Genomic DNA, 114,527 nt, shown 5'->3' with positions numbered 1-114,527 from the left:
AACCTCGGTTCTTCCCTGCGGCACCGCGGAACCGTGTCCGGCCGGTGCTTTCTGCTCGTCGACGATGTCGTCACGACCGGCGCCACCCTCCTCGAATCGAGGCGGGCGCTCGCCGCCGCAGGCGCATCGGTTCTCGGCGCTGCCGTCATCGCGGCCACGCCGAAACGCGTACGGCGTGTCGGACGAGTTCCACTCGGTTGAGTGACTTATCGGGCGCCCCGGACTACGGTGGGGGCTAAAGGCGCGAAAGGACCGCCCTGGATATTTGGGGCGGCACGCCTGATCTGGGAGGTTGACGTGGAAACAAACATTGTCGGACAAGGCCTGGGACTCACGGATCGCTTCCGCGATTACGTAGAAGAAAAGTCGGAAAAAATCGCCCATCTGTCGGACCGGGCCCTCGCATTCGAGGTCAAGGTCAGCCGGCACCATGAGAAGAGTGGCAAACCGGGCGATGACCGCGTGGAACTCATGCTCATCGGTCCCGGCCCTCTCGTCCGCGCTGAAGCGGCCGGTTCCGACAAGTACGTAGCCTTCGATCTGGCAATCGCCAAACTGCTCGAACAGGTGAGACGGGCGAAGGACCGCAAAAAGGTCCTTCGTGGCAAACGCCGGACATCGCTTTCGGCCGCGAGTGCCGCCGGATTCAGCGGTATCGACCTTCAGCCCGCCGACATCGACACGATCGATCGCGTGGCCACCGGCACCGTTCCTGTTCTCGATGAGCAGGCAAAGGATGACGACGAGTACTGCCCGGTCGTCATCCGTGAAAAGGTGTTTCCGGCCGAGTTCATGACCGTCGACGAAGCCGTCGACCGAATGGAACTCGTCGGGCACTCGTTCTTCCTCTTCGTCGACGCGAAGAACGATCGCCCGAGCGTCGTCTACCGTCGCAAGGGCTGGGACTATGGGGTCATCGGACTCGGCGATGAATCCGGGGCCGAGAGGAAACGGGCCTAAACAGCGAAAACTTCACGCGGGTGCTCCACAGGGGCACCCGCGTGAACCGCGTTGAGGGGGGATCCACCCGGATTCAGGATGCTCCCACCCCGACCCGGACTAACATGGAAACGGTCGATTGCGCGACAGCCTGTCGACCACCCCGCGCATTCCGCGCGGCCGCACGTGGGACAACGTGCCCGAGAGCAAAGTGGAGTTCAATACGTGGCCTCAGTACTAGAGAAGGTTCTTCGCCTGGGCGAGGGCCGAGTGATCCGGAAACTCGAGAACCTCGCAACGGCAGTCAACTCACTCGAGTCCGACTTCTCCGACCTCACCGATGAGGAGTTGCGGGCCGAGACGGCGGAACTGCGCGAACGGTACGCCAACGGCGAGTCCCTCGACGACCTCATGCCCGAGGCGTTCGCCGCCGTTCGCGAAGCGTCACAGCGGACCCTCGGTCTCCGCCACTTCGACGTGCAGCTGATGGGCGGCGCAGCACTTCACCTCGGCAACATCGCCGAGATGAAGACGGGTGAGGGCAAGACCCTGGTCGCAACCCTGCCCGCCTACCTCAACGCAATCGCAGGCAAAGGCGTCCACGTCATTACCGTGAACGACTTCCTCGCGACGTACCAGTCCGAGCTCATGGGCCGGGTATTCCGTGCACTCGGGATGACGACGGGCGTCATTCTCGCCGGGCAGACCCCCGAGCAGCGGCGCGAACAGTACAACGCCGACATCACCTACGGCACGAACAACGAGTTCGGCTTCGACTACCTGCGCGACAACATGGCGTGGCAGTCCAAGGACCTCGTCCAGCGTGGCCACTTCTTCGCGATCGTCGACGAGGTCGACTCGATCCTTATCGACGAGGCGCGGACCCCGCTGATCATCTCCGGCCCGGCGTCGGGGGAGGCGAACCGCTGGTTCGCCGAGTTCGCCCGGCTCGCCACCGTCCTCGTCGAGGGCGAAGACTACGAAGTCGACGAGAAGAAGCGCACCGTCGGTGTGCTCGAGCCCGGCATCGAGAAGGTCGAGGACTACCTCGGCATCGACAACCTCTACGAATCGGCTAACACCCCGCTGATCTCGTTCCTCAACAACTCGATCAAGGCCCGCGCCCTGTTCAAGAAGGACAAGGACTACGTCGTGATGAACGGCGAGGTGATGATCGTCGACGAGCACACCGGCCGAATCCTCATGGGCCGCCGCTACAACGAGGGCATCCACCAGGCGATCGAGGCCAAGGAAGGCGTGCAGGTCAAGGCCGAGAACCAGACCCTCGCCACGGTGACGCTGCAGAACTATTTCCGGCTCTACGAGAAGCTCTCCGGCATGACCGGTACGGCCGAGACCGAGGCGGCAGAGTTCATGTCGACCTACAAACTCGGCGTCGTTCCCATCCGCACCAACAAGCCGATGCGGCGCATCGACGGTGCAGACCTCGTCTACAAGAACGAAGAGACGAAGTTCGCGCAGGTCGTCGAAGACATCGCCGAACGTCACGAAAAAGGCCAGCCCGTCCTCGTCGGAACGACGAGCGTCGAGAAGAGCGAATACCTGTCACGTCTCCTCGCGAAGAAGGGCGTGAGGCACGAAGTCCTCAACGCGAAGAACCATGCACGGGAGGCGGCCATCGTCGCCCAGGCCGGACGCCTCGGATCGGTCACCGTCGCCACCAACATGGCCGGTCGTGGAACCGACATCATGCTCGGCGGCAACGCCGAGTTCCTGGCCGTCCAGGAGATGAACGCGAAGGGGCTCAGCCCGGTCGACACCCCTGAAGAGTACGAAGCGGCCTGGGACGACGTCTTCAAGCATGTCAAGGAAAAAGTTTACGAAGAAGCCGAGAAAGTCGTCGAAGCCGGTGGGCTTTACGTCCTCGGCACCGAACGGCATGAATCGCGCCGCATCGACAACCAGCTCCGCGGTCGTTCCGGCCGCCAGGGTGACCCCGGTGAGAGCCGGTTCTACCTGTCGCTCACCGACGACCTCATGCGCCTGTTCAACTCGGGAGCGGCTGAAGCACTCATGGGCAAGGGCGGTGTGCCCGACGACATGGCCATCGAGTCGAAGTGGGTCAGCCGTGCCATCCAGAGCGCACAATCGCAGGTCGAAGCACGCAACGCTGAAATCCGCAAGAACGTCCTGAAGTACGACGATGTCCTCAACCGCCAGCGTGAAGCGATCTACACCGATCGCCGGCACATCCTCGAGGGCGATGACCTGCACGAGCGAACCCAGAAGTTCCTCGAGGACGTCATCGACGAGGTGCTCGATGTCCACGTCGGTGAGGGCAACGGCGACGACTGGGACTTCGACGCTCTCTGGGTCGACCTGAAGACGCTGTACCCGATCTCGCTCACCGTCGATGAGGTGGTGGCCGAAGCCGGGCAGCGCGGAAAGATCAACCGCGAGTTCATGCGCCGTGAGATCCTCTCGGATGCCAGGCTCGCATACGCCCGCCGTGAAGAGCAGCTCGGTGCACCGGCCATGCGTGAGCTCGAGCGCCGGGTCGTCCTGCAGGTGATCGACCGCCGCTGGCGTGACCACCTCTACGAGATGGACTACCTCAAGGACGGCATCGGCCTGCGTGCGATGGCACAGCGCGACCCGCTGGTCGAGTACCAGCGCGAAGGCTTCAGCATGTTCCAGCAGATGATGGGGCAGATCCGCGAGGAATCCGTCGGGTACCTGTTCAACCTCGAGGTCGAGGTCAAGAAGGGCGCGACGGAGGAAGTCACGACGGTCGAAGCCAAGGGACTGGACCGCCCAGAGGGCGAGGACGAGAAGCTCAGCTACTCAGCCGCGAACGAAGGCGGAGAGGTCGAGGTCCGCAACCAGAAGGGGCAGATCGAGAAGGCTGCGACGGTTCGGGCGCAGAAGGCGTCAGAGGCGACCGCTGCTCCTCGCACTGGCGCGACCGCCGCGCAGCCAGCACAGCCGGCTGCACGCGGGGCGTTCGGCCAGAAGAGCGACGCTCCGGCTGCCGCAGGCAACCGTGCAGACCGCAGGGCGCAGGGCAAGAAGAAGTAGGGCGGCTCGCCCGCTTGGACACCGCCCCGAACTGGTTCGCCGGTCCGGGGCGGTGTTTCGTTGGGGGCGGTCGGTGTGAGGCCCGTCACAGCACCGTCACAGCACCGTCACAGCACCGAGATGGCCGTCGCCCGCCAGCGGTGATCCATGCCCTCCAGACGGATGGCCACGGCACGCGACCGGGTGCGCTGGTGCACCATCACGACGGCCTCCACCACACCATCGCGCGGTTCGAAGAGCGTGATGTGGCCGATCTTCAGGATCGGGCGAACCGCTTGCAGGCCCTTCACCTGCCGCGCCCGTGCTGACACCACCTGCCGTTTCAGCAGATGCTTGTAAACGTCCTCGGAGATCCACCGCGCGAGCTGGTCGAGTTCCCTTGCGCCGGCGAGAACCTCCATCACACAGCGCGTCAGGTTCTCCAGCAACGGCTCAGGCGGCGGAAGTTCGTCGGTCGGCGTCGTCTGCCTGCCGAAGAACTGCTCAGGGTCGAACGGGAGATGTGCCTGCCCGGAGGCCCGGGCGTGGGATGCCGGCTCACCGGCGGTCGGGGAGTTCATGCGTGGCTCCGCTGGAAACGTGCGACGAAAACAACCAGGTCGGGGAGGGCACGGCGGCCGGGGGGCCTGGAAGCTCAACGTCACATCCCGCGCGCGACGTTTCGCTCGGTGACAGGATGCCTGCTTTCGGGCACACGCATGGCCTGCGTCAGCGGTTCTTCCCCCGTTCAGGGGCGTGTTATGTCGAGCTACTTTTCCAGCGCCCTGTGTCACTTGTAAACCCCACTTTTCGATTTGTGGATAACTCCCCCGGGGCGGGGAACGGAGTCGCTACTCTCCTCTGCATGCGCTGGGACAGCCTCTTTGACGACCTCGAAAGCCAGCTCGAACACGAGTTGCACGCGGAAGAGCAGGACCGGCGTGCCGAGGATCACCGGCTTCGGCTGGGCCGGCTCACCCTTCGCGACCGGCTGCAGACCTTCTCAGGGAAACCAGGCCCACGCAGCGAGGTCGTCCTCGAACTGGTCACCGGCTCCACGATCGTCGTGCTCCCGCAGGCGTTCGGACGGGACTGGATGTCTGGCGACCTGCGGTTGGGGGATGGGACGTCCGGCGCATGCATTGTCCCGCTGAACGCGATCACCGGGATGCTGCTGCCGAAAGCGAGCCTGACGAGGAGCCTGGCGGTGCCGGAAAGGGAGGAACGCGGCCCGCGCCTCAGCGACCGCATCGGGTTGGGTTTCGTGCTCAGGGATCTGTGCAGGCGCAGGGTCTACGTGCGCCTCCACGATGCCAGGAACGCAGGGTCGGTACACGGCGGAACGCTCGACCGGGTCGGCGGCGACCATGTCGATCTTGCCGTCCACGAGCACGGTGCGCCGCGCAGGGAACGGAACGTCAGCCACCTGCGGATCGTGCCGATCGGCGGAATCGGGCTGATCGAACTCTGAGCTGATCGAACTCTGGGCTGATCGAACTGCGGTCAGGGATCTTCCGGGCGACGGATCGTGCCGTTGGAGACCTCGGGCAGGCTGGCGAGATCGGACTCCTGCCAGAGCCCCATCCGTCGTGTCTCCTCATACTTGGTCTCGATGTACGCCTCGAGGACCGTGCGCTCGATGCGCCAGCGGCTCGGGGACCCGACAGAGATGGCCGGCAACTCGGCGGAGCGCACGAGTTCGACCACTTCGGAAGGAGAGATGTTCAGGATATCCGCCGTGTCGGCCACTGTGAGGAAGCGCCCGACGGAGTCCGAGGAGACCGTATCCATGGATCGATTATTCCGCTCCGGATTCCTTTCCGAGCCAACTGTGGATAACTTTCTCGGCAGGTCCGGGATCTTGGCACGATGAGACAACGCCGCAGCCGGTTCGGCGGTGGCCCAGGTCAGGAGGTTCCATGAAAGGGCGCTTTCGGTTGCGTGCAATCGACCCGCGCGTCGTCGTCGGTGCGGGGCTGATCCTCGCTTCCGTCGCCGGGGTGTGGGTCGTCGTCGATGCGGCAGACCGGTCAAGCCCCGTGCTCGTCGCGGCGTCGACCCTCTCCGTCGGTGACACCCTCTCCGAAGACGACCTCGACGTCGCCCATGTCCGCCTCGACAAAGCGGATGCCCGCTATCTTGCCCGTGTTCCTGACGGGGGACTCGTGGTGACCCGCACCGTCTTCGAAGGTGAGATCGTCCCGCTTTCAGCGGTGAAATCGAGTGCCCATGTGCAGGTTCGGGCCGTCGTCGTCGAATCGGCCATTCGACTGCCGGGGTCGGTGGAGACCGGGTCGCTTGTGGACGTGTGGGCGGCGGAGCGCGCCGAGGACGGCTCGTTCGCGCCTCCCGTGGTCGTTGTGGGCGGGGCAAGCGTCGTTGAGGTGATCGAGCAGCAGGGGCTGGTTTCCTCCGGCGCTGCCAACACCGTGGAGCTCCTGGTTCCGACGGGCACCGTCGCCCTTCTCCTCGCCGCAATCGCTGGCGAGAGCGCCATTTCGATCGTTCCGGCCGGCTGACCCATGGCGAACCTGGCCTTCTTCCTCGACCGGGACGACGAGGACCGGCTCGTCGCCGCGCTGGTCGAACGCGGGCATCGTGTACAGGTCAGGATCGGGCCCCTCACCGACCCGGTTCTCGCCGTTTCCGGCGCACACCCCGACGTCCTCCTGGTCTCCGCAGGCGCCGACACGCTCACCCCGGCACTCCTGGTGGCGTGTGACGACGGCGGCATCCGGGTGGTGGCACTCGCCGGATCCGACGCTGCACGGCGTAACGCGGCGGCACTCGGTCTCTACGACGTCCTTGACGCCGATGCGCCCCTCGACCTGGTCGACGAGGTCGTTCGAGGGGGAGCGGCAGGGGGAACAGCGGTTCCCGAGGCGAAATCCGGCGTGGTCCTCGCCGTGTGGGGCCCAGCTGGTGCGCCAGGACGCACCACCGTGGCGATCAGCCTGGCGACCGAACTCGCTGCAGCGGGCACGAGCGTCGCCCTCGTCGATGCCGACACCCACAGTGCGTCGATCGCCCCCGTCCTCGGCATGCTCGACGAGGCACCCGGGTTCGCGGCGGCCTGCCGACTCGCCGGCCAGAACGCCCTCACCCTCGCAGAACTCGACAGGATCCACCAGCCGTATGCGGTGAATGGCGGGACTCTTTCCGTGCTCACCGGCATCCCCCGGGCGTCGCGCTGGCCGGAGATCAGCACCGACCGGGTTACCCGGACCATCGCCCGGTGTCGCGGCTGGGCGGACTACGTCATCCTCGACACCGGGTTCAGCCTCGAGAACGATGAGGAAATCTCCAGCGACCTGTTCGCCCCACGGCGTAACGCCGCTACCCTGGCGGCGCTGAGGGCGGCAGACCGGGTCGTCGCCGTCGGCGCGGCCGATCCGATCGGTCTCGCCCGCTACCTCCGGGCATACCCGGATCTGCTCGACCTGGTCGACGACAGGCCCGTCCTCACGGTGATCAACAAGGTGCGAGCCGGAGTGGTCGGGCTCAACCCGAACGGACAGGTTCGAGCGACCCTGCAGCGTTTCGGTGGTATCGAGGATCCCGTACTCGTCCCGTCCGACGACAGGGGAACGGATGCCGCGCTCCTCGCCGGACGGGCGCTGAGGGATGTGAGCCCCCGGTCACCGGCGCTCGGCGCGATCTCCCGGCTCGTCACCGACAGCATTCTGCCCCCGGCCCTTCCGGTGTCGCGGCGCAGGGCGCTTCGGAGGAGACGCCTCATGCGCCCGCTCCGAGCCGACTGAGCTCCCGCGACTGCGTTTCGACGCAGTGGACGCGGCCATAGACTGGACGAATGTCGACGCTCAGTGACCTTGTCCTCGCCAACGGCCGCTCAACAGACGAGGATGTCGACTGGCTACACATGCTCGTCGGCGACGCGCAACTCCTTGCCGACCTCGCGTTCGCCGACATCGTCCTGTGGGTTCCCACCGGCGACGGAAGCTTCATGTCGGTGTCGCATTACCGCCCGTCGAGCGCTGCGACACTGTTCTACCGGGACTTTGTCGGTCAACTCGTCAAGCCGCAGTGGCGCTCGCAGATCACCGAGGCATACGAGACAGGGCGGATCATCGACTCCACAGCGCCGGACTGGTACGAAGAGACCCCGACGCGGGTCCGTGCTGTTCCCGTCGTGCGACGCCTCGCTGCGACGTCACCCGAGAACGCGTCCACGCCGGTCGCCGTGCTCACCCGGCACACCAACCTCGGTGAAGCCCGGACGCCCAGCCGCCAGGAGTTGACGTTCAACGAATGCGCGAACGACCTGTTTGAGATGGTCGCTACGGGAGATTTCCCGGACCTCTCGGCACCAACGGGACCCCGGCGCGGAGCGCCCCGAGCGTCAGACGGCCTCATCCGCCTGGACGTCGACGGCACCACGACGTTCGCCAGCCCGAACGCCCTGTCCGCTTTCAACCGGATGGGCTTCAACGATGAACTCGAGGGCGAGTCGCTCGCCGAAGTGACCACCCTCATCCTCCCCGGCAAGCAGGTCATCGATGAGTCCCTGCCGCTCGTCGTCACCGGCCGCGCCCCATGGCGCACCGACATCGAAGCTCGGGGAGTGACCGTGTCGCTCAGAGCCATCCCGCTGCGCCACCGGGGCGAACGGGCCGGGGCCATCGTCCTCTGCCGCGACGTGTCCGAACTGCGGCACCAGGAACGCGAATTGATCACCAAGGACGCGACTATCCGTGAGATCCACCACCGCGTGAAGAACAACCTCCAGACGGTCGCGTCGCTGCTGCGGATCCAGGGACGTCGCGCTCACTCCGACGAAGCGCGTGAGGCGCTGACCCAGGCCATGCGGCGAGTGGCGGCCATCGCGGTGGTCCACGACACGCTCTCCGAAGGCCTCACCCAGGATGTGAACTTCGACGAGGTCTTCGAGCGCGTTCTCATGCTGATCGCCGAAGTCGCGTCGTCGCACAACACGACCGTGCACCCGCGCAAGACGGGCGAGTTCGGTGTGCTGCCGAGCGCATACGCGACGCCGCTCGCCCTCGCCCTGACCGAGCTGGTCACCAATGCCGTCGAGCACGGGCTCGCCGGGCGCGACGGGGAAGTGGAGATCGTCGCCGACCGTTCAGGAGACCAACTGACGGTCCTCGTCCGCGACAACGGGGCGGGGCTGCAGGAAGGCAAGGTCGGCACCGGCCTCGGAACGCAGATCGTCCGCACGCTGATCCAGGGCGAACTGAGCGGCACCATCGACTGGCACACCGTGATGGGGTCAGGCACCGAGGTGACCATCGAAGTTCCTCTGCGCTGGATCTCCCGGTCCTGAAAGGCGCAAAAAACTCCCGGCCCACCGGGCCGGGAGTTCGATGCGGTTTCGGTCAGGAAGCGCGGCGTGCGCGCGCGGCGCGGCGCTTGAGAGCCCGACGCTCGTCCTCGGACAGTCCGCCCCAGACGCCGGAATCCTGCCCGGTCTCCAGTGCGTACTGAAGGCAGATCTCGGTGACGGTGCAACGACCGCACACGGCTTTGGCCTTGTCGATCTGGTCGACTGCCGGCCCAGTGTTACCTACCGGGAAGAAAAGTTCCGGGTCGGCGGTGAGGCAAGCGGCTTTATCGCGCCAGTCCATGCGGGTGCTCCTTTGAATGAGGGTAAACGACCGATATGGTCGGAAATGAGGGATTGCCGAGCTGGAGAGAGGGCGATCACGAAGAAAAGTCGGATCTGCTCACCTCTCTGTGAGCATCGAACTCGGGCCTCAACAATCGTGACATAGAGCATCAGCCAAATCAATAGCTTCGTATGGGATATACCTGTGAATAACTCCGATGAAACAGATCCGACATCTTCTGACGCTATCATTCCCGCCGACACGCCGGGCCCGAAGGGCTCGAGAGCACTCCGACTGCTGACGGCACTCCTTTTCATGGAGGCGGCCGCGATGATCGTCGTTGTGGTTGTGCTCATTGTTGACATCCTGACCCTGCCGGCGGCGTCACTTGCGAGCGCGATTGCCCTGACGGTGATCGTTGCAATCGGAGCCGTCTTCGTATCCGCGGTGGCGATCGGGGCGCTGCGCCGCCAGAGCTGGGTGCGTGGCGGCGCGTTGATCTGGCAACTCGTCCAGATCGCCATTGCGATCGGGGCGTTTCAGGGCACGTTCGCCCAGCCCGCCATCGGGTGGGCGCTCATTGCCCCGAGTGTTCTCGTCATCGTTCTGCTCTTCACCTCGTCGGTGATGGCCGCGCTCGCCCGGCCCCAGGCGTAGCTCATACCGGTCAGCCGGGGCGGTTCGCAAGCCCTCGGTGGCTTCGTGCCCCCCTGCATGGCTCCTGCCAAAGTAGGAAGGACGGCCAGCGCCTGCTGGCTGAAAAGGAGATCACGATGAGTGTTGACAAGAAGGCAACGTCCCTGTCCGCCGACGAGCTCGCCGCCCAGGGAATCACCGCGCTACCCGACAAAGAAGTGGCGTCGATCCTCGACCTCAACGCCGACCTCGACCTCAACCTTGACATCGCCGCCCCGATTGACCTTGCGGTTGCCGCGAACGCGAACGTCGCCGCCCCGATCGACGCCGCTGTCGGTGCGAACATCCTTTCGGCGGGCTCGAGCGCGCAGGCCATGGCCGACCAGGGTGTGCTCATCGACCAGGGAATCACGGCAGACGCCACGGCGACCTCCACCCAGGACAGCTCGATCGACCAGTCAGAAACACTGGGTGCGGAGCAGGCCGGCGAAACCACGGCAGCGGAATCGACCCTCCCGGTCGACGGCGGTGCGCTCCCGGTCGACGGTGTGCCCCTTCCGGCCGACGGCAGCGCCGTCACCGACGAGCTCGGGAGTGCCCTCAGCGGCGACCTTCTCGACGTCGACATCGACCTCGCCGCCGACGCCGACGTCGCAGCACCCATCAACGGTGCCGTGGCCGCCAACGCGAACGTGGCCGCACCTATCGACGCTGCCGTCGCCGCCAACATCGGTTCGATCGACAGCGACGCCGTGTCGCTCGCGCAGCAGGATGCCATCATCACGCAGAACATCGACGGCGAGGCGACCGCGAGCGCAGGCCAGCAGTCCGACCTGCAGCAGTAAGCGACGATGTCGCCGCAGTCCGGGGAGACGACCGCTGGCGCTTCCGGAATGAAAGCGCCGGCGATCGCCGTCCCCGTTCGCGCCGAGGGCGTCGAGCTTCTCGGGGGGATGCAGGGCTCAGGGTATCGGGAGCCCCCGGCTCTCGTTCGACGCGCCGACGGGCAGGTCCTCCAGCTCACCCCACTTCTGTATGAGGTGCTCCAGGCGGTCGACGGGACGCGAAACCTGGAGGAGATCGCCGACGTCGTCGGGGCTGCTTCCGGCCGGGCAGTGGCCGCAGCAGATGTCTCGACCCTCATCGACGCCCACCTTGTGCAGCTCGGGCTGCTCCGCCTCGCGGACGGGTCGGAACCGGACGTGAAGAAGTTGGACCCGCTGCTCCGGATGCGATTCCGCGTCGCTGTGACCGACCCGGAGCGCACGCGCCGTCTGACCCGGCCGTTCCAGGCAGTGTTCTCGCCGATCGTCGTCGTTCTCGTGCTCGCGGCGTTCGCCGCCATCTGCTGGTGGCTGCTGGTCACGAAGGGACTGGCATCCGCCGCGCACGAGGCATTCGAACGACCCGGCCTGCTGCTGCTGACTTTCGTGATCACCCTGCTGTCCGCCGGCTTCCACGAATTCGGCCACGCCGCCGCTGCCGCCAGGGCCGGCGCGACACCGGGACGGATGGGAGCGGGACTCTACCTGGTCTGGCCCGCCTTCTACACGGATGTCACCGACTCCTACCGGTTGGACCGTCGCGGCCGTCTTCTCACCGACCTCGGCGGGCTCTACTTCAACGCGATCGTCGCCGTCGTGGTTGTCGGGGTCTGGTGGCTCACGGGGTCAGACGCCCTGCTCCTGATCGTCGCCACCCAGCTTCTGCTCATGGTGCGCCAGCTCGCGCCCATCGTGCGCTTTGACGGCTACCACGTGCTCGCCGATGCGACGGGCGTTCCTGACCTGTTCCAGAGGATCAAACCCACTCTGCTCGGTCTGTTGCCCTGGCGGTGGGGGAACGCCGAGTCACGGCTGCTCAAGCCGGGCGCGAGGGCTGTCATCACCGTCTGGGTCCTCGTCGTGGTCCCGCTGCTTCTGGTCGCGCTGGTCGCCATCATCCTGTCCTTTCCGCGGCTGATCGGCAGCGCCTGGGCCGGCATTCGCGAACAGCTGGGCCGCGTCGGGGAGGGATTCTCTTCGGCAGATTACGGCAGCGCGGCCGGGCATCTTCTCGGCGTCGTGGCGATAGCGATCCCCGTCGCCGGGCTCATCTACATGCTGGTCCGCCTGGTTCGACAGCTCGCGCAGAAGGCGTGGCGGTCGTCTGAAGGACGACCGGTAAAAAGGGCGCTCTCCTTCGGCCTCGTCGCTGCGCTGATCGGTGCCGTCGCATTCGCCTGGTGGCCGGACTCCGAGAGGTACCGGCCGATCGAGGCGTACGAGGGCGGTACCCTGGCCACAATGGTGACCGCCGTCGCCCCGGATCGACCGGGCATCGGAGAGGGTGAACGCGGCGAAACGGTTGCGCTCATTCCCGGGCAGGAAAGCCTCCCTGGGCCTGAGGATCCTGAACTTGCCGTCGTCCTTGTTCCGCGCGACGACGCATCCGCCGCGCCGTCGTGGGTGTTCCCGTTCAACCGCCCTGACGCCCCGTCGGACCAGGACAGCCAGGCGCTGGCCGTCGCGACGGAGGACGGCTCCGTCGTCTACGACGTCGCCTTCGCACTCGTCTGGGCGGACGGCGACCGGGTCGACACCACGAACGAGGCGTACGCCTTCGCCAGTTGCACCGGCTGCGCTGCCGTGGCGGTCAGCTTCCAGGTCGTCCTCATCGCAGGCCAGGCCAGCGTCGTCGTCCCGCAGAACCTGTCTGCGGCGGTCAACTACGAGTGCGTCGAGTGCGTGACGTTCGCCCTCGCGAGCCAGCTTGTCGTCACGCTCGACGGGCCGTTGACCGCCTCAAGCACAGCCGAACTTGAACGTCTGTGGGCGGAGATCGCGGAGTTCGGGAACTCGATCCGCGACCGGCCGCTTTCCGAGCTGGCCGACGCGCTCCAGGGCTACAAGTCCCGGATTCTTGACATCCTTCGGGCTGACCCCAACTCCGGCCTGGCGACGACAGGCAATACCGAGCCGACCGTTCAGCCGTCCCCTGGCCCAACCACCGACCGGGCACCGGACGGCGAAAGTACGCCGGGGCCGACTGCGCCGACTGCGCCGGAGGAGAAACCTGCGACGCCGGAAAAGAACCCTGCGACGCCGGAGCCAACAACCGAGCCGGCACCAGCGCCGTCACAGACGTCAACTCCGAGCCCGACTCCGACACCGACCGCTTCGCCCGAGTGAGTGTTCAACCCGTCAGGGCGAAGCAACCCGTTCAGGCAGCGACACCGAGTTTCTTACGCAGCGATGCCACGTGTCCTGTCGCCTTGACGTTGTACATCGCCTGCTCGATCTTTCCCTCTTCGTCGATCACGAAGGTGGACCGGAGCACGCCCGTGACAACCTTGCCGTACAGGTTCTTCTCGCCGTACGCGCCGTAGGAGTTATGCACGGCGAGGTCCTCGTCGCTGAGCAGGGGGAAGGTCAGGGAGTCACGTTCCTCGAAGGTTTTGAGGGTGGCCGGGTCGTCTTTGGAGATGCCAAGAACGGTGTAACCAGCAGCCTGAAGCGAACCCAGGCTGTCGCGGAAGTCGCACGCCTGGGTGGTGCAGCCTGGGGTCATCGCTGCCGGATAGAAATAGAGGATCACCTTCGAGCCGGCGAAGTCGGCCAGTGAGACGGGCTGCCCGTCCGCGTTCAGGAGGGTGAACGATGGAGCCTGGTCGCCTGCGGCGAGTCGTGCGTCTGTCATGGCTCCAGCCTAGGCGAGTTCAGTACTGTGTCGGCTTCATGAAGGTGGCAAGGAGCCGCTGGAGCGAGTCGAGCCTCGCCGGACCTGTCGGCCCGAGTTCGCCGGTCTCCACCGCTTCGACGATGGCACAGTCGGGTGCGTCCGGCAGGTGTGTGCAGCCCCTCGGGCAGTTCTCAGCGACCTCGGCCAGGTCGCTGAACGCCCGCAGGATGTTCGCCGGGTCGATGTGGCCGAGGCCGAACGAACGGACGCCGGGGGTGTCGATGACCCAGCCGGTCCCTCCCTCACCCTCGGCTCGGTACGACACCGTCGACGATGACGTGTGCCTGCCGCGCCCGGTGACAGCGTTGACGTGTCCTGTGGCCCGCTGGGCGCTCGGCACGAGCGCGTTCACCAGGGTGGACTTGCCCACCCCCGAGTGGCCGACGAAGACGGTGTCATGGCCGACGAGCGCTGCGGTGATCTCGGTCAGCGGCATCCGATCGGTTGCGCTCGTGAACACCTGGAGGTCCAGGCCCGCGAAATTGGAGAGGAAGTCGGCCGGGTCGGCGAGGTCGGTCTTGGTGATGCAGAGAATAGGGCGGATGCCTGCGTCGAGTGCGGCGATCAGGTAGCGGTCGACCAGGCGTTCACGCGGTTCCGGGTCGGCCGCGGCGACGACGACGAGCATCTGGTCGGCGTTGGCAACGATGACCCGTTCGACTTCATCGGTATCGTCGGCGCTTCGGCGGAGCAGAGTCGTCCGTTCGACGATTCCCACGATGCGTGCGAGGCTTCCCTCGTCGCCGGAGAGGTCGCCGACGACGCGCACCCGGTCGCCGTTGACGACGGCCTGTTTGCGGAGCTCAGACGCCCTGGATGCCGTGATCCGCCGCTCCGCCGTGGTTCCCTCATCGAGGAGGACCGTGTACCGGCCACGGTCGACGGCGAGCACCCTGGCGGTCTCGGCGTCGTTGTGCTCAGGCCGGGTTTTGGTCCGCGGGCGGTTGCCTTTGCGGTTCGGGCGCACCCGGATGCTCGACTCATCGAGTTCCGGTTCGTCGTCTGCGTCGTCGGTGTCCCACCAGCTCATTCGCGGACGGTTCCCGCGAGCATCGTCGTCCACAATTCGGTGAACTGGGGCAGCGTTTTCGCTGTTGTGGCGATGTTCTCGATGACCAGTCCGGGGACGACGAGGCCGATGATCGCGCCCGTCGTGGCCATCCGGTGGTCGTGGTAACTGAGCCAGGTGCCCCCGGTGAGTGGCTGGGGCTCGATGCGCAGCCCGTCCTCAAGCTCGGTGACCTTTCCGCCGAGTTTGTTGATCTCGGTGGCGAGCGCGGCGAGCCTGTCGGTTTCGTGGTGCCGGATGTGCCCGATCCCGGTGATCGTCGACGGGGAGTCCGCAAGCGCGGCGATGGCCGTGAGTGCGGGCGCGAGTTCCCCAGCGGCCGTGAGGTCGAGATCGACACCCGGAATGGTGTCGCCCCCTGTCACGGTGAGGCGGTTTCCTTCGAGGATGACGGTGGCGCCGAACCGGGGGAGCAGCTCGAGGAGTTCCGCTCCGACCTGCGTCGTCTCAGCGGGCCAGCCCGTGACGGTCACGGTGCCACCGGTGACGACCGCGGCAGCCAGGAACGGGGCGGCGTTGGACAGGTCTGGCTCGATGTCGACGTCGCGACCGGCGATCGGTCCCGCCTCGACGCTCCAGGTTCCGACGGCGGGCGACGTGACCCTGACCCCGCGCGCGGAGAGCGCCGCGACGGTCATGTCGATATGCGGGAGGCTTGGCAGCCTGGCTCCGGAATGGGTGAGGGTGACGCCGTTCTCGAACCGAGCGGCGGCGAGGAGCAAACCCGAGACGAACTGGCTCGAGCTCGATGCGTCGATGGTGACCTCGCCTCCGCCGACCCGGCCCGTTCCGTGGACGGTGAACGGGAGGGAAGCGCGGCCGTCGTCGTTGATGTCCACGCCGAGGGCGCGAAGCGATGCGATCATCGTGCCCATCGGGCGTCCACGCGCAGCGCTGTCGGCGTCGAACGTGGTCGGGCCGAGCGCGAGCGCCGCGACCGGGGGAACGAATCGCATCACCGTGCCGGCGAGGCCGCAGTCGACGGTCGTCGAGCCGGTCAGCTCACCGGGGGTGACGAGCCAGTCGGCACCGAAATTGCCCGTGGCACCGGTTTCGGTGATGGTTGCCCCGAGGGCACGCAGGGCCTCGACCATGTTCTGGCTGTCGCGCGAGTGCAGCGGGGAGCGCAACAGCGACGGGGACTCGGCCAGCGCCGCGAGAACGAGTTCCCGGTTGGTGAGCGACTTCGACCCAGGAAGGGACACGATGGCGCCCACCGGGGCCGAGGCGACGGGGGCAGGCCAGTTGCCGTCGTCGTCCGGCTGGTGCCGGTCGCCGTAGATGTCGAACTCCGGTGCGGAATATTTTGACTCAAGCATTGTTCTTCTAATCTAACGGCGATTGACGAAGAAAGGGTGTTCACGGGTGGTAATAGCAATGCTCGAACGCGGCGAGGCGGCCACAGCGGTCGTAGACTGGCCGGTGATGAGCACCGTCGACGAAACCCTCCCCCCCGAGCCGGAGAACGATCCGCGCGCCCTGTTCGAAGAGCAGGCGCTGCCGTTCATCGACCAGCTTTACGGGGCCGCCATGCGGATGACCAAGAACCCTTCCGACGCACAGGACCTCGTCCAGGAGACCTTCGTCAAGGCGTATGCCGCGTTTGGCCAGTTCACCCAGGGAACGAACCTCAAGGCGTGGCTGTACCGCATCCTCACGAACACGTACATCAACATCTATCGCAAGAAGCAGCGTGAGCCATACCAGGGCACGATCGATGACCTCGAGGACTGGCAGCTGGGTGGTGCTGAATCGCGGACCGCGTCAGCGTCACGCTCGGCCGAGGCGGAGGCCATCGACCGGATGCCTGACAGTGCGGTGAAGGATGCCCTCCAGGCTATTCCGGAGGACTTCCGACTTGCGGTCTACCTGGCAGACGTCGAAGGCTTCGCGTACCAGGAAATCGCCGACATCATGAAATCACCCATCGGGACCGTCATGAGCCGCCTGCATCGAGGCAGGCGCATGTTGAGGGACCTGTTGGCCGACTACGCCCAGGAACGCGGTATCGATACCGGCCGGGCAGGAGCGAAGAAATGACCGATTGCGGATGCGACAAAGCCAAGCGTGACCTGGAGGAGTACCTCCGTAACGAGGTGTGTTCGACGAACTCCGCCGACATCCGTGAGCACCTCGAACACTGCGCGTCGTGCCAGGAAGAGGCGCTGCTCGCGCGGACCCTCACCGAGGCAGTGCAGCGTGCATGCAAGGAGACCGCACCTGAGGATCTCAAGCTCCAGGTGATGGCGAAGCTGCGGGCAGCTCAAGCGACCCATTAGTTTCAAACTTTCGATTCACGCGGGCCGGCCGCAGGCGGCCGTAAGGTCGATGGTGTGATCAAGAATCCTGCCCCCGTCCGGACCTCGCGTGTGCCCACCTGGCTGCGTGTGCTCCTCCCTGTCACCCTCATCCTCGTCTGGTTCGGCTTGTTCGGGGCTGGGGGAGCGAGCTTCGGGCAGATCAGCGCCGTCAGTACCAACGACCAGTCGCAGCAGTTGCCCGCGAGCGCTGAGGCGACGAAGGTGCAGGAGCTTCAGGCGCACTTCACCAGCGACGATGTGATTCCCGCCCTCGTCGTCTACGAGCGCGAAGGCGGTCTCACCGACGCCGACCTCGCCAGGATCGACCACGACATCGCGTCGTTCGGGAAACTCGGCGGGGTCCTGCCCGGCGGCAGCTCGCCGGCGATCCTCTCGGACGATGGCGAGGCGGCCGAAGTAGTGATGGTCCTCGACACGGGCGTGAAGATCGCAGGCACCGTCGAGCTGCTCCGTGGTGTGCTTGACGACAACGCCGTCGACGGCCTCACCACAGCGATCACCGGCCCCGCCGGGCTGACCGCCGATCTCACCGGCGCTTTCGCCGGAATTGACTCTCTGCTTCTCCTCGTCGCCCTCAGCGCGGTCTTCCTGATCCTGGTGATCGTCTACCGGTCGCCGCTCTTGCCCGTAATCGTGCTCTTCTCAAGCCTCTCCGCGCTGTGCGCGGCGATCCTGGTCGTCGTCCAGCTCGCCAAAGCCGACATCCTCCTGCTCAGCGGCCAGACGCAGGGGATCCTGTTCATCCTCGTCATCGGGGCGGCGACTGACTACTCGCTGCTCTACATTGCCCGGTTCCGGGAAGCACTCGCGGTCCAGCCGACCAAGTGGACGGCGACCTGGGCCGCGCTCAAGGGCTCGTGGGAGCCGATCGTCGCGTCGGGCGGCACCGTCATCGCGGCACTGCTGCTGCTGCTGTTGTTCTCGGACCTCAACTCCAACAAGGCGCTCGGCCCCGTGGCATCCATCGGCATCATCTTCGCGCTGCTCGCCTCACTCACCCTGCTCCCGGCCCTTCTCTTCTGGGCGGGCAAGGTCGCGTTCTGGCCTATCCGGCCCAAGGCGGTGCCGGAGAATGACAATCCAATCGGGGAGGACAAGAAGGGCTTGTGGCCGTGGCTCGCGCGGAGCATCCTGACGCGGCCGAGGATTCTCTGGATCTCCAGTGTGCTGCTGCTCGTTGTGATGTCGCTCGGTGTCTTCCAGCTCAAGGCGGACGGCGTCGCGGCCAGCGAATTCGTGCTCGGCGAGTCCCAGGCACGGGACGGCCAGGCTGTGCTCGCCGACCACTTCCCGGCCGGTTCCGGCTCGCCGACCGTGATCATCGCCCCCGAGGACGAACTGGATGCAGTGTCGGGCATTGTGCTGGGGACTGACGGTGTCGACTCGCTCACCGTCCTGTCGGAGGACTCACCGTCCGGATCGCTTGCGGTGACCGACGACGGCGTCCAGCCGCTCGGCCCTCCGGGAACGCCCGTTCCCGATGTGACGGTCGTCGACGGCAACATCCTGCTCTCGGCTACTCTCCTCGACGCCGGGGACTCGATCGCCGCTGAGGACGTCGTGGTGAACCTCCGGGCAGAACTCGCTGACATCTCCACCGAGTCCGCCCCGGTGCTCGTCGGGGGGACGACCGCGATCGCCCTGGACTCGAACACGACGGCGATTCACGATCGCAACCTCCTGATCCCCCTGATCCTCGGCGCCATCACGCTCATCCTCATGATCCTGCTGCGCTCGATCGTCGCACCGCTCATCCTGATCGCGAGCGTCGTGCTGTCGTTTGGCGCAGCGCTCGGCGTCTCGGCCTGGGTGTTCAACGGCATCTTCGATTTACCCGGCGCCGACCCATCCGTTCCGCTGTTCGGATTCGTGTTCCTCGTGGCCCTCGGAGTGGACTACAACATCTTCCTGATGACGAGGGTTCGGGAAGAGTCCAGGAAGCACGGTACGAGGCATGGCATCCTGCGGGGGCTCGCCGTCACCGGCGGGGTCATCACTTCCGCCGGTCTGGTCCTCGCGGCCACGTTCGCGGCGCTCGGTGTGCTTCCGATCCTGTTCCTGCTCCAGATCGCTTTCATCGTGGCTTTCGGTGTGCTGCTCGACACGTTCCTGGTCCGGACCGTGCTCGTGCCAGCATTGAGCTATGACATCGGCCGGGCGATCTGGTGGCCGAGCGCGCTGTCGCGCGGTGTTCACAGGGCGGTTCCCACCAAACCCGACCGGGAGGATACACTCACGCCGGTCGGCGCTCCATAGGGCGGAGGGGCGCGGGACACCGTCCGAAGAATTAACCGGAAGTTTCACCACGATGAGGCGCTCCGGTTGCTCGTTCCGGCCCGCTGACGCCGGCCCGTCAATACGCGCCCACCAATACCCGTCCACTAATGCCGGAGGGCGCCGCTTTCGCGACGCCCTCCGGACTGAACCTGCTCTACAAGCTCAGCGCCTCCGCGAGGAGCTGAGCCTGCTCGGCGGCGTGGCGCTTGGCCGAGCCGGTGGCGGGTGAGGCGGCTGCCGCACGCGAGACGACCCGGATGGACCGGTCGCCGATGTGCTTCGACGCCTCGAGCGCGATGAACGGCCATGCGCCCTGGTTCTCGGGCTCGTCTTGAACCCAGACCAGTTCGGCATTCGGGTACCGCGCGATCACGGAGTTCAACTCGTCTGCGGGCAGCGGGTAGTACTGCTCGAGGCGAACCAGTGCAATGGCGTCGTTCGGCTTCTTCTCCAGTTCGGCGCGGAGATCCCAGTGGATCTTGCCCGAGTGCAGCAGGACACGCTTCACGGATGACGCGTCCCTCACGCGGGCGTCGTCGATAACCGGTTCGAAGCGGCCACTCGTGAAGTCCTCGACCGCGCTGGACGCCCCACGAAGGCGGAGCATAGCCTTGGGCGTGAACACGACCAGCGGCCGGCGCGGGCGGGCGTATGCCTGCCGGCGGAGCAGGTGGAAATACGACGCCGGGGTCGACGGCCGTGCGACGGTCATGTTGTTCTCGGCGCAGAGCTGCAGGTACCGTTCGATTCTTGCAGAGGAGTGGTCAGGGCCCTGGCCTTCGTACCCGTGCGGAAGCAGCATGACGACGCTTGAACGCTGCCCCCATTTCTGCTCGGCGCTCGAGATGAACTCGTCGATGATCGTCTGGCCGCCGTTGGCGAAGTCGCCGAACTGCGCTTCCCAGAGAACGAGGGCATCCGGGCGCTCCACCGAGTACCCGTACTCGAAACCGAGGACGGCGTACTCCGACAGCAGCGAATCGTAGATCCAGAACCGGGCCTGGTTGTCAGCCAGGTTGGCAAGCGGCACCCACTCCTGCCCGTTGACCCGGTCGTGCAGGACCGCGTGGCGCTGCACGAACGTTCCACGGCGGGAATCCTGCCCGCTGAACCGCACAGGAGTGCCCTCGAGCAGCAGCGAACCGAACGCCAGCAGCTCGCCGAACGCCCAGTCGATGTTGCCGTTGCGGCTCATCTCGAGGCGTTTCTGCAGCAACTGCTGGAGCTTCGGGTGGACGGTGAACCCGGCCGGCTTGTTGTTGAAGCCGTCGCCGATGTGGTGGACGACAGCCTCCGAAACACCGGTTGTCTCCGGTTCACCCGAGTAGCCGTCGTCACCCGAGTCCTCGGTGATGACCGGGGTCGACGCGGTCTGCGCCGCGTGCGTCTCCATGAAGGCGCGCTCGAGGCGGTCCTGGAAGTCCCGGTGCGATGCTTCGTACTCGTCTTCGGTGATGTCACCGCGGCCGACGAGGGCCTCGGTGTACAGCTTGCGAACGCTGCGCTTCTGCTCGATGAGGTTGTACATCAGCGGCTGGGTCATCGACGGGTCGTCGCCCTCGTTGTGACCGCGGCGGCGGTAGCAAACGAGGTCGATGACGACATCCTTCTTGAATTCCTGGCGGAACTCGAAGGCGAGCTGTGCGACGCGGACGACGGACTCGGGGTCGTCGCCGTTCACGTGCCAGATCGGCGCCTGGATGGTCTTCGCGACGTCGGTCGCGTAGATCGACGTGCGTCCTTCGCCTGGAGGCGTGGTGAAGCCGACCTGGTTGTTGACGACGATGTGGATGGTTCCACCGGTGCGGTAGCCGCGGAGCTGCGACAGCTGCATGGTCTCGAGTACGACGCCCTGGCCGGCCATCGCCGCGTCACCGTGGACGAGGATCGGAAGAGTCGAAAAGGTGCCGATCGGCTGGCGGTCCTGGCGAGCCCGCACGATGCCCTCGAGGACGCCGTCGACTGCCTCGAGGTGGGACGGGTTCGCGGCCAGGTACACCGGAAGCTCAGAACCGTCAGAGGCCCGGAAGGTTCCCTCGGTGCCGAGGTGGTACTTGACGTCGCCCGAGCCGGTGTTCTTCGAGTTGGTCGTTCCCTCGAACTCCTGGAAGATCTGGCCGTAGGTCTTGCCTGCGATGTTGGTCAGCACGTTGAGGCGACCGCGGTGCGCCATGCCGATGGCCGCCCCGTCGAGCTGTGCCTCCGCAGCACCCTGCAGGATGGCGTCGAGCAGTGCGATCGTCGATTCGCCACCCTCGAGGCTGAACCGCTTCTGGCCGACGTACTTGGTCTGCAGGAACGTCTCGAACGCTTCGGCTTCGTTGAGCTTGCCGAGGATGCGCATCTGCTCGTCATGGCGGGGCTTCGCGTAGGGACGCTCGACCTTCTCCTGGATCCACTTGCGCTGCACAGGGTCCTGGATGTGCATGTACTCGAGGCCGATGGTGCGGCAGTAGGAGTCGCGAAGCAGGCCTAGGATGTCACGCAGCTTCGACTGGCGTTTGTCGCCGAAACCGCCGGTGACGAACTCCCGGTCGAGGTCCCAGAAGGTGAGGCCGTGGTTGAGGATGTCGAGGTCGGGGTGCGAGCGCTGGACGTACTCGAGCGGGTCGACATCCGCCATCAGGTGGCCGCGAACGCGGAACGAATTGATCAGTTCCTGCACGCGTGCGGTCTTGTTGACCGTGTCGCTGAGGTCGACCGAGATGTCCGGAGCCCAGTGGATCGGGTCGTACGGGATGCGGAGGGCGGCGAAGATGTCCTGGTAGAACGACTTCTGCCCGGTGAGTAGCTCGTGGACCTTCTTGAGGAACTCGCCGGAACCTGCGCCCTGGATGACGCGGTGGTCGTAGGTGGAGGTCAGGGTGATCGTCTTGCCGATCGCGAGCTCGACGAGCGTGTGCTCGCTCGCTCCCTGGAACTCCGCCGGGTAATCGAGGGCACCGGCGCCGATGATGCAGCCCTGGCCCTTCATCAGGCGGGGAACGGAGTGCTCGGTGCCGATGCCGCCCGGGTTCGTCAGCGAGACCGACGCGCCCTTGAAGTCATCCGCGGTGAGCTTGTTCTTGCGGGCGCGCGAAACGAGGTCCTCGTATGAGGAGAGATATTCGCTGAAGGTGAGCGTGTCGGCGTTCTTGATCGCCGGGACCAGCAGGGCGCGGGTGCCATCCGGCTTGGGGATGTCGATCGCGATGCCCAGGCCCACGTGCGCGGGGGCGACGACGCTAGGCTTGCCGTCGACGACGTCGTAATACACGTTCTGGCTCGGGAATTCCTTGAGCGCCTGGATGAGCGCCCATCCGATCAGGTGGGTGAAACTCACCTTGCCGCCGCGGGCCCGCTTCAGGTGGTTGTTGATGACGATGCGGTTGTCGATCATGAGCTTCGCCGGAATGGTCCGGACGCTCGTCGCGGTCGGCACCGTGAGGCTGGCATCCATGTTCATAGCCAGCGACTTGGCCATGCCACGGAGCGGGGAGACCGTGTCGACCGGCTCCGCCGTCTCGGCGGCCGTGTCTGTCTGCGCCTTCTGGGCCGGCTGAGCAGCGGGTTTCCGTGGGGCATCTGCTGGAATCGGGGCAGCCTTCGGCTGCACCGAGGTCGTCTTCGCCACGGGTGGCGCACCGATCACCGGGATCGGCGCAGTGATCGGGTGGGCCGGTACCTCGCCAGTAGCCTTGTCGCCCTTGACCGGCTGATAACTCTCGAGGATCGGCCACCAGGACTCATCCACTGAATTCTTATCGGCACTGTATTGCTCGTACAGCTCATCCACGAGCCATTCGTTCGCACCGAATTCTCCCGACGAACCGTCGTCAGTTCCCACTCCGGTCAACTGGCTTGACACCGCCAGACCACCACTCTCTTACGTCGATGTGAGTACGACAGCGACATCCGTGGGAAGCGCTGCCAGATCCGTCTTCCAGCCTAATCCCATTCGGACAAGGCTGCGGCCCGGTTGCTGGATGGGTAGCGTGGACGTATGGAGTTCTACGGCGAGGCCCCGGCATTCGATCTCACCTACTCGGACGTGTTTCTCGTGCCTTCCCGGTCGCGTGTTTCCAGTCGGCTGGATGTCTCGCTCGCGCCAGGTGACGGCACGGGTGCGCACCTCCCGATCGTGTCGGCGAACATGAATTCGGTGACCGGCCCACGGCTCGCGGCGACCCTCGCCCGGCGCGGCGGACTCGGTGTGCTCCCGCAGGACATGCCGCTGCAACGACTGGATGCCGCGATCCGCTGGGTCAAGGACCGACCGGTGGCGTTCGACATCCCCGTGGAGCTCCCGGCGGAGGCCACCGTCGCCGATGCGCTCTCCCTCCTTCCTGCGCTTCCGGGGCACGGCATCGTGCTCACCGGCGCTGACGGCTCGTACATCGCCTGCCTGCCCGCAACCGAGCTGGAACAGGCGGACCCGGCGGACCTGCTCGGGGAGCTGGCGCATCGGAGCCTCCCGTCGATCGACGCGGAGGACGTCAGCGACGCTCGTGTCGCCTTCGACCTGCTCGTCGCCGCTGACCTCGAATTCGCGCCGGTGCTGCAGCATGGCCGGCTCGTGGGCACGATCAGCCGCACGTCTGCGCTGCGGTCCACGCTGTACACTCCATCGGTCGACGCATCCGGTCGCCTGCTCGTGGCCGCAGCCATCGGCATCAACGGAGACGTGGCCGCCAAAGCGAAGGCCCTCGCGGCAGCAGGCGTCGACACGCTTGTGCTCGATACGGCGCACGGCCACCAGGCGGGCATGATGCGGGCACTGTCGATCGTCAAGGGTCTCGGGCTCGGCATCCCGCTCGTCGCCGGCAACGTCGTCACCGCCGCGGGCGTGACCGACCTCGTCGCCGCGGGCGCCGACATCATCAAGGTGGGTGTCGGCCCGGGTGCGATGTGCACGACGCGCATGATGACCGCCGTCGGACGTCCGCAATTCTCGGCCGTCCTCGAAACCGCTGAGGCCGCCAGCGACCTCGGCGCCCACGTCTGGGCAGATGGCGGCGTGCGGTATCCGCGGGACGTGGCGCTCGCGCTCGCCGCAGGGGCGGCTTCCGTCATGGTCGGGTCGTGGTTCGCCGGTACGATCGAGGCCCCAGGCACCCTGAACGCGGATGCCTCCGGCCGTCTCTACAAGGAAAGCTGGGGGATGGCGTCGACGAAGGCCGTGCAGGAACGGTTCGGCCGGCTTGACCCGTACGAACTGGCTCGGAAGACGCTCTTCGCGGAGGGCATCTCGTCGTCGAAGATCTACCTCGACCCGTCGCGCCCGTCGCTCGAGGACCTGCTCGACATGATCACCTCGGGTGTTCGGTCGTCGTTCACTTATGCCGGTGCCGCCTCGCTCGCGGAGTTCCGCGAGCGTGCGCTGGTCGGGCTGCAGTCCGCGTCGGGCTACGACGAGGGTAAGGCACTGCCCGTCTCCTGGTGAGCGATTGCCCGCGCGGGTGTTTTTGTGCGGCGCGGGCGTTATTGCACCCGCGCTTGCCCCATTCACCCGCGCGACCGCGGAAGCCCCGCGCGCAGGAGGATGTTCACCATGCGCGACGGCGGGTAGAGGTCGGCGGGTTCCCACCGCGACATCCCGCGGACGAGGCGCCTCAGGCGGTTCTCGCGGTTCTTCTCGGCAATGACTACGTCGACGGGGGTGCGTCCGCGTAGGTAGGCTGGATCCCGGTACTTCCCTCGGCCGTCGCACTCGCCGGCATGGTCGAACTCGCGCCAGTAGAAGTCCGTCTGGGCGACGAAGCCTTCTGCATCGACAAAGGTCTCCTGGAGGGTTGGGACCGGAAAGCCCGCCAGATGAATCTGCACCCGGCTGTGGGATTCCTCAGGAGAATCGGAGAGGTCGGTAGAGAAGTCCGCCGCAAGCTGTGCCCGGCGCCAGCCACGCTTCCCTTCGGCGGCCGCGCACCGATCCAGGATTGCCGCCCTGGTCGTCAGCGCCCCGCCCGTGCGCTTGCGATGTAATGCCGAGTCCATCGTCACAACCGCATCGGCGAAGGGGAGCATCCGCGCGAGATCGACCACCGTCTGGGCGGGGGAGGTCACCGTGAGGTCGCCGAGTACGACGACATCGACATCGTCCAGCCCGGTGCAGTGGCGTCTCAGCCATCCGTCGGAGCGACCTCCCGACGCGCGCTCGAGAGTCACGTCGACAGTGCTCGGCCAGTTCCCGAGCATACGGATGCCATGAAGGGCGGCCGCAGCGTGGTGCGAGAAGACGACGGGGGTGCGGAGTCGCCTGGCGGTCGCAAGCACTGCCATCCGATGACGCGCGAGGGCGTCGAGCGATTGCCAGGTGCCTTGCTCGACAAAGCTGCCGGGTGCGACGCGCACCAGCCGCCCGTGGCGCAGTTGCTGCCTGATTGCCTGATCCTCACCGATGGCGACGAGGTCGCGACGCCGTATGAAGTCCGCGTGCTGAAAGGCGTCCATGCCGACCAGCATCCGCCCTGCCGCTCTCCTGCAGCGGTATCCCATCGGGCGAGTGGAGAGTTCGTGGCGATGCCACCTGTGGGGAGGGATTGTGCGTTGCGCCTCGTGGAGCGAGCACCCCAAGCCCACGGGGGTGTTCTTGCCGGGCGCGGGCGTTATTACACCCGCGCAGTGCCCAAACACCCGCGCGAGCGAACGGAGGGCGCCGTGCGCCGGGACCCGCAGTGCACTCCCATCGTCGACGCGTATACTTGGGCGCACAATGGACGACCCCCCACCTGCCAGATCGCCCGAAGCCCACCAACCCGTCCCGGCGGGAGTGAACTCATGTCCGAGTTAGTACTCCTCGCTGCTGGACTTGCCCTCACCGTGGGGACAGGCCTGTTCGTCGCCAGTGAGTTCGCGCTGGTCAATCTCGACAGGTCTGAGCTCGAAGCCCGCCAGGCCAGAGGCGAAACCCGCCTCGGCATGACGATCGCCGCGCTCAAGATCACCTCGACGCACCTCTCGAGCGCACAACTGGGGATCACCCTCACGACCCTGCTCACCGGGTACACGATGGAGCCAGCGATCAGCTCGCTGCTCCGCGCCCCCCTCCTCGCCCTCGGCCTGCCCGACGCCGCGGTGACACCGATCGCGGTGACCATCGCCGTCGTCGTCGCCACCCTGCTGTCGATGATCATCGGTGAGCTCGTCCCCAAGAACTTCGCGCTCGCGCTCCCCGTCGCCACCGCAAAACTGGTGATCCCGTTCCAGACGGTGTTCACCACGGTGTTCAAACCGGCGGTGAGCCTGCTCAACGGCAGCGCCAACGGCATCCTCCGCTCGATGGGCATTGAGCCGAAAGAAGAGCTGTCAGGCGCCCGCACCGCAGAGGAGCTGTCGAGCCTCGTTCGGAGGAGCGCCGGGGCCGGGACGCTGGAGAGCGACACCGCCACCCTGCTGAACCGCACCCTGGTGTTCGCCAACCACACAGCGGCGGACGTGATGACCCCGCGACCGCGGGTCGAGTCGGTGCGCCGCAACGCAACCGCGCAGGACGTCATCGAACTCGCCCGCACCACCGGTTACTCCCGCTTCCCGGTGATCGACGAGGACGCCGATGACGTGGTCGGCCTCGTGCACGTCAAGCAGGCGATCGCCGTTCCCCGCGAGAAACGGGCGGATGTCCCGGTGTCGGCACTGCAGTACGACATCGTCCGGGTGCCGGAAACCATGCGCCTCGACGCCTTGCTCGAAGAACTCAGGGGCCGCGGCTACCAGATGGCGGTCGTCGTGGACGAATACGGCGGAACCGCGGGAATCGCCACGCTCGAAGACCTCGTCGAAGAACTCGTCGGTGAAGTCGCCGACGAGCACGACCGAACGCGGGCTGGCGTCGTCAAGACGCTCGACTCGATCGTATTTCCCGGAAGCCTCCGCCCCGACGAGCTCCTCGAACGCACATCCATCTCGGTCCCGGAGAACGGTCCGTACGACACCGTCGCCGGTTTCGTGATGAGCGAGCTCGGACGGCTGCCCGTCGTCGGCGACGAAGTCCCGATCGACACCGGCACGCTGAAGGTGGAGCGCCTCGACGGGCGCCGCATCGACCGCATCCGCTTCACCCCCCACCCCGCCGAGGAGGGCGACGATCATGAGTGACTGGGCCGGAATCGCCTGGCTGTTCGTCCTGCTGGCAGGCAACGCATTCTTCGTCGGCGCCGAGTTCGCGGTCATCTCGGCCAAACGCTCGCAGATCGAGCCCCTCGCCGAGCAAGGCAAACGCAGCGCCATCACCGCACTCTGGGCGATGGAGCACGCAACCCTCATGCTCGCCACGAGCCAATTGGGTATCACCGTCTGCTCGCTGCTGATCCTGAACGTCTCCGAACCGGCCATCCACCACCTGCTGGAGGTTCCGCTCGGCCTCACCGGTATCCCGGAGGAAGCCATCGGGACGATCGCCTTCATCATCACGCTGCTCCTGGTGTCGTACCTTCACGTCGTGTTCGGCGAGATGGTGCCCAAGAACCTGTCGTTCTCGGTTCCGGATAAGGCCGTCCTGTTCCTCGCGCCCCCGCTGGTCTTCGTCGCACGCGTGTTCAAGCCGGTGATCTGGTCGTTGAATGCCGTGGCGAACGGTGTGCTGCGCCTGTTCGGGGTCGAACCGAAGGACGAAGCGACATCGACCTTCACGCTCGACGAAGTCGCCAACATCGTCAACCAGTCAACGAAGGAGGGGCTGCTGCTCGACTCCACGGGAGCGCTGCTTGCGGCGTTCGAGTTCACCAACAAAAAGGTGCTCGACGTCGCCATCCCCGTCGACCACCTGGTGACGCTGCCGTACGACACCACCCCGGAGCAGGTGGAACGGGCCGTCGCCAAGTACGGTTTCTCGCGGTACGTGGTCGTCGACCGGGACGGGCTCCCCTGCGGGTACCTGCACCTCAAGGACGTCCTGCGGCTCGAGTCGTCGGCCGAGCCCGGCGACGAGAACAAGCCGGTGCCGGCGAAGCGGATCCGGCAACTGGTGTCGATCTTCCAGGACACCGACCTCGAGGACGCCCTCGCCATCATGCGCCGATCTGGCGCCCACCTGGCCCGGGCCTTCAACACCGAGGGCGAAACCACCGGCGTGCTCTTCCTGGAGGACATCATCGAAGAGCTGGTCGGCGAAGTGCAGGATGCCACGCAGCGTCGCTGACCAGGACGGCCGGGCCGAGGCGGTTGCTCAGTCCCCGCGGGGATACGGGGCACGCCGATAGGCGCCCGGGACGAGGTCGTCGATCCCGGACATCGCGGCGGCGCGCAAAGCAAAGTGCGGGTCGCGGAGCGCCTCACGGGCGATCATCACGGCATCCGCACGTCCTGAACGCACGATGTCGTCTGCCTGGGCTGGGTCGGAGATGAGGCCGACGGCCGACACCGGCACCTGCCCCGCGTTCCGGACGTGGGCCGCGAACGGGACCTGGTAACCGGGGGAGAGCGGAATCTTGACCCCGGCGACAGCACCGCCGGTGGAGATGTCGAAGAAGTCGGCGCCGGCATCCGCTGCCCACCGCGCGACGGCTGCCGTGTCGGCCTCGTTCCAGCCGCCATCTGACCAGTCGGTGGCGGAGAACCGGACGACGAGCGCCGTGTCGCCGAGCACGGCGCGGACCGCTTCGACGACACGAAGGAGAAACCGCGCCCGGTTCTCCAGCGACCCTCCGTAACGGTCGGTCCGTGTGTTCACGAGCGGGGAGAGGAACTGGTGAAGCAGGTAGCCGTGGGCGGCGTGGATCTCGACGACGTCGAAACCGGCGCGCACCGATCGCGCAGCGGCGTCGGCGAATGCCGTGACGATGCGATCGATACCGTTCTCGTCGAGCGCGACCGGTGCGGCGAAGCCATCGAACGGCTCATCCGTCGGACCGACGGCCGTCCAGCCGCCGCCCGAGGGTGGGACCGTTCCCCGACGGTCACTGCCCCACGCCGGGAACGTAGACCCTTTGCGGCCAGCATGGCCGAGCTGAATCCCCGCGGCGGCGCCCTGCGACCGGACAAACGCGGCGATGCGACTCCACGCGTCGGCCTGCTGATCGGTCCAGATGCCCGTGTCGCGTGGCGAGATCCTGCCCTCAGGCGTCACCGCCGTGGCCTCGGTGAAGACCAGTCCCGCCCCGCCGATCGCGAACTGGCCGAGGTGCACGAGGTGCCAGTCGGTCGGTATCCCGTCTTCGGCGAACACGGAGTACTGGCACATCGGGGCGATCCACAGGCGGTTGCGCACCGTAAGGGTCCGCAGGGTGATCGGGTCAAACAATCCAGGCATTTCGCTCCTCATCGGCAACTTCAACCTATCGTGATGCCATGGAGAATATTTCCGGAGCGCAATGGATGCCGTGGGCTGAGCACGATGCAGCGGCGATGATCGCCATCCCTACCGCCGTCAGTGACAAATACAGCCGCGGGGTACTGGGCGTCGTCACCGGGTCAAGCGCCTACCCCGGCGCCGCCGTGCTCGGGGTGGAAGCGGCAGCGAGGACGGGCGTCGGGATGATCCGTTACCTCGGCGACGCCACCGACCCCGTCCTTGCCCGCCGCCCCGAGGTCGTCTCGGCCCCCGGCCGCGTTCAGGCCTGGCTGATCGGGTCAGGCACCGACGCGCAGGACCTTGGGCTGCTCGGCGCCCTGTTCTCCGACGCGCTCGCCTCGGTCGAGCCGGTCGTCGCCGACGCCGGCGCCCTGGAGAGTGTCGCACTGGCCCCGCGCCGCGGAGTCATCGTCACACCGCATTTCCGTGAGCTCGCGCGGATGCTTGCGGCAACCGGGACGTCTGTCGATGTGGACGACATCGCCGCTGCTCCCGGGCGCTGGGCGATTTGGGCCGCGAACCAGCTTGGCGTGACGGTGCTGCTCAAGGGCTCGACGACATGGATCGCCGAACCGGACGGCCCCCACCTCTCGGTTTCCGTCGCCCCGCCCTGGACCGCGACGGCGGGCGCAGGCGATGTCCTCGCCGGCATCCTCGGCGCACTCCTCGCCACCCATTCAGCCGCGGCGACGGAACCGGGGATGCTTGCCAGGCTCGCGGCGTCTGCTGCGGTGATCCATGGCCTCGCAGCGTCGATCGCATCGAGGGGTGGGCCGATCGTCGCCCTCGACATCGCCGAACGGGTGCCGGACGCCGTGCGCCGCCTGCTCGGAGCCGTCCGCGCGTAAAAGCCGTTTCACAGCCAGCTCACAGCCGTCGCAACGCAGAGCTGATGACTCGCGCGCTAGCGTTGCCGAACGGCACGAATAGCGGTGCCGTCCCGGAAAAGAGGCAGGCAATGCAGATTCGGTCCAGACAGAACGTCGCAGCGGCACTCGCGGGGATCGCCATGGTCGGCACACTGGCCGGGTGCTCCGGCGCAGGCTCGGCGTCGACCGCCCCGCAGGAGTCCCCATCTGGGTCCGACGGCAACGCAGCCGAGCAACCGTCGACCGGGACCGAGTATCAGGACGGGGAGTACACCGCCGTCGGGAGCTACATCTCGCCCGGTGGGCCGGAGTCGGTCACGGTCACACTCACCTTGCAGGACAACACCGTCACGGCACTGGAGGTGACGGGCTCGGGAGGCACACCGAATGCGAAGAAGTTCCAGGGCGAATTCATCGACGGGATCGACGAGGTCGTCGTCGGCAGGAACATCGATGAACTCAACGTGTCGAAGGTGTCCGGCTCTTCGCTGACCAGTGGCGGATTCAACGAGGGCCTGGACCAGATCCGGGACGATGCCAGCTGAGGTGGCTGCGACCCCGCTGGTCTTCGAGGCCATCGGCACCCGTTGGCAGATCGACTCGACGGACCCCATCGGCGCCTCGCTTGCCCGGGCGATCCTCGACCGGATCTCCGGCTTTGACCGGACCTGGTCACGGTTCCGCTCCGACTCCGTCGTCGCCGACATCGCCCGCGAAGCCGGGAGCCAGGACCTCGGGGTGGACTCCCCGCCTCTCTTCGCCCTCTACGCACGGCTCGCGGATGCCACGGACGGTGCGGTGTCTCCGTTCGTCGGGAACGCACTCAATCACCTCGGCTACGACGCCTCATACTCGATGCGGGAACGGGACGAACCCCGGGCGGGCGCGCCGGACTGGGAATCCACAGCACGACTTGAAGGCACGGTGCTGCACACCACGGCCCCCGTGACCATCGACATCGGGGCGGCGGGGAAGGGTTACCTCGTCGACCTCGTGGCCGGACTCCTCACCGAGGCGGGCCACACGGGCTTCACCGTCGACGCCTCCGGTGACATCGCCCATCGGGGTGCGCCCATCCGCGTCGCCCTCGAGCATCCGTACGATCCCACCCGGGCCATCGGCGTCGTCACCCTGACGGGTGGCGCCCTGTGCGCGTCGGCCACCAACCGCAGGGCTTGGGGCGACGGTCTGCACCATGTCATCGACGGGCGGACCGGCTCACCGATCGAGGACATCGTCGCCACGTGGGCACTTGCCGCCGACACGGCGACAGCGGATGGCGTCGCGACCGCGCTGTTCTTCTCGCCGTCCGCCGACCTCGCTGTGTCCTTTGCCGCCGAAGGTGTCCGGGTGTTCAGCGACGGGCGGATCGAACGTTCTCCCGGATTCGGTGGTGAGCTGTTCCGATGAAAAGCCGATTCGACACGGCCATCGGCCGCGTGACCATGTACCGCCTGGTCAGCATCCTGCTCGGAATCCTCGTGGCGGTCAGTTACGTTCTCTCGGTCGTCGGCGTCCTGTTCTTCAATCCCCTTGAACTTACGGCTGGACTCGTCGTCGCCACCGGCGTCAGCGTGCTCTCCAACCGGCTCGTCGCTGGGCTGTTCCGCGTTTCGCCTCACACCGAGTCGGCGTTGATCACCGGGCTCCTGCTGTTTTTCATCATGCGGCCGAGCATCGAACCGCTTGAGCTCGCGGCGACCGCCGTCGCCGCGCTCGTGGCGACCCTGTCGAAGTACCTTGTCGCGGTACGTCGCCGGCATATCTTCAACCCGACAGCGTTCGGCGTCGTGGTCGTCGGCGCCACAGGTTTGGGTGTGTCGTGGTGGTGGGTCGGCAGCAGCGCCCTCCTGCCGGCCGTCGCGATCGCGGCGTTCCTCGTCCTCTACCGCACCCGCCGCTTCGCCCTCGCCGCGGTGTTCATCGTCGTCAGCGTGGTCACGATCGTGCTGCAACTCCTCGCCGCCGGGATGCCTGCAGCCGCGGCCCTCGCGACACCGTTCACGTCGTATCCGGTGGTGTTCTTCGCGGCCTTCATGCTCACCGAGCCACTCACGCTGCCGCCCAGACGTTGGCAGCAACTCACCGAGGCAGGCATCGTCGGCCTGCTCTTCGCCCTGCCGTACAGCCTCGGCCCGCTGTACGCGACACCCGAACTCGCCCTCGTCGTCGGCAACCTGCTCGCCTTTGCCGTGGGCCAGCGCCGCGGCATCCGCCTGGTGCTCGAATCCCGGCTCCGGCTGAGCCCGACCATCGTCGAACTGTGGTTCCGTCCGGTCGCTCCCCTGCGTTACGCAGCCGGGCAGTACCTGGAATTGTCGGTGCCTCACCCGCATCCCGATTCACGGGGGAGCCGGCGCATGTTCAGCATCGTCACTGCGCCCGAGGATCCCATGGTCGCCATCGCGTACCGGGAGCATGAGCCAGGCAGCAGTTTCAAAGCCGCCCTCGCCCGCCTCGAACCCGGGGCGGTCGTCCGAGCCACCGGCATCTGGGGCGATTTCACGCTCCCGGCGGATGCCACGAAACCACTGGTCCTCGTCGCGGCCGGCATCGGCATCACCCCGTTCCTCAGCCAGCTCAACGACCTGCGCCGCGCGGAGGAGCAGCGCGACGTGGTCCTCGTCTACGCGGTGTCAAGCGCGAGGGAGATCGCCCACCGGACCGAGCTGGTAGAGATCGGGGTGACGGTGTTCCTCGCCGCCCCTGAACCCCCGGACGTTCTGCCCGAAGGCTGGACCTACCTCGGCGCTGGGCGGCTCACCGGCGAACGGCTGAGAGCAGCGATTCCCGATCTGCCCGAGCGGACCGCCCTGATCTCCGGGCCGCCGGGGCTCGTCGACGCGTTGCGGCCGGCGTTCGGGAGGCGGGCGAAGACCGACTACTTCTCCGGGTACTGACCAGGGCACACCCCCCTAGGATGAGACCGGTGAGGATGAGGCCGGGAATAATGGAGCCGCGAATCAGACGAATCGGCTTCTGGGCGGCTTTCGTCGTCGTGCACGCCGCTCTCGCCTGGATCTGCCTCGGCCTACCAGGGACCGGCATCGGCGAGTACGCCGTCGGCCTTCCGCTCGGCGATGTCACGCTGGTCTACCAGCACTGGATCGAGCAGGCGCTCGCGGGCGGACCGATCATCGGAATCGACCGACCCTGGGTGTATCCCATCGCAGCGATCGTTCCGATGTTCGCCGCCATGGGACTCGGGCCCGACCTGTACGGCCCGGCGTGGCTCTCGCTGGTGACGATCCTCAACGCCGCCGGTTTCGCCGTGCTCCTCGGTCCCCGACCGTCGAAGCGACGGGAACGAGCAGCCTGGTGGTGGCTTGCCTTCACCGCGTTGCTCGGCCCGATCGCGCTGGCGAGGATCGACGCCGTGACGGTGCCGATAGCGGTCGTCGCCCTGCTGCTCGTGGCGCGGCATCCGCATGTCGCCGGTGTTCTGCTTGCGATTGCCACCTGGATCAAGGTGTGGCCGGCGGCGCTGATCGCCGCAGTGCTGGTGTCGAGTCGGTCGCGGGTGGCCGTGCTTCTCGCCGGCGCCGCCACGAGTGCCGCCATCGCCGTTCTCGTGTACGTGCTCGGCGGGGGTGCGTACCTGTTCAGCTTCGTCGGAGAGCAAACTGGTCGTGGGCTGCAGATCGAAGCGCCGGTTGCGACCCCGTACCTGTGGCTCGCGTCGGCGCAGGAGCCGGGCAGCTACATCTATTACGACCGGCAGATCCTCACCTTCCAGGTCACCGGTCCTGGTACGGCGGGCGTGATCACCCTGATGACGCCGCTCCTCGCGGTCGCCGTTCTGGGGACGGTGCTGGCGGGCGTGCTGTCACGCCGGCGCGGAGCATCCGTCGTGCGCCTGTTCCCGTCGCTCGCTCTCGCGCTCGTCCTCGTGTTCATCGTCGTCAACAAGGTCGGGTCGCCCCAGTTCCATACCTGGCTGATCGCACCGGTGATCATCGGCTTGGTCTACCGGGGCAGGGCATTCGCCTGGCCGGCCGGTATCGCGCTCGCCCTGGCCGGGCTCACCCAGGCCGTGTACCCGTACCTCTATGGCGGCCTGCTGTCGGCGTCACCGGCGATGGTGTTCCTCCTCACCGTGCGCAACGCAGGGCTGTTCGTCTTGCTCGCGTGGGCGCTCGTCGACGTGTGGAAGGCCGGCTCCGAGACCGGTCAGTCCTCGCCGAGGGCTGCTTCGAGCCGGTCGACCTTGCCGGTCAGCTCACCCGAGTAACCGGGCCGGATGTCAGCCTTCAGAACGAGGGACACCCGGGAACCGTACCGTCCGACGGCGTCGGTCGCGCGACGGATCACGTCGAACACTTCGTCCCAGTCGCCTTCGATCGTCGTGAACATCGCGTCGGTGTGGTTGGGCAACCCGGATTCACGGACGATGCGCACGGCAGCGGCGACGGCGTCGTGAACGGATGCATCGGCACGGCCGGTGCCGGATGGAGCGACTGAGAAGGAGACGAGCATGCGCCTATTCTCCCACCGCACCATGGAGGGCGGGTAGCCCGGGACCGCTCAGTCGAGGATGATGCCGTCGAGGATTGCCCGCTTGCGCAACGCGACCTTCGTACCGACGTCGAAGCCGGAGGCGCGGTACTTCTCGCGGATGCGCTTGAGGTAGCTCTTCGCCGTCTCCTCGGAGATTCCGAGTTCGTAGGCAACCGATTTGACCGGCTCGCCAGCCGCGTACAGTGCCATGACCCGACGTTCCTGGGCGCTGAGCTTCGGTGAGCCCGTCGTTGTGGCATTGAGAGCGATGTCGAGTTCGTTGGAGATGAACGACTCACCGATGTATGCGGCCCGGATCGCCTCGACGATCATCGTCGGGTCTTCGGTTTTCACCAGGTAGCCGAGCGCGCCGGATGCGAGCGCTTCGCGAACGACGGCAGGGTCGGAGTACGTGCTCATCAGGACCGTCTTCACACCGGTCGTCTTGAGTATCGACAGTTTCAGTGAGACGGGGATGTTGTCTTTGAGGTCGAGGTCGAGGAGGACGACATCGACGGGGAACTCCGAGTGGGTGAGCAACTCGGGCCAGGTGGGCACCGCTGCGACCATTCGAATGTCGCTGGCGGCTCCGCGGATCCACTCCGTCAACGCCCCAAGAAGCATCTTGTGATCGTCGACGATGGCGAGACGGATCGGGCTTTCCACGCTGGTCATCTATCGTTCTCCTCTGTGAGTCCTCGGTTATTGATCGATCGGACTATCGACCGCGCACTCGATGACGACCATGAGGGCCCCCGTCGTCGTTGTATCAACATAGCGTCCCGTGCGGCCTAAATGCTGCCATGTGGCGGGTTCCACGTCGACGCGTCGCATGCCGCGGGCCTCGATCTCGATGGGGAATCGCACCCGGGGGCGTCCTGTCGATGCCACAGGAGCTGACGGACCGAAGGTCACGACGGCATGCCTCGTCGTGCGCTGTTCGCCGTACATGAGGAGCCAGAGCGCCGACAGGAGGCCATCTCGCTGGCGCTGGTCAAGGAGCGCGGCAAGCGCTTCGTCGTCACGGAGCTCGACCGAAACCGACAGGAAGTCCGACTCAGCGATGGCATGGTGCAGCCAGGTGTGGCGCCGGCCGGCGATGAGGTGGCGCCGAAGCACCGTGGAAAGTTCACCGGCCCGGTGGGCGCGGTCGGGTTCGAGGGGGAGGGGCTCGCGCCCGGAGGAGATGTCGTCGAACAACTGCTCGACCTCGAGGTCCACCTGCGCGAGTTCCTCAGACTCGAGCATGCTCACCCCGAATGCGGGCGCCATGACGGTGCTCTGGATGAGCACGCGGTCGAGGGCCATGAGCACCATACGGCGGTACGACGCGACGAGGATGCACGCGATGAGCGGGGGCATCACGGCGAGCGTGGTCAGCAGGACTTCCGCCCCGACGTAGAGCGGATCGACATCCGGTCGGCTCAGGAACGTCACGACGAGGGCGGCTCCGAGGACGCCTGAGCTGATGGCGACGTCGCGCACCGAACGCAGCGTGACGGTACCCAGGAGCACACCTCCCGCGGCGATCGCCGCGGTCGGGTAGACGTTGTCGCTGCCTGCGTGCCACACCGCGGCCAGGTCGAGCGCGACAACGACGGCGAGGCTGCCGAGAAGGAAGGAGAAGGTGAGGTTTCCGAGGAGGTAACCACTTGCGCGCACCGCGATGATCGAGAAAACGGATGCCGCGAGGAGCAACAGCCAGGAACTCGCGTTGAGCAGCGGATTCGGAAGGTCGCCCAGGGAGAACAGGAACCGCAAGAACGAGTGCAGGACCACCATGCTGCCCGCGACGGCCAGTGAGGTGCCCAGCTGGCTCGTGCCCAGCGTCGCCCGTGCCGATGCGACGCGGTCGGGTCGTTCGGTCACGCGGTTCATTTCGGCATCTCCAGGACGACGGTCGTGCCCGCACTCGGGGCGCTGAAGACGCGGACGCTCCCGCCCGCATCGCGAACGCGCGCGACGACGGAGTCGGCGAAGCCGAGTTTTCCGTCGGGGACGGTCGCCGGGTCGAAGCCGCTGCCGGCATCCGTCACCACCCCGCGAACCATCTCACCGTCGTCGCTCAGGGTGACGTGAGCTTCGTTCACGCCTGAGTGCCGTCGCACATTCTCGAGGCATTCCGACAGAGCGAGGATGAACGCCTCAAGCTTCGTTCCGGGCAGGCCGATCTGGCCTGATCCGTGCCATTCGATGTCGAGGCCCATCGAACCGAACCGCCCTTTGAGGGCTTCGAGTGTTCCACCGAGCGAGAGCTCGGCGGTGTTGGTCAGGGTGTATTCACCGGATGAGCGGGGCTGCGGCGTTTCGCCGAGGCGCAGCCGTTTGAGGAGGAGCCCGTCGGATTCGGCCTGGGCACGCATGGACTCCGCCGGTACGCCGACTCCGGAGTGGGCGAGGAGGGTGAGGGTTGCGAGGACCGTGTCGTGAAGCAGGCGCGCGTCGCGGTGCCGTTGCGCCTCGGTCTCGCTTGCACGCCGTTCGACGTTGTGTGCCCGGCCGATGCTCGAAACCCTCCGCATCACGCGCGGGAAACTCGACCGGAGCCAGATGCCGAACAGGGTCGAGATCGCCCAGCCCGTGACGATGGAGAGAAGTATGGAACCGGTTCGGGGTTCGCTGGCGCGGGTGAGCAGGAGGATGTAGGCGATGGTAGAGGCGAGTGCGCCGAGGAGGACGAGCACCTGGCCCCACGACGACACCAGAATGGTGGCCATTGAGCCGATTCCCCACGCGCCGATGGCGGAGATGGCGCCAGTCGTGGCGATGTTGAGCTGCCCATTCGCCGGCATGTAGATACCGGCGATCAGCGAGAGCCCGAGCGAGAAGGCGAGGACCATCCAGAGCGGATGCGGGCGGTGGGTCATCAGGAGCTGGGTCGCGGTCAGCGCGGCGAGGAGGCTCGAGCAGGCGACGGCGTTCGAGAGGGTCATCGCTCCCGGCAACCAGATGCAGATCGCGGCGACGGCGGCGCCGGTGACCCCGAACAGCCGGGTCGTGCGGTACAGAAGCCTCGCCAGCTGCCAGGAGAACCGGTCCCGCTCCTCCGCACTCAGACGGGACGGGCTCATGACGTTCCCCGCAGGCCGCAGCCCGAGTCGTCGCCACAGCCGATCATGTCGAGAAGTCTAGGGTTCCTGAGGTCAGGAGACCCAGGCGGCTCGCCGGTCTGCGGTGTCGAGCAACCGCCTCAGGTGCGCACTCACGGCATCCGCTTCGATCAGGAAGCCGTCGTGGCCGAAGTCCGAGGTGATGACGGCGGGAACGTCGCCGTCGATGTTCGAACGGATGCCTCGCGCGATCGTCTCCTGCCCCTCCAGCGGGAACAACCGGTCTGAATCGATGCCGAGGACGAGGGTTGCGGCGCTCACGCGGGCAAGCGCCGCGTCGATTCCGCCCCTGCCGCGCCCGATGTCGTGGGAGTTCATGGCCTCGACGAGCGTGATGTAACTGTTGGCGTCGAACCGACGGGTGAACTTGTTGCCGTGGAAGTCGATGTACGACTCGATGGCGTACTTGCCGCCGTCGCCGAGGGGGCTGATCGCCGATTGCCAGGTGCGGCCGAACCGGGCGTTGAGCTCCGACGGGCTGCGGTAGTTGAGCAGCGCCATCCGCCGCGCGAGGGCAAGCCCACGGTGCGGGCCGTTGCCGTCCTGGGCGTCGTAATAGTGACCGCCGGCGAACAGCGGGTCCATCCGGATTGCTTCGATCTGTACCGAGTTGAGCGCGACCTGGTCAGCGGTGGTGTGCGGGGGAGCGGCGAGGACCGCGAGCCGCTCGACCCGGTCGGGGTAGCCGACCGCCCATTCCAGGGCGTGCATGCCGCCGACGGACCCGCCGACGACAGCGGCCCAGCGGTCGATGCCGAGCAGGTCTGCGAACTGTACCTGAGCTCGGACCTGATCTCGGATGGTCGTGTACGGGAACCGTGTCGCCCACTCGTACCCGTCGGGGGCGAACGACGCGGGGCCGGTGGAGCCCTGGCAGCCGCCGAGCATGTTGGGTGTGACGACGAACCACACGTCGGTATCGATGGCGAGGCCCGGGCCGACGATGCTGCTCCACCAGCCGGCGGTCGCGTGACCGCGGCCGGCGTCGCCGGTCACATGACTGTCACCGGTGAGGGCATGGGTGATGAGGACGGCGTTGTCCTTCTCGGGATTGAGCGTGCCGAGGGTCTCATAGGCGAGACGGACGTGGGGAAGGTGGCCGCCCGATTCGAAGTCGAAAGCGCCGAGGTCCGCGAACAGGCGCTCGCCGGCGGGGTCGCCGTCGCGCCAGGCGCCCGTCGCCGGGGGTTTACCGAGCACCTGCCTGGCCAGCTCCTCGGTGATGAAGCTGGACGGAACCGTGTCTTCGGGGGTCTGCCAGTCCATGCATCCATTGTGTCGGCTCCTGCACGCCCGGTGGGCAGTGTTACGACGGGCTCGGTTGCCTCGGAATGTTGGGCGCGGGTGGAGGCGGGGTACCCGTTGCTCGGTCGGGACGGGTTGCTCGCGGGCGGAATCTTCATCCATTCGCGACCGAGCAGCGACTTCAACAACCATTGGTGACCGAGCAAGCGCCCATCCAGCCGGTCGCACGCGTCAGCGAGAGGATGCCGGCTCGGCCAGCCGGGCGATGCGCCTGCGTGCGGCATCCTCCGAGGTGGACGACGAGCCGAGGATCCGACGGACGGCGCCGAGCACCAGACCCGTCGCGGCTATCACAGGAAGCCGGGAACGGCGCAGCCCGAGCAGCTCCCGATACTCCCGCGGGATAGATGCGACAGCACCGGCGAACATCACGCGGTACGCGGGCATGATCGACCGGCGAAGCGGAGGGTTGCGGATGAAACGCACAGCCTCGGCGACTCGCTCGTCGTATTGCAGGATGCCGTCACGCCGGTACGCGTCGAGGGCGTCGGTGAGTTCGGCCGCCGACCGCGGAGGGTCGACGACCCCGACGAGTTCGCCCGCCTGCGCCCATTCTCGGACGTAGGCGTCGGCGCCACCCGGGATGGGGTCACCCCAGAGCGTGTGGCAGGCGAGGAACGAATCGGTGAAGACGATGTGCACCCAGGACAGCAGGTTCGGGTCGCCAGCGGAATACGGATGGATGGCGCCGGTCGTGTCGGTGTACGTACCGGCGACTCGCTGATGAAAGGTTCCGACCCGGGCGGATTCACGGCGGGCAGTCGCCGTGTCGGCGAATGTGACGGTGACGAGCCACTGGATGGTCCCGGACAGACGGCCGAGGGGATCCTCGCGGTACCTCGACCAGTCGTGGACGCCGGCCATCGCACCCGGGTGAAGCGTCTGCAGGAGGAGAGCACGGATGCCGGCGACCATGGTCGCGAGTCCGCCGTGCACGGCCCATGAGGCGGAACCGGGGCCGAAGAAGCCCGCGTCAGAGCCCTCCTCGATGCGGTCCACCCAGCGCGGTCTGCCGTCGCTGGAACCGGACAGGGTGCTGAGAAGGTGGGACCGCCACACGTCGGTGAGCGTACTCATCCACCGAGGGTAACCCGCGAAAACACCTGTGGCGGCCCCTTGCGGGACCGCCACAGGAGAGTGACAGCTAGCCGCGGGCGGCGACGACCACCGCGCGCGCTGCTGCGAGTCCCTGTTCGAGGTCGGCCTTGAGGTCGGCGACGTTCTCGAGACCGACGGAGAGGCGTACCAGCCCGGGTGTGACACCCGTTGTGAGCTGCTGCTCCGGGGTCAGTTGCGAGTGTGTCGTCGACGCCGGGTGGATGACGAGTGAACGCACATCGCCGATGTTGGCGAGGTGGGAGAACAGACTCAGCGTGTTCACGAGTTCACGTCCGGCGTCGACGCCGCCCTTGAGCTCGAACGACAGCACGGCGCCGACACCCTTGGGGGCGTACTTGTTGGCGGCCGCATACCAGGGGCTCGACGGAAGCCCCGAGTAGTTGACGCTTGCGATGTCGGGGTGGGCGTCGAGCCACTCGGCGATCTCCTGCGCGTTCTGCACGTGGCGTTCGATCCGGAGCGACAGGGTTTCGATGCCCTGGATGAGCTGCCAGGCGCTCGCCGGGGCGATCGCCGATCCGAGGTCACGGAGCAACTGCACCCGAGCCTTGATGATGTAGGCGAGCGCGTCACCCACCGCTGTCGTGTAGCTCGCGCCATGGTACGACGGATCGGGCTCGGTAAGGCCGGGGAACTTCTCGACGTTCTTCGACCACTCGAAGGTGCCGCCGTCGACGATCACACCGCCGATGACAGTGCCGTGACCGCCGAGGAACTTCGTCGCGGAGTGAACGATGATGTCTGCGCCGTGCTCGAACGGGCGGATCAGGTACGGGGTCGCAATCGTGTTGTCGACGATGAGCGGGATGCCGGCTTCGTGGGCGATGCTCGACACCAGCGAGACGTCGAGGATGTTGATGCGCGGGTTGCCGATGGTCTCGGCGAAGAACGCCTTCGTGTTCGGACGGATCGCCCGGTGCCACTCGTCGGCGTCATCCTGGTCTTCGACGAACGTCGTCTCGATTCCGAGCTTCGCGAGCGTGTACTTGAACAGGTTGTACGTGCCGCCGTAGATCGACGACGACGAGACGATGTGGTCGCCGGCCTGCGCGATGTTGAGGATCGAGAAGGTCGACGCGGCCTGGCCGGACGCGAGCAGGAGGGCGCCGGTGCCCCCTTCGAGCGCGGCGATGCGCTCCTCGACGACGGCCTGGGTCGGGTTCTGGATGCGGGTGTAGATGTTGCCGAACTCGGCAAGCGCGAAGAGGTTCTTTGCGTGGTCTGCGCTGTCGAACACGTAACTGGTCGTCTGGTAGATCGGGGTCGCGCGCGCCTTGGTGGTCGGGTCCGGGGCGGCGCCCGAGTGGATTTGCTTGGTTTCGAACTGCCAGGCGGGGTTGGAATCGGCCATGATAGCCCCCTCGTTTTCTCAATCGGGTGGAAGATAACGGATGCTCGTTCCTTCGAGACTAGGCACAGAGCGAAAGCGAGACAACGCCGTTCGCAATAGAACGTAATGGCGTCGCCCTAGGCTGAAGCCATGAGTGCACAACGCGTAATCGTGACCGGAGCGAGCTCAGGGATCGGAGCCGCAACCGTGCGGCTGTTCCGGTCGCGAGGCTGGGACGTGGTCGGCGTCGCTCGGCGGGCGGACAGGCTGGAAGCGCTCGCCGCTGAGACCGGAGCGCAGGTGGTCACCGCCGACCTGACAGTGCAGGCCGACGTCGACGCCCTGCGGGACGTCGTCGCGGCATCCGGCGGGGCGAACGCCCTCATCTGTAACGCCGGTGGCGCGTTCGGCATGCACTCGGTCGAAGCAGGAGACCCCGACGACTGGGCCCGCATGTTCGACATCAACGTGCTCGGGACGAAACGAGTCATCTCAGCCCTGCTGCCAATTCTGCGCCAGGCGGATGCCGCGTCGATCGTCGGCATTACGTCGATCGCCGGCACGGTGGCGTACGAGGGCGGCGGTGGCTACAACGCGGCGAAGTTCGCCCAGCGGGCACTGCTGCAGGTTCTCCGGCTTGAACTGGCCGGCGAGCCGATCCGGGTGATCGAGGTCGCTCCGGGCATGGTGCACACGGAGGAATTCTCACTGGTCCGGTTCGGCGGTGACCAGGCGAAAGCGGATGCCGTGTACGACGACGTCCGCAATCCGCTCAGCGCTGAGGACATCGCCGAGACCATCGTTCACGCCGTCGAACTGCCCGCGCACATCAACCTTGATTCGATCACCGTGAAACCGGTGGCACAGGCAGCGCCGCACAAGGTCATGCGCGGCGATCTGATGATGAAGGCCTGAGCATGAACGGCGCTCGCTCCGGCGGCAACATGAACGCGGTCTCCCGGGTGGGGAACACGGTTCGACGCCAGGCCGGCCCGTGGACGCCGACGGTGCACCGTTACCTCCGGTACCTGGCGCGCAACGGCGTTGACTGGGCGCCGACGCCGATCGGGAGCGAGGCGGAGACCGAAATCCTGAGCTATGTCGAGGGGATGGTGCCGGAGTACCCTTTGCCGGCCTGGGTCTGGGACGAAGCCGTCCTCGTCGACGGCGCCAGGATGCTGCGGCAGCTCCACGACGCGTCGATCGGGTTCGGCATCGACGACGCTGTGTGGCAGTCGCCGACGAAAATCCCCTCCGAGGTCGTCTGCCACAACGACTTCGCGCCGCACAACCTCGCGTTTAACGGTGAGGGGCGAATCACCGGCGCCATCGACTTCGACATGTGCTCACCGGGGCCGCGGATCTGGGACATCGCGTATTTCGCGACAAGGGCGTGCCCGCTGACGGCACTGCCGCCAGACGGCGCGCCTGGCCCTGAAGATGCACGCGGTCGCATCCAACTTCTCCTTCGCGAGTACGGGTCGGATGCCTCCTGGAAGGACGTGGTCAGAGTCGCGGTGACACGGCTTCTCAACCTCGCCGAGTTCTCGGTCGAGAAGGCGGATGAGCTGTTCAAACCGCACCTGCGAGCTGAAGCAGTGGCGTACGAGCGTGACGCGAAGTACCTGGCCGGCTGGCTCTAGGTCGACGTCTGCGTAGCCGATGCGCCGTTTTTGTGAGCGGCCCGGCGTCACGTAATGTGTGTTCGCGTCACTTCCCTTCGAATGACACGGGCACACTGAACAAGCCATTGTTCTGCGGCGGGAGAATCCCGCAGCCATGCACAGGTGCCGTTGAAGTACCCCTCACACACCGAATCCTGGCGCCGACGCGCCACCAGAACGATTGAGTTCCCATGGCGGTCCAGAGCATTTCGTCAACACGTGTCGACGCCCCTCACCTCGAACGGCAGCTGAGCAACCGGCACATCCAGCTCATCGCCATCGGCGGGGCCATCGGCACGGGACTCTTCATGGGTTCAGGCAAGACGATCTCGGCGGCCGGTCCTTCGGTCATTTTCGTCTACATGATCATCGGCTTCATGCTGTTCTTCGTCATGCGGGCTATGGGTGAACTGCTGCTGAGCAACCTGAACTACAAATCGTTCAGCGATTTCGCGGCCGACCTCCTCGGGCCGTGGGCCGGGTTCTTCACCGGCTGGACCTACTGGTTCTGCTGGGTGATCACCGGAATAGCCGACGTGATCGCGATCGCAGGCTACTCGCAGGAACTCTGGCCTGGGCTCCCGCTGTGGATCCCCGGCCTCGCGACGGTGGGCATCCTGCTGTTGCTGAACCTGGCCACCGTCCGGGCGTTCGGCGAGACCGAATTCTGGTTTGCGCTAATCAAAATCATCGCCATCGCGGCCCTGATCGTTGTGGGCATGTTCATGATCTTCAGCGGATTCAGCTCTGACGCCGGACCCGCAACGTTCAGCAACCTGTGGAGTCACGGAGGATTCTTCCCGAACGAGTTCATGGGCTTCGTCGCCGGTTTCCAGATCGCCGTTTTCGCGTTCGTCGGTATCGAGCTCGTTGGCACAACGGCAGCAGAAGCCAAGGATCCCGAGAAGAATCTGCCCAAGGCCATCAATGCCATCCCGATCCGCGTGCTGCTCTTCTACGTGGGCGCCCTCATCATCCTGATGTCGGTCACGCCGTGGACGCAGTTCGAGTCCGGCCGCAGCCCCTTCATCGCCATGTTCTCCCTCGCGGGGCTCGGTGCGGCCGCAACGGTGGTCAACCTCGTGGTGCTGAGCTCAGCCATGTCCTCGGCCAACTCCGGCATCTACTCCACGTCGCGCATGGTGTACGGCCTGGCGAAGGAGGGCGACGCCCCGGCCAGGTTCGCCGCGCTCTCCCGGCGCAAGGTGCCGCAGAACGCGCTCTTCCTTTCGTGCGTCCTTCTGCTCTCCGGAGTCGTCCTGATGTACGCGGGCCAGGACATCGGCAAGGCATTCGAGATGGTCACCACCGTGTCCGCCGTCTGCTTCATCTTCGTGTGGTCGATGATCCTCGCGAGCTACCTCTCCTTCCGGAAGCGCCGGGCAGAGCTTCACGAGCGGTCCGCGTACCGGATGCCGGGCGGCATCCCCATGGTGTGGGCCGTCTTCGCCTTCTTCGCGTTCGTGCTGTGGGCGCTGACAACGCAACCGGACACTTTTCTGGCGCTGCTTGTCACGCCGGTCTGGTTTGTCCTGCTCGGCATCGGATGGCTGGTCCTCCGCCGCCGTCCCTCCCACCTCGCCCGTTACGCGAGCTTCCAGCGTGACCTGCAGACGGAGGCAGCCGAACGGTAGCCACCGCGGGTCAGAACGGAGTGATCCCGTAGACCGGCACGTCCGGAGCCAGCAGAGCCCGCAGCGTGCAGACGGCGCCGGGTGAGTGCTCGACGAGCTGCCCGCCTGCGGCGAGGCTGAGAGGGTCGGCGCCGCCGAGATAAAGGGAGCCGAGCACCCAGACGTCGAGATCCAGGTCGGGCGAGGCATCGTCGTCTCTGGTGACCGTTGCGCCGGCATCCGTCACCGTGAGCTGGAACACCCCTGACGCGTGGCCGAGCGAATCGACGATGCGGAGGATGAGCCGTCCGGTCGACGAGTACGGACGGGCTTCGAGTGCGGCTATCGGGTCGAGAATGCGGAGCCACAGCCAGTCTTCGACGGCTCTGACCTGGAGAAGACGCGGGTTCTCGAGCGCCCAGGACAGCGGCTCGTCGAGTCTGCCCTGTTTCCAGGTGACTGTTTCGGTGAGGTCGATCGAGGCAAGGTAGTGCCAGAGCCCCAGCGCGGCATTGTCATCGGCGGCCACAAAGTCGAGCAGTTTCACGGTCCGCAGGTCGCCGGTGACCCGGTAGGAGACATACCCGTCTATGACGCCTTCGTCGTCATAGTGCGCGGCGGCGCGCACGCTGCGGTCCTCCTGCCCGTCGGAATCCGCGATCCCTGAAACGTGGTGCCAGATGCCGACGTGGCGATCGACCGACCCGGTCTGTCCGGCGTGAAACCGGGCGAAAACCCGCGGACCGATATCGGTGAGCGCTCGCGCTTCGATCTGGTCACAGCTGCCGCGAGGAACCGTCAGGAGACGGAAGCGTGCGTCGGTCGACACTTCGATGTCGCGGGTCCACGCCGCTGGTCCGAAACCGAAGCGGCGGTATATCGTCGCCTCGGATGCGGTCAACGCGGCAATCGCGAAACCCTCGGCAGCGGCGACAGCCAGGTTGTCGGTCATCATCCGGCGCAGCAACCCGCGGCGGCGGTGGGTGGGGCGGACGGTGACCGAGGAGATGAGGTGCGCCGGCAGCATCCGCCCACCGCCGACGTTGAGCGTCTTCGGGAACGACGCGAACGTGGCGACGGGGTACTCAGCAGGCAGGGATGCTTCCTGGCGGGAGCGGGCGTACGTGCCGGCAAGGGTCTGGCCGTCGGTGACGAGGCCAGACGAGACCCGCGCGAGTGAGGTTTCGGTGAACCTCTTGGCGTGGAAGCCCCTGGCATCGGCTTGCAGCCAGCCGCGGGTCTCCTGGTTGACGTCGGTGCCTGATGGCAGGAAGCGGCGGAATTCGTATGCGTCGTCGATAGATGTCACGCCGAAACCCTACGCCGAAGGGTGACGAGAACGACAGCGCCGACGAGGAGTCCCCAGAATGCACTCCCGACGCCGATAACCACGATGCCTGAGGCGACGACGAGGAAGGTCGCGATCGCCGCAACACGGGAGGACGGGTCCTCAAGTGCGCCCGTCAGTGAGGTGATCAATGCTCCGAGCACGGCGAGTCCGGCGACGGCTGTGATGATGATCGGTGGTGACGCGGCGACGAGCGCCGTCGCGACACCTGCTCCGAGGCCGAGGAGCAGGTAGACGATGCCCGCGGTGAACGAGGCAACCCAGCGCTTGTTCCTGTCCGGGTGTGCTTCAGGGCTGGCCATGAGCGCCGCCGTGATGGCCGCGAGGTTGATGACGTGGCCGCCGAACAACGCCCCGAGGCCCGACGCCGCCCCCGAGCCGATGAGCGCGACGCGGGTAGGAGTTGTATAGCCGAACGTCGACAGGACGACGACTCCTGGCACGTTCTGCCCCGCCATCGTGACGACGAAGAGCGGTATGCCGAGGCTGAGGACCACCGCCGGGTCGAACGCTGGGGCGACGAAGGTCAGTTGTGGCGCGATCGTGGCTGACCGCAGCCAGTCGGTGCCAGCGGACAGCGCGATGGCGACGCCGGCGACAGCCATGGCCCCTGGCACCGCCCACCGAGGCGCCCAGCGGTAGAGCACCAACCAGGTGACGACGATCGGCAGGCCGAGAAGAGGCAGTTCGACCGAGGCCTGGATCGGCGCCAGGCAGATCGGAAAGAGGATGCCGGCCAGCATGGCGGATGCCAGGGGCTTCGGAATGCGGGTGATCGCGTTGGCGAGGGACGGCCACAGTCCGCAGAGCACGATGAGCAGCGCACAGACGAGGAACGCTCCGACCGCCGACGCGAAGCTCGTCGATCCCGTTCCCGCGGCGAGGAGGAGAGCGGCGCCCGGGGTGGACCAGGCGAACGAAAGCGGGATCCGAAGCAGCCAGGTCAGCACAACGCTGATGCCGCCGACGGCGAGGCAGAGCGCCAGAAGCCCGGATGCTGCCTGGTCGTCCGTTGCGCCGACCGCCTGGAGCCCGGCGATGACGAGGGCGAATGATGTGGCGAAGCCGGTGATGGCCGCGACGATGCCGGCGGAGATGGGCTGGAGAATGTCGAAGTCCTTCAGGGGTGGCGGGCGGCGACCGGCCAGCCGCAGCTCATTTTGGCGGCGAAGTTCCGTCAGCGCAATCCCGACGCCAACGCGCGTCCGGGCTGTAGCGTGACTGCATGACCAACCCGACAACGGAACTGCCGGCATCCTTCCCCCCAGAGCGGGAGGTTCTCGGCTGGGAAGAGTTCGGAGAGGCGTCTCGCGAACTCGCGGTGAAGGTCGTTGAATCCGGCTTCCACCCCGACATCGTCGTCGCTGTCGCCCGCGGCGGTCTGCTGCTCGCCGGATCGGTCGCGTATGCACTCGGAACCAGGAACTGCGGAAGCATCAATGTCGAGTTCTACACCGACGTCGATGAACGGCTCCCCGAGCCGGTGTTGCATCCGCCGCTGCTTGACGCCCCAGCCCTCAACGGTAAGAACGTGCTCCTCGTCGACGACGTCTCAGACTCTGGCCGAACGCTCGCGATGGTGGTCGAGCTGTTGGAGGAGCACGGCGCGACGGTCCGCACTCTGACGCTCTACCGGAAGCCCCGGACAATCCTCGTCCCCGATTACATCTGGCGGGATACGGACCGGTGGATCACCTTTCCGTGGTCGGCGTTGGCGCCTCTTCTGGCACCGTAGGCTCGATGCATGAGTGTGCACCTGGTTGGCGGCGGTTGGTCCGAGTCGAACGATGGGTCGGTTTACGCCCCCTTCCTGGCCGAAGCGGCTGAACGGGCGCGAGCGTCCGGCTTCGAGGGAGTACCGCGGATCGCCGTGGTCGTCGTCCGAGACGGTGACGGCGCCGAACACGCCGAGAAACTGATGTCGGCGACCGGAGCCACAGACGACTTCGAAGCGGTCGTCACCGCGCTCGCGCACGGTGAGGAAGCCACGACGGCGGCGCTCGCCGAAGTGCACGGCATCGTGGTCGGCGGTGGACTCACTCCTGCATACCTTGAGGCACTCCGCCCCGTCTTCGGCGAGATTCGCAGGCAAGTGTCCGCCGGAGTTCCCTACCTCGGCTTCTCAGCCGGCTCCACGATCGCCTCCGAGCATGCGCTCGTCGGCGGCTGGCGCATCGGCGGCGTCGAGGTCAGCCCCGAAGGCGGATCCGAAGGCCTCGATGAGGTCACCGTCGAGAACGGCATCGGGCTGCTCGACATCTCGGTCGACGTCCACGCGGTGCAGTGGGGGAATCTCTCTCGGCTGATCGCCGCAACCGAGGCCGGGCTTGTCGCCGGGGGCATCGCCATCGACGAGAACACGGCGTTCATCGTCGGAGAAGGCGCCCTTCGGGCTGTCGGAGCCGGCAACGTGTGGCAGGTTCTTCCCGCCGAGGCGGGTGTGCGCGTCTCGTCGCTAGCGGCCGAATGACGACCGGGTTCGACCTCGCCGCACTGGCGGCATCCGGTCGTCTCGACGCCGGCTGGGCCGACGCGCTCGCCCCTGTGCAGGAACAGCTGGATGCCATCGCCCAGGTCCTCGATGCCGACCGCGACGCCGGGATCGCCGTTCTGCCGGCACAGGAGAACATCCTCCGGGCTTTCACCGCGCCCCTCGCCGACGTGCGCGTCCTGATCGTCGGGCAGGACCCATATCCGACGCCTGGGCACTCGATCGGGATGGCTTTCGCTGTCGAGCCGCACGTGCGGCCGCTGCCGCGCAGCCTCGCCAACATCTTCCGGGAACTCGATGACGATCTTTCAACGCCGCCTCCGGCATCCGGAGACCTCACCCCGTGGACGCGCAACGGTGTGCTCCTCCTCAACCGAGTGCTCACCGTGCGCGCGGGGGAGTCGGGGTCCCATCGCGGCATCGGGTGGGAGACGGTGACGGACCTCGCGATCCGCACCCTGGTCGACCGGGCCACTCCGCTCGTCGCGATCCTCTGGGGCCGTGACGCACAGGCACTCGCTCCGATTCTCGGCGACACTCCCATTGTGGCCAGCGCCCACCCCAGTCCGCTCTCGGCATCCCGTGGCTTCTTCGGGTCGCGGCCGTTCTCGCGGGCGAACGCCCTCCTTGAAGAGCAGGGAGCTGACCCTGTGGATTGGAGTCTCGCTTCGGCCGGGCTCTGGTGAAACGCGCGCGAAACCCGAGTCGTTTACGATGTACTCGTGCTTGAAGAGGAATACCAGACCCGCCGGACGCTACCACCGCACCTGCGGAAGAAACCCGAGCCTGAGGCGCCCTTCCTGTACACGATCCGGGAAGCCGAAGTTGCCGATCTCCCGCACATCCGCGAGATCTACAACTACTACGTCATGAACAGCGTTGTCACCTTCGATGAAGAGAAGATGTCGCTTGCCAAGTGGAAGGCGAAGTTCGCCCACCTGCAGAAACTCGGCTTGCCGTTCATCGTCGCGGAGTCGCCGAACAAGGTGATCCTCGGATATGCGCTGGTGTCACCGTGGAAGGAGAAGCGCGCGTACCGCTTCACCGTCGAGAACTCCATCTACCTCGGCCCGGCATCGACAGGCAAGGGTCTCGGCCGCGTTCTGCTGGGCGAGCTGATCGACCGTTCGAAGGCGGCTGGACTCAAGGAGATCCTCGCGGTGATCAGCGACAAGGGAGCAGAAGCGTCGATCGCGTTGCATGAATCGTTCGGCTTCACCGAAATCGGCCGGATGGGTCGCGTCGGGTTCAAGTTCGAACGCTGGCTCGGAACGGTTCTCCTGCAGAAGTCTCTCAAATAACGGATGCCGACGAGCTGCGATAGCGTGTCGGCATGCCGAAATCCGCCCCTCACGACCGCCCTGCCAGGAACACCGTTCTTCGTTCATACGCCGGGGAGATCCACGCAAATCCGGCCGACGTGTATGCCGCGATCAAGCGGAGGCTGACGCCCCCCGATCCCGAGGTGTCCGGCTTCACCGCTGACGACGACCAACGACTGCTGATCGTCCAGGGCGGCTGGTGGTACCGCGGAGAATACCGGGTGCTGCCGGCCGACGGCGGATCGCGGATCGAACATGAACTCGTCAACGTCGCGCAGGCCGCCCACTGGGCGGGCCCGATCGCCGGGCGGAAATCGATCCAGCAGTCGGCGCACGTCTTCGGTCGGCTGCTGACCGAACTGGCGGCCGAGCTCGAGGACTGACCTCTTCGGAATAGGCTCGAGTTGTGACCGAATTGCATGAACTCAGCGCTCTCGACCAGTGGCTCGCCCTGCAGCGCGGTGAAGTATCGCCCGCCGAATTGACGGCGCACTATCTGGAGCGCATCGAGATGCTGGACCCGCAGCTCGGGGCATTCGTCACCGTGACCGTGGATGCCGCCACGCGGCGGGCGCAGGACCTCGAACGCATCGTGCCCAGAACGACCGCGCTCTGGGGGCTGCCCATCGCCGACAAAGACCTCACCATGCGTCGTGGCGTCGCCACCGGGTACGGCTCACGGGCATTCGCCGGCACGATCTCCCCGCGGTCGGAGGAGATCGTCGAAGTTCTCGACGGTGCAGGGGCGATCAGCCTCGGCAAGACCAACACACCGGAGTTCGGCATGCACGGCTACACCGAGTCGCTCGTTGCCCCCCCGGCCAGGAACCCGTGGGACCTCGCGCTCGGTGCAGGTGGGTCCAGCGGCGGGGCCGCTGGCGCGGTGTCTGCGCGGCTGTTGCCTTTTGCTCCAGGCAGTGACGGGGGCGGCTCCATTCGTATCCCAGCGGCAGCGTGCGGGCTCGTCGGCATCAAGCCATCGCGTGGTCTCGTCCCGGCAGGCTCCGGTATCGAATCCATCGGCGGTCTCGCCGTGAAGGGACCGATTGCTCGCTCGGTGACCGATGCCGCCCTCCTACTGGACGCGATGATCGGCCGCAGGAACGGCCGCATCGACCATCACTTCGCCCTCCGCGCCCCGGATGACAATGACGGCGACCTGCTGGGCGCTGCGGTTCGCGGCGAAGGCCGGTTCTCGATCGGCGTTCTCGGCAACTCGCCGTTCGAGGACGGCATGGAAATTCGCGTCGACCCCGAGGCATCCGCTGCGGTCAGCGTCGCTCTCGCGCACCTCGGTGCGATGGGGCACGGCATCGAGGACGTTCGCCTCGAGCATGACGGAGTGTATGCGGATGCCTTCCGCCGGTTATGGCATATTTCGGCGGCTTCGATCCCGGTCGACGACGACCGGTTGTCGTTGCTCGAGCCGGTGACCAGGCACCTGGTGCAATCCGGAAGGGAGCTCAGCGCCCGTGATATGGCGGAGACCTTGGCCGTTCTGACAGCGTTTGAACGCAGCGTTCTCGAGCAGTTCTCGCGCTTCGATGTCGTTCTGACGCCGACGCTGGGGCAGACGCCTCGGCCGATTGGCTGGTTTGACGACGAGGATGCTGAGCACAACTTCATCCAGCAATGCCAGTACTCGCCGTTCACTTCCTTCGTGAACGTCGCCGGGCTTCCGGCGATCACCCTTCCTGTGGCCGAGACGGTTGACGGCCTGCCCATGGGGGTGCAGCTGATCGGGCGGCCGGGTGGTGAGTCGACGCTCCTGTCGATCGGGAGTCAGCTGGAGCGCCGCATCCGTTGGCAGCTGCGCACGCCGCCGATCGCAGCGCGCTGAGCGGCGCTTGACCCCGAACACAGAGCCCCAACACTGATCCTCGACACAGAGCCATGGGCCACAATGGTCCTATGACCACAGCTGCCCGAGTGCATCTCGCGAAGACCCGCCCCACCGCCTACGAGAAGCTCGCGGCACTTTCAAAGGAGATCGGTCATCTCGCGCGCGACGCAGGTATTGAGCCGCTCCTGTGCGAGCTGGTGCAGATGCGGGCGTCGCAGATCAACGGGTGCGCCTATTGTCTCCGGGTGCACACGAAGAAAGCCCTGTCGATGGGGGAGACGACGGAGCGGATGACCATGCTTCCCGCCTGGCGCGAAGCGGGTTTGTATTCGGAGCGGGAGCGGGCGGCCCTCGCCCTCACGGAGGCCATCACCCTGGTCTCGCATGGGCACGTCTCCGACGAGATCTACGCCGCGTCCCGTGAAGTCTTCGATGAGGAGGAGTTCGCAACGCTGTCGTGGATGATTGTGTCGATCAACGCCTTCAACCGCATCGCGGTCACGAGCAGGTACCTCGTCGACCCCGAGGAGTCCTGAGCGGCGCGACGCTGGGAGCGGGCTGAACGGGCGTGATCTCGTCTGGCCAAGTCAGGTAAGGCTTGCCTATACTGAGAGGGAGATGACCCGACAGACCCGCTCCGACCACACCGGTCACAGAGCCAATGAAGCGAACCACAAGCACCGTGTTCAGTTCCTCATCGCTGGTGACGAAACGGTACTTCCCGAACTCGAAGCGATGCTGACGACCCTTCCGCTCTGTGCGACCGGTCGCGTGTTCGTCGAGGTGGGGTCTGCAGACGATATCGGTACCCTTCAGGTGCCACCGCGGATGACGGTGACCTGGTTGCCGCGTTCCGACCGCTCCGGTGCTCCCGGGTCCGGTCGGAGTTGCGCTCCAGGCGAGGCGGCATCCCGCGCCGTGCGTGCCTGGGCTGGTGAGATGCTCTGCGAGAACCCCGAAGAGATCCACGTGTGGCTCGGAGGTCACTACCGTGGAGTTTCCGAGGCCCATGATTACTTGACGGCCGACCTTGGAGTGTCTGAGGACGTCATCCAGACTCCTCCGGTTTACCGCCTCGGCGTCTCGCGCTGACCCGTTCTGGCGTTTCGCCACCCCGCAGTGAGCTTCCGGTGACGCAAAGACCCCGAATAGCGCCCCATAAGGGGCTTTAGCGTCACCGGAACCACTCGGGGGCTGGCCGCCTGGATGGATGCGTCGGAGGGGCAGAAGCGGAGCCTTCCCGCCATAATGGGGCGATGGCCTCCGACTTTCCTGCTCTCGCCCTGAATGACGGACACACGATCCCGCAGCTGGGGCTCGGCCTCTATAAAGTGCCGGAGGGATCCGTCGTCGATGTCGTCACCACGGCCATCGAGGCCGGGTACCGGCACCTCGACACGGCGACCCTGTACGCCAATGAGCGAGGCGTGGGGGAGGGCATCCGCCGGTCGGGCATCGACCGCGACGAGCTCTTCGTCACCACCAAGGTCTGGAACTCAGACCACGGTTTCGACAACACGCTGCGGGCGTTCGAGCACAGCATGGACCTGCTCGGCCTCGACCTGCTCGACCTCTATCTCATCCACTGGCCCGCCCCGACGCAGGACAGGTACGTCGAAACCTGGCGGGCGCTCGAGCGGCTCCAGACCGAAGGGCGAGTCAACTCGATCGGCGTCAGCAACTTTCATCCTCACCATCTGGACCGGTTGTTCGCCGAGACCGGCATTGTCCCTGCGGTCAACCAGATCGAGCTGCATCCGTGGTTGCCGCAGCGTGAAGCCCGGGCGTTCCACGACGCGAACGGCATCGTGACGGAGGCCTGGTCTCCGCTTGCCCGAGGCGGCATCCTCAACAACCCCACCCTTGACCTGATCGCAGAGAAGCACGGTGTGAGCCCTGCACAGGTGGTGATCCGGTGGCACCTGCAGCTCGGTAATGTCGTCATCCCCAAGTCGGTCACGCCGGCGCGCATCGCCGAGAACATCGATGTCTTCGGCTTCGAGCTCGACGACGCCGACCTGACGGGCATTGCCACCCTGGCCTCAGGGGAACGCACCGGGCGCGACCCGGATGACCTCGACTAGCGAGGACTAGCCGAGGGCAGCCCGAACCTGGGGCAGCACCTCGGTAGCGAACAATTCGATTGACCGCATAACGAGGGCGTGAGGCACACCAGACCAGTCCATTTGTAGGCAGTGACGGTCGTAACCGAGATGCCCGTGCAGGGCGACGATCTTGTCGGCGACCTCGTTCGGGCTGCCGGCGAAAATCGCCCCACGCTTCGCCGTCTGGGTGTCGTAACCGAGCCGGCTGGGGGCGGTGAAGCCGCGTTCAGCCGCGATCTTCGTCATCGACGTCTTCCAGTACGGATAGAGAGTGTCCTTCGCCTCCTGGCTTGTCGGCGCAATGAAGCCCGGTCCGGAGACAGCCACTCTCAGGGCGGATGCATCGTGCCCAGCCTTCTGGCCGGCCTCCCGGTACAGCGCAGCCAACGGCGCGAACTGCTCCGGATAACCGCCGATGACGGCGTAGTTGATCGGCAGGCCCAGGTATCCGGCGCGCATCGACGATTCAGGGTTGCCGCCGGTCGCGATCCAGATGTCGAGCTTGTCGGCGTGCGGCCGCGGCAGGATCAGCGCGTTGTCGAGGGCAGGACGGAACCGGCCACGCCAGGTCACCCGCTCGTTCGCGTTGAGCTCGAGCAGCAGGTTGAGCTTCTCTTCGTACAGGTCGTCGTAGTCGGCGAGATTCGCCCCGAACAGCGGGAACGACTCGATGAACGACCCACGGCCGGCAGCGAGTTCAACCCGCCCGCCAGTCAGCAGGTCGATGGTCGCGAACTGCTGGAACACCCGCACCGGGTCTTCGGTGGACAGCACAGTGACAGCACTGGAGAGCCGGATGCTCTTCGTCACGGTCGCCGCCGCCGCAAGAACGGTCGCGGGAGAACTGATCGAGTACTCCGGCCGGTGGTGTTCGCCGACGCCGAACCAGTCCAGCCCAGCCTCGTCTGCGAGGCGGATTCGTTCGATCGTCTCCCTGAGCTGCTGCTCGGGGGAGACCAGCCCGTCGGCCGGGATATCGCCGAACGTGTAGACACCGAGTTGCATGCTCATGAGGTGACCTACTGGCGTCCACGCCTCGCCGGGCGGATGTAGCCGCCCTTCTCAAGCCCGGCCTCGATTTCAAAGCGGTTCTTGAGCGGATTGGTGCCAGCGGCCAGATAGAACAGGGGGAACAGCATGCCGTACCGCTGCCACTGCCGCTTGTGCACGGCTTCGTGCTCGAGCACATCGTCCGAGACGTTCGTGCCGGTGAGGTAACAGCCGCCGACACACGAACCGCCTCGCCCGAACGTCCAGTTCGGCATCCCGGTGAAGATCCACAGCCCGTTGCGTCGCTGTACCCGACCTGTCGACCAGATCGAGCCCCAGACCAACCCGACGAGGTTGGCGTAGAGGTAGCCGAGGCGGCTGACCGGAGAGTCGAAGAGCATCCGCTTCATCGTTCGCTCCAGGGGTGTGCGGTGTCCGTCATGCTCCGAGGCTACCGGCCGGTCGCATGGCCGGTGTTCTCAGCGTGCGAGAGCGCCGAGAATTCTCAGGATGGTGCCGAGGTCGTCGACTGCATGAGCCGAACTCGCCGGAGCGAAACCGGTGATGCCGGCGCCGGCAAGCTCGAACTCGGCTCGGACAGCCCCGATCAGTTCCACGAGCGTCGCGGCAGGCAGGCCGAACGGTTCGGCCCAGTCGGTGCCGGCGATGTCGGCCGGGTCGAGAACGTCGAGGTCGACGTGCACGTAGACCCGCTTCGCTCCGGATGCCGTCACCGCGTCGACGAGCGCGGCGGGCGTCGCATCCTCGACCGAGAGGGTGCGGATGCGGGAGTTGTCGAGACACTCCTGCTCACCGGGGTCGATGTCGCGAGCGCCGATGATCACGAGGCGCTCAGGCGAGAGCGGCGTCTTCGGCGACAGTTCCGGAATCCCCTCGCCGATCAACGCGCGCAGCACCATGCCGTCGAACGATCCGGACGGGGAGTCAGCCGGAGTATTCAGGTCCGGGTGGGCGTCGAACCAGAGAACGCACGTGTCGTCGCCCGTTGAGAGAACGGAGTCGACGGCGGCGAGCTCAACGGAGCATCCTCCTCCGACGGTGATGACGGGGCCGGTGGCGGCACGGAGCGCTGCTTCCTGGCGATCCCGGATGATCCGCAGCGACGACAGGCGATTCACCCCGGTTTCGAGCGACTCGCCCGCTTCAGTCGGTACATCGACGATCTGGGTCGCAGAGGAGGGGAGGTCACCGCGGATCGCCTCAGCCCCGTCGATAAGGCGCATCGCGCGAGAGGAACCGGAACCCTGCCACGCGGGCACAACCACGAAAGTCGCCATTGTCTTAGTATCCGGTTTTCACGCACGCGACGCGAGGCAGGCGCGCCACTCGACCGCGTATTGCGGCCTGTTTCGGTGCCCATGGCGAGACGCGGCCCCGGCAGGGCAGAATGGTCCCTGACCACGAACGGCGAAAGGGAGGCAGGCATGACCGAACGCGCCGGCGACCGCCGCCTCCTCATGGTTGAAGTGACCGCCCAGCGCGAGCACTCACCCGCCTACGATGCGTACGTGCGTACCATGATCGACCGGGCCGCTGCTGAGGCCCGGGTTTCCGGCTGGGATGTCTCCCAGGTGTCCGCCGCCGACATCGGCGTCGACGGGCTGCTGCAGGCCGCCGAGAACGCCGACGCCGTCGTCATCATGGGCGGCGAAGACATCGACCCCCAGTTCTACGACGGCGAGCGGGGATACGAGGGCGAAGGGCATCACTTCGAAGTGGCGGATGCCGCCCAGATCCAGCTGGTCCGGCGGGCGGCGTCCCGCCACCTCCCCGTGCTTGGCATCTGCCGGGGCCACCAGGTCATCAACGTCGCCCTCGGCGGCACGCTCCTGCAGCACGTCGACGATGCCGGGCATCGCAACATCGACCTGCCCGTTGAGTACGCACTCGTCGAGCACCCCGTCCGGCTCGAGCCGGGCAGCATCCTCGGTGAGCGGTTTGGCCGAGACCACATCGTGGTGCAGAGCGCGCACCACCAGGTCGTCGACCGGCTCGGCAACGGGCTCCGCGCCGTCGGGTGGGCCCACGACGGCCACATTGAGGCAATCGAGCACGACTCCCTTCCGATCACCGGTGTGCAGTGGCACCCCGAAGCTCTCCTCGCCCCGGTAGGGCAACTGCGCGTGCTGCTCGACGGCCTCGCCGCGCAGGCCGGCGCGGTCCTCGAGAGCGCCTGACAGGCATCCTTTCGTTTTCCGCTCGAACGCAAAACAGGACATCGCACGGTTATCCGGACCGAATCGGAGGAGTCGGCCGGATAACCGTGCGATGTCCTGCTAAACCTGCCTCGCCTCCAGGAGTGAAGGCGAGCCGATTACTGGTTGGGAGTGTACGGAGCGCTCTGCGTCGCCTCGACCGCGGGCTGCGGCTGCCCGCCTGAGACGGGGGAGGGGCCGCCGGACTTCATCGCTGCGAGGCGGGCCTCGACTTCGGTGAGCTCACCGATGTCTTCGAGCGACTCGAACTGCGCGTCGAGGCTCGATGCGGCAAGCTCCTGCTGGCCACGCACCTTCGCTTCCTCGCGACGGATCTTGTCTTCGAAGCGGCTGACCTCGCTCGTCGGGTCCATGATGTCGATGCTCTTGACGGCATCAGCGACCTTCCGTTGCGCTTCAGCAGTCTTGGACCGCGCGATGAGCTCGCTGCGCTTCGACTTGAGCTGCTCGAGCTTCTGCTTCATGCCGTTGAGGCCGTTCTTGAGCTGGTCGACGACCTGCGTCTGCGACGCGATCTGCGGCTCGGCCATCTTCGCCTCGTTCTCCGAGGTGATCTGGCGCTGCAGGGCCACCTTGGCGAGGTTGTCGAACTTGTCGGCGTCTGACGTGTCGCCTGAGGCACGGTACTCGTCCGCCTTGCGGCTCGCAGCGAGGGCCTTGTTGCCCCAGTCGCCCGCCGCCCGGATGTCCTCGTGGTGGTCTTCCTCTAGGAGGCGCAGGTTCCCGATCGTCTCAGCGATGGCGCTCTCCGCTTCGGCGATGCTGTTGGTGTAGTCGCGGACCATCTGGTCCAGCATCAGCTGGGGGTCTTCGGCCTGGTCGATGAGTGCGTTGATGTTCGCTTTCGCCAGCTGGGCGATGCGCCCGAAGATCGATTGCTTTGCCATGAATTCTTTCCTCTCGATCGGTATCTGTGTTGTCTATCGGCCGTCAGAAACGGCCGCCACCCCGTCGGGAACGTGTGCCGCCCCCGCCGAAACTCCCTGCGCTGCGGCCGCTGCGCGAGCCCCCGCCGAACCCGCCACCGAATCCGCCGCCACCGAATCCGCCGAACCCTCCGCCGGACCGACCGCCGCCGCTGAGCACCGAGTTGATGAGGATGCCGCCGAGGATGGCGCCCATCATGCCGCCGCCCGACTGCTGCTGGCCCCCCATCATTCCGCCGCCCATCGGGCCGTAGCCGCCCGGCTGCATCCCGAAACCGGAGACATCCGCCTGGGCTGAATCGATCGCGGCGCGGGCGAGCTGATTCGAGGTCTGCGCGTAGGTCAGGGCTGAGACCGGGTCGGATGCCGCCAGCTGCTGCGCCTGCACCAGGTTGCGTCCCGCTTCGGCCAGCCGTGTCCGTGCATCGGCGCCAACGGCACCCCGGCGAGCGGTGATGTAGTCCTCGGCGGCCGAAACCTGTGCGCCGGCGGAGGAGAGCGCGTGACCAAGCTGGGACTGAGCCCGCTGGAGCTGCGCCTGGGCGTCCCGGACCTGCTGGAGAATCCCGTCGATGGACGTGTTCGCGGCTTCGAGCTGACGGAGCAGATCGAGCGGGTTGTGCGCTCCTGTGCGCTTCTGCTCCACCTCCGCGACCGCGGTCTCGGTCGCGCGGATCACGTTGACGAGCGAGCCGTCAGGGTCCGGCTGTGACCTCGCCAGCTGAAGGTCACTGCGCAGATCGCCGATGGCATCCGAGATCGACGCCTGCGCCTTGTCAAGATCCGCACCGAGCCTGTCGATGGCATTCAACAGCATCGCGGCCTGGTCGATGGCCTCCTCCGAAGCGCGGATGTCGACGGCAGCCTGGCCGAACTGGCCGGCTGCGATGTCTTCGTCGGCTGCCGCCAGGTTCTCGGCGGCGAAGGCCAGTCGTTCCTGCGCCTGCTCGACGTTGTCTGCGACGGTGCTGAGTGAGGCAGCGTCATAGCGTGCCGAAAGCGACTGGAGGCCTGCGGCTGCCGCCCCGAGGCGCTCCGTCACCTGCTGGTGCTCCGCGCGGAGCGCGGCGACGGCGGCCGGGGCATTCTTCTCGAGCTGCCGCAGTTCGTCGAATGCTTCGGCCTCCCGGTCGAGCGCGTCGTTGGCGTCGATGCACAGCCGGATGATCTCGGCGTTCCACGCGCGCACCTGTTGTTCGGTGTCCGGTTCGGCGTCGGCGAGCTTTTGCTTGATGGTGAACGCACGCGACAGGGCTTCCTTCGCGGAGTCGATCGCCGTGCGGAACGTGGTGACGCTTTCCTCACCGTACTGGGCCAGGGCGAAACCGAGTTCCTCCTGGCTGGTCTTCACGGCGTCGTCCGTTTCGACGAGGGCGCTTCCGGCCTGACGTTCCAGATCGGCTGTCTCGACTGCGGCGAGTTCGGCTGGTTCTCCGGCGCGCGGGTCGACCGCTTTCTTCTTGTTGCGCCTGCGCAGGGTGGCGGCGATCACGATAATCCCGATCACGACGATCGCGCCGATCACCAGCCACACCACAGAGTTCGACACGCCCCCGTCACCGCCGCCACCGGATGCCGCAACATCCTCCCCGGCGATGGCGTTGCCGAGCCCGGTTGCCGCGGCGACAGCTGCGCCCGCCCAGTCGTCGTCGCTCAATCGGGGCTGCACGAGCTGCTGCTCGATCTGGGCGAGCTGCTCATTGCTCACCGGCCCGTCGGTCGCGCCAGAGAGATAGTAGGTGCGCTGTTCGGTGGCCACTGCCAGCAGGTACTGGGAGGGTCCGAGACCGTTCGCCTCGGCGGTCGAATTCGTCCACTCGGCGGCATCGCTCGGATTGGTGAACTCGTCGACGTAGACGACCCAGAGGTCCGCACCCGATTCGTTGTTGAGGGAGTCGATCGCCGATTCGATCTCAGTGGTGTCCGATCCGGTGAGGACCCCGGCCTCGTCGAGCACACGCCCGGATCCGAGCTGAACCGGGTCGGTGGCAAACGCAGCAGCGGGAGTTCCCAGCACAAGCGCGGCAGTCACTGCCGAAAGAGCCCAGAGTGAGCGTGCCCGCATCTGCCCGCCTTCTGTCGTCGGTGGAGAACACCTGCGAGTCTAGGGTTGCCGGGCTGAGCGCGTCCAGAGAGTCGCCGTGAGGCCCGTGGGGTCGCCGCGTGGCATCCTCCTGTGCTATCCAATCGCCGCTATCCTTGCCCGGGTGATGAACGACCGCTACGGATCCGATGTGCTCGCGACCAACTGGCGGGCAAGTAAAACGCCTCCTCCGCTCGAGCAGGAGGCGCGAATCGACCTCGTCGTCGAAGAGGCGTCGACCGGCTGGTGCGGAGCCGTCACCGGGATCGAAGGCAAGACCGTCCAGCTCGAGGATCGCCACGGCAAACGCCGGATGTTCCCACTCGGCGCCGGGTTCCTGATCGACGGGAAACCGGTGATCCTCGTCGCGCCGCAGAAGAAGAAGGCGGCCGGTCCGACGCGGACGGCATCCGGCTCATTCGCCGTCGCTGATGCCCGCGCCAGGGTCGCCCTGCCCTCCCGCATCTATGTCGAAGGACGTCACGACGCCGAACTCGTCGAGAAGGTGTGGGGCGACGACCTCCGGGTCGAGGGTGTCGTCGTCGAATACCTCGGCGGCATCGACGACCTCGCCGCGATCATCACCGACTTCGCCCCAACCCCGAAGCGCAAGGTGGGCGTCCTCGTCGACCACCTCGTCCCGGGGTCGAAAGAGTCGAGGATCGCGGATGCCGTGATGCGCGGCAGTCACGGAGGAAACGTCCTCGTGGTCGGGCATCCGTACATCGACGTCTGGCAGTCGGTGAAGCCCGCCAGGGTCGGCCTGAAGGAGTGGCCGGACATCCCGCGGTCGATCGAGTGGAAGAAGGGCATCTGTGCCGCCCTTGGGCTGCCGAACGAAAGCCAGGCCGACATTGCGCGGGCCTGGCAGGCGATCCTCGGCCGCGTGCGCAACTACTCGGACCTGGAGCCGGCGTTCCTCGGCCGGGTTGAAGAGCTCATCGACTTCGTCACAGCTCCCTGACCCCTCAAGCCACCATCCGAAAGACCTCGGCCGGCCGGCTCACGGCGTCGACAACATGGCCGTCATCGCGGCACGGCGACGCGTCGGAGAGGTGAGGACATCCACGTTGTCCGACACCTGCTCGATCGAACCGACACCGGGTGGCAGGGCGCGTACCCGCTCGTCGGTGATCGAGTCGAGAAGTGCTTCGGGCACCGGGCCAAGCCCGAGGAACGGCCGTTCGTAGAACGGCCCGACGACGGCGTCGGCCTCGGGGAGTCCGCGGTCGCGTTGCAGGTCGTGCAGGACGGTGAGGGCATCGGCGAGAGCCGCCTCGCGGTCCTGCCACCGGCCGGCGGCGAGAGCCCTGGCGAGCGCCGGTTGGGCGCCGCCGGCCCCCCGCAGTGTAGAGAACCCGGTGCCGAGCCACTTGGAGTATGGGGGCCAGCGCCGTTCGAGCAGGAAGCCGAGCCGCATAATCGAGACACCGACCCGAGCGGCGATCAGACGCGACCCGGTGTCATCCCCAAGTATCCCGGCTCGGCCGATGAACGGCAGTTCCTGGCGAATCCGGGCCCAGTCAGCGGCGAGGACGTAGCGCCACACGTCGTCGGGGTACCAGGTGAGCTGTTCCCGGATCCGGCTGAAAGCCCCCGCCGAGTCGGTGAAGACCTCTCCGGCCGTGACCTCGAGGACCGACTGCCCGGTCAGCGATAACCAGTCGGTTACCGCAAGGTCCCCGGCAGCAAGGTCGCCGGCGTTCACACCGAGCCGCGAGAAGGCGAAGTGCTCAGCCGTCGTCACCTCGACCTGCGAGGTGGGGAGCGGATGCCCCGTGGTCGCGAACCGTGTGGGATGCCCGCGGTACTGGGCCGGGAGACTCTGGGCGAGGTGCGCACGGATCGGCGCGACGACATCCGTGGCCACCAGGAGCGTGAGCCTGAGCCCCCAGTCGTGATCGCGCGACATCTCGTCGTCGAGGCCGAGCACGTCGGAGCCGGCTCCGAGTCGTCCGGCGGCGTGGGGGAGCCCGGGCCATCGCGCTTCGATCAGGGGTGCGACGACGTCGTGGTAGTAGTCGCGGGCGAGTTCGGTGCCTGACAGGGTCATGATCGTCATCGTGCCAACTTGGCGGCCTTACCGCCACCAGGCGGCGCTATCGGCCGGGCAGGCGAGACGACGGCCTTCAGCGCTAGCCGACATCGCCGCGAGAACGACCGTTGAACGGTCCGGTGTGGAGAAAGGTGTGCCCTCGGCAGGATTCGAACCTGCGACCTGCGGTACCGGAAACCGACGCTCTATCCCCTGAGCTACGAAGGCGTGCATCACAAAACTATCAGAATTCTGCGCGCTCAAATCCCCGTTTCGCGAGTCGCGCGGGTGTTCCGGCCCGGCGCGGGCGTTTCGACACCCGCGCGAAGCAAAACGACCCGCGCGGGGCGATACCCCTACGACAGGTGTGCGATGGCCGCCTCAGCAAGCTGCTCGGCATCGCCTGGCTCGACGAAGTCGACAGCGCGCAGGGTCACCCAGTACGAACCGCTGAAGACCTGTGCCTCGCCCTCGTTCTCCACCACAGTGAAGTATCCCTCGACGGGGGGAGCGGCATAAGTCGGCACCTGCTGGCTCTCGGTCACGGCGCGGTTCTTCAGGTCGGTGAGTTCGTCCTCGCTGAGTTTGGCGACGGCCACGTCGATCGTGGTGTTACTCGTGTTGTTGACCCACTGGCAGGTGAGGCCGTTCATGGCGGCGATCTCGCTCGCTGCGGTGCCTGACTTCGGCGTGCCGTCCGGCATCAGGCTGACGTTCGGATTGAACTCGTACATGTCGTTGGGTGTGAGCAACTCATCGCAGGTGATCTCGACCGGCTGGCTCACGACAGGTGACGCAGATGGCGCCGGTTCCGGGGTCGCGCTCGGCAGTGCCGGTCCTGTCTCGGACGGCGCAGGCGTCGCGGTCGACGCTGGGGCCGGCGTGCAACCGGCGAGGAGGACGGAGCCGAGAATCGCGGTGGCGACGGCGAGCGGGCGGAGTGCGCGTGGGCGGGCGATCGTGGAAGCCATGTGAGTCTCTCTGTGGGGAATGCTTCGACCATAACAACAGTCACAGTCGGAATCGTGCACACGCCGCGCGGGGCGCATTCACGGCTCCGGATAGAATCGGATATGTGACTCCTGACGACCTTGCCGCTGCCCTGTTCGAACTCGTCGTGCCGCTCGCGGAGAACCGCCGCTCAGGAGCCGGAGCAGAGATCAGTCGCGACGACGTCGTCCTCGAACGTCCCCGCAACCGCGACCACGGTGACTGGGCATCGAACATCTCCATGCGGATCGCCAAGCGGATCGGCGCGAACCCTCGCGAGGTGGCCGCCGAGCTCGCTGAAGGCATCGCCTCGGTCCCCGGCGTCGCTACCGCTGAGGTTGCTGGTCCCGGGTTCCTCAACATCCGTCTCGACGCGGCAGCGACCGGTGCCCTCGCGAAGGTCATCGTCGAGGCCGGAGACACGTACGGGCACAACACGTCGCTCGCCGGACAGTCCATCAATCTCGAATTCGTCTCAGCCAACCCGACCGGACCGCTCCACATCGGACACACCCGCTGGGCCGCACTCGGTGACTCGATCGCCCGTGTGCTGAGCGCGTCCGGCGCGAAAATCGCCAGCGAGTACTACATCAATGACGCAGGCAGCCAGATGGACATCTTCGGCGCATCCGTACTCGCTGCGATCAAGGGCGAGGAGACGCCGGAGGGTGGATACCCAGGCGCGTACATCGCTGAGCTGGGCCGCCAGGTGCTCGAGATCGAGCCGAACCTCCTCGAGCTGCCCGCCGACGAAGCCGTCGCCACCGCCCGTGAACTCGCGTACAAGCTCCAACTGGTCGAGATCGAGAAGTCGCTGGCGAGCTTCAACGTGCATTTCGACGTCTGGTTCTCGGAGCGGGAACTTCACGCGACGAACCCTGAGACGGGTCGAAGTGCCGTCGATGACGCCGTCGAACGCCTTCGCGAGCAGGGTCACGTCTTCGACCAGGACGACGCGGTCTGGGTACGCACCACCGATTTCGGTGACGACAAAGACCGTGTGATCCGCCGCGGCAACAACATCTACACCTACTTCGCCGCGGATGCCGCGTACTACCTGTCGAAATCCGATCGGGGATTCGCGCACAAGATCTACCTGCTCGGCGCCGACCACCACGGTTACGTGCACAGGCTCAGGGCGCTCGCCGGTGCAGCTGGTGACGACCCCACCAAGGACATCGAGGTGCTCATCGGGCAGCTCGTCAGTGTCAACGGCGCCAAGCTGTCGAAGCGCGCGGGCAACATCATCGAGCTCGACGACCTCCAGGCGTGGCTCGGCACCGACGCACTGCGTTACTCGCTCGGGCGTTACCCGGCGGACTCCCCGCTGACCCTCGACCCGGAGCAGCTACGCAAGCGGAGCAACGACAACCCGGTCTTCTACGTGCAGTACGCCCACGCCCGCACTCACTCGGTCGCCCGCAACGCGGAGGCCGCCGGAGTCGACCGGAGCGCTTTCGTTCCCGAACTTCTCGAGCACGAAACCGAGTCAGCTCTGCTCGGCGCGCTGCAGGAGTTTCCGCGCATCGTTGCCCAGGCGGCCGAGCTGCGGGAGCCGCACCGTGTCGCGCGGTTTATCGAAGAGGTCGCCGGCCTGTATCACCGCTGGTACGACAACTGCCGGGTGATCCCGCTCGGTGACGAGCCGATCGGCGACGTGCACCGCAGCCGGCTGTGGCTCAACGACGCGACGGGCCAGGTGGTCCGCAACGGACTCGATCTGCTCGGGGTGTCGGCCCCAGAGCGGATGTAACGTGGCCGACGGCTGGGCAGCACTGCAGCACGACTCTGAATCCGGTCGCGAACCGGTTCGGAAGCCGGCGCGCAGGCGGGCCCTCACCGCCGTCGTCGTCCTCGTGGTGGCCGTCCTCGTCGTTCTTTCAGGCGCGTTCCTCGCTGAGTACATCACCCGTGGCGTGGTCGAGGACACGGTAGCCGCTGCCGCCGAGTCGAACCTGCCCTCAAACGTCGACGGCACGGTGGATGTGGACATCGCCGGGGACTGGGTCCTCCTCCAGCTCCTCAGCGGGCGGATGGAGCAGGTCACCCTCACCTCCGACGACCTGAGCTTCGATTCCATCCCCGTCGAAAAGATGACGGTGACCGCCCTCGGGGTTCCGATCGACCTCAAAGCCGCTGTGGAGGACATCGACGCGACGGTCACGCTCGACGAACCAGCGCTCAACGAATTGCTCACCCTTCCCGACAACGACGCGGCGATCACTCTTGGCGACGGCACGATCGGGTACGAAGGATCCACGTCGGTGTTCGGTGTGCCCATCGGTTACGTCGTCACCGCTGACCTGAGCCCCGACGGCACAGACCTGCTCGTCACCCCGCAGGGAGCCGAGGTGACGACAGCCGCTGGCGCCCTCGACCTGTCCGGCATTGTCGACAGGGTGGTCTCGGAACCCGTACGCCTCTGCCTGGCGGACAAGCTTCCGGTGGGCGTCTCGATCTCGTCCATCGAAGTCGAGAACGGCGTCGCGACCCTCTCCCTTGCCGCATCGGACGTCACCCTCTCTGACAGCTCTCTGAGCTCTCTGGGGGAGTGCCCCGCCTGACGGATGCCGTGGGCTGGATACCCTGCCCCGCATACGTCGCGTGCCACAATTTCACGACAGGGCCACGAGCCTCAGTAGAATCGAACTGTTTCCACCGCCTACCCGCGCGGTACGTTCCCCCTCCGCACGATTGGTTCCTGCCGTGGCTTCTCACCCACTCGCCCCGTCATGGCTGCACGCGCCCGACGATGCGAACGCCCTCGCCGAAGCAGTCTGGCCTGCGTCCGTCTCCCGGGCGGCAACCGGCGAACTCACCGTCGCCGGCGTCTCAGCGCCCGACATCGCCGCACAGTTCGGCACTCCCGTCTACGTCGTCGACGAGACGGATGCCCGCGACCGCGCCGCAGGCGTCCTCGCCGCGTTCCAGCGCGAGTTCGCCGCCGTCGGCAGCTCGGCCACCGTCTACTACGCCGGAAAAGCGTTCCTCTGCACCGAGGTGGCGCGCTGGGTCACCGAGGCCGGGCTCAACATCGACGTCTGCTCCGGCGGTGAACTCGCCGTCGCCCTCGCTGCCGGTGTCGACGCCTCACGCCTCGGCCTCCACGGCAACAACAAGTCGCTCGCCGAGATCGACCGTGCGGTCGAAGCCGGCATCGGCGCCATCGTGCTCGACAGCCTCCAGGAGATCCCGCGAGTCGCGGCAGCTGCTGAGCGTCACGGACGGAAGCAGCGGGTCCGGCTCCGGGTCAACAGCGGCGTTCACGCGCACACCCACGAGTTCCTCGCCACGGCGCACGAAGACCAGAAGTTCGGACTCCCACTCGAACACGCCGCAGACGCCGTCGCGACCGTTCGAAGCTTCGACTCGCTCGAGTTCCTCGGCCTGCACTGCCACATCGGCTCGCAGATCTTCGGATCGGACGGGTTTGCCGAGTCCGCCGCCCGGCTGCTCGCCGTGCACCGCGACCTCCTCGCTGCCGGTCCTGTGCCCGAACTGAACCTCGGCGGCGGGTTCGGCATCGCATACACCGACGTAGACGACCCCACCCCGATCGACGAACTCGCCCGCGAGATCGCACGGATCGTCGCCACCGAGTGCGACCGCCTCGGCGTGCCCATCCCACGAGTCGCTTTCGAACCCGGCCGGGTCGTGATCGGCCCGAGCACGTTCACACTCTACGAGGTGGGAACGACCAAGGACGTCGAGCTGCAGACGGCTGCCGGCGGTTCAGCGACGAGGCGCTACGTGAGCGTCGACGGCGGAATGAGCGATAACGCGAGACCTGCTCTCTACGGCGCGGACTATTCAGTCCGGCTGGCAGGCCGCACGTCCGATGCGGAACCGGTGCTCGTCCGCATCGCAGGCAAGCACTGCGAATCCGGTGACATCGTCGTCCAGGACGACTACCTGCCAGGCGACGTGGCGCCGGGCGACCTCGCCGCGGTACCTGCGACCGGCGCCTATTGCTGGTCGCTTGCGAGCAACTACAACTACCTGGGACGCCCGCCGGTCGTCGCCGTCAAAGACGGAGTCGCCCGCGTGATCGTCCGCGGCGAGACCGAATCCGACCTGCTGGCGCGCGACGCCGGATTGGATGCACGATGACCGAATACCGCACTGTCCGAGTGGCGCTGCTCGGCGCTGGCTCCGTCGGCTCCCAGGTGGCGAGGCTGCTCCTTGCCCACGGTGACGAGCTCGCCGCCCGCTCCGGCGCGAGGCTCGAACTCGTCGGGATCGCCGTCCGTGACATCGACGCCGGCCGCGATGTCGAACTGCCGCGTGAACTCCTGACCACGGATGCTGAATCGCTCGTCGTCGGGGCGGACATCGTCATCGAACTCATCGGCGGTATCGAACCGGCCCGCTCGCTCATTCTGCAGGCGATCCACGCCGGAGCGGATGTCGTCACAGGGAACAAGGCGCTGCTCGCGGCCCACGGTTCCGAGCTCTTCGACGCCACCGAACAGGTCGGCGCGGAGATCTACTACGAGGCGGCCGTCGCCGCAGCCATCCCGATCATCCGGCCGCTGCGCGACAGCCTCGCCGGCGACAACGTTCAACGCATCCTCGCCATCGTCAACGGTTCGACCAACTTCATCCTCGACCGGATGGACCGGTTCGGCGACAGCATGGAAGACGCCCAGAAGACGGCGTTCGAACTCGGCTTCCTCGAGGCCGACCCGACCCTCGACGTCGACGGTTACGACGCCGCCCAGAAGGCCACCATCCTGGCCAGCCTCGCGTTCCACAGCACCGTCCCCGCCGACGGCGTCTACCGTGAGGGCATCGCCGACATCACGCCGGCGCAGATCGACGCTGCCCGCACCGCCGGTTACGTCATCAAACTGCTGGCCATCGCCGAGCGGATCACCGCCGCCGACGGCACCGAGGGGATCTCGGCACGCGTCTATCCTGCTCTCGTCGCCCGCGAGCATCCGCTGGCCGCCGTGCACGGCGGAAACAACGCGGTCTTCGTCGAAGCCGAAGCAGCAGGGCCACTCATGTTCTACGGGGCAGGCGCCGGGGGAGTCCAGACCGCATCCGCTGTCCTCGGCGACCTCGTCTCGGCCGCCCGCCGCCACATCGCCGGCGGTCCGGGCCTCGGTGAGTCCACCCACGCCGACCTTCCGCTGCTGCCGATCGGCGACGTGATCACCAAGTACCAGATCACACTGCGGGTGAACGACCTGCAGGGCGTCCTTGCCGAGGTGGCGACCACCTTCGCCAACGGCGGCGTCTCGGTCGAGACTGTCGAGCAGACGATCGACCCGGAGGAGGGCGGCACCGCCTTCCTCGTGATCGGCACACACGCGGCGCGCGAGCACGCGCTCCAGGCCACCGTCGCAGCGCTGAAAGCCAGCGACGTTGTGAATTCAGTTGTCAGTGTTCTACGAGTTGAAGGAGTCTAAAGATGGCGAAGCAGTGGCGCGGAGTTCTGCACGAGTACGCAGACCGTCTCGACGTAACCGAAAAGACCCCCATCATCAGCCTGGGTGAGGGCGGAACGCCGCTCATCTACGCGGCAGCACTCTCCGCCCGCACCGGCGCGAAGGTTTGGGTCAAGTACGAAGGCATGAACCCGACCGGTTCGTTCAAGGACCGCGGCATGACCATGGCGGTGTCGAAGGCGGTTGAGGCTGGAGCAAAGGCCGTCATCTGCGCCTCCACCGGGAACACCTCGGCGTCCGCGGCAGCGTACGCAGCCCACGCCGGGATCACCGCCGCCGTCCTCGTCCCTGAGGGCAAGATCGCCATGGGCAAGCTTGCCCAGGCCATCGCCCACAACGCACAGCTCATCCAGGTCCAGGGCAACTTCGACGACTGCCTCGACATCGCTCGCGAGCTCTCGGCTAACTACCCGGTCCACCTCGTGAACTCGGTCAACAACGACAGGATCGAAGGCCAGAAGACGGCCGCATTCGAGATCGTCGAAGTGCTCGAAGACGCGCCCGACTTCCACTTCATCCCGGTCGGCAACGCCGGCAACTACACCGCATACACGCGCGGTTACACCGAAGAACTCGAACGAGGCATCAGTACGAAGCTGCCCCGGATGTTCGGATTCCAGGCTGCGGGCAGCGCGCCGCTCGTCAGCGGTAACGTCGTAAAGAACCCGGAGACCGTTGCAAGCGCCATCCGCATCGGAAACCCGGCATCCTGGGACCTCGCAGTCGCCGCACGCGAGGCGACCGACGGCTACTTCGGCGCGATCGAGGACGACATGATCCTCGCCGCGCAGCGCATCCTGTCGACCGAGGTCGGCATTTTCGTCGAGCCCGCCTCAGCGATCAGCGTCGCCGGCCTGCTCGAACGATCGGAAGCCGGTCTTGTTCCCGCAGGGGCGACGGTCGTGCTGACCGTCACGGGCCACGGCCTCAAGGACCCGCAGTGGGCGCTCCGTAACGCCGAGGGCGGCGACATCGCGCCGACCATCGTCCCGGTGGACGTCAACGAGGTCGCGAGCGTCCTCGGGCTGGCCAAGGGCTCCGCGTGAGCCTGACGGGCCGCTCCGTCACGGTTCGCGTTCCGGCCACATCGGCCAACCTCGGGCCGGGCTTCGACACGCTCGGCCTCGCGCTCAGCGTCTATGACGAGGTCACCGTCACCGTTCGCCAGGAGCCGGGAGCCTTCGTCGAGATCCAGGGCGTCGGCGAGTCCGTCGTCGCAACCGACGCGTCCAACCTCGTCGTCCGTGCGCTCGCCCACACCTTCGAGGCGATGGGCCAGTCGGTTCCCGGTGTCGACCTCGTCGCACACAACGTCATCCCCCACGGCAGGGGTCTCGGATCATCGGGTGCTGCCGTCGTCGCCGGGATCGTCGCTGCGCAGGGCTTGCTCGAAGGCATCGTCGACATCGACACCGACACGCTCCTGCGGCTCGCGACCGAATTGGAGGGGCACCCGGACAACGTGGCACCGGCCCTCTTCGGCGGGCTGACGATCGCCTGGGTCGAAGAAGCGGGTCCCCAGCACAAGAAGCTTCTCGTCCACCGCGGTGTGTCGCCGCTGATCCTCGTCCCTCAGCACACGCTGTCGACCAAGGTCGCCCGAAGCCTCCAGCCGGCCAGCGTGCCGCACGAGGATGCCGTCTTCAACGTGTCCAGGTCGGCACTCCTGATTGCCGCGCTCACCCAGAGCCCCGAGTTGCTCTTCGCTGGCACAGAGGACCGCCTGCACCAGAGTTACCGGGCATCCGCCATGCCGGAGACCGACCGTCTGGTGACGCTCCTGCGTTCGCACGGTCACGCCGCCGTCGTTTCGGGCGCAGGCCCGTCGGTGCTTGTCCTTGCCGACGGCCCCGGCCAGCGGCTCGAAGCAGCGGAACTCGTCGCTCGCGAATCGAAATCGCCGTGGGAGAGCATGCTGCTGGCCGTGGATGTTAAGGGCGCGTCCGTTCACACGTCGCTTCGCGACGCGTGAACGGACGCGCATCGCGAAGCGATGCGAAAGGCGGCAGCCCCTACTAAGGCAATCTGCATAACAAGACGGCTATCCCCAGCCGTCTTGTTCTCCCGACGTGAGAGTCTCGAGAACATGACGGCGAACCGCAACCACGTCGTTTCTCGACGATAGCTAGCTGCACAAAAAGACGGCGACCCCCAGCCATCTCCTGACCTAACCGCTCGTTGGCCGTTCTGCAACCCCGTTCGAGGGGTTCAGGGCGTCATTGCGGAAGTGGTAGAGTTGGCTTGATCCCGACAGGCAAGCCGAATGGCAAATCTGGCCTTCGGGTGATTTCTGCAAACCCAACGCCATCGCCGACTGCATTGTGCGTCTCTTGTTCTAGGGCACACACGGCGTGCGGGGTGCGAGTCAATCTGACGGACGCTCCCGCCAACGCGATGTGCTCTCCTGACGTGTATCCCACGGTTCAGGGGGAAGGAACCCACTTTCAGTGACCAATGTCAATATCCGTTTCGATACGGAATCAGGCGCAAACCTGACCTCCCTCAAGGTCTCAGACCTGCAGCTGCTTGCCAGCCAGTGGGGTATTCAGGGCGCATCCAAACTTCGCAAGGGGGAACTCGTGGAGAAGATCTCAGAGGCTCAGGCCGCTGCCGAGGTCGACGGGGCGACGTTGCCCGTCGTTTCCGAGGCAGGCGCCGAGGCGCCGGCTGAAGCTCCGTCGCAGGCCGAAGTGGCCGCCGTCGTCGAGGCCCCGGCTATCATGGCCGAACAGCCGCAGACAGAGACTCCTGCGGAGCAGTCAGCTCCCGTGGCACGGAAGCGTGCACCGCGGCGTGCGACGACCCAGTCCGCGAAAGAGGCCGCATCCGTCGTGGCACCCGAAGGCGTCGTCGCTGAAGCTCCGGCCGCCCAGGTAACAGAGGCTCAGGTAACAGAGGCTCAGGCACCGGAGGCTCAGGCACCCGATGCTGAGGCACCGGATGCCGTCGCAACGGAGTCGGCAGAATCGGCACCCGCCGAGCAGAAGCCGAGCGAGTCCGGCGACGAGGCGGGCGCACAGCGTCCCAAGAAGAACAACCGGCGTGGACGCGGTTCAAGAGGCGAGCGTACCGAGACCGAAACCTCGGAGCAGGTTGAGGAATCGGCAAGCTTCGAGACCGCAGCTTCCGAGCAGGGCGAGTCCGACGACTCCTCGCAGGAGCCCCGTCAGGGTCGCGGACGCAACCGCAACCGCAACCGGAGCAGCGACCAGGCCCAGGCCACGGACGAGAAGCAGGGCGGCCAGAACGACCGCAACCGCAACAACGACCGTGGGGGCAACGCCACTAACGACCGCAACGACCGCCAGGCTCCCGAGCGCGACGCCGACCGCCAGGGCGGCGACCGTAATGGCAACCGTGACCAGCAGCGCGAGCAGCAGGACGACGGCAGCCGTAACGGCCGCAACCGGTACCGCGACCGCAAGCGCCGCGGCGGAACCGACAACGCTGACTTTGAGCCGGAGATCTCCGACGACGACGTGCTCCTGCCCGTCGCCGGCATCCTCGACGTCCTCGACAACTATGCGTTCGTGCGGACCTCCGGTTACCTGCCCGGTTCGAACGACGTCTACGTGTCGCTCGGGCAGGTCAAGAAGTACAACCTGCGCAAGGGTGACGCCGTGGTCGGCGCGATTCGCCAGCCCCGTGAGAACGACACCAACGCTCGCCAGAAGTACAACGCGATCGTCAAGGTCGACTCGGTCAACGGCCAGAGCGTCGACGAGGCAGCAGCCCGCGTCGAGTTCGGCAAGCTCACCCCGCTCTATCCGCAGGACCGCCTGCGGCTCGAGACGGAGCCGGGCAAGCTCACGCAGCGCATCATCGACCTGATCGCCCCGATCGGCAAGGGCCAGCGCGGCCTCATCGTCGCACCGCCCAAGGCCGGCAAGACGATCGTGCTCCAGCAGATTGCCAACGCCATCTCGATCAACAACCCCGAGGTCCACCTCATGGTTGTCCTCGTGGACGAGCGCCCCGAGGAAGTCACCGACATGCAGCGCACAGTGAAGGGTGAGGTCATCGCCTCCACCTTCGACCGTCCTGCTGAGGACCACACCACGGTTGCCGAGCTCGCCATCGAGCGTGCGAAGCGCCTCGTGGAGCTCGGGCACGACGTTGTCGTGCTCCTCGACTCGATCACCCGCCTCGGCCGTGCCTATAACCTCGCTGCGCCGACCTCAGGACGCATCCTGTCCGGTGGAGTCGATGCATCCGCTTTGTACCCGCCGAAGCGTTTCTTCGGAGCCGCGCGCAACATCGAGAACGGTGGCTCGCTCACCATCCTCGCGACGGCGCTCGTCGAGACCGGGTCCAAGATGGACGAGGTCATCTTTGAAGAGTTCAAGGGCACGGGCAACTCCGAGCTCCGCCTGTCGCGCCAGCTGGCCGACAAGCGCATTTTCCCGGCTGTCGACGTCAACGCGTCGTCGACACGTCGTGAGGAGATGCTGCTCGGAGCAGACGAAGTCCGTGTCACCTGGAAGCTGCGTCGTGCCCTCGCTGGTCTCGACCAGCAGCAGGCGCTCGAGGTTGTCCTCGGCAAGCTCAAGGAGACCCAGTCCAACGTCGAGTTCCTCGTCCAGATGCAGAAGACGATGCCGGCGCCCGTCGCAGGCACCGGCCGCAGCCACGACCACGAGCGCGACCACCGCTAGCTGAATTGACGAACCCGTTTGCCTCCGGCGTACGACTCCTCTCGAGTCGGATGCCGGGGCAGGCGGGTTTTGTCATGACGCGGGTGGCAGGATGAAACGCAAAGGACGGATGAGAAATGTTTGAATCGGTATCGGTACTGATCGACGAGCACAAGGACCTGCAGGAACAGCTGGCCGACCCGGCAGTACACGCTGACCCTGCCCGGTCGAAGAAGATCAACCGGCGCTACGCCGAGCTGTCGAAGATTCTCGCGGCGCACTCGTCGTGGCTTCAGGCGCAGGAGGACCTCGCGGCAGCCCGCGAGCTCGCGAAGGAAGACGACGCGTTCGCTGCCGAAGTGCCCGGCCTCGAAGAGGGCATGGCGACGGCGCAGGAGAAGCTCCGCCGGCTGCTCATCCCGCGCGACCCGGATGACGGCCGCGACGTCATCATGGAGATCAAGGGTGGAGAGGGCGGCGCCGAGAGCGCACTCTTCGCGGCAGACCTGCTGCGGATGTACCTGCACTACGCCGAGTCGAAGGGCTGGAAGACCGAGCTCCTCGAACGCACCGAGAGCGACCTCGGTGGTTACAAGGACGTCCAGGTTGCCATCAAGTCCAACGCCAGCGACCCGTCGCAGGGGGTCTGGGCGCACCTCAAGTACGAGGGTGGCGTCCACCGCGTGCAGCGTGTTCCGGCGACCGAGTCGCAGGGTCGCATCCACACGTCCACCACCGGTGTGCTCGTTTTCCCGGAGGTCGACGCCCCCGAAGAGGTCGAGATCAGCCAGAACGACCTCAAGATCGATGTGTACCGCTCGAGTGGTCCTGGTGGCCAGTCGGTCAACACCACCGACTCCGCCGTGCGCATCACCCACCTGCCGACGGGCATCGTCGTGGCCATGCAGAACGAGAAGAGCCAGCTGCAGAACCGTGAGGCCGGTATGCGCGTGCTGCGCGCCCGGATCCTCGCCCGCCAGCAGGAGGAGCAGGCCGAACTCGACAGCGCCAAGCGCAAGACGCAGATCCGCACGATGGACCGGTCCGAGCGCATCCGTACGTACAATTTCCCCGAGAACCGGATCGCAGATCACCGCACCGGCTTCAAGGCGTACAACCTCGACGCTGTGATCAATGGCGCCCTCGATCCGCTGATCGACTCGGCCATCCGTGCCGACGAGGAGGCCCGCCTGGCCGACATCGGAGACCAGGGCTGACCTTCACTCGCAACCGCAGACGGAAAAGCCGGTCATTCTTAGGAATGACCGGTTTTTCTGTGTGTGCGGCATAGCGGTTCGATGCGTGCAAATGGCTCTAAAGTCGCCGCGAGAGGTGCCTTGGCGCATACTGAACCCGCCCCAAGAAACCTAGATGTGGTACTCCGGCTCGGTGAACCCGTAGGTCTTCCCCGGCTCACGCCGACGCGCGACCGCCGGAACTCCGACGAGCAGCGACATCGCCGGGGCATCCTTCGTCACGACCGCGTTCGCGCCGACGATACTGCCGTCGCCCACGAGGATCGGGCCGATGATCTTGGCGCCCGCTCCCACCTGCACACCGTTCCCGAGCGTCGGATGGCGCTTCTCCCTGCCTTTCGACTTCCCGCCGAGCGTGACGCTGTGGTACAGCATGACGTCGTCGCCGATCTCAGCCGTCTCGCCGATGACGACACCCATGCCGTGGTCGATGAAGAACCGCCGGCCGATGACGGCACCAGGGTGGATCTCGACCCCGGTCAGGAACCGGGTGAACTGCGACAGAATGCGCGCCGGCATCCGTGCGCCACGCATCCACAGCCTGGACGTCAGCCGGTACGCCCAAATGGCATGGAGGCCGGAGTAGGTAAGGAAAATCTCCACCGAGCTGCGCGCGGCAGGGTCGTGCACGCGCGCGGCCGCGATGTCTTCGCGGATTCGGGACAGAACCGGCATCGCTTAGTCGACGAGATCCGACCAGAGCGGCGTCGAGATGTACCGTTCCCCGGTGTCGCAGACGATGGCGACGATGCGCTTGCCGGCATTCTCCGGCCGTTTCGCCAGTTCGAGCGCCGCCCAGATGATCGCACCGGACGAGATTCCTGCGAGGATGCCTTCCTCTGCGGCCAGTCGCTTGGCGACGCGCACGGAGTCCTCGAAGCTGACGTCGATGACCTCGTCGTAGATGGTCGTGTCCAGGATTTCAGGCACGAAGTTCGCACCGATGCCCTGGATCTTGTGGGGGCCGGGGGCACCACCGTTGAGGATGGGGGAGTCGATCGGCTCGACAGCAACGACCTGGATCTCAGGCTTGCGCTGCTTGAGGACCTGGCCGACACCGGTGATCGTGCCGCCGGTGCCGACGCCGGCGACGAAGATGTCGATGTCGCCGTCCGTGTCGCGCCAGATCTCCTCTGCCGTCGTCTTGCGGTGGATCTCGGCGTTGGCTTCGTTGGCGAACTGCTGGGCGAGGATGGCTCCTGGCGTCGACGCGACGATCTCCTCGGCCGCAGCGACAGCGCCCTTCATGCCGAGCGCCGGCTCGGTGAGCACGAGCTCAGCGCCGAATGCGCGGAGCAGGACACGACGCTCTGTGCTCATCGACGCGGGCATCGAGAGGATCACCTTGTACCCACGGGCGGCGCCGACGAGCGCGAGGGCGATGCCGGTGTTGCCGCTGGTTCCTTCGACAATGGTTCCGCCGGGCTTCAATGCGCCTGCGGCCTCCGCGGCGTCGACGATGGCGACGCCCAGGCGGTCTTTCACGCTCGACCCGGGGTTGTAGTACTCCAGCTTCGCCAGAACGGAGGCCTCAGCGCCATCGGTCACGCGGTTCAGCTGAACAAGCGGGGTGTTGCCGAACGCCTCGGTGATATTGGCATAGATCTTTCCGGCCACGTATATGCTCCTTGGGTTATGGTCTGCGCTGGGCGCAGTCGACGGGATTACAGCCTATTGCCCGGTGCAACCGCTCATGGCTGTGTGTCATTCCGGATGCGCCGCGAAAACCTCCGGGTAGGCTCGGGAACCGGCGGCTTTCCCTATCCGCCTTACCCCACAGGCAGGCCCGGCACTTTCATGACTCCGAGAACAGCAACCGTCGGCACGCTCGCCACCGCGATGACCGAGCTCCTGGCGAAGGCAGGCGTCGCGAACCCCGACGTCGACGCCGAACTCCTTCTCGGACACGTCCTCGACATCGGCCGAGGAGAGGTCCAGGCCGCGGCCCTCACCGGCCGACCGGTCACGGATGCGCAGGCCGAGACTGTCACGCTCCTCGCCGAGCGGCGCGCACAGCGTGAACCGCTCCAGCACATTCTCGGGCGGGCCGCCTTCCGGTCGCTCTACCTCGCCGTCGGCCCTGGGGTGTTCGTGCCCCGGCCCGAAACAGAACAGGTCGTCCAGTTCGCGATCGACGCCCTGCGTTCCGTGCCCGACCCTGAACCAATCGGCATTGACCTGGGCACCGGGTCAGGCGCTATCGCGCTGGCGATGGCCACAGAGGTCCCGAACGCGCGTATCTACGCCGCAGAGAACTCCGTCGACGCGTTCCTCTGGGCCCGGCAGAACTTCACCGAGACCGCTGCTCCGAATGCCACCCTCGTTTTCGAGAACCTGGCCGGAGCGTTTCCCGAGCTCGACGGGGCGGCATCCGTCGTGATCTCCAACCCGCCATACGTACCGGATGCCGCGATCCCGAGGGATCCGGAGGTCCGGTTCTTCGACCCGGCTGCGGCACTGTACGGGGGAGAGGACGGCCTCGACGTCGTCCGCCAGCTCTCCGAGACGGCTGCCCGGCTGCTCCGGCCGGGCGGAACCCTCATTCTCGAGCACGGTGAGCTGCAGGGCGAAGCGATCCGCGACATCCTTACCCGCGACGGCTGGCGGGCTGCGGCGACGTTCCGCGACCTCACTCAGCGAGACCGAACCACGACGGCACTTCGGGCTTAGCCTGCCCGCTCACCCGGCCGTAGCGGTATCGATTCGAGAACAGGGCACGGTTCCCGGAATCCTCCCACCGGGTCCGGGTTAGAATTGGCGCGATGTCTCGCCTCTTCGACTGCTCCCAGGATTCCGACCTCCTCACCGGCATGCGCCTCGCTCGTGCCGCCGTGCGCAAAGGAGAACTCGTCGTGATCCCCACCGACACCGTTTACGGAGTCGCCGCCGACGCATTCTCGCCGGCCGCAGTACAGAAGCTGCTCGACGCCAAGGGTCGCACCCGTCAGTCGCCGCCGCCGGTGCTCGTGCCGGGGATCGCGACGCTCGAGGCCCTTGCCGCCGAGATTCCGGATGCTGTCCGCACGCTGGTCGACGCGTTCTGGCCTGGGGGACTCACCATCGTCCTGCCGGCGCAGCCCTCACTGGCATGGGACCTCGGAGACACCGACGGAACCGTCGCCGTCCGGATGCCGGACAACCGCATCGCCCTTGAACTGCTCGAGGAGACCGGCCCACTCGCGGTCTCGAGCGCAAACCTCACCGGGAAGCCCGCAGCCACCACGGCGCAGGAAGCGATGGACATGCTCGGGGACTCCGTCGACGTCTACCTCGACGGCGGAACGAGCGAGTCGACCGCATCCACCATCGTCGACGCCACAGCTCTCGTCGCCCCCGGCGGAACGGTGACGATCCTCCGCGAAGGGGCGATCACGCGCTCGCAACTGCGGGACGTCCTCGGTGACCTGCTCGACGACCCAGCGGCCGTCGACGGTGTGTCAACGGCATGATCCTCTACGCCCTGATCGCCCTCGCAACAGCGCTCATCACGTTCGTCCTCTCGCTCATCGTCTACAAGGTGGCGTTGCGCTACAAGCTCTACCCGGGCATCCGCGAGCGGGACGTACACACGCGGCCAACACCGCGACTCGGCGGGGTGGCCATGTTCATCGGCGTGGTCGCCGCATTCGGCCTCGCCTACCTCATCTCCCGGGTGACCCCGTTCTTCGAGCAGACCTTCAACCCGCCCGGGTCGATCCTGGCCATCCTCGGCGCCTCGCTCATCATCGTGCTCATCGGCATCGCAGACGACCTCTGGGACCTCGACTGGATGATCAAACTCGCCGGCCAGTTCATGGCCGCCGGGCTCATCGCCTGGCTCGGGGTGCAGATCTACTCCCTGCCGATCGGCGGACTCACCGTGGGATCGTCATGGATGTCCGCGGCCCTGGCCATATTCGCCATCGTTCTCGTGATGAACGCGGTGAACTTCATCGACGGGCTCGACGGTCTCGTCGCCGGTGTCGGGCTCATCGCCAACGGGGTGTTCCTCGTCTACGGCTACCTCCTCGTCCGCGACCTCGGGCAGTCCACCTTCTTCAACCTCTCGTTGCTCATCTCCGCCGTCCTCGTGGGAGCGTGCGCCGGATTCCTGCCGATGAACTGGCACCCGGCGAAGATGTTCATGGGCGACGCGGGGGCGCTTCTCGTGGGCCTCCTGATGGCCACGAGCGCCGTTGCCATCACCGGCCAGATCGACCCGTCCGCCCTCAACGCCGACCCGGCCAGTGGCGGGGGAGTCGGACGCAGCCAGCTCATCGGTGCGTTCATCCCGATCATCCTGCCGTTCGCGATTCTCATCGTGCCGCTCGTCGACTTCGCCCTTGCCGTCATCCGGCGGCTTCGGGCGGGGAAGTCGCCGTTCAGCGCTGACCGGATGCACCTGCACCACCGTCTCCTCGACATGGGTCACTCACACCTGCATGCAGTGCTCATCTTCTACGCGTGGACGACCGTCATCGCGCTGTCGTGCCTCCTGTTCTTCGTGTTCCAGCCATACTGGTTCGGCCTTGGCTTCCTCGTGGTCGGTGTGGTCGTCTGCACCGTCTTCACCCTCGCCCCGCTCGGCCGTCGCAAGTCAGCGGAGATCCGTGCGCAGGCCGCCCCGGAAGGAACGGGCCGCGCAGACACGCTCGCGGTGTTCGACCCGCTCGACGAGGCATCGGAGGAACGGAACCGCTACGCACCCGTGGCCATTGAGAACCTCGAAACCCCAGACAAGGAACCCCGATGAAGTCAGCAGAGATCCTTCGAGCCAGCCTCAAGTGGGGCGGCCTCCTCGCGCTCGCCATCGCTGTGGTGGGCGGTGGGCTGGGTTACCTGGTCGACGGCAACCGCGGCCTGACCAGCGCACTGATCGGCACCGCGATGTCGATCGTCTTCCTCGGCATTACGGCCGCCAGCATCCTCTTCGCGAACCGCTGGTTCGGAACCGACCTTTTCGTGCCGATCTTCTTCGGCATCGTGATGGGCGGCTGGCTGATCAAGTTCGTCCTGTTCCTCGTTCTTGCGGTGCTCCTCAAGGACCAGCCGTGGATCAACCCCACGGTGCTCTTCCTGAGCATCATCGCCGGTGTGATCGGGGCGCTCACGGTTGACGTGATCATCGTGTCGAAGTCCCGAATGCCGTATGTCAGCGACGTCACTCTTCCCGGTGACGAGAAACGGCCCAATTAAAGCGGCTCTCAATTCGTCGCGTAACGCATCGTTTGATAGTGTTATCGAAGATTCCCCGCCCGAACATGTCGCAAGAAGTATGTGCGTCGGGCACTTCCCACCGTTCGTCGTCGCGAGAGCTAAGCTCCACGCCCGAAACAGGAGAGCGCGCTGTTAGCTAACGCTGTGAACTTACTGGTTCAGACCTCAACCGACGACGGGACCTTCCACGGGCCGTCGATCATGGAATTCTTCCCGGACATCGTCTTGTTCGAGGGCACCGGATTCGACATCAACCGGATCATGCTGATCCGCCTCCTCGCTGTTCTCGCGCTGGTGATCGTCTTCTGGCTCGGCACGCGGAACATGAAGATCGTGCCAGGCAAGTTCCAGAGCCTCATCGAGATGGCGCTCGACTTCGTGCGGGTCAACATCGCAGAAGACCTCCTCGGCAAGGTCGACGGTAAGCGGTTCCTGCCGCTACTCACCACGATGTTCTTCATGATCTTCACCATGAACTTCACGGGCATCATCCCGGGCCTCAACATCGCGGGAACGTCTGTCATCGGTGTGCCGCTCGTGCTTGCCGCGATCTCCTACGTCACCTTCATCTACGCCGGCATCAAGAAAAGCCCGGGCAAGTTCTTCAAGAACTCCCTCTTCCCGACCGGTGTGCCGTGGCCCGTGTACATCATCGTCACCCCGATCGAGTTCATCTCGACCTTCATCATCCGTCCGGTGACGCTGACGCTCCGACTCCTCATGAACATGGTCGTCGGCCACCTGCTCCTCGTCCTGTTCTTTGCGGCGACCCAGTTCTTCGTGTTCACGCTCGGCGGATGGTTCATCGCCATGGGCGCGGTCACCTTCGCCTTCGGGTTCGCTTTCACCCTGTTCGAAATCCTGGTCGCACTGCTCCAGGCATATGTCTTCACCCTGCTCACCGCGGTTTACATTCAGCTCGCGGTAGCTGAAGAGCACTAAGAAGCCGGCAACCGCCAGCTTTTTTCATCACGGAAGGAAACATCACGTGGACGCAACAACCGTTCTCGCCGAGATCAACGGAAACATCGCGACGGTCGGTTACGGTCTCGCAGCGATCGGCCCCGCCATCGGCGTCGGCATCGTCGTTGGAAAGACCATCGAGGGTGTCGCTCGTCAGCCTGAGCTGGCTGGCCGCCTGCAGGTCCTGATGTGGATCGGTATCGCCTTCACCGAGGCGCTCGCCTTCATCGGCATCGCCACCTACTTCATCTTCACGGCCTAGACCTCTCTTTCACCCTCGTAAGGAGGCAAGATGCTACACGCACTCGTTGCGGCGGCTGAAGAGGGCACTACCAAGAACCCTCTGATCCCCGAGCTCTACGACATCTTCTGGTCGGCGGTGTGTTTCGTCATCCTGTTGGCACTCTTCTGGAGGTTCGTTCTTCCGAAGATGCAGACCATGCTCGAAGAGCGTTCTGCCGCCATTGAAGGCAACATCGCCAAGGCAGATGAAGCACAGCGCCAGGCTGAGGCCGCTCTCGAGCAGTACACCGCTCAGCTCGCAGAGGCACGCCAGGAGGCAGGCCGTATCCGCGAGTCCGCTCGTGAGGACGGCAAGCAGATCGTCACTGAGGCCAGGAGCCAGGCGATGCTCGAAGCTGCGCGAGTGACGGCAAGCGCGCAGGCGCAGATCGAAGCCGAACGGCAGGCAGCGCTCGTTTCCCTCCGGAGCGATGTCGGCACGCTCGCCATCGACCTCGCGGGCAACGTCATCGGTGAGACCCTCGCCGATGACGCCAAGGCGACCGCCATCGTGGATCGTTTCCTTGCTGAACTCGAAGCTTCGGAGAAGGCAACCAAGTAATGGGAAGCGCAACTCGGGAAGCTCTCGCGTCGTCGAGGAAGGCACTGTCAGACACCGGGCGAATCGACCTGACCACCGCTACGGATCTCTTCGCAGCGGGCCGGGTTATCGGTGAGTCGGGCCAGCTGCGCTCGCTCCTCGCCGACCCGTCGGCCGAGAGCAGCGTGAAGGCGTCGATCATCGACCGCGTCTTCGGCTCGCAGCTCAGCGCGCAGGCGCTCGACCTCCTCCGGGAGATCGTGTCCGCACGCTGGTCGAGCGCTGACGACCTTCTCGGCGGAATCGAAGAACTCGGCCTTCGGGCCGCTGCCGTCGCCGCTGGGCCCGATGCCCGCCTCGACGCCCAGCTCTTCGCTTTCAGCCGGTTGGTGTCATCGGACGCCGGACTCGAGCTCGCGCTCGGCTCCAAGCTCGGCGGGCAGGCTTCCAAGAGCGCGCTCGTTGAAAAGCTCCTCACCGGCAAGGGCTCGGTCGAGACCGCGGAGATCGTCAAGCACATCGTGTTGCAGCCCCGTGGACGCCGTATCGGAGAGCTTCTCCGCCACGCGGCATCCGTCATCGCTGACCAGCAGGGCTACATCATCGCAAGCGTGACCAGCGCTTTCCCGCTCGGAACCGCCCAGGTCGAGCGGCTCGAAAACGGGCTGGCGGCGCAGTACGGTCGCAAGATCCGACTCAACCAGATCGTCGAGCCGAGCGTCATCGGAGGCCTGCGCGTGCAGGTCGGCGACGACGTCATCGACGGCAGTATCGCCTCACGCCTCAGCGAACTTAGACTTCAGCTTGCTGGCTAGCGCCAGTAGACAACGTAGGGGACATTCGTCCCCACACAGATAGGGAAGAAGATGGCAGAACTTACGATCAGCCCCGACGAAATCCGGGATGCTCTCAAGGACTTCGTCACGGCTTACGAGCCGGGTAAGGCCACCACCACCGAGGTCGGATACGTCACCGACGCCGGTGACGGCATCGCCCACGTTGAGGGTCTGCCTGGCGTGATGGCCAACGAGCTCATCCGTTTCGCGGATGGAACCCTCGGCCTCGCGCAGAACCTCGATGAAGACGAGATCGGCGTTGTCGTCCTCGGTGAATTCGGCGGCATCGTCGAAGGCATGGAAGTCACCCGCACAGGAGAGGTGCTCTCGACCCCGGTCGGCGACGCGTTCCTCGGCCGTGTGGTCGACCCGCTCGGTGCCCCGATCGACGGCCTCGGCGAGATCAAAGCGGAGACCCGCCGCGCCCTCGAACTGCAGGCCCCAGGCGTGATGCAGCGTAAGAGCGTGCACGAGCCGATGCAGACCGGCATCAAGGCCATCGACGCCATGATCCCGATCGGCCGCGGCCAGCGCCAGCTGATCATCGGTGACCGCCAGACGGGTAAGTCGGCGATCGCGATCGACACGATCATCAACCAGAAGGCCAACTGGGACTCCGGCGACGTCAACAAGCAGGTTCGCTGCATCTACGTCGCCATCGGCCAGAAGGGCTCGACGATCGCCGCCATCAAGGCTGCACTCGAAGAGTCCGGCGCCATGGAATACACGACCATCGTCGCTGCTCCTGCCTCTGACCCCGCAGGCTTCAAGTACCTCGCTCCGTACACCGGCTCGGCCATCGGCCAGCACTGGATGTACGGCGGCAAGCACGTCCTTATCGTCTTCGACGACCTGTCGAAGCAGGCTGAGGCATACCGCGCCGTTTCGCTGCTGCTGCGTCGCCCGCCGGGACGCGAAGCATACCCCGGTGACGTTTTCTACCTGCACTCCCGCCTTCTCGAGCGTTGCGCAAAGCTCTCCGACGAGCTCGGCGCAGGATCGATGACCGGCCTGCCGCTCATCGAGACCAAGGCGAACGACGTCTCCGCGTACATCCCGACCAACGTGATCTCGATCACCGACGGCCAGATCTTCCTCCAGTCCGACCTGTTCAACGCCAACCAGCGTCCAGCAGTCGACGTGGGAATCTCGGTGTCGCGAGTCGGTGGTGACGCCCAGGTGAAGAGCATCAAGAAGGTTTCAGGAACACTGAAGCTCGAGCTCGCACAGTACCGCTCCCTCGAGGCATTCGCGATGTTCGCATCCGACCTCGACGCAGCGAGCCGTCGCCAGCTCGCTCGTGGCGCCCGCCTCACAGAGCTGCTGCGCCAGCCGCAGTACTCGCCGTTCCCCGTCGAGAACCAGGTCGTCTCGATCTGGGCCGGCACGAAGGGCAAGCTCGATGAGGTACCGGTCGAAGACATCCTGCGGTTCGAAAGCGAACTGCACGACTACCTCGGCCGCAACACCCAGGTTCTCACCAAGCTCCGCGACACCAACGTGCTGAGCGACGACATCGTCGACGAGCTCGATGCTGCCGTCGACAAGTTCAAGCAGGAGTTCCAGACCGGTGCGGGCAAGCCCCTCAGCGGTCCAGGCTCCGAGCAGTTCACGGAGCTCCCGGCTGAAGACGTCAATCAGGAAAAGATCGTCAAGGGACGTCGATAAGTAATGGGTGCTCAACTTCGGGTCTACACGCAGAAAATCAAATCTGCGCAGACGACCAAGAAGATCACGAAGGCGATGGAGCTCATCGCCGCCTCGCGCATTGCGAAAGCACAGGCGCGCGTTGCGGCATCCGGGCCCTATTCGCGGGCAATCACCCGCGCGGTGTCAGCCGTGGCGACGTACTCCAACGTCGACCACGTGCTGACCACTGAGCCGGAGAAGATCGAACGGGCAGCCGTCGTCATCTTTGCGTCCGACCGTGGTCTCGCCGGTGCCTTCAACTCGCAGGTCCTGCGCGAAGCGAACGAACTCGCCGAGCTGCTCAAGAGCCAGGGCAAGGACGTTGTCTTCTACCTGTACGGGCGCAAAGCGGTCGGCTACTTCGCATTCCGCAAACGCCCATCAGAGCGTCAGTGGATCGGTGAGGCCGAGAACCCCACCTTCGCCACAGCGCAGGAGATCAGCGCTGCACTGCTGGAGAAGTTCGTCCTGGACGCATCCGAAGGCGGCGTAGACGAGATTCACATCGTCTACAACCGCCTCGTCAGCATGATGAGCCAGGTTCCCGAGGTCGTCCGCCTGCTGCCCCTCGAGGTCGTCGAAGGTGTCGAAGAGCCGGACGACAAGACAGTCCTTCCGCTCTACGAGTTCGAGCCGGACCCGGCGAGCGTGCTCGACGCGCTCCTGCCGGTCTACATCGAGAGCCGTATCTTCAACGCCCTGCTTCAGTCGGCTGCTGCGAAGCACGCGGCTACGCAGAAGGCGATGAGCTCGGCGAGTGATAACGCGGACAAGCTCATCACGACGTACACCAGGCTGCGCAACAACGCACGCCAGGCCGAGATCACCCAGCAGATTTCCGAGATTGTCGGCGGCGCAGACGCACTGTCGTCCGCCAAGTAACGCAGATTACGAAGAGAGAAGAAGAGCATGACAGACATTGCCACCGCTCAGGACACGAGTGAGGTGAAGGCCGGCGCAACCGGCCGCGTCGCCCGCGTCACCGGTCCGGTTGTCGACATCGAGTTCCCGCACGACGCGATCCCCGGTATCTACAACGCCCTGAAGACCACCGTCAACATGGCGGGGGAGACCCAGGTCCTCACGCTCGAGGTTGCCCAGCACCTCGGCGACGACCTGATCCGCGCCATCGCCCTGAACCCGACCGACGGACTCGTCCGTGGCCAGGAAGTCACCGACACGGGTGAGCCGATCACGGTTCCCGTCGGAGACATCACCAAGGGCAAGGTCTTCAACGTCATCGGCGATGTCCTCAACGCCGAGCCGGGCGAGCGAATCGAGATCACCGAGCGCTGGCCGATCCACCGCAAGCCGCCGGCGTTCGACCAGCTCGAGTCGAAGACCGAGCTCTTCGAGACCGGCATCAAGTCGATCGACCTCCTCACCCCGTACGTGCAGGGTGGAAAGATCGGTCTCTTCGGTGGTGCGGGTGTCGGTAAGACGGTCCTCATCCAGGAGATGATCCAGCGCGTTGCGCAGGACCACGGTGGTGTGTCGGTGTTCGCCGGTGTTGGTGAGCGTACCCGTGAAGGTAACGACCTCATCATGGAAATGGAAGAAGCCGGCGTCTTCGACAAGACAGCGCTTGTCTTCGGCCAGATGGACGAGCCGCCAGGAACGCGACTGCGTGTCGCGCTCTCGGCCCTCACCATGGCTGAGTACTTCCGTGACGTGCAGAAGCAGGACGTGCTGTTGTTCATCGACAACATCTTCCGCTTCACGCAGGCCGGTTCCGAGGTCTCGACGCTGCTCGGCCGTATGCCGTCCGCTGTGGGTTACCAGCCGAACCTCGCCGACGAGATGGGTATCCTCCAGGAGCGCATCACCTCGACCCGTGGCCACTCGATCACGTCCCTGCAGGCGATCTACGTTCCTGCTGACGACTACACCGACCCGGCTCCGGCGACGACGTTCGCACACCTCGACGCGACCACCGAGCTGTCACGTGAGATCGCGTCGAAGGGTCTGTACCCCGCGATCGACCCGCTGACCTCGACGAGCCGCATCCTGGACCCGCGCTACATCGGTGACGACCACTACAACACGGCCGTCCGCGTCAAGGCGATCCTGCAGAAGAACAAGGAACTCCAGGAGATCATCGCGATCCTCGGTGTCGACGAGCTGAGCGAAGAAGACAAGATCACGGTGGCCCGTGCGCGTCGTATCCAGCAGTTCCTCTCGCAGAACACCTACATGGCGAAGAAGTTCACCGGTGTCGAGGGTTCAACGGTTCCGCTCAAGGAGACCATCGAGTCCTTCTCGGCGATCGCCAACGGCGAGTTCGACCACGTTGCAGAGCAGGCGTTCTTCAACGTCGGTGGCATCAGCGATGTCGAAGAGCGCTGGGCACAGATCCAGAAGGAGAACGGCTAAGCATGGCGTCGCTCAAGGTCAGTGTTGTCGGGGCCGACCAGGAGGTGTGGTCAGGTGCCGCATCCATGGTCGTCGCCCGGACGGTTGAGGGAGAGATCGGTATTCTCCCCGGCCACGAGCCCATGCTTGCCATTCTCGCTGAGGGTGAAGTACGCGTGACCGCTGAGAATGGCGAGAAGATCGTCGCGCGCGCCGCCGACGGATTCCTGTCTGTCGACAACAACACCGTCACCGTCGTGGCCGGCAACGCCAGCCTCGTCAAGTAATTCGCCGCAAGGCCCCTGTAACGCCCCGTGCTGATCCTGCTTCCTCCGTCCGAGACGAAGAAAGCAGGTGGCACGGGGCGTTCTTTGTCCCTGGAGCTCCTGCGTTTCCCTGCGCTGACCGAGGCGCGGCGCCAGCTTGCCGAAGACGTCGTCGCCCTGTCGCACGACACGGATGCCGCGATAGCGGCGCTGAAATTGGGTCCGAAGCAACACACCGAGGTACAGACGAACCGGCTGCTGTGGCAGTCGCCGACCATGCCGGCGCTCGATCGATACACCGGGGTATTGTTCGATGCCCTCGACGCCGCATCCCTCAGCCCAGAGGAGCGAGCTTTCGCCGGCCGCCACCTGGTCATCCACGCGGCGCTACTCGGTCCGGTCGGTTCCCTCGATCCGATTCCGGCTTACCGTCTCTCCCACGATTCACGCGTGCCCGGCCGGCCGTTGAAACGGCACTGGCGGAGTGCTGTCGAAACTTCGCTCGCCGGTGAGGAAGGGTTTGTGCTCGACCTGCGTTCGGAGGCGTACGTCGGTTTGGGGCCGGCTCCGGATGGCTCGTCGTTCCTTCGCGTGCTGACCGAAGGCGAGGGCGGCGTACGGCGCGCCCTCAACCACTTCAACAAAAAGGCGAAGGGCGAATTCACCCGCTCCATCGTTCAGTCGGGTGTCGTCTTCGGGAGTTCGGACGAACTTCTCGCGTGGGCTCCGACCGCGGGGTTCCGCCTGGAGCGTGTGGCGGGAACGACGGAGCTTGCACTCATCGTTTGACGCGCTCGGTCTGCGGCGACTACCTCAGGTGCCGCTGCGCCAGCAGCCGACCACATGGTCGTCGACGAGACCCGCAGACTGCATCAGCGCGTACATCGTCGTTGGCCCGACGAACCGATAGCCTCGGCGCCGAAGCTCGGCGCTGAGGGCCGAGGACTCAGGGGTGATGGCCGGGATGTCACTGAGACGCGTCGGTCGCGGCCGTCCGGCCTCCGGCTGGAAGCTCCAGAGAACGTCCGAGAGGCTCTCTCCAAGTTGCTGGGTGACGCGGGCGTTGGTGATCACGGCGTTGATTTTGCCGCGGTGGCGAATGATCGAAGCATCGAGGAGAAGTCGCTCCACGTCATCCGGAGTCATCGCTGCGACCCGGTCTATCTCGAAGTCCGCGAACGCGGCCCGGAACGCCGGGCGCCGACGAAGGATGGTGATCCACGACAGCCCGGCCTGAAAACCCTCGAGGCTGATCTTCTCAAAGACCGCCTGGTCGCCGAGAAGAGGGGTTCCCCACTCCTCGTCGTGATACCTCTGGTACTCGGGGTCGGTCCCGACCCAGGCGCAGCGGGCGCGAGCATCCGTTCCGACGAGCAGCGAGGGCGGGACGGTCATAGCGGATCCTTCACGGAGGCGGGAATTCGGGCCTCGTCAGGATAGTCGACGCGGGCTAACGGTATGAAATGGCCTCGTGATCGAGCAGCCACACTTTCGTCTGCACCCCCTGTCCCTGGCTGTACCCGACGACCCTCCGTGCGCTCGACAGAACCCGATGGCAGGGAACAAGGAGCGGCAGCGGGTTGGCGCGGATCGCGCCGCCGACTGCCCGCCCGGCGATGCTGAGGCCAGCCTCGCGGCCGAGGAGACCATACGTCGTCGCCGTGCCGAACGGGACCTCGGCCAGCGCCGACCACACCCGCAGCTGGAACGGTGTTCCTTCGGCGGCGACGGGCGCGTCGAAGGTGCGACGCTTCCCGTCGAAATACTCGGCCAGTTGCTCAGCAGCGGCCACCAGGACATCGATCGACGCCTCACGAAATCCGTCGCGAGGCAGCCTCCCGTCACGTTCGATCTGTACACCGGTGACGGCGAACCCGTCGCTGGTGAGTTCGATGCGGCCGAGCGGGCTGGGCATGCGAAGAAGGCCGACGGGACGATCGAAGAGGGTGGGCTGGGGTACCTGGGAAACGGTTCGAGATGTCATGCGACCGACGGTACGAGCCCGCCGCTGCCGACCCGCCCGCCGGCGGGATTCGGTGCAAAGGTTGCTTCAGGCGCATGCCTGTTGAGGAACCGTCCCGCTAGCCTTGGGGGATGGCAGACATCGAATACCGCACCCTCGGCAGAAGCGGACTCCGCGTTTCGACGATCGGACTCGGGTGCAACAACTTTGGAAGGCTCGGCACGGCGACCGAAACGCAGGAGGGTACGGATGCCGTGCTCTCAGCCGCCCTGGACGCCGGGGTCACCTTGCTCGACACCGCAGACATGTATGGGAAGGAACCCGGACTCAGCGAAACCCTGATGGGCAACGCCCTCCGCGGCCGCCGCGGCAAGGTTGTGCTCGCCACCAAGTTCGGGCACTCCGGTGCCGACGTGGGCCTGGAAGGCTGGGGTGCCAAAGGCTCAAGGCGCTACGTTCGCCTCGCCGTTGAGGCGTCACTGAGGCGACTGCAGACCGACTGGATCGACCTGTACCAGTTGCACACCCCGGACCCGGTGACACCGATCGAAGAGACCCTTTCGGTGCTCGACGACCTGATCCGCGAGGGCAAGGTTCGCTATATCGGCCACTCGAATCTCGCCGGCTGGCAGGTTGCAGAGGCGGAACTCACCGCCGAACTCCACAGGCATCCGAAATTCATTTCAGCGCAGAACGAATTCAGCCTGATCGTGCGCGACGCCGAACGTGAGGTGCTCCCGGCGGTTCGGCACTTCGGTCTCGGATTCCTGCCGTACTTCCCGCTCTACAACGGCCTTTTCACCGGAAAGTTCAGCCGCGACGGCGGCCCGGCCGATTCGAGGATCATGCGCCAGCGCAGCCACCTGCTCGAGAGCGCCCCGTGGGATGCGATCGACGCCTTCCAGGCCTTCTGCGACGAACGTGGGATCACGATGCTTCAGGCGACCTTCGCCTGGCTGCTCGCGCAACCCGCCCTGACGAGCGTCATTGCCGGGGCGACTCGGCCGGAACAGATCCTCCAGAACGCGGATGCCGCGACCGCGTGGCATCCGTCTCCCGAGGAGCTCGACACGATCTCCGCACTGTTCGCCCCCGACGGCGAGGGCTGAGGCCTCCTGCTCGAAACACCCGCTCCGGTCGGAATCATGCGTCCTCGCGAGTGTGCCCGACCGGAGCGGGTGACCTCGCGCGTTCGGATCCTCCGACCGTTCGCTGCGGGCGGAGCGGAAGAGGTGCCAGCAAGGGTTGAGTGAGCGCTCACTCAGCTAGGCTCACTGGGTGACCATCAGCCCGTCTGCGCTCGAGCAGCCCACCCGTGCCGCCCCTCTTCCGCCTCACGACCGCCGATCGAGCATCGTCGACGCGGTCCTTCCCCTGATCCTCGAACAGGGCGGGGGAGTGACCTCCAGACAGCTTGCCGAGGCCGCCGGGGTCGCCGAGGGCACGATATTCCGGGCGTTCGGCGACAAGAAGAGCCTCCTGAAGGCTGCGGTCTCCCGCTACCTCGACCCGGAACCGCTTCTCACCGAACTCGCCGCCATCGATCCGGGATGGCCGCTGGAACAGAAGATCCGGTCGATTCTCGCCGCGCTGCGTCGCCGCTTCGACGGCGTCTTCCGGGTGATGTCGACCCTCAGCGAGGAAGACCGGCCAACACCGGCGTCGCTACGAGAAGACATCGAGCGGCTCGTCGCGGCCGCGCTCGCCCCCGATTCGGCCAGCCTCCGCTGGAGCCCAGCCCAGATCGCCCAGTTCGCACGCCTCCTGGCGTTCTCGAGCTCTTTCCCGCTCCTCACCACCGGCAGCGAGTTCTCCGACGAGGACCTCGCGGATTTCGTCCTGCACGGCATTCTCTGTTCCCCAGACCTCAGCACGACCAGGGACCCTCATGCTCGCTAAACTCACCGGCCGCTTTCTGAAGCCGCACTGGCCGCTTCTGGTCGGGGTCGTCGTCTTCCAGCTCGCCCAGTCCATCGCCTCGCCCTACCTGCCGACCCTCAACGCCGATATCATCGACCACGGTGTGGCTGTCGGTGACACCGAATACATTCTGCGGGTGGGCACGATGATGCTCGGCATCACGCTGCTGCAGGTGCTCTGCGCCATCACGGCCGTCTACTTCGGTGCGAAGGCGGCCATGGCGCTTGGACGCGATGTGCGCCAGGCCGTGTTCGAGCGCGTGTCTGAGTTCTCCGAACGGGAAGTGTCGTCGTTCGGGGCGCCCTCGCTCATCACCCGCACCACCAACGACGTCCAGCAGGTGCAGATGCTCGTGCTGATGACGGCGACCCTCATGGTGTCCGCCCCGATCCTCGCCGTCGGCGGGGTCATCATGGCGCTCGGACTCGACCTTCAGCTGTCCTGGCTGCTCGCCGTGGCCATCCCGGTCCTGCTTCTCGCCGTCGGCATGATCATCGTGCGGATGGTGCCGCTGTTCCAATCCATGCAGCGCCGGATCGACCGGATCAACACGGTCCTCCGTGAGCAGCTCACCGGCATCCGTATCGTCCGGGCGTTCGTGCGTGAGGACGTGGAAACCCGCAGGTTCGAGAAGGCTAACGCCGAGCTGACGGATGTCGGGCTCCGCGCCGGCCGGCTGATGGCGATCATGTTCCCGATCGTGATGCTCGTGCTCAACGTGTCCAGCATCGCCGTGCTGTGGTTCGGGGCGTTCCGCGTCGAAGAAGGATCGATGCAGGTGGGGACGGTGATGGCGTTCCTCCAGTACCTCATGCAGATTCTCATGGCGGTGATGATGGCGACGTTCATGGCCGTGATGATCCCGCGCGCAGCGGTCAGCGCCGACCGGATCGGTGAGGTGCTCGGCACCGAGTCGTCCGTCCGCCAGCCGGTCGCCCCTGTTCCCAGCGTCGACACGGCGGGAAGCATCATCTTCGACGGGGTCTCGTTCTCCTATCCCGGTGCCGAGCAGCCCGTGCTGCGCGCCCTGTCGTTCGTGATCGAACCGGGGACGACGACCGCGATTATCGGCTCAACGGGGGCGGGGAAGACGACCCTCGTCAACCTGCTGCCTCGACTTTTCGACGCCACCGCCGGACGCGTTCTCGTCGATGGCGTCTCCGTCGCCGAAACCGACCAGGACCTGCTCTGGTCGAAGATCGGCATCGTTCCGCAGAAGCCGTACCTGTTCTCTGGAACGGTCCGTTCGAACCTCCGCTACGGCAAGCCGGACGCCAGTGAGGACGAGTTGTGGCGTGCGCTCGAGGTCGCCCAGGCCCGCGACTTCGTCGAAGCTCTCGACGAGGGGCTCGACGCCCCTGTTGCACAGGGCGGCACCGACCTGTCAGGCGGGCAGCGCCAGCGCCTCGCCATCGCCCGTGCCCTCGTCAAACGGCCGGAGATCTACGTGTTCGACGACTCGTTCTCGGCTCTCGACCTGGCGACGGATGCCCGGCTGAGGGCCGCGCTCGCCCGTGACGTCGCCGGCGCCACGCTCGTCATCGTCGCCCAGCGCGTGTCGAGCATCCGTTCCGCAGACCAGATCCTCGTCCTCGAAGACGGCGCGATCGTCGGCCGGGGAACCCACGACGAGCTGCTCGGGCGTTCGCCGACGTACCGCGAAATCGTCGAATCGCAGCTCACGGCGGAGGAAGCAGCATGAGCGACACCGAGTCCAAGACGGCGACCCGGGTGCCCGCCCGTCCTCCGATGGGACGAGGCCCGTGGGCCGGAGCCGGGATGCCGGTCGAGAAATCGATGAACTTCGGCCCGAGCGCGAAACGGCTGGCGAAACGGCTGGCGCCCGAGTGGCTGCCGCTCGTCCTGGTGACCGTGCTTGCGGTGATCAGCGTGAGCTTAACCGTCATCGGACCACGCATCCTCGGGGATGCGACGAACCTCATCTTCGAGGGTGCCATCTCGGCGAACCTGCCGGCGGGGGCGACGCAGGAGCAGATCGTCGCAGGGCTCCGGGCGTCCGGTCAGAACCAGCAGGCCGACATGCTCGCCAACATGAGCCTCGACCCGGGCTCTGGAATCGACTTCGCAGCGCTCTCCCGGGTCCTGCTGCTCGTCCTCGCCATCTACGCGCTGGCGTTCCTCTTCGCCTGGATCCAGGCGCTCGTGCTCAATGGTGTCGTCCAGAGGACGATGTACCGGTTGCGTGCAGACGTCGAGTCGAAGGTGAACCGCCTGCCGCTGTCCTACTTCGACCGGATGCCCCGCGGCGAACTCCTCAGCCGGGTCACGAACGACATCGACAACGTCTCGCAGACCCTTCAACAGACGCTGAGCCAGGTGCTGGTGTCGCTGTTGAGCGTCATCGGCGTGCTCGTCATGATGTTCTCCATTTCGCCGCTGCTCGCCTGCATCGCGCTCATTACGATTCCGCTCACAGTGTTCATCACGAGCGTGATCGCCAAACGGTCGCAGAAGAAGTTCGTCGCCCAGTGGGCGCACACCGGCGAACTGAACGCGCAGATCGAGGAGATGTACACCGGCCACGCGATCGTCAAGGTCTTCGGCCGGTCGCGTGAGGTCGGAAAGCGATTCTCCGACAAGAACGCCGAACTGTACGAGGCGAGCTTCGGCGCCCAGTTCATCTCGGGGATCATCATGCCGTCGATGATGTTCGTGGGGAACCTCGTCTACGTCGCCATCGCGGTTGTCGGCGGATTGCAGGTCGCAACGGGGGCGCTCAGCCTCGGCAGCGTGCAGGCGTTCATCCAGTACTCCCGGCAGTTCACCCAGCCGCTCACCCAGCTCGGATCGATGGCGAACCTGCTGCAATCGGGCGTGGCATCCGCCGAGCGGGTGTTCGAATTGTTCGATGCCGACGAGCAGCTCCCAGACCCCGACGCCCCGGCCAGCCCGCCTGCCCATAGCGGTCGGCTCGTGTTCGAGGACGTGTCGTTCAGCTATTCGCCCGACAAGCCGCTGATCCGCAACCTCGACCTGGTCGCTGAGCCCGGACACACCATCGCGATCGTCGGACCGACCGGTGCAGGAAAGACCACCCTCGTGAACCTGATTCTGCGGTTCTACGAGCTCGACGGGGGGCGCATCACCCTCGACGGAGTCGACGTCGCCCGGATGACGAGGCTCGACCTGCGCAGCAGGGTCGGGATGGTGCTCCAGGACACCTGGCTGTTCGGCGGCACCATCCGCGACAACATCGCGTATGGGCGGCCGGATGCGACGGAGGAGGAGATCCTCGGAGCCGCCAGGGCGACCTACGTCGACCGCTTCGTCCACTCCCTGCCCGACGGGTACGACACGGTACTGGACGACGAAGCATCGAACGTGTCGGCAGGCGAAAAGCAGCTGCTGACCATCGCGAGGGCGTTCCTTGCCCACCCGAGCGTCCTCATCCTCGACGAGGCGACGAGTTCCGTCGACACCCGCACCGAGGTGCTCGTGCAGAAGGCGATGTCGACGCTGCGGAAGGACCGGACGAGTTTCGTCATCGCCCACCGCCTGTCCACCATCCGTGACGCCGACGTGATCCTCGTGATGGAGGAGGGCCGGATTGTCGAGCAGGGCAACCATGACGCTCTTCTGGCACAGGGCGGCGCGTACTACAACCTGTACAACGCGCAGTTCGCGGCTCCCGTAAGCGACGAGGCGTAACTCTCCACAGGCTGCCGAACGAGGCTGGCTATCCACAGATCGGCGGAACCGACCGGGCGAACGAGCGGCCGGGTCCAGACTCCCGGCATGACCACCATCATCAAGGCCTCCGGGGCCCAGGACTTCCTCGCGCTCGTTCCCCACCTGACCGGGTTCCAGCCGCAGCAGAGCATCGTCCTCGTTGCCTTCCGCGGCAACCGGACCTGCGGTGCCCTCCGTCTCGACCTCCCGAAGGCCGACGCCCCTGCCGGCGTTCGACGTCGAGCCGCCACCACGATGCTCGGCATGGTCTGCAGGATTCCCGACGTCGACGCATTCGTCCCCGTGGTCTACACGCACGACTCGTTCGCCGGCGGCGATGGGATGCCCTATCGGGCCGTCATCGATGACCTGCTCGCCCGCGCACGCCATTCCGGGTTCACCGTCCGCGACGCCCTCTGCGTTGCGACGGATGCCTGGGGCAGCTACCTCGACGAACACTGCCCTCGCCGTGGGCGGCCGCTCGGCCTCATTTCCGCATCCCCAGCCCGAAGCACACTTGCCCGCTCCATCCCGACGGCAGGCCTGATGGATCTGGAATCGGAGTCCCGGCTTCCGGTCGCTGATTTCGTGACCAGGGAACAAACGGCCAAACGGTTCACGGAGCTCGACTCGCTCCGAGCGTCGGCCGAACTGGGCCCAGCCCTGCTGTTCGACCACGGCTTCAGTGGCGACGTCGTCGGCTTCGCCGACGATCTGCTCGCGTCGGGCCGCGAACCGGTTCCTCCCCGGGATGCCGCGGTGCTGGCCTTTCTCGTGCAGGCGCCGGCGCTGCGCGACGAAGTGCTCCTGACCTGGGCCTGGGGCCCGGAATTCGGTGTGGCCGTGGGTGAAATGAACGACAGGCACAACGCCGGGGACGACATCAGTTCGCTGCCGGGAGCGATGGCGCTCGGCGGCTTCGGCATGCCGCGACCTGACCCGGAAAGACTGAGAACCGCCATCCACGTGCTTCGGTATTCGGCTCCCCGGGTTCCCCGCCACGCGCAGGCACCGTTGCTCACCATGCTCGCGTGGGCGCACTGGGCGCTGGGTTCGGGAACCCTCGCCGGGCGATGGGTGGCGCAGGTCCGCGAACATGATCCGGAGTACTCGCTGGCCGAACTTCTCGACCGGATGCTCTCGGCCGGCCGGCTGCCGGAATGGGCATGGGACGTCGGGCCGGACGCCACGGATGGCACGGCAATCGAGGGGAGACCGTAAGCCACGTCTCCGGGCGTCCGCCGCTGCCGCTATTATCGACGCAGGCCTCACAGTTGTGCGGCTCCGAAAGGATGATTGCGTGACAGCCATCGACGTGCGCACCGGATCGCGAGTCGTCGACGTGCCCGGCCGACCTCCGTTGACGTTGTCCTGGGCGTCGGTTACCGACACAGGACGAAAGCGCCAGGTCAACCAGGACGCTCTTATCGTCGATTACCCGATCTTCGCCGTTGCCGACGGTATGGGCGGACACGACGCCGGTGAGGTCGCCAGCGCCGCGGTCATCGCCCGGCTGGCCGAACGTGTTGCCTCAGGAGACACCGTCGACCGCGGGGCTGTCGAGAATGCCCTCCGCGCGGCCGTCGACGACATGCTGGAACAGGTCGGCTCGTCGGAGCTCGGCACAGGCACGACGGTGACGGGCATTGTCTTCGGCTTCTCGGGGCCCGACGCCGACATCCCAGCCTGGACTGTGTTCAACATCGGCGATTCCCGCGTCTACCGGCTTCTCGGCGACGAACTGATCCAGGTGACGCTTGACCACTCGGTCGTGCAGGAACTGATCTCGATTGGGGCAATCACCCCCGACGAAGCAGAATCGCACCCCCACGGCAACGTGATCACCCGCGCGGTCGGCTTCACCGACGACCCGCTGCCCGATTACACGGATGTCCCCTCCGCCGATCGTGCCCGGTGGCTGGTCTGCTCAGACGGGCTCACCAAAGAACTCACCGACTTTGGTCTCCGTCACTTCCTCCTGCAGAGCAAGACTCCTGAAGAAGCGGTCCGCAGCCTCGTCGGTGCAGCGCTCGAGAACGGCGGTCGTGACAACGTCAGCGCCATCGTCCTGGATGAGCTCCTCGTCGATCATGCCGACCCCGCAGTGCCGACCCAGCAGTGACGGCGCAGTCCTGACACTCCTCCACTGACGCCCCGGCGAAATCGGATTATCCCCGGACGCCGAGTTCCACCTACGGGCCAGCGCATCTCCTGCTTCGCTTGAGGCATGCACGATCCCACCGATGAACCGATCCTGGTTCCCGCCGAGCCGGCAGGTCTCGCGCGCTCGTCGTTCCCGGTCGTCGCGAGCCTCGCGCCTGTTGTCGCCGCCGTCGCCATTTGGGCGCTCACCCGGTCACCGTTCGTTCTTGTTTTCGCGCTGCTCGGCCCGGTCATCGCGGTGGCGAGCGTGGTCGACAACCGTTGGTCCGCCCGTCGGCGCCTGCGCGCGGATACCGCGGCTTACCGAGCTGAGCTCGAGAAGCTCCACGACCAGGTGGACGAGAGGCACGCCGCCGAGCGCCGAAGCCGGAACGCCCTGTCCGCCAGTGCCCGGCAGATCCTCGACGCCGAGGATGCCTCCGCGATCGGTTTCGCCCGCTGGCGGGTGCCCGTCGAACGGCGGTTTGTCGTTGTCGCCGGCCGCGGGTCGCAACCCAGCGTCGTTCGAGTCGACGGCCCATCCGGAGAAGGGGCGGCGAAACTGAGGGACCGAGCCGGGATGGTGCCGGACGTACCGGTCGACGTCGACGCCTTGCGCGGAATCGGTGTCGTCGGTTCCCCGCTCGTCACCCACGCCGTCGCCCGAGGGCTTCTCGTGCAACTGTGCGCAGCCGCCGGCCCGGAGGCACTCACCGTCGTGGGCGTTCCGCCCAGCTGGGCGTGGGCATCCGCTCTGCCCCATCGCCGCGCCCGCGACGGAGCTTCATCTGTCCGGGTGGCCGAGGTCCCGGCGGATGCCGCAACGCTCGGCTCCGAAGACATCCTCGTCGTGCTCGCGGACCGGATGGATCGGATACCACCACGGTGCGCGGCTGTGATCGAACTGACGGGTGTGGCGACGGCCATCCTCCATCGCACGACGGCCGCTGGGAACGCCGATCAGGTCCGGCTGGCGTTGGAATTGATCTCGGCGGCCGAATCGCGGCAGTTCGCCGAGAACCTCGCCGCATTGGCGCTCGAGGCAGGCCGTGACCCGGATGACACGGAACTGCCAGACACTGTCAGCTTCGTCGAGGCGTCTGCAGGAGCAGCGCCGCCGGCCGGCGGGCCGTCGCTGTCGGCCGTCCTCGGCTCCAGTGCTGCCGGACGGGCACTCGTTGACATCGTGGCAGACGGTCCCCACGCCATCGTCGGGGGGACGACGGGAAGCGGCAAGAGCGAACTGCTCGTCACCTGGGTCGCGAGCATCGCTGAACGTTATCCACCAGATGTCGTGACCCTGCTCCTGGTGGATTTCAAGGGCGGCGCGGCGTTCGCGCCGCTGACCGGCCTGCCGCATGTGGTCGGCGTGCTGACCGACCTCGATCCCGGCTCCGCCGCACGGGCGCTCGAAAGCCTGCGGGCCGAGGTGCGTTACCGGGAACAGCGCCTGCGCGAGCTCGGAGCTCGCGACATCGGCCAGGCGCCCGATCTGGCCCGGCTGGTCATCGTCGTCGACGAGTTCGCGGCGATGCTCGATGGCTTCCCGAATCTGCATGCGCTGTTCATCGATGTCGCCTCTCGCGGGCGTTCGCTTGGGATGCACCTCATTCTGTGCACGCAGCGCCCAGCTGGCGTTGTGAAAGACTCACTCCTCGCGAACTGCGGACTGCGAATGTGCCTTCGGGTGAACAACCGTGCAGACAGCACGGCGATCCTCGGGACGGATGCCGCCGCCCACCTGCCGGCGAACGTCCCCGGGCGCCTCGTCCTCGCCGGACCCACCGGCCCCGTGTCGCTGCAGGTCGCCACGACGACCGAAACCGACATCGCCCGCGTCGCGGAGCGATGGCCGCCGAACCCAGTCGTCCGACGACCGTGGCTGGACCCGCTGCCGGCGTGGGTGGAGCGTGGCAGCCTCGACGAACCGGCGACCGGCATCCGTCTTGGGCTCGCCGACCTGCCCGCCGAGCAGCGCCAGGCTACCGTGGTCTGGGATCCGGAAGCCGACGGCAGCATGCTCGTGCTCGGCATGGCGAGGTCCGGTAAATCGACTCTGCTCGGCACGATCGCGGCCGAAACGGCTCGGCTGGAGTCGTTCGTCGTTGAACGTATCGGTCGTGACCCGGAAGAGGCGTGGGACGTTGTGCACTCGCTCACCGCGACGCTCTCACCGCTGCCTGATGATGCGCCCCCGGTTGAGGGGCACCCTGGAGATGGGCAGGCCACCCACGGGCGGAACGTGCTGGTGCTCATCGACGACCTCGATTCCCTGCTCGCAGGAATCGACGCCGATGATGCCATCGAGCTCCGCGACGGAATCCTGGCGCTCCTCCGTGACGGGCCGCGCCGGGGCGTCTACGTGGTGGTAGCGGTGCAGCGGCTGGCGGGGCCTACGGCTGCGCTCGCCGGCTTCGTCGGCTCCACTGTGCTGCTCGGAACGGCGAATCGGCAGGAGCATCTGCTCGCCGGAGGTGAAAGCGGCACGTGGGTCGACGCCCGTCGGCCGGGCAGCGCGACCTGGCGCGGTGTTCCGGTGCAGCTCTGCGCTCCTGAGGTGGCGACGCACCGAACACCCAGGCATGCGGCCAGCCGAACCGTGCGCCCGATCGACTGGACGGAGCATCCGCTGTGGCTGGTGCTCTCCCGGGCCCCTGCCCGCCTCGCCGGCGGCATCCTGGGAATGAACGCCGCATCGCCCGGCCAGCCCCCGGTCCGGGTTGCTGCGCTCGCTGACGCGCCGTCCGGCCGGATGACCGTCGAGCAGGTTCGCCGCAGCACGTCCACTCCCGTCGTGATCGTCGGCGACAGCGAACAGTGGCAGGCCCACTGGCCTCTTCTCGCCGCACTGCGTCAGGACGCGGCGGTGATTGTCGACGGATGCTCCGTGGCTGAGTTCAGGGCGCTCACCCGCATCCAGGATCGACCACCCCTGCTCGCACGGCTGCCCGGCCGGGCATGGCTGATCGACCCGGGCGGCACGGTCCGGCGGGTCAGCGTCCGTTCGGCGACAGGCTAGCGAGCTCCATGCGGGACAGGCTAGGCCCGAGTGCCGGACACAGACATCAGCGTCGAGAGGTCCTGGTGCGGGAGGCCGTGGGCGTTGGCAACGGGTTCGCTGAAGATGCCCCCAGCGTGAACGTTCAGGCCGAGGGCGAGTGCGGGATCAGCCGCGAAAGCATCCCGCCAGCCGGCATTAGCGATTGCGCGCGCATAGGGGAGTGTCGCGTTGGTCAGGGCATACGTCGACGTGTGCGGCACGGCGCCCGGCATGTTGCCGACGCAATAGAACACCGAGCCGTGGACGACGAAGGTCGGATCGGCGTGTGTGGTCGGGTGGGAGTCCTCGAAGCACCCGCCCTGGTCGACGGAGATGTCGACGAGCACGCTGCCCGGCTTCATCTTCGCGACGAGTGCGTTGCTGACGAGCTTCGGCGTCTGCGCCCCGGCGACGAGCACCGAGCCAATCACCAGGTCGGCACCCAGGAGCGAATGCTCGATCTCGAACGCGTTGCTTGCGATCGTCTTGATCCGTCCCGCGTACAGGGCGTCGAGCTCTCGAAGCCTGGCGATGTTCGTGTCGAGCACGGTGACATCGGCTCCGAGGCCGACGGCGACGGAAGCGGCGTTGGTCCCGGCGACTCCGCCGCCCAGAACGGTGACGCGGGCAGGCGAGGTCCCCGGCACTCCCGGAACGAGAAGGCCTGGCCCCCCGTTCGGCTTGAGCATGGTGTTGGCTCCGACAATGGTGGCCAAGCGGCCGGCGACCTCACTCATTGGGGCGAGCAACGGAAGTGAGCGGTTCGGCAGCTGGACTGTCTCATAGGCGATCGCCGTGATCCCCGAATTCACGAGCGCCTGGGTCAGGTCCCGCTCCGCGGCCAGGTGCAGGAAGGTGAAGAGCACGAGGTCGGACCGGAAGTAGCCAAACTCCGAGGGGATCGGCTCCTTCACCTTCAGCAGCAGTTCGGCCCGTTCCCACGTCGAACGGGCATCCGGGAGAATCGTCGCGCCAGCGGCGGCGTAGGCCTCATCGGAGATCGACGAGCCTTCCCCAGCGCCCGTCTCGAGATAGACGTCGTGTCCGTGGACGGTGAGTTCGTGGACTCCTGCCGGGGTGATGGCTACGCGGAACTCGTTGTTCTTGACCTCACGGGGAATGGCGACTCGCATGGTGCTCCTTTGTCCTGGCCGCTCCGGGTGGGAGCGGCGCACGAGGAAAGTGCCTCGCACCCCGATGGAGGTTTGACTGCACTGTCAGGTGGGCATAGCTGCCCGAGGCCAGCCTAGCGAGGTCAGGCCTGTTCAAGCAGTGGAGAGACCCGGATCTCGCCGACGGTGCGGTCGCCGCCCTGAACCGAGAGCTTCAGGTCGGGGAGCAGAGCGTCGACCGCGTCCCGATCAAGAGCGCCGGCGTCCGCGAGCAGAGTCAGGCCGACGAGGGTGGCAGCGCGGAGGCTGCCGTCCAGTATCTTGAGCGCGACGGTCGTGCCGTCGGGAGCGGCCATCACCATGACCCCTTCGGCGCCGAGCTTCGCGAAGACCCCGAGCCGGTCGATGACGAGGGTATTCGCACGCCCCGCACCGTCGAGCGCCCAGCCGTTCTCGAGAACGGCGGCGCACAGGATGCCGGCGTTGCGGTAGATCGCGAACGGCGACGTCGGCGACGACGTGCGGATGCGACCGATCCCGCGGGCGAGACCGGAGAGGGAGATCGCGTGGACGGGGGTACCGCACCCGTCGATTCCGGTGAGAACGGGGCGTTCCCCGGTGAACCGTTCGAGAACATCCCGCACCTGGACCTGCATCGGGTGGTCGTTTTCGAGGTATGTCTCGATCGGCCAGCCGTTCGTCACGCAGGCGAGAAGCATCGCCGCGTGTTTGCCTGAGCAGTTCATGTAGATGGGCGACGCCGTGCTGTTGTCCCGAACCAGCTCAATGCGGGCGGCATCGTCGGTCGGCCAGTCGGCCGGGCACTGCAGGGCGATCTCGGTGAGGCCGGCCTGGGCGAGGATGCTGCGCACAACTGAAATGTGACGCTGCGTGCCCGCGTGGCTGGCGGCTGCGAGCACGGCGGCGGCGCCACGGAGTCCGACGCCCGCATTCATCACGGCGATCGCCTGGAACGGTTTGAGGGCGGAACGGCCGAAGACCGGCGCCGCCGGGTCTCCGAGGGTACGGATCACATCCGCGTGCTGGTTGAGCACGATGGCCGAGCCGGAATGCCGTGACTCGACGAAACCGCTCCGGGTGACGATGGCGAGTTCGGCAGCGCTCGCCGAAGAGAAGGTTTCAACGAGGTCCGGTGCAGTAGTCACCGCTCAAGGGTAGCCGTCATCCGTGCGGCAGGGCGTGACAGACTGGGGCCATGTTGGGCAAGCACGAGTACACCGTCGGCCTCGAATGGCACGGAAACCGCGGCACAGGTACGAGCGGCTACCGCGACTACAGTCGCGAGCTTGTCGTTTCGGCTGTGGGGAAGCATCCGCTCGAGGGGTCGGCTGACAAACCGTTCCGAGGCGACCCGGGCAGGTGGAACCCGGAGGAGCTGCTGCTCGCTGCCCTCGCCCAGTGCCACCTACTGTCGTACCTGCACGTCGCCGTCACCGTCGGAGTCGTTGTGACCGCGTACGAGGACGACGCTCACGGCACCATGGTCGAAGACGGCAAAGGTGGTGGAGCGTTCACCGAAGTCGTCCTGCGACCGCGGGTGACGGTCGCGAACGCGTCGATGGCGGATGCTGCACGCGCGGCACACGCGCGGGCGTCTGAGCTCTGCTTCATCGCCAACTCGGTGAACTTCCCGGTGCGACACGAACCGGAGATCGTCGTCGCCTGACCGACGCGGCTCGGTGGGTCAGACGCGCTCGGGGCGCAGAACCGCGCGCTTGATCTTCTCCATGGTGTCCGCAGGCGGCGCCTCGTTGTAGGCATCCGCCCGTTCCTGGCCGGTGAGGGCGTGAATGGCGGCCATGATCTCATCGGTGGCATGACGACGCGCCTTGCCGCTCGTCGCCGGGCCGTGGGAGCTGAGGTCGAGCGGCTCACCGAAGATCACGGTGACGCGCTTGAGCTTCGGCACAGTGCTGCCGACCGGCATGAGTTCATCGGTGCCGATCAGCCCGACCGGGACGACGGGGGCGCCGGTCGAGAGGGCGAGCCAGGCGACCCCGGTACGGCCCTTGTACAAGCGACCGTCGAGCGACCGCGTGCCCTCCGGGTAGATCGCAAACGCGCTCTCGTTTTCAAGGATTCCCTTGCCGGCTTCCAGCGCCTCGGTTGCGGCGGCCCCCGCACCCCGCTCGACGGCGACAGCGCCGATCGACGTGAAGAAGGTGCGGGAAAGCCAGCCCTTTGCGCCTGTTCCGTCGAAGTAACTCGACTTGGCGAGGAACTGCACGCGACGCGGGGCGACGACGGGAATGGCGATGCTGTCGATGAACGAGAGATGGTTGCTGGCAAGGATCACCCGCCCGGACTTCGGAACGTTGGACCGGCCGAGAACGCGTGGGCGGTAGACCAGGCGAACGACGGGCATCAGCACGGCACGGCCCAGGTGGTAGACCAGACCTGGTGCTGTGGTGGCGTTCTCATCGGCGACGCCGGTTTGCGGAAATGACACAAACGAAGAGCGTAGTTCCTGACGTATTCCTCCTTGCGCATGGGGTTCGGCGCTGGCATGAGAGCGATCGTCAAGACCCTTTGCAGCTAACGACAGGGTTGGTGCGGCAGACTGGCCGTTCCGCCCCTTTTTGTGAAAGCGATTCCCTGTGCGCACTTCCCTCCCCGTCCTCGTCGCAGCCGCGGCGGCATCCACCCTCGTCCTCGTGGGGTGCGCGTCACCGGAACCGGCGCCGTCAGGGACCACGGAACCCGCAGCGCTGAGTTGCGAGGACACCCCGGGTGGATCGGCTGTCGACTCGGTGACGGTGACCGGGGACTTCGGTGCCGCGCCGGCCGTCGACTTTCCGGAACCGATGAAAGTCGATGCCACCCAGCGCGCTGTGGTGATCGAAGGCGCTGGCGACGAGGTGAAGCCGGGCGACATGGTCAACTTCGACGTGTCCATCTTCAACGGCACCAGCGGTGCAATGGTCTCCCAGACCGCATACTCCGGTGGCGGCTGGGGCGCAATCGAAGTCAACGACACCAAGTTCATCCCGGGACTGGTCCGCACCATCGAGTGCGTGAACGAAGGCTCACGCGTTGTGAGCGTCGTGCCGGCCGAAGACGGATTTGGCGACACCGGATCGCCCGATGGCGCCGTCGCTCCCGGGGACCCCCTCGTGATCGTTGCGGATGCCGTCGGCATCGTCCCCTCGACAGCCACCGGCGAACCACAGCCCCCTGTTGAGGGCATGCCGACCGTGAAGCTGGACTCCGACGGCGCTCCGACGGTCACGATTCCCGACACCGACGCGCCGGCCGAACTCAAGCTCGCCACCCTGAAGCAGGGCACAGGCGAACCCGTTCAGGAGGGCGACAGCGTCACCGTTCAGTATCAGGGCGTCAACTGGCGTACCGGTGAGGTCTTCGACCAGAGCTGGGGCAGGGGAGCAGCCACGTTCCCTACGACCGGAGTGGTCCCCGGGTTCTCTGCCGCACTCGTCGGTGCCGCCGTCGGCTCGCAGGTGCTCGCCGTCCTTCCTCCGTCTGAAGGGTACGGGGAAGCCGGCCAGCCCAGCGCGGGGATCGAAGGAACAGACACGCTCGTCTTCGTCGTGGACGTGCTCTCCACGAGCCGGTAGTCGCGGTAGCGAAACGGATGCCGCCGCTAAGCTGATCGCGTGCGACGCGTCATACTTCTCGGATCAACCGGCTCGATCGGAACCCAGGCCCTGGACGTCATCCGGGCCAACCCTCGACGCTTCGAGGTCGTGGGGTTAGCGGCGAACAGCAACCGCGAGCTGTTGCAGGCCCAGGCCGACGAGTTCCAGGTCGACGACCTCGCCGTCGGTGTGGATGAGGCCGAACGCCTGGTCCGCTCGGTCGACGCCGATGTCGTCCTCAACGGCATCACCGGGTCTGTCGGCCTCGGCCCGACCCTCGCAGCGCTGGAGACCGGCCGAACCCTGGCCCTCGCCAACAAGGAATCCCTCATCGTCGGTGGAGACCTCGTCAGCCGGATCGCCAAACCCGGCCAGATCGTCCCCGTCGACTCAGAACACTCCGCGATCGCGCAGGCGCTGCGGTCGGGAACGAAACAGGAGGTCCGCAGGCTCGTGCTCACGGCATCCGGTGGTCCGTTCCGGGGGAGCAGCAGGAAGGCGCTCACCAGGGTGACGCCGGCCGAAGCGCTCGCTCATCCGACCTGGGACATGGGACTCGTCGTCACCACCAACTCGGCGACCCTCGTCAACAAGGGGCTCGAGGTCATCGAAGCGCACCTGCTGTTCGATGTGCCGTACGAGCGCATCGATGTCGTCGTGCACCCACAGTCGATCGTGCACTCGATGGTCGAGTACGTCGACGGGTCCACGATCGCACAGGCGTCACCACCGGACATGCGGTTGCCGATCTCACTCGGCCTCGACTGGCCGGCTCGCGTCGCCGGGGTGGGCACGCCACTGGACTGGACCCGCGCCCAGAACTGGACCTTCGAGCCGCTCGACGACACGGCGTTCCCAGCGGTCGAACTGGCCAAGACGGTTGGCCGTGCAGGCGGCACGTACCCGGCGGTGTTCAACGCGGCCAACGAACAGCTCGTCGCAGCGTTCCACGCCGGGGCGATCGGGTTCCTCGACATCGTCGACACCATCTCCCGCGTCGTCGACGCGCACCGCCCGGACGGCGAGCTCACCCTCGACAGCCTCGCAGCGGCGGAGTCGTGGGCCCGCGACGAGGCGGACCGGGCGATCGCCGCTCTGCGCTGACCGCGAGTGGCATCCGCCAGTTCACGCGCTCCGGACGGGTGCACCCGGTACGCCGGGTGAACCGGTCCAGACTGAGTGAAGAGACCCCAGCAGGCCCCGACTGCTCAGACCCAGCCGGCCTCAGCGAGAGCGGCTCGCGTCTCGTCGAGTACCGAGAACGGCACCTTGACCCCGGCGACATCGCGGTAGTCCTTCTCGGCGAGCCCTGCCCAGAGGATGGTGTCAGCCGCTGTGGCCTCGCGAACGGCGACGCGGATCGCTTCTTCAGGAGCAGCGACCTCACGGATGTCCCCGGCCGGCTTGGCAGCGCGCGCCCCGGCGAGCACAGCCTCGCGGATCACGGCAGGATCCTCTGACCGGGGCTGGTGATCCGTGACGATGAGCAGGTCGCTGCCGAGTGCCGCCTCGCGGCCCATCTCCGGGCGCTTGGACTGGTCCCGGTCGCCGTTGGCGCCGGCCACCATGATGACGCGTCCGGTGGTCAGGTGCCGGACTGCCTCGAGCGTCTTGGCGAATGCCTGCGCCGTGTGTCCCGAGTCCACATAGACGGCGGGACCGCCAGGCACCGGCACCTGGACGGCGCGACCTGGCAGGGAGGCGGTGATGCCGCCGTCGCGCTGGAGTACGGCGTCGATGGCTGCGAAGGCGACCCCGGATTCGACGAGCATCGCAATGGCGAGCCCACCATTCGCAGCCATGTGCCTGCCGATCACCGGCACCCGGGTGGACAGCGCGCCGTGCTCGTCATGCTGAAGAGTGAACGCCGTGTACGACGGCTGCTCGTCGTCGATGGTGACGGTCCAGTCGGCCGTTACCCCGTCGAGCGAGGTGATGGTGATCACCGGGATCCCTGTGCGCTCCACGACAGCGGAACCGGCAGGCGTGTCGAGCGAGACCACTGCGCGGCGGGCGTGCGCCGGGGTGAAAAGCTCGAGCTTGGCCGCGAAGTAATCCTCCATGCCCGCGTAGTCGTCAAGGTGGTCCTGGCTGAGGTTCGTGAACGCCGCGACGTCGAACACCAGCCCGTCGACCCGATGCCGGGTGAGAGCGTGCGCGCTGACTTCGACGATCGCAGCGTTCACACCTGCCTCACGCATCCGGGCGATCAGGGCGTGAAGTTCGGGCGCCTCGGGCGTTGTCATGGAACTGGCCACGACCTCGGAACCGATCCGGCGCTCGGCACTCGAACTGAGCCCCGTCGAGCGGCCCAACTGGCGAAGGATCGAATCGAGGAAGTGCGCCGTCGACGTCTTGCCGTTGGTTCCGGTCATGCCGAAGAGCTGGGGTGCGTCACGGTCGGTCTGGTACAGCCAGGCGGCCATCTCGCCGACGACGACGCGCGGGGATTCAACCGTCACAAGCACAGGGACACCGGATGCCGTTGCGGCGACCAGGCCGGCGGCATCGGTGAGGATCGCGACAGCGCCACGAGCAACGGCCTCGGCGGAGAACGTCGCTCCGTGGAACCGTTCCCCCGGGACGCCGACGTAGAGGTCCCCGGGCAGAACGGCCCGGCTGTTCATCGTGATGCCGGTCAGGCTCACCGGTGGAACCTCATCGTGCAGTGCCAGACGGAACCGGGCGGCGAAGGCGTCGAGGGTCGTGGGGGAGAGGTGGGAGGGTCGCACAGCTCATATTCTCACAGCCGGATCGGAGCACCCCTCACAGCGCGCCACCAGCATCCATTCAGCGCACAGCGCTACTCTCTGGGAGTGGAATCCGCCCTGCTGTACATCCTCGGTGTCCTGATCATTCTGATCGGTGTCGCCGTGTCGATCGGCCTGCACGAAGTCGGGCACCTGGTTCCCGCCAAACTGTTCGGCGTCAAAGTCACCCAGTACATGATCGGCTTCGGCAAGACGATCTGGTCACGCAAAAAGGGCGAGACGGAGTACGGCCTCAAAGCGATCCCGCTCGGCGGCTACATCTCGATGATCGGCATGTACCCCCCGGGCAAGGACGGCGCCACCCGCAGCTCGAGCACCGGGTTCTTCCAGACTCTCGTGCAGGATGCCCGCTCAGCGAGCGCCGAGACGGTCGGGGACGGCGACGAGAACCGGACTTTTTACAACCTCCCGGTGTGGAAGCGCATCATCATCATGCTCGGCGGCCCGACCATGAACCTTCTTCTCGCGGTCGTGCTCGTCGCGATCGTGCTGATGGGCTTCGGCACGCCGCAGTCCACCCCGACGCTCGCTTCGGTGAGCCAGTGTGTGCTGCCGGCGACGAGTGAGAAGACATCGTGCGAGGCAGGCGACCCGCTCGCCCCCGGCGCCGCCGCAGGCCTCCAGCCCGGCGACACCATCCTCTCCATCGACGGTACGAAGATCGCCACATGGGCCGACGCCACCGCGATCATTCGCACCTCGTCAGGCACCGACCTGGACGTCGTCATCCTGCGGGACGGCGCCGAAACATCCGTGACGCTCACCCCGCTGCTCACCGAACGGTACACGATCGACGCATCCGGCAAGCAGGTGACGGATGCCTCGGGCAAGCCGGTCACCGAGGAGGTCGGTTTCGTGGGCATCGCGTCCCAGACCGAACTCGTGCCGGAGCCGCCGACCTCCGTTCTGCCCGCTGTGGGCGACAACATCGGCCACGTCGCCAACATGATCCTCAACCTGCCCGACCGCCTGGTCGGGGTCGCCAACGCCGCATTCGGCCCGGGCGAACGCGACCCCAACGGGCCGATCAGCGTCGTCGGCGTCGGCCGCATCGCCGGTGAAGTGGCCAGTCTCGAAGAGATCCCGGTCGCGAGCAAGGTGCAGACGATGCTCGGCATCGTCGCCTCGCTCAACGTCGCCCTGTTCGTCTTCAACCTCGTGCCGCTGCTTCCGCTCGACGGCGGCCACGTCGCGGCGGCGTTGTGGGAGTCCATCCGGCGCGGCTTCGCGAAACTGTTCAAGCGTCGTGACCCTGGGCCGGTGGACGCCGCGAAACTCATGCCGGTGACGTTCGTCGTCGTGATCGTGCTCGGAGGCATGAGCGCGCTGCTGATCTTCGCCGACATCGTCAAGCCGGTCAATCTGTTCGGCTGATCGAGTACTCCGTATGGAGTACCAGGTGAAGACGCTGAGACGGGCACAGCGCCCGCTGCTACCCTCGCTTCGCCCTACACGCGGGCGAAGCGGGCCACCGAGCGGGCGCGAGCCTTTTCTGCCTCGACTTCGCGGTCCTTCGGAGGCGCCGTCGTCACCAGGTCTTCGATGAGATGCCTGGTGATATGGGCGATCTCGGCGACCGCGTGGTCGAACACGTCGGCGTTCGCCTTCGAAGGCTTCGTCGACCCGCTGACCTTGCGGACGTACTGGAGGGCGGCTGCATGAACTTCGTCGTCCGTTGCTGCGGGTTCGAAGTTGTGAAGAGTGTGGATGTTTCGGCACATGCCAACAGGTTAATCACCGTCGGCTTGTTCGGGAAGGGTGTCAGCCCTGTGCACCTGCACCCGAGATGTTCACCAGCCAGGAAATCCCGAAACGGTCGACCAGCATTCCGAACCTGTCACCCCACGGTGCCGAAACGAGTGGCTCAATGATCGTGCCGCCCTCGCCGAGTCCGTTCCAGTAGCCCTGGAGTTCTGTTTCATCGTCGCCGCTTAGCGAGATCGAGAAGTTGGTGCCTTGCCGGTACTCCTGGCCCTCCATCAGGTCGGCGCCCATGAGGCTCAAACCGTTGGGTGTCACCAACTCGCCGTGCATGATGTTGTCTGTCTGCGCGGCATGCTCGGTCGCCTGGAAATCACCGAACGTGCTGAGGGTCAGTTCGCCGCCGAAGACGTCACGGTAGAACGTCATGGCTTCGCGAGCGTTGCCTGGGAAGTTGAGGTACGGGTTGAGTCGAGTAGGCATTGTGGTCTCCTTCGTCTGTCTGCCGGGTTTCTGGCCCTACAGTTCAGGGCCCTTGATTATGAACCGGCGAACGGTGGCAGCAGAAGTCCCCACCGTGTGTGAATTCGGCAACGTCAGGCGGCCGCGGCCATGGCCCGGCGGACCGCATCGACCGAGGCGGCGACATCCGTTGCATCCGTTGACCAGTTGCTGACCGAGATCCGCAGCACGTCACGCCCCTGCCAGCGAGAGCCGGACATCCAGACGGCGCCATCGGCGATGAGCGCCTGGGTCACGGCGCGGGTCCGCTCGTCCGTGCCGAAACTGAGGCAGACCTGGGTGAACACCACGTCGTTGAGCACCTCGACACCCGGTAGTTCGCCGAGGCCCTGTGCGAGCGCGCGGGCGTTCTCGGCCAGTTTCTCGACGAGGGCGATCGTGCCCTCCCGGCCAAGCGAACGTAGGGCAGCCCAAACCGGGATGCCGCGGGCACGGCGCGAGAATTCGGGTACGCGCTCGAAGGGGTCGCCTTGCGCGTCGTGGATGAGGTAATCGGTGTGCACGCCGAATGCAGACCGCAACAGGGCGCGGTCGGTGACGATCGCAACCCCGCAGTCGTATGGCACATTGAGGGTCTTGTGGGCGTCGGTCGCCACCGAGTCCGCCAGTTCGAGGCCGTCGACGGCCGAGGCCCACTCCGGGCTGACCGCGGCCCACAAGCCGAACGCACCGTCGACGTGCACCCAGGCGCCGTGCGAGTGGGCCAGATCGATCGCCTCCCGGAACGGGTCGAAAGCGCCCGAGTGGAGGTTCCCCGCCTGCAGGCAGAGAATCGTCGGCCCGGACACGGCATCCAGGGCGTCCGCCAGCGCATCCACCCGGATCCGGCCCTGGTCGTCTGCGGCGACCGGCGTGGGGAGCCCGAGCCCGAGGTAGCGCAGTGCCATGTCGATGGACGCATGGCTCTCCGCCCCGGCGAGCACGGATATTCGCGGTGCCCCGGAGAGCCCGTCCGCAGAAAGATCCCAGCCGACGTCGTCCAGCACCTTCTTCCTCCCGGCGGCCAGGCCGACGAAATTGGCCATGGTAGCCCCCGTCGTGAACCCGACGCCCGATGTGGCCGGAAAGCCGAGCAGGTCGAGGAGCCAATCCTCGGCTGCCTCTTCGATCGCGGCGGTCGCGGGTGTCGCGTAACGGATGCCCGTGTTCTGGTCCCAGGCGCTGACGAGCCAGTCCGATGCGAGGGCGGCGGGGAGGGTTCCGCCGATCACCCAGCCGAAGAACCGGCCGGAGGGCATCCCCATCAGCCCCGGTTCGGCGAACGTCGCGAGTTCGTCGATGACTTCGGCGGGGTCGATGCCGCTCTCCTGCAATGGCACCCGGAAATGCGCTGCGACCTCGTCGGCGGTCTCCCGCGGTGCGACCCGCCGCGTCTTTATCGACTCCAGCCACCCGAGAGAGTGCTCCCGGGCTCGATCGAGTGCCCTGCGATAGTCATCCGGCTCAGCTGTCACAGGAAGAAGGCTAGACCTTGGGGTCCCCGCCGAACAGCCCCCGCGATGGAGGCCGTCGCGGGAGAGCGCCCCGCAGCCTTCTAGGCTTGAATTCATGACCGTCGACGAACGTGACCCGTACCTCTGGCTCGAAGACGTCGACAGCGATGCGGCGCTGGACTGGGTTCGGGCGCGCAACGCCGAGACCCTCAACGGCCTGGCCGCCTCCGACGCGTTCACCGGCACCGAGCGGGCGATCCGCGAGGTCCTCGACTCCGATGCGAAACTCCCGTTCGTTCAGAAGATCGGTGAGTACTACTACAACTTCTGGACGGACGCAGCACACCAGCGCGGGCTCTGGCGTCGCACCACGCTCGCGGAATACCGCACAGCAGAGCCGGCGTGGCAGACGGTCCTCGATATCGATGCCCTTAACAAGGCCGAAGGGGAGGATTGGGTCTGGCACGGCGCGAGCGTCCTCCGCCCCGGGTACCGCAAAGCGCTGATCGACCTCTCGCACGGCGGATCGGATGCGGATGTCACGCGCGAGTTCGACCTCGAGACCCTCCGTTTCGTTCCCGAGGAAGACGGCGGTTTCTTCCGCCCGGAGGCCAAAGGCGGACTCGGCTGGATCGACGACGACACGGTATACCTATGCTCAGAACTCGGGGAAGGGTCGCTGACGAAATCCGGGTACCCGCGGATCGCCCGCCGTTGGCGCAGGGGGACACCGATCGAGTCCTCCGAGATCGTCTTCGAAGGGAACGAGTCGGATGTGTCGGTGCGCGCGTTCCGCAGCCACACACCCGGCTACATCCGCGACTTCTACTGGCGCGCACCCACCTTCTACACGTCCGAGGTGTTCGTCCTCGTCGACGGCGAACCGCAACGGATCGATGTGCCCGATTCGGCGGAGATCGGCTACTCGCGCTCCTGGCTGCTGATCGAACTCCGCGACGGCTGGACCGTCGACGAGACCACCTACCGTGCCGGTTCGCTGCTCGCCGCCGATTTCGACGGCTTCCTGGCAGGCGACCGGTCGTTCGAGGTCGTCTTCGAGCCGACGCCGACCACGTCTCTGGCCGGCGCGACCTGGACCCGTGACCACCTCGTCCTCACCGTCCTCGACGACGTGAAGAGCCGCATCCGGGTGCTCACGCCGACGGATGCCAAGTGGCGCCGCGATGAATTCCCCGGCGCCCCCGCGTTTGGGACTGTCCAGGTTTCGGCTGTCGACCCTGACGAGAACGACCTCGTCTGGGTGATCTCAACCGACTACCTCACGCCGACCACCCTGTCGATCGCGACCGTCGGCCAGGGCGGTGCACTGCCCGTCGTGCTGAAGGCCCAGCCGTCTTTTTTCGATACGGCCGGCCTCTCGATCGAGCAGTACTTCGCGATCTCCGACGACGGCACGCGGGTGCCGTACTTCGTGGTTCGCCGCACCGATGCTGCTCTGGACGGATCGACGCCGACGCTGCTGTACGGCTACGGCGGGTTCGAGATCTCGCTCACTCCCACGTACTCCGGCACGCTCGGCAGGGCCTGGCTCGAGAGCGGTGGCGCCTATGCCGTCGCGAACATCCGTGGCGGCGGTGAGTACGGTCCGACCTGGCACCAGGCCGCGTTGAAAGAGAACCGTTCCCGCGCGTACGAGGACTTCGCCGCTGTGGCCAGGGACCTCGTCGCCCGCGGCATCACCACGCCCAAGCACCTCGGAATTCAGGGCGGATCGAACGGCGGCCTGCTCACCGGCAATATGCTCACCCGATACCCGGAACTGTTCGGTGCCGTGGTCTGCCAGGTGCCGCTGCTCGACATGCGCCGCTACTCCCGCCTGCTTGCCGGGGCATCGTGGATGGCGGAGTACGGCGACCCGGACGACCCTGAGCAGTGGGCATACCTCCGCACGTTCTCGCCGTACCACCAGTTTGACCCGTCGCGCAGGTACCCGCCCGTGCTGTTCACGACCTCCACCCGTGACGATCGGGTGCACCCGGGGCACGCTCGCAAGATGGCAGCACGGATGCTCGACGCGGGGTGCGACGTGACCTACTACGAGAACATCGAAGGCGGGCACGGGGGAGCGGCCACGAACGAGCAGGCCGCCCGGATGTCGGCGCTCGCGTATCGGTTCCTCGCCGAACGCCTCGCCTGACCGCCGGCCGTCGTCGCCCACCCTGTCGCGGGTGTTTTTGCCGGGTGCGGGTGTTTTTTCACCCGCGCGACACCGGAACACCCGCGCGGGCATCCGCGCCCGGGCTCGCGGTACGGAGTTTATGCATTCGAATGGAAATAGTTCTGCTCGCAATCGGTTGTACTCAACGTGAGGGGTTGCAGCTGCGGCTCCAAACCGTCGAGCGGTGAATCGCCACAGGGGACGCACTGCCTCAAGAGCAAGGAGTAATCATGACTGTTGAGAACAAGGTCGCACTGGTCACCGGTGCAGGACAGGGAATCGGCCGCGGAATCGCACTGCGGCTCGCTCAGGACGGCTTCGATGTCGCCGTCGCCGACCTCGATTTCCAAAAGGACAAGGGTCTGGGGGTTGTCGCCGAGATCGAGGCCCTCGGCCGCAAGGCGGCATTCGTGACAGCCGACGTGTCCAAGCGCGAGGATGTCGTCGCTGCCGTCGACACCGCAGCCGAGAAGCTCGGTGGATTCGACGTCATCGTCAACAACGCAGGCATCGCGCAGGTCAAGCCGTTGCTCGATATCACCGAGGACGAGCTCAATAAGATCTTCCAGATCAACGTCAACAGCGTCGTCTGGGGCATCCAGGCAGCAGCCGCGAAGTTCGAGGAACTCGGGCACGGTGGCAAGATCATCTCAGCCGCTTCGATCGCGGCCATCCAGGGCTTCCCGATCCTGAGCGCCTACTCGGCATCGAAGTTCGCGGTTCGCGGATTCACGCAGGCCGCGGCCCAGGAGCTCGCCCCGAAGGGAATCACGGTCAACGCGTACGCTCCGGGTATCGTCGGCACGGGCATGTGGGAGCTCATCGATGCCGAGCTGAGCAAGATCAACGGCAAGCCTCTCGGCCAGAACCTCAAGGAGAACGTCGACGGGATCGCCCTCGGCCGGATCGAAACGCCTGAGGATGTCGCGAAGGTCGTCTCGTTCTTCGCCGGCCCCGACTCCGACTACGTCACCGGCCAGGTCCTGCTCGTCGACGGCGGAATGCTCTACAACTAGGCCCAGCACTGGCGTTCGCGCCAGAGCCGCCGAATCGGGTCTGCCGGCTTCCGGCAGGCCCGATTTTTTGTGCGGGGGACGTAACCGATCGACAACGAATTCACGGGCGGCGTTCACCGGTCCGAGCGGATGTGGGAGTGTCGAACGCATGGGCACGGATCGAAGGCAGCGGTGGTGGCTCGGGGCGGTCGCCCTGCTGGGCCTCGCCACAACGGGATGTACCGGTGGCGGGTTCGTCGCG

General features: G+C 66.3%; 105 protein-coding genes and 1 tRNA gene (1 of these 106 running past the window's edge). 69 read left to right on the top strand and 37 right to left on the bottom strand.

Annotation, left to right across the window (positions count from 1 at the left end; all coding sequences use genetic code 11):
• From BM197_RS10400 to secA, 3 genes are all read left to right on the top strand, one after another.
• On the top strand, positions 1–201 hold the 3' portion of the coding sequence (locus tag BM197_RS10400) for a ComF family protein (protein WP_090711183.1). The gene continues 495 nt to the left of window position 1, outside the view; 201 of the gene's 696 nt are visible here — the last part of the coding sequence; its start codon lies beyond the left edge, outside the window; the stop codon is at positions 199–201.
• Between the two features lie 96 nt (positions 202–297).
• On the top strand, positions 298–960 hold the full coding sequence (hpf, locus tag BM197_RS10395; RefSeq protein WP_090711181.1) for a ribosome hibernation-promoting factor, HPF/YfiA family: 663 nt from the start codon (positions 298–300) through the stop codon (positions 958–960).
• Positions 961–1,164: 204 nt separating this feature from the next.
• Positions 1,165–3,978, top strand: coding sequence for a preprotein translocase subunit SecA (secA, locus tag BM197_RS10390; protein WP_090711179.1), 2,814 nt, complete (start codon positions 1,165–1,167; stop codon positions 3,976–3,978).
• 107 nt (positions 3,979–4,085) lie between these two features.
• On the opposite strand, the gene BM197_RS10385 is transcribed toward secA, so the two are convergent.
• Complete coding sequence (locus BM197_RS10385; protein ID WP_177216800.1) at positions 4,086–4,538, bottom strand: Rv3235 family protein; 453 nt, start codon at positions 4,536–4,538, stop codon at positions 4,086–4,088.
• Between the two features lie 284 nt (positions 4,539–4,822).
• On the opposite strand from BM197_RS10385, the gene BM197_RS10380 reads away from it, so the two are divergent.
• Positions 4,823–5,428, top strand: a complete 606-nt coding sequence (locus BM197_RS10380; RefSeq protein WP_090711176.1) for a hypothetical protein — start codon at positions 4,823–4,825, stop codon at positions 5,426–5,428.
• A 32-nt stretch (positions 5,429–5,460) separates the two neighbouring features.
• On the opposite strand, the gene BM197_RS10375 is transcribed toward BM197_RS10380, so the two are convergent.
• A complete protein-coding gene (locus tag BM197_RS10375; RefSeq protein ID WP_090711174.1) occupies positions 5,461–5,748 on the bottom strand; it encodes a helix-turn-helix domain-containing protein in 288 nt (95 codons plus the stop codon).
• A gap of 128 nt (positions 5,749–5,876) precedes the next feature.
• Between BM197_RS10375 and BM197_RS10370 the strand changes: the two genes are divergently transcribed.
• Genes BM197_RS10370 through BM197_RS10360 form a run of 3 tightly spaced genes read left to right on the top strand, consistent with a single transcriptional unit; the run spans position 5,877 to position 9,262 of the window.
• Entirely contained in the window at positions 5,877–6,476 is a 600-nt protein-coding gene (locus tag BM197_RS10370) for an SAF domain-containing protein (RefSeq protein ID WP_090711172.1), read from the top strand.
• Between the two features lie 3 nt (positions 6,477–6,479).
• Entirely contained in the window at positions 6,480–7,718 is a 1,239-nt protein-coding gene (locus BM197_RS10365) for a CpaE/TadZ family protein (RefSeq protein ID WP_090711170.1), read from the top strand.
• A gap of 50 nt (positions 7,719–7,768) precedes the next feature.
• Positions 7,769–9,262, top strand: coding sequence for a sensor histidine kinase (locus tag BM197_RS10360; protein WP_090711168.1), 1,494 nt, complete (start codon positions 7,769–7,771; stop codon positions 9,260–9,262).
• A 52-nt stretch (positions 9,263–9,314) separates the two neighbouring features.
• Here the strand turns inward: BM197_RS10360 and BM197_RS10355 are convergent, their stop codons facing one another.
• Positions 9,315–9,563 (bottom strand): WhiB family transcriptional regulator, encoded by a 249-nt coding sequence (locus BM197_RS10355; RefSeq protein ID WP_090711166.1) that lies wholly within the window; start codon positions 9,561–9,563, stop codon positions 9,315–9,317.
• A gap of 186 nt (positions 9,564–9,749) precedes the next feature.
• On the opposite strand from BM197_RS10355, the gene BM197_RS10350 reads away from it, so the two are divergent.
• The 3 genes from BM197_RS10350 (at position 9,750) to BM197_RS10340 (ending at position 13,351) form a co-directional block, all read left to right on the top strand.
• Positions 9,750–10,202 (top strand): hypothetical protein, encoded by a 453-nt coding sequence (locus BM197_RS10350; protein ID WP_245762490.1) that lies wholly within the window; start codon positions 9,750–9,752, stop codon positions 10,200–10,202.
• Positions 10,203–10,318: 116 nt separating this feature from the next.
• Positions 10,319–11,026 (top strand): peptidoglycan-binding protein, encoded by a 708-nt coding sequence (locus BM197_RS10345; RefSeq protein WP_090711164.1) that lies wholly within the window; start codon positions 10,319–10,321, stop codon positions 11,024–11,026.
• Positions 11,027–11,032: 6 nt separating this feature from the next.
• On the top strand, positions 11,033–13,351 hold the full coding sequence (locus BM197_RS10340) for a hypothetical protein (RefSeq protein ID WP_218151854.1): 2,319 nt from the start codon (positions 11,033–11,035) through the stop codon (positions 13,349–13,351).
• A 31-nt stretch (positions 13,352–13,382) separates the two neighbouring features.
• Here the strand turns inward: BM197_RS10340 and bcp are convergent, their stop codons facing one another.
• From bcp to aroA, 3 genes are read right to left on the bottom strand one after another with little or no spacing between them, the layout of a single operon-like run.
• Positions 13,383–13,859 carry a thioredoxin-dependent thiol peroxidase gene (bcp, locus tag BM197_RS10335; protein WP_090711160.1) on the bottom strand — a complete coding sequence of 159 codons (477 nt, stop codon included), beginning with the start codon at positions 13,857–13,859 and terminating at the stop codon, positions 13,383–13,385.
• 19 nt (positions 13,860–13,878) lie between these two features.
• Complete coding sequence (gene rsgA / locus BM197_RS10330; protein WP_090711158.1) at positions 13,879–14,931, bottom strand: ribosome small subunit-dependent GTPase A; 1,053 nt, start codon at positions 14,929–14,931, stop codon at positions 13,879–13,881.
• The gene (gene aroA / locus BM197_RS10325) at positions 14,928–16,289 is read right to left on the bottom strand and encodes a 3-phosphoshikimate 1-carboxyvinyltransferase (RefSeq protein WP_090711156.1); all 1,362 of its coding nucleotides are present in this window, start codon (positions 16,287–16,289) and stop codon (positions 14,928–14,930) included. The genes rsgA and aroA overlap by 4 nt, the downstream gene beginning before the upstream one ends.
• Positions 16,290–16,347: 58 nt before the next feature.
• Here aroA and BM197_RS10320 point away from each other — a divergent pair, with 58 nt between their 5' ends.
• Genes BM197_RS10320 through BM197_RS10310 form a run of 3 tightly spaced genes read left to right on the top strand, consistent with a single transcriptional unit; the run spans position 16,348 to position 19,547 of the window.
• Positions 16,348–17,010 carry a sigma-70 family RNA polymerase sigma factor gene (locus BM197_RS10320; RefSeq protein WP_090711154.1) on the top strand — a complete coding sequence of 221 codons (663 nt, stop codon included), beginning with the start codon at positions 16,348–16,350 and terminating at the stop codon, positions 17,008–17,010.
• Positions 17,007–17,249, top strand: coding sequence for a zf-HC2 domain-containing protein (locus BM197_RS10315; RefSeq protein WP_090711152.1), 243 nt, complete (start codon positions 17,007–17,009; stop codon positions 17,247–17,249). The genes BM197_RS10320 and BM197_RS10315 overlap by 4 nt, the downstream gene beginning before the upstream one ends.
• Before the next feature lie 54 nt (positions 17,250–17,303).
• On the top strand, positions 17,304–19,547 hold the full coding sequence (locus tag BM197_RS10310) for an MMPL family transporter (RefSeq protein WP_090711151.1): 2,244 nt from the start codon (positions 17,304–17,306) through the stop codon (positions 19,545–19,547).
• A gap of 175 nt (positions 19,548–19,722) precedes the next feature.
• Here BM197_RS10310 and BM197_RS10305 read toward each other — a convergent pair whose 3' ends face one another.
• The gene (locus BM197_RS10305; protein ID WP_090711149.1) at positions 19,723–23,415 is read right to left on the bottom strand and encodes a multifunctional oxoglutarate decarboxylase/oxoglutarate dehydrogenase thiamine pyrophosphate-binding subunit/dihydrolipoyllysine-residue succinyltransferase subunit; all 3,693 of its coding nucleotides are present in this window, start codon (positions 23,413–23,415) and stop codon (positions 19,723–19,725) included.
• Positions 23,416–23,550: 135 nt separating this feature from the next.
• Between BM197_RS10305 and guaB1 the strand changes: the two genes are divergently transcribed.
• Positions 23,551–24,990: a GMP reductase gene (gene guaB1 / locus BM197_RS10300; protein WP_090711147.1), complete on the top strand. Its 1,440-nt coding sequence runs from the start codon at positions 23,551–23,553 to the stop codon at positions 24,988–24,990.
• A gap of 62 nt (positions 24,991–25,052) precedes the next feature.
• Here the strand turns inward: guaB1 and BM197_RS10295 are convergent, their stop codons facing one another.
• Positions 25,053–25,997: a hypothetical protein gene (locus BM197_RS10295; RefSeq protein ID WP_143095052.1), complete on the bottom strand. Its 945-nt coding sequence runs from the start codon at positions 25,995–25,997 to the stop codon at positions 25,053–25,055.
• Between the two features lie 327 nt (positions 25,998–26,324).
• Between BM197_RS10295 and BM197_RS10290 the strand changes: the two genes are divergently transcribed.
• Entirely contained in the window at positions 26,325–27,641 is a 1,317-nt protein-coding gene (locus tag BM197_RS10290) for a hemolysin family protein (protein ID WP_090711143.1), read from the top strand.
• Positions 27,634–28,683 (top strand): hemolysin family protein, encoded by a 1,050-nt coding sequence (locus tag BM197_RS10285; RefSeq protein ID WP_090711141.1) that lies wholly within the window; start codon positions 27,634–27,636, stop codon positions 28,681–28,683. Before BM197_RS10290 ends, BM197_RS10285 begins: the two co-directional genes overlap by 8 nt.
• Before the next feature lie 27 nt (positions 28,684–28,710).
• On the opposite strand, the gene BM197_RS10280 is transcribed toward BM197_RS10285, so the two are convergent.
• Complete coding sequence (locus BM197_RS10280; protein WP_090711139.1) at positions 28,711–29,793, bottom strand: NADH:flavin oxidoreductase/NADH oxidase; 1,083 nt, start codon at positions 29,791–29,793, stop codon at positions 28,711–28,713.
• 38 nt (positions 29,794–29,831) lie between these two features.
• On the opposite strand from BM197_RS10280, the gene BM197_RS10275 reads away from it, so the two are divergent.
• The 5 genes from BM197_RS10275 (at position 29,832) to BM197_RS10255 (ending at position 34,935) form a co-directional block, all read left to right on the top strand.
• Entirely contained in the window at positions 29,832–30,683 is an 852-nt protein-coding gene (locus BM197_RS10275; protein ID WP_245762489.1) for an ADP-dependent NAD(P)H-hydrate dehydratase, read from the top strand.
• Positions 30,684–30,793: 110 nt separating this feature from the next.
• The gene (locus tag BM197_RS10270) at positions 30,794–31,249 is read left to right on the top strand and encodes an FMN-binding protein (RefSeq protein WP_090711135.1); all 456 of its coding nucleotides are present in this window, start codon (positions 30,794–30,796) and stop codon (positions 31,247–31,249) included.
• Complete coding sequence (locus tag BM197_RS10265) at positions 31,239–32,114, top strand: FAD:protein FMN transferase (RefSeq protein WP_090711133.1); 876 nt, start codon at positions 31,239–31,241, stop codon at positions 32,112–32,114. The genes BM197_RS10270 and BM197_RS10265 overlap by 11 nt, the downstream gene beginning before the upstream one ends.
• The gene (locus tag BM197_RS10260; protein WP_090711131.1) at positions 32,111–33,604 is read left to right on the top strand and encodes a ferredoxin--NADP reductase; all 1,494 of its coding nucleotides are present in this window, start codon (positions 32,111–32,113) and stop codon (positions 33,602–33,604) included. Before BM197_RS10265 ends, BM197_RS10260 begins: the two co-directional genes overlap by 4 nt.
• 50 nt (positions 33,605–33,654) lie before the next feature.
• Complete coding sequence (locus BM197_RS10255; protein WP_090711130.1) at positions 33,655–34,935, top strand: glycosyltransferase 87 family protein; 1,281 nt, start codon at positions 33,655–33,657, stop codon at positions 34,933–34,935.
• Here BM197_RS10255 and BM197_RS10250 read toward each other — a convergent pair.
• The 7 genes from BM197_RS10250 to BM197_RS10220 all read right to left on the bottom strand — a co-directional run bounded on the left by BM197_RS10250 (position 34,875) and on the right by BM197_RS10220 (position 42,086).
• Positions 34,875–35,180 carry a thiamine-binding protein gene (locus BM197_RS10250; RefSeq protein WP_090711128.1) on the bottom strand — a complete coding sequence of 102 codons (306 nt, stop codon included), beginning with the start codon at positions 35,178–35,180 and terminating at the stop codon, positions 34,875–34,877. The genes BM197_RS10255 and BM197_RS10250 overlap by 61 nt on opposite strands.
• 48 nt (positions 35,181–35,228) lie before the next feature.
• Complete coding sequence (locus tag BM197_RS10245) at positions 35,229–35,876, bottom strand: response regulator transcription factor (protein WP_090711126.1); 648 nt, start codon at positions 35,874–35,876, stop codon at positions 35,229–35,231.
• 27 nt (positions 35,877–35,903) lie between these two features.
• The gene (locus BM197_RS10240) at positions 35,904–37,070 is read right to left on the bottom strand and encodes a hypothetical protein (protein WP_143095051.1); all 1,167 of its coding nucleotides are present in this window, start codon (positions 37,068–37,070) and stop codon (positions 35,904–35,906) included.
• Between the two features lie 5 nt (positions 37,071–37,075).
• Entirely contained in the window at positions 37,076–38,272 is a 1,197-nt protein-coding gene (locus BM197_RS10235) for a sensor histidine kinase (RefSeq protein WP_090711122.1), read from the bottom strand.
• A 72-nt stretch (positions 38,273–38,344) separates the two neighbouring features.
• Positions 38,345–39,577, bottom strand: coding sequence for a homoserine O-acetyltransferase MetX (gene metX, locus BM197_RS10230; RefSeq protein ID WP_090711120.1), 1,233 nt, complete (start codon positions 39,575–39,577; stop codon positions 38,345–38,347).
• Positions 39,578–39,787: 210 nt separating this feature from the next.
• On the bottom strand, positions 39,788–40,693 hold the full coding sequence (locus BM197_RS10225; RefSeq protein WP_090711118.1) for an oxygenase MpaB family protein: 906 nt from the start codon (positions 40,691–40,693) through the stop codon (positions 39,788–39,790).
• A 67-nt stretch (positions 40,694–40,760) separates the two neighbouring features.
• Entirely contained in the window at positions 40,761–42,086 is a 1,326-nt protein-coding gene (locus BM197_RS10220; RefSeq protein WP_090711115.1) for a bifunctional o-acetylhomoserine/o-acetylserine sulfhydrylase, read from the bottom strand.
• A gap of 129 nt (positions 42,087–42,215) precedes the next feature.
• Here BM197_RS10220 and BM197_RS10215 point away from each other — a divergent pair, with 129 nt between their 5' ends.
• The 3 genes from BM197_RS10215 to BM197_RS10205 all read left to right on the top strand — a co-directional run bounded on the left by BM197_RS10215 (position 42,216) and on the right by BM197_RS10205 (position 45,363).
• A complete protein-coding gene (locus BM197_RS10215; RefSeq protein WP_090711112.1) occupies positions 42,216–42,980 on the top strand; it encodes an SDR family NAD(P)-dependent oxidoreductase in 765 nt (254 codons plus the stop codon).
• Positions 42,981–42,982: 2 nt separating this feature from the next.
• Positions 42,983–43,708, top strand: coding sequence for a phosphotransferase (locus tag BM197_RS10210; RefSeq protein WP_090711110.1), 726 nt, complete (start codon positions 42,983–42,985; stop codon positions 43,706–43,708).
• A 212-nt stretch (positions 43,709–43,920) separates the two neighbouring features.
• Positions 43,921–45,363, top strand: coding sequence for an amino acid permease (locus BM197_RS10205; RefSeq protein ID WP_090711108.1), 1,443 nt, complete (start codon positions 43,921–43,923; stop codon positions 45,361–45,363).
• Positions 45,364–45,373: 10 nt separating this feature from the next.
• On the opposite strand, the gene BM197_RS10200 is transcribed toward BM197_RS10205, so the two are convergent.
• Positions 45,374–46,651, bottom strand: a complete 1,278-nt coding sequence (locus BM197_RS10200) for a GNAT family N-acetyltransferase (protein WP_090711106.1) — start codon at positions 46,649–46,651, stop codon at positions 45,374–45,376.
• Positions 46,648–47,931 carry a benzoate/H(+) symporter BenE family transporter gene (locus BM197_RS10195; RefSeq protein WP_245762488.1) on the bottom strand — a complete coding sequence of 428 codons (1,284 nt, stop codon included), beginning with the start codon at positions 47,929–47,931 and terminating at the stop codon, positions 46,648–46,650. Before BM197_RS10195 ends, BM197_RS10200 begins: the two co-directional genes overlap by 4 nt.
• Here BM197_RS10195 and BM197_RS10190 point away from each other — a divergent pair.
• The 9 genes from BM197_RS10190 (at position 47,916) to BM197_RS10150 (ending at position 54,430) form a co-directional block, all read left to right on the top strand.
• A complete protein-coding gene (locus tag BM197_RS10190; protein WP_090711229.1) occupies positions 47,916–48,425 on the top strand; it encodes a phosphoribosyltransferase in 510 nt (169 codons plus the stop codon). The two genes, BM197_RS10195 and BM197_RS10190, sit on opposite strands and share 16 nt — an antisense overlap.
• 9 nt (positions 48,426–48,434) lie before the next feature.
• Complete coding sequence (locus BM197_RS10185; protein WP_090711103.1) at positions 48,435–49,160, top strand: Type 1 glutamine amidotransferase-like domain-containing protein; 726 nt, start codon at positions 48,435–48,437, stop codon at positions 49,158–49,160.
• Positions 49,157–49,867, top strand: coding sequence for a uracil-DNA glycosylase (locus BM197_RS10180; protein ID WP_090711101.1), 711 nt, complete (start codon positions 49,157–49,159; stop codon positions 49,865–49,867). Before BM197_RS10185 ends, BM197_RS10180 begins: the two co-directional genes overlap by 4 nt.
• A 36-nt stretch (positions 49,868–49,903) precedes the next feature.
• Positions 49,904–50,482, top strand: a complete 579-nt coding sequence (locus BM197_RS10175) for a GNAT family N-acetyltransferase (RefSeq protein ID WP_090711099.1) — start codon at positions 49,904–49,906, stop codon at positions 50,480–50,482.
• A 32-nt stretch (positions 50,483–50,514) separates the two neighbouring features.
• Positions 50,515–50,886, top strand: coding sequence for a hypothetical protein (locus BM197_RS10170; RefSeq protein WP_090711097.1), 372 nt, complete (start codon positions 50,515–50,517; stop codon positions 50,884–50,886).
• A gap of 23 nt (positions 50,887–50,909) precedes the next feature.
• A complete protein-coding gene (locus tag BM197_RS10165; RefSeq protein ID WP_090711095.1) occupies positions 50,910–52,343 on the top strand; it encodes an amidase in 1,434 nt (477 codons plus the stop codon).
• A 71-nt stretch (positions 52,344–52,414) separates the two neighbouring features.
• Positions 52,415–52,882, top strand: coding sequence for a carboxymuconolactone decarboxylase family protein (locus BM197_RS10160; protein ID WP_090711092.1), 468 nt, complete (start codon positions 52,415–52,417; stop codon positions 52,880–52,882).
• Between the two features lie 82 nt (positions 52,883–52,964).
• A complete protein-coding gene (locus BM197_RS10155; RefSeq protein WP_090711090.1) occupies positions 52,965–53,438 on the top strand; it encodes an SIP domain-containing protein in 474 nt (157 codons plus the stop codon).
• Positions 53,439–53,602: 164 nt separating this feature from the next.
• Positions 53,603–54,430 carry an aldo/keto reductase gene (locus BM197_RS10150; protein ID WP_090711088.1) on the top strand — a complete coding sequence of 276 codons (828 nt, stop codon included), beginning with the start codon at positions 53,603–53,605 and terminating at the stop codon, positions 54,428–54,430.
• A 6-nt stretch (positions 54,431–54,436) separates the two neighbouring features.
• Here the strand turns inward: BM197_RS10150 and BM197_RS10145 are convergent, their stop codons facing one another.
• The 3 genes from BM197_RS10145 to BM197_RS10135 form a co-directional block, all read right to left on the bottom strand.
• Positions 54,437–55,462 (bottom strand): LLM class flavin-dependent oxidoreductase, encoded by a 1,026-nt coding sequence (locus BM197_RS10145; RefSeq protein ID WP_245762487.1) that lies wholly within the window; start codon positions 55,460–55,462, stop codon positions 54,437–54,439.
• Positions 55,463–55,470: 8 nt separating this feature from the next.
• Entirely contained in the window at positions 55,471–55,851 is a 381-nt protein-coding gene (locus BM197_RS10140; protein ID WP_090711086.1) for a Fe-S oxidoreductase, read from the bottom strand.
• A 69-nt stretch (positions 55,852–55,920) separates the two neighbouring features.
• Complete coding sequence (locus tag BM197_RS10135) at positions 55,921–56,739, bottom strand: arginase family protein (protein WP_090711084.1); 819 nt, start codon at positions 56,737–56,739, stop codon at positions 55,921–55,923.
• A 147-nt stretch (positions 56,740–56,886) separates the two neighbouring features.
• Here BM197_RS10135 and BM197_RS10130 point away from each other — a divergent pair, with 147 nt between their 5' ends.
• Positions 56,887–57,639: a gamma-glutamyl-gamma-aminobutyrate hydrolase family protein gene (locus tag BM197_RS10130; RefSeq protein ID WP_090711082.1), complete on the top strand. Its 753-nt coding sequence runs from the start codon at positions 56,887–56,889 to the stop codon at positions 57,637–57,639.
• 137 nt (positions 57,640–57,776) lie between these two features.
• Here the strand turns inward: BM197_RS10130 and BM197_RS10125 are convergent, their stop codons facing one another.
• The gene (locus BM197_RS10125) at positions 57,777–58,565 is read right to left on the bottom strand and encodes a PspA/IM30 family protein (protein WP_090711080.1); all 789 of its coding nucleotides are present in this window, start codon (positions 58,563–58,565) and stop codon (positions 57,777–57,779) included.
• A 43-nt stretch (positions 58,566–58,608) separates the two neighbouring features.
• Positions 58,609–60,669, bottom strand: coding sequence for a TPM domain-containing protein (locus tag BM197_RS10120; RefSeq protein ID WP_090711079.1), 2,061 nt, complete (start codon positions 60,667–60,669; stop codon positions 58,609–58,611).
• Between the two features lie 145 nt (positions 60,670–60,814).
• Here BM197_RS10120 and BM197_RS10115 point away from each other — a divergent pair, with 145 nt between their 5' ends.
• On the top strand, positions 60,815–61,651 hold the full coding sequence (locus tag BM197_RS10115; RefSeq protein WP_090711076.1) for a DUF3097 domain-containing protein: 837 nt from the start codon (positions 60,815–60,817) through the stop codon (positions 61,649–61,651).
• A 39-nt stretch (positions 61,652–61,690) separates the two neighbouring features.
• On the opposite strand, the gene BM197_RS10110 is transcribed toward BM197_RS10115, so the two are convergent.
• The 3 genes from BM197_RS10110 to BM197_RS10100 all read right to left on the bottom strand — a co-directional run bounded on the left by BM197_RS10110 (position 61,691) and on the right by BM197_RS10100 (position 63,693).
• Entirely contained in the window at positions 61,691–62,749 is a 1,059-nt protein-coding gene (locus BM197_RS10110) for a DUF4037 domain-containing protein (RefSeq protein WP_090711074.1), read from the bottom strand.
• A 128-nt stretch (positions 62,750–62,877) separates the two neighbouring features.
• A tRNA-Arg gene (locus BM197_RS10105) sits at positions 62,878–62,950 on the bottom strand.
• 128 nt (positions 62,951–63,078) lie between these two features.
• Positions 63,079–63,693 carry a hypothetical protein gene (locus BM197_RS10100; RefSeq protein ID WP_090711071.1) on the bottom strand — a complete coding sequence of 205 codons (615 nt, stop codon included), beginning with the start codon at positions 63,691–63,693 and terminating at the stop codon, positions 63,079–63,081.
• A gap of 104 nt (positions 63,694–63,797) precedes the next feature.
• Here BM197_RS10100 and BM197_RS10095 point away from each other — a divergent pair, with 104 nt between their 5' ends.
• From BM197_RS10095 to prfA, 8 genes are all read left to right on the top strand, one after another.
• Positions 63,798–65,465: an arginine--tRNA ligase gene (locus BM197_RS10095; protein WP_090711069.1), complete on the top strand. Its 1,668-nt coding sequence runs from the start codon at positions 63,798–63,800 to the stop codon at positions 65,463–65,465.
• Position 65,466: 1 nt separating this feature from the next.
• Positions 65,467–66,276 (top strand): LmeA family phospholipid-binding protein, encoded by an 810-nt coding sequence (locus tag BM197_RS10090; RefSeq protein WP_177216799.1) that lies wholly within the window; start codon positions 65,467–65,469, stop codon positions 66,274–66,276.
• Positions 66,277–66,418: 142 nt separating this feature from the next.
• Positions 66,419–67,822, top strand: a complete 1,404-nt coding sequence (lysA, locus tag BM197_RS10085; protein WP_090711065.1) for a diaminopimelate decarboxylase — start codon at positions 66,419–66,421, stop codon at positions 67,820–67,822.
• Positions 67,819–69,126 (top strand): homoserine dehydrogenase, encoded by a 1,308-nt coding sequence (locus BM197_RS10080; protein ID WP_090711063.1) that lies wholly within the window; start codon positions 67,819–67,821, stop codon positions 69,124–69,126. The genes lysA and BM197_RS10080 overlap by 4 nt, the downstream gene beginning before the upstream one ends.
• A gap of 2 nt (positions 69,127–69,128) precedes the next feature.
• Complete coding sequence (gene thrC, locus BM197_RS10075; RefSeq protein ID WP_090711061.1) at positions 69,129–70,211, top strand: threonine synthase; 1,083 nt, start codon at positions 69,129–69,131, stop codon at positions 70,209–70,211.
• Positions 70,208–71,137 (top strand): homoserine kinase, encoded by a 930-nt coding sequence (gene thrB / locus BM197_RS10070; protein WP_090711059.1) that lies wholly within the window; start codon positions 70,208–70,210, stop codon positions 71,135–71,137. Before thrC ends, thrB begins: the two co-directional genes overlap by 4 nt.
• 475 nt (positions 71,138–71,612) lie before the next feature.
• Positions 71,613–73,820, top strand: coding sequence for a transcription termination factor Rho (rho, locus tag BM197_RS10065; protein ID WP_090711056.1), 2,208 nt, complete (start codon positions 71,613–71,615; stop codon positions 73,818–73,820).
• A 116-nt stretch (positions 73,821–73,936) separates the two neighbouring features.
• Positions 73,937–75,016 carry a peptide chain release factor 1 gene (gene prfA, locus BM197_RS10060; protein ID WP_090711054.1) on the top strand — a complete coding sequence of 360 codons (1,080 nt, stop codon included), beginning with the start codon at positions 73,937–73,939 and terminating at the stop codon, positions 75,014–75,016.
• A gap of 150 nt (positions 75,017–75,166) precedes the next feature.
• On the opposite strand, the gene epsC is transcribed toward prfA, so the two are convergent.
• Together epsC and cysK are read right to left on the bottom strand one after the other, a co-directional pair.
• Positions 75,167–75,730 (bottom strand): serine O-acetyltransferase EpsC, encoded by a 564-nt coding sequence (epsC, locus tag BM197_RS10055; protein ID WP_090711052.1) that lies wholly within the window; start codon positions 75,728–75,730, stop codon positions 75,167–75,169.
• Positions 75,731–75,733: 3 nt separating this feature from the next.
• Complete coding sequence (gene cysK / locus BM197_RS10050; RefSeq protein ID WP_090711050.1) at positions 75,734–76,672, bottom strand: cysteine synthase A; 939 nt, start codon at positions 76,670–76,672, stop codon at positions 75,734–75,736.
• Between the two features lie 180 nt (positions 76,673–76,852).
• Between cysK and prmC the strand changes: the two genes are divergently transcribed.
• From prmC to BM197_RS09985, 13 genes are all read left to right on the top strand, one after another.
• Positions 76,853–77,725, top strand: a complete 873-nt coding sequence (prmC, locus tag BM197_RS10045) for a peptide chain release factor N(5)-glutamine methyltransferase (RefSeq protein WP_090711047.1) — start codon at positions 76,853–76,855, stop codon at positions 77,723–77,725.
• 92 nt (positions 77,726–77,817) lie between these two features.
• Positions 77,818–78,504, top strand: a complete 687-nt coding sequence (locus tag BM197_RS10040) for an L-threonylcarbamoyladenylate synthase (protein WP_090711045.1) — start codon at positions 77,818–77,820, stop codon at positions 78,502–78,504.
• Positions 78,501–79,787 (top strand): MraY family glycosyltransferase, encoded by a 1,287-nt coding sequence (locus BM197_RS10035; RefSeq protein WP_090711042.1) that lies wholly within the window; start codon positions 78,501–78,503, stop codon positions 79,785–79,787. Before BM197_RS10040 ends, BM197_RS10035 begins: the two co-directional genes overlap by 4 nt.
• A complete protein-coding gene (locus tag BM197_RS10030) occupies positions 79,784–80,230 on the top strand; it encodes a Cg1360 family ATP-synthase-associated protein (RefSeq protein WP_090711040.1) in 447 nt (148 codons plus the stop codon). Before BM197_RS10035 ends, BM197_RS10030 begins: the two co-directional genes overlap by 4 nt.
• A 165-nt stretch (positions 80,231–80,395) precedes the next feature.
• On the top strand, positions 80,396–81,193 hold the full coding sequence (atpB, locus tag BM197_RS10025; RefSeq protein WP_090711038.1) for a F0F1 ATP synthase subunit A: 798 nt from the start codon (positions 80,396–80,398) through the stop codon (positions 81,191–81,193).
• 46 nt (positions 81,194–81,239) lie between these two features.
• Complete coding sequence (gene atpE / locus BM197_RS10020) at positions 81,240–81,476, top strand: ATP synthase F0 subunit C (RefSeq protein ID WP_090711036.1); 237 nt, start codon at positions 81,240–81,242, stop codon at positions 81,474–81,476.
• A 30-nt stretch (positions 81,477–81,506) separates the two neighbouring features.
• The gene (locus tag BM197_RS10015) at positions 81,507–82,058 is read left to right on the top strand and encodes a F0F1 ATP synthase subunit B (RefSeq protein ID WP_090711034.1); all 552 of its coding nucleotides are present in this window, start codon (positions 81,507–81,509) and stop codon (positions 82,056–82,058) included.
• Entirely contained in the window at positions 82,058–82,852 is a 795-nt protein-coding gene (locus tag BM197_RS10010) for a F0F1 ATP synthase subunit delta (RefSeq protein ID WP_090711032.1), read from the top strand. The genes BM197_RS10015 and BM197_RS10010 overlap by 1 nt, the downstream gene beginning before the upstream one ends.
• Before the next feature lie 51 nt (positions 82,853–82,903).
• Complete coding sequence (gene atpA / locus BM197_RS10005) at positions 82,904–84,541, top strand: F0F1 ATP synthase subunit alpha (RefSeq protein ID WP_090711030.1); 1,638 nt, start codon at positions 82,904–82,906, stop codon at positions 84,539–84,541.
• 3 nt (positions 84,542–84,544) lie between these two features.
• Positions 84,545–85,444: a F0F1 ATP synthase subunit gamma gene (locus BM197_RS10000; RefSeq protein WP_090711028.1), complete on the top strand. Its 900-nt coding sequence runs from the start codon at positions 84,545–84,547 to the stop codon at positions 85,442–85,444.
• Positions 85,445–85,471: 27 nt separating this feature from the next.
• Positions 85,472–86,935, top strand: coding sequence for a F0F1 ATP synthase subunit beta (gene atpD / locus BM197_RS09995; protein ID WP_090711026.1), 1,464 nt, complete (start codon positions 85,472–85,474; stop codon positions 86,933–86,935).
• A 2-nt stretch (positions 86,936–86,937) separates the two neighbouring features.
• On the top strand, positions 86,938–87,201 hold the full coding sequence (locus BM197_RS09990; protein WP_090711024.1) for a F0F1 ATP synthase subunit epsilon: 264 nt from the start codon (positions 86,938–86,940) through the stop codon (positions 87,199–87,201).
• A gap of 27 nt (positions 87,202–87,228) precedes the next feature.
• Complete coding sequence (locus BM197_RS09985; RefSeq protein WP_090711022.1) at positions 87,229–87,969, top strand: YaaA family protein; 741 nt, start codon at positions 87,229–87,231, stop codon at positions 87,967–87,969.
• A gap of 24 nt (positions 87,970–87,993) precedes the next feature.
• Here the strand turns inward: BM197_RS09985 and BM197_RS09980 are convergent, their stop codons facing one another.
• A complete protein-coding gene (locus BM197_RS09980; RefSeq protein WP_090711020.1) occupies positions 87,994–88,575 on the bottom strand; it encodes a DNA-3-methyladenine glycosylase I in 582 nt (193 codons plus the stop codon).
• Positions 88,576–88,630: 55 nt separating this feature from the next.
• Entirely contained in the window at positions 88,631–89,164 is a 534-nt protein-coding gene (locus BM197_RS09975; RefSeq protein ID WP_245762485.1) for a methylated-DNA--[protein]-cysteine S-methyltransferase, read from the bottom strand.
• Positions 89,165–89,274: 110 nt separating this feature from the next.
• Between BM197_RS09975 and BM197_RS09970 the strand changes: the two genes are divergently transcribed.
• The 7 genes from BM197_RS09970 to BM197_RS09940 all read left to right on the top strand — a co-directional run bounded on the left by BM197_RS09970 (position 89,275) and on the right by BM197_RS09940 (position 99,914).
• Positions 89,275–90,252: an aldo/keto reductase gene (locus BM197_RS09970; protein ID WP_090711017.1), complete on the top strand. Its 978-nt coding sequence runs from the start codon at positions 89,275–89,277 to the stop codon at positions 90,250–90,252.
• Positions 90,253–90,421: 169 nt separating this feature from the next.
• The gene (locus tag BM197_RS09965; protein ID WP_090711015.1) at positions 90,422–91,042 is read left to right on the top strand and encodes a TetR/AcrR family transcriptional regulator; all 621 of its coding nucleotides are present in this window, start codon (positions 90,422–90,424) and stop codon (positions 91,040–91,042) included.
• On the top strand, positions 91,032–92,765 hold the full coding sequence (locus tag BM197_RS09960; RefSeq protein WP_090711013.1) for an ABC transporter ATP-binding protein: 1,734 nt from the start codon (positions 91,032–91,034) through the stop codon (positions 92,763–92,765). Before BM197_RS09965 ends, BM197_RS09960 begins: the two co-directional genes overlap by 11 nt.
• Positions 92,762–94,732, top strand: coding sequence for an ABC transporter ATP-binding protein (locus BM197_RS09955; protein ID WP_090711011.1), 1,971 nt, complete (start codon positions 92,762–92,764; stop codon positions 94,730–94,732). Before BM197_RS09960 ends, BM197_RS09955 begins: the two co-directional genes overlap by 4 nt.
• An 87-nt stretch (positions 94,733–94,819) precedes the next feature.
• Positions 94,820–95,974: a DUF4192 domain-containing protein gene (locus tag BM197_RS09950; RefSeq protein WP_090711010.1), complete on the top strand. Its 1,155-nt coding sequence runs from the start codon at positions 94,820–94,822 to the stop codon at positions 95,972–95,974.
• Between the two features lie 79 nt (positions 95,975–96,053).
• A complete protein-coding gene (locus BM197_RS09945) occupies positions 96,054–96,875 on the top strand; it encodes a PP2C family protein-serine/threonine phosphatase (RefSeq protein WP_245762484.1) in 822 nt (273 codons plus the stop codon).
• 105 nt (positions 96,876–96,980) lie between these two features.
• Positions 96,981–99,914 (top strand): FtsK/SpoIIIE domain-containing protein, encoded by a 2,934-nt coding sequence (locus BM197_RS09940; protein WP_090711006.1) that lies wholly within the window; start codon positions 96,981–96,983, stop codon positions 99,912–99,914.
• Between the two features lie 20 nt (positions 99,915–99,934).
• Here the strand turns inward: BM197_RS09940 and ald are convergent, their stop codons facing one another.
• Positions 99,935–101,068, bottom strand: coding sequence for an alanine dehydrogenase (ald, locus tag BM197_RS09935; RefSeq protein WP_090711004.1), 1,134 nt, complete (start codon positions 101,066–101,068; stop codon positions 99,935–99,937).
• Positions 101,069–101,190: 122 nt separating this feature from the next.
• A complete protein-coding gene (locus BM197_RS09930; protein WP_090711001.1) occupies positions 101,191–102,213 on the bottom strand; it encodes an asparaginase in 1,023 nt (340 codons plus the stop codon).
• A 50-nt stretch (positions 102,214–102,263) separates the two neighbouring features.
• On the opposite strand from BM197_RS09930, the gene BM197_RS09925 reads away from it, so the two are divergent.
• The gene (locus BM197_RS09925; protein ID WP_090710999.1) at positions 102,264–102,734 is read left to right on the top strand and encodes an OsmC family protein; all 471 of its coding nucleotides are present in this window, start codon (positions 102,264–102,266) and stop codon (positions 102,732–102,734) included.
• Positions 102,735–102,752: 18 nt separating this feature from the next.
• On the opposite strand, the gene BM197_RS09920 is transcribed toward BM197_RS09925, so the two are convergent.
• A complete protein-coding gene (locus BM197_RS09920; protein ID WP_090711222.1) occupies positions 102,753–103,433 on the bottom strand; it encodes a lysophospholipid acyltransferase family protein in 681 nt (226 codons plus the stop codon).
• Between the two features lie 232 nt (positions 103,434–103,665).
• Between BM197_RS09920 and BM197_RS09915 the strand changes: the two genes are divergently transcribed.
• Both BM197_RS09915 and dxr read left to right on the top strand, forming a co-directional pair.
• Positions 103,666–104,643 carry an FKBP-type peptidyl-prolyl cis-trans isomerase gene (locus tag BM197_RS09915; RefSeq protein WP_245762483.1) on the top strand — a complete coding sequence of 326 codons (978 nt, stop codon included), beginning with the start codon at positions 103,666–103,668 and terminating at the stop codon, positions 104,641–104,643.
• A gap of 39 nt (positions 104,644–104,682) precedes the next feature.
• Positions 104,683–105,768 (top strand): 1-deoxy-D-xylulose-5-phosphate reductoisomerase, encoded by a 1,086-nt coding sequence (dxr, locus tag BM197_RS09910; protein WP_090710997.1) that lies wholly within the window; start codon positions 104,683–104,685, stop codon positions 105,766–105,768.
• A 104-nt stretch (positions 105,769–105,872) separates the two neighbouring features.
• Here the strand turns inward: dxr and BM197_RS09905 are convergent, their stop codons facing one another.
• Complete coding sequence (locus BM197_RS09905) at positions 105,873–107,396, bottom strand: Mur ligase family protein (RefSeq protein ID WP_245762482.1); 1,524 nt, start codon at positions 107,394–107,396, stop codon at positions 105,873–105,875.
• Between the two features lie 84 nt (positions 107,397–107,480).
• Here BM197_RS09905 and BM197_RS09900 point away from each other — a divergent pair, with 84 nt between their 5' ends.
• A complete protein-coding gene (locus tag BM197_RS09900) occupies positions 107,481–108,809 on the top strand; it encodes a M50 family metallopeptidase (RefSeq protein WP_090710995.1) in 1,329 nt (442 codons plus the stop codon).
• 74 nt (positions 108,810–108,883) lie between these two features.
• Here the strand turns inward: BM197_RS09900 and BM197_RS09895 are convergent, their stop codons facing one another.
• The 3 genes from BM197_RS09895 to BM197_RS09885 form a co-directional block, all read right to left on the bottom strand.
• Positions 108,884–109,156, bottom strand: coding sequence for a DUF2277 domain-containing protein (locus BM197_RS09895; RefSeq protein ID WP_090710993.1), 273 nt, complete (start codon positions 109,154–109,156; stop codon positions 108,884–108,886).
• 40 nt (positions 109,157–109,196) lie between these two features.
• Positions 109,197–109,619, bottom strand: a complete 423-nt coding sequence (locus tag BM197_RS09890) for a VOC family protein (protein ID WP_090710992.1) — start codon at positions 109,617–109,619, stop codon at positions 109,197–109,199.
• 113 nt (positions 109,620–109,732) lie between these two features.
• Positions 109,733–111,112, bottom strand: a complete 1,380-nt coding sequence (locus tag BM197_RS09885) for a pyridoxal phosphate-dependent decarboxylase family protein (RefSeq protein ID WP_090710990.1) — start codon at positions 111,110–111,112, stop codon at positions 109,733–109,735.
• 94 nt (positions 111,113–111,206) lie between these two features.
• Between BM197_RS09885 and BM197_RS09880 the strand changes: the two genes are divergently transcribed.
• The gene (locus tag BM197_RS09880; RefSeq protein WP_090710989.1) at positions 111,207–113,249 is read left to right on the top strand and encodes a prolyl oligopeptidase family serine peptidase; all 2,043 of its coding nucleotides are present in this window, start codon (positions 111,207–111,209) and stop codon (positions 113,247–113,249) included.
• A 251-nt stretch (positions 113,250–113,500) separates the two neighbouring features.
• Positions 113,501–114,286: an acetoin reductase gene (locus BM197_RS09875; protein WP_090710987.1), complete on the top strand. Its 786-nt coding sequence runs from the start codon at positions 113,501–113,503 to the stop codon at positions 114,284–114,286.
• The last annotated feature ends 241 nt before the right edge of the window (positions 114,287–114,527 follow it).

Origin of the sequence: Mycetocola miduiensis, assembly GCF_900115155.1 — a bacterium.
GTDB lineage: Bacteria > Actinomycetota > Actinomycetes > Actinomycetales > Microbacteriaceae > Mycetocola_A > Mycetocola_A miduiensis.
Note: the sequence above shows the minus strand (reverse complement) of the source record. Positions and strands in the feature narration are given on the sequence as shown.

What these genes read in the sequence shown, in the direction of transcription:
- BM197_RS10385 (WP_177216800.1), bottom strand. Translation starts at nt 4,538, where the DNA reads ATGAACTCCCCGACCGCCGGTGAGCCGGCATCCCACGCCCGGGCCTCC.
- BM197_RS10380 (WP_090711176.1), top strand. Translation starts at nt 4,823, where the DNA reads ATGCGCTGGGACAGCCTCTTTGACGACCTCGAAAGCCAGCTCGAACAC.
- BM197_RS10375 (WP_090711174.1), bottom strand. Translation starts at nt 5,748, where the DNA reads ATGGATACGGTCTCCTCGGACTCCGTCGGGCGCTTCCTCACAGTGGCC.
- BM197_RS10370 (WP_090711172.1), top strand. Translation starts at nt 5,877, where the DNA reads ATGAAAGGGCGCTTTCGGTTGCGTGCAATCGACCCGCGCGTCGTCGTC.
- BM197_RS10365 (WP_090711170.1), top strand. Translation starts at nt 6,480, where the DNA reads ATGGCGAACCTGGCCTTCTTCCTCGACCGGGACGACGAGGACCGGCTC.
- BM197_RS10360 (WP_090711168.1), top strand. Translation starts at nt 7,769, where the DNA reads ATGTCGACGCTCAGTGACCTTGTCCTCGCCAACGGCCGCTCAACAGAC.
- BM197_RS10355 (WP_090711166.1), bottom strand. Translation starts at nt 9,563, where the DNA reads ATGGACTGGCGCGATAAAGCCGCTTGCCTCACCGCCGACCCGGAACTT.
- BM197_RS10345 (WP_090711164.1), top strand. Translation starts at nt 10,319, where the DNA reads ATGAGTGTTGACAAGAAGGCAACGTCCCTGTCCGCCGACGAGCTCGCC.
- BM197_RS10340 (WP_218151854.1), top strand. Translation starts at nt 11,033, where the DNA reads ATGTCGCCGCAGTCCGGGGAGACGACCGCTGGCGCTTCCGGAATGAAA.
- bcp (WP_090711160.1), bottom strand. Translation starts at nt 13,859, where the DNA reads ATGACAGACGCACGACTCGCCGCAGGCGACCAGGCTCCATCGTTCACC.
- rsgA (WP_090711158.1), bottom strand. Translation starts at nt 14,931, where the DNA reads ATGAGCTGGTGGGACACCGACGACGCAGACGACGAACCGGAACTCGAT.
- aroA (WP_090711156.1), bottom strand. Translation starts at nt 16,289, where the DNA reads ATGCTTGAGTCAAAATATTCCGCACCGGAGTTCGACATCTACGGCGAC.
- BM197_RS10320 (WP_090711154.1), top strand. Translation starts at nt 16,348, where the DNA reads ATGCTCGAACGCGGCGAGGCGGCCACAGCGGTCGTAGACTGGCCGGTG.
- BM197_RS10315 (WP_090711152.1), top strand. Translation starts at nt 17,007, where the DNA reads ATGACCGATTGCGGATGCGACAAAGCCAAGCGTGACCTGGAGGAGTAC.
- guaB1 (WP_090711147.1), top strand. Translation starts at nt 23,551, where the DNA reads ATGGAGTTCTACGGCGAGGCCCCGGCATTCGATCTCACCTACTCGGAC.
- BM197_RS10295 (WP_143095052.1), bottom strand. Translation starts at nt 25,997, where the DNA reads ATGGACGCCTTTCAGCACGCGGACTTCATACGGCGTCGCGACCTCGTC.
- BM197_RS10290 (WP_090711143.1), top strand. Translation starts at nt 26,325, where the DNA reads ATGTCCGAGTTAGTACTCCTCGCTGCTGGACTTGCCCTCACCGTGGGG.
- BM197_RS10285 (WP_090711141.1), top strand. Translation starts at nt 27,634, where the DNA reads ATGAGTGACTGGGCCGGAATCGCCTGGCTGTTCGTCCTGCTGGCAGGC.
- BM197_RS10280 (WP_090711139.1), bottom strand. Translation starts at nt 29,793, where the DNA reads ATGCCTGGATTGTTTGACCCGATCACCCTGCGGACCCTTACGGTGCGC.
- BM197_RS10275 (WP_245762489.1), top strand. Translation starts at nt 29,832, where the DNA reads ATGGAGAATATTTCCGGAGCGCAATGGATGCCGTGGGCTGAGCACGAT.
- BM197_RS10270 (WP_090711135.1), top strand. Translation starts at nt 30,794, where the DNA reads ATGCAGATTCGGTCCAGACAGAACGTCGCAGCGGCACTCGCGGGGATC.
- BM197_RS10265 (WP_090711133.1), top strand. Translation starts at nt 31,239, where the DNA reads ATGCCAGCTGAGGTGGCTGCGACCCCGCTGGTCTTCGAGGCCATCGGC.
- BM197_RS10260 (WP_090711131.1), top strand. Translation starts at nt 32,111, where the DNA reads ATGAAAAGCCGATTCGACACGGCCATCGGCCGCGTGACCATGTACCGC.
- BM197_RS10255 (WP_090711130.1), top strand. Translation starts at nt 33,655, where the DNA reads ATGGAGCCGCGAATCAGACGAATCGGCTTCTGGGCGGCTTTCGTCGTC.
- BM197_RS10250 (WP_090711128.1), bottom strand. Translation starts at nt 35,180, where the DNA reads ATGCTCGTCTCCTTCTCAGTCGCTCCATCCGGCACCGGCCGTGCCGAT.
- BM197_RS10245 (WP_090711126.1), bottom strand. Translation starts at nt 35,876, where the DNA reads ATGACCAGCGTGGAAAGCCCGATCCGTCTCGCCATCGTCGACGATCAC.
- BM197_RS10235 (WP_090711122.1), bottom strand. Translation starts at nt 38,272, where the DNA reads ATGAGCCCGTCCCGTCTGAGTGCGGAGGAGCGGGACCGGTTCTCCTGG.
- metX (WP_090711120.1), bottom strand. Translation starts at nt 39,577, where the DNA reads ATGGACTGGCAGACCCCCGAAGACACGGTTCCGTCCAGCTTCATCACC.
- BM197_RS10225 (WP_090711118.1), bottom strand. Translation starts at nt 40,693, where the DNA reads ATGAGTACGCTCACCGACGTGTGGCGGTCCCACCTTCTCAGCACCCTG.
- BM197_RS10220 (WP_090711115.1), bottom strand. Translation starts at nt 42,086, where the DNA reads ATGGCCGATTCCAACCCCGCCTGGCAGTTCGAAACCAAGCAAATCCAC.
- BM197_RS10215 (WP_090711112.1), top strand. Translation starts at nt 42,216, where the DNA reads ATGAGTGCACAACGCGTAATCGTGACCGGAGCGAGCTCAGGGATCGGA.
- BM197_RS10210 (WP_090711110.1), top strand. Translation starts at nt 42,983, where the DNA reads ATGAACGGCGCTCGCTCCGGCGGCAACATGAACGCGGTCTCCCGGGTG.
- BM197_RS10205 (WP_090711108.1), top strand. Translation starts at nt 43,921, where the DNA reads ATGGCGGTCCAGAGCATTTCGTCAACACGTGTCGACGCCCCTCACCTC.
- BM197_RS10190 (WP_090711229.1), top strand. Translation starts at nt 47,916, where the DNA reads ATGACCAACCCGACAACGGAACTGCCGGCATCCTTCCCCCCAGAGCGG.
- BM197_RS10185 (WP_090711103.1), top strand. Translation starts at nt 48,435, where the DNA reads ATGAGTGTGCACCTGGTTGGCGGCGGTTGGTCCGAGTCGAACGATGGG.
- BM197_RS10180 (WP_090711101.1), top strand. Translation starts at nt 49,157, where the DNA reads ATGACGACCGGGTTCGACCTCGCCGCACTGGCGGCATCCGGTCGTCTC.
- BM197_RS10170 (WP_090711097.1), top strand. Translation starts at nt 50,515, where the DNA reads ATGCCGAAATCCGCCCCTCACGACCGCCCTGCCAGGAACACCGTTCTT.
- BM197_RS10160 (WP_090711092.1), top strand. Translation starts at nt 52,415, where the DNA reads ATGACCACAGCTGCCCGAGTGCATCTCGCGAAGACCCGCCCCACCGCC.
- BM197_RS10155 (WP_090711090.1), top strand. Translation starts at nt 52,965, where the DNA reads ATGACCCGACAGACCCGCTCCGACCACACCGGTCACAGAGCCAATGAA.
- BM197_RS10150 (WP_090711088.1), top strand. Translation starts at nt 53,603, where the DNA reads ATGGCCTCCGACTTTCCTGCTCTCGCCCTGAATGACGGACACACGATC.
- BM197_RS10145 (WP_245762487.1), bottom strand. Translation starts at nt 55,462, where the DNA reads ATGAGCATGCAACTCGGTGTCTACACGTTCGGCGATATCCCGGCCGAC.
- BM197_RS10140 (WP_090711086.1), bottom strand. Translation starts at nt 55,851, where the DNA reads ATGAAGCGGATGCTCTTCGACTCTCCGGTCAGCCGCCTCGGCTACCTC.
- BM197_RS10135 (WP_090711084.1), bottom strand. Translation starts at nt 56,739, where the DNA reads ATGGCGACTTTCGTGGTTGTGCCCGCGTGGCAGGGTTCCGGTTCCTCT.
- BM197_RS10130 (WP_090711082.1), top strand. Translation starts at nt 56,887, where the DNA reads ATGACCGAACGCGCCGGCGACCGCCGCCTCCTCATGGTTGAAGTGACC.
- BM197_RS10125 (WP_090711080.1), bottom strand. Translation starts at nt 58,565, where the DNA reads ATGGCAAAGCAATCGATCTTCGGGCGCATCGCCCAGCTGGCGAAAGCG.
- BM197_RS10120 (WP_090711079.1), bottom strand. Translation starts at nt 60,669, where the DNA reads ATGCGGGCACGCTCACTCTGGGCTCTTTCGGCAGTGACTGCCGCGCTT.
- BM197_RS10115 (WP_090711076.1), top strand. Translation starts at nt 60,815, where the DNA reads ATGAACGACCGCTACGGATCCGATGTGCTCGCGACCAACTGGCGGGCA.
- BM197_RS10110 (WP_090711074.1), bottom strand. Translation starts at nt 62,749, where the DNA reads ATGACGATCATGACCCTGTCAGGCACCGAACTCGCCCGCGACTACTAC.
- BM197_RS10100 (WP_090711071.1), bottom strand. Translation starts at nt 63,693, where the DNA reads ATGGCTTCCACGATCGCCCGCCCACGCGCACTCCGCCCGCTCGCCGTC.
- BM197_RS10080 (WP_090711063.1), top strand. Translation starts at nt 67,819, where the DNA reads ATGACCGAATACCGCACTGTCCGAGTGGCGCTGCTCGGCGCTGGCTCC.
- thrC (WP_090711061.1), top strand. Translation starts at nt 69,129, where the DNA reads ATGGCGAAGCAGTGGCGCGGAGTTCTGCACGAGTACGCAGACCGTCTC.
- prfA (WP_090711054.1), top strand. Translation starts at nt 73,937, where the DNA reads ATGTTTGAATCGGTATCGGTACTGATCGACGAGCACAAGGACCTGCAG.
- epsC (WP_090711052.1), bottom strand. Translation starts at nt 75,730, where the DNA reads ATGCCGGTTCTGTCCCGAATCCGCGAAGACATCGCGGCCGCGCGCGTG.
- prmC (WP_090711047.1), top strand. Translation starts at nt 76,853, where the DNA reads ATGACTCCGAGAACAGCAACCGTCGGCACGCTCGCCACCGCGATGACC.
- BM197_RS10040 (WP_090711045.1), top strand. Translation starts at nt 77,818, where the DNA reads ATGTCTCGCCTCTTCGACTGCTCCCAGGATTCCGACCTCCTCACCGGC.
- BM197_RS10035 (WP_090711042.1), top strand. Translation starts at nt 78,501, where the DNA reads ATGATCCTCTACGCCCTGATCGCCCTCGCAACAGCGCTCATCACGTTC.
- BM197_RS10030 (WP_090711040.1), top strand. Translation starts at nt 79,784, where the DNA reads ATGAAGTCAGCAGAGATCCTTCGAGCCAGCCTCAAGTGGGGCGGCCTC.
- BM197_RS10015 (WP_090711034.1), top strand. Translation starts at nt 81,507, where the DNA reads ATGCTACACGCACTCGTTGCGGCGGCTGAAGAGGGCACTACCAAGAAC.
- BM197_RS10010 (WP_090711032.1), top strand. Translation starts at nt 82,058, where the DNA reads ATGGGAAGCGCAACTCGGGAAGCTCTCGCGTCGTCGAGGAAGGCACTG.
- atpA (WP_090711030.1), top strand. Translation starts at nt 82,904, where the DNA reads ATGGCAGAACTTACGATCAGCCCCGACGAAATCCGGGATGCTCTCAAG.
- BM197_RS10000 (WP_090711028.1), top strand. Translation starts at nt 84,545, where the DNA reads ATGGGTGCTCAACTTCGGGTCTACACGCAGAAAATCAAATCTGCGCAG.
- atpD (WP_090711026.1), top strand. Translation starts at nt 85,472, where the DNA reads ATGACAGACATTGCCACCGCTCAGGACACGAGTGAGGTGAAGGCCGGC.
- BM197_RS09990 (WP_090711024.1), top strand. Translation starts at nt 86,938, where the DNA reads ATGGCGTCGCTCAAGGTCAGTGTTGTCGGGGCCGACCAGGAGGTGTGG.
- BM197_RS09980 (WP_090711020.1), bottom strand. Translation starts at nt 88,575, where the DNA reads ATGACCGTCCCGCCCTCGCTGCTCGTCGGAACGGATGCTCGCGCCCGC.
- BM197_RS09975 (WP_245762485.1), bottom strand. Translation starts at nt 89,164, where the DNA reads ATGACATCTCGAACCGTTTCCCAGGTACCCCAGCCCACCCTCTTCGAT.
- BM197_RS09970 (WP_090711017.1), top strand. Translation starts at nt 89,275, where the DNA reads ATGGCAGACATCGAATACCGCACCCTCGGCAGAAGCGGACTCCGCGTT.
- BM197_RS09960 (WP_090711013.1), top strand. Translation starts at nt 91,032, where the DNA reads ATGCTCGCTAAACTCACCGGCCGCTTTCTGAAGCCGCACTGGCCGCTT.
- BM197_RS09955 (WP_090711011.1), top strand. Translation starts at nt 92,762, where the DNA reads ATGAGCGACACCGAGTCCAAGACGGCGACCCGGGTGCCCGCCCGTCCT.
- BM197_RS09950 (WP_090711010.1), top strand. Translation starts at nt 94,820, where the DNA reads ATGACCACCATCATCAAGGCCTCCGGGGCCCAGGACTTCCTCGCGCTC.
- BM197_RS09940 (WP_090711006.1), top strand. Translation starts at nt 96,981, where the DNA reads ATGCACGATCCCACCGATGAACCGATCCTGGTTCCCGCCGAGCCGGCA.
- ald (WP_090711004.1), bottom strand. Translation starts at nt 101,068, where the DNA reads ATGCGAGTCGCCATTCCCCGTGAGGTCAAGAACAACGAGTTCCGCGTA.
- BM197_RS09925 (WP_090710999.1), top strand. Translation starts at nt 102,264, where the DNA reads ATGTTGGGCAAGCACGAGTACACCGTCGGCCTCGAATGGCACGGAAAC.
- BM197_RS09920 (WP_090711222.1), bottom strand. Translation starts at nt 103,433, where the DNA reads ATGCCCGTCGTTCGCCTGGTCTACCGCCCACGCGTTCTCGGCCGGTCC.
- BM197_RS09895 (WP_090710993.1), bottom strand. Translation starts at nt 109,156, where the DNA reads ATGTGCCGAAACATCCACACTCTTCACAACTTCGAACCCGCAGCAACG.
- BM197_RS09890 (WP_090710992.1), bottom strand. Translation starts at nt 109,619, where the DNA reads ATGCCTACTCGACTCAACCCGTACCTCAACTTCCCAGGCAACGCTCGC.
- BM197_RS09880 (WP_090710989.1), top strand. Translation starts at nt 111,207, where the DNA reads ATGACCGTCGACGAACGTGACCCGTACCTCTGGCTCGAAGACGTCGAC.
- BM197_RS09875 (WP_090710987.1), top strand. Translation starts at nt 113,501, where the DNA reads ATGACTGTTGAGAACAAGGTCGCACTGGTCACCGGTGCAGGACAGGGA.